119 protein-coding genes and 3 pseudogenes (1 of these 122 only partly in view) are annotated in these 114,093 nt (G+C 52.7%); 96 read left to right on the top strand and 26 right to left on the bottom strand.

Features of this window, described 5'->3' with window-relative positions; translation table 11 throughout:
• A protein-coding gene (gene glnA, locus BN3795_RS21155) for a type I glutamate--ammonia ligase (RefSeq protein WP_068786683.1) crosses the window boundary here: on the top strand, positions 1-1,275 show its 3' portion. The gene continues 150 nt to the left of window position 1, outside the view; only the last 1,275 of its 1,425 coding nucleotides appear in the window; its start codon lies beyond the left edge, outside the window; the stop codon is at positions 1,273-1,275.
• 71 nt (positions 1,276-1,346) lie between these two features.
• On the opposite strand, the gene BN3795_RS21150 is transcribed toward glnA, so the two are convergent.
• The gene (locus BN3795_RS21150; RefSeq protein WP_068786682.1) at positions 1,347-2,363 is read right to left on the bottom strand and encodes a LacI family DNA-binding transcriptional regulator; all 1,017 of its coding nucleotides are present in this window, start codon (positions 2,361-2,363) and stop codon (positions 1,347-1,349) included.
• 255 nt (positions 2,364-2,618) lie between these two features.
• Here BN3795_RS21150 and BN3795_RS21145 point away from each other — a divergent pair, with 255 nt between their 5' ends.
• From BN3795_RS21145 to BN3795_RS21120, 6 genes are all read left to right on the top strand, one after another.
• Entirely contained in the window at positions 2,619-5,348 is a 2,730-nt protein-coding gene (locus BN3795_RS21145) for a GH36-type glycosyl hydrolase domain-containing protein (RefSeq protein ID WP_068786708.1), read from the top strand.
• 20 nt (positions 5,349-5,368) lie between these two features.
• Positions 5,369-6,253 carry a hypothetical protein gene (locus BN3795_RS21140; RefSeq protein WP_068786681.1) on the top strand — a complete coding sequence of 295 codons (885 nt, stop codon included), beginning with the start codon at positions 5,369-5,371 and terminating at the stop codon, positions 6,251-6,253.
• 161 nt (positions 6,254-6,414) lie between these two features.
• Complete coding sequence (serC, locus tag BN3795_RS21135) at positions 6,415-7,503, top strand: 3-phosphoserine/phosphohydroxythreonine transaminase (protein ID WP_068786680.1); 1,089 nt, start codon at positions 6,415-6,417, stop codon at positions 7,501-7,503.
• Between the two features lie 164 nt (positions 7,504-7,667).
• Positions 7,668-8,132 carry a tRNA (uridine(34)/cytosine(34)/5-carboxymethylaminomethyluridine(34)-2'-O)-methyltransferase TrmL gene (trmL, locus tag BN3795_RS21130; protein ID WP_068786679.1) on the top strand — a complete coding sequence of 155 codons (465 nt, stop codon included), beginning with the start codon at positions 7,668-7,670 and terminating at the stop codon, positions 8,130-8,132.
• 27 nt (positions 8,133-8,159) lie between these two features.
• Positions 8,160-8,729 carry a maltose acetyltransferase domain-containing protein gene (locus BN3795_RS21125; RefSeq protein WP_068786678.1) on the top strand — a complete coding sequence of 190 codons (570 nt, stop codon included), beginning with the start codon at positions 8,160-8,162 and terminating at the stop codon, positions 8,727-8,729.
• Positions 8,730-8,820: 91 nt separating this feature from the next.
• Positions 8,821-9,066 (top strand): AbrB/MazE/SpoVT family DNA-binding domain-containing protein, encoded by a 246-nt coding sequence (locus tag BN3795_RS21120; RefSeq protein WP_009227013.1) that lies wholly within the window; start codon positions 8,821-8,823, stop codon positions 9,064-9,066.
• Between the two features lie 1,525 nt (positions 9,067-10,591).
• On the opposite strand, the gene BN3795_RS21105 is transcribed toward BN3795_RS21120, so the two are convergent.
• On the bottom strand, positions 10,592-11,659 hold the full coding sequence (locus tag BN3795_RS21105; protein WP_068786675.1) for a phosphodiester glycosidase family protein: 1,068 nt from the start codon (positions 11,657-11,659) through the stop codon (positions 10,592-10,594).
• Positions 11,656-12,066: a hypothetical protein gene (locus tag BN3795_RS21100; protein ID WP_068786674.1), complete on the bottom strand. Its 411-nt coding sequence runs from the start codon at positions 12,064-12,066 to the stop codon at positions 11,656-11,658. The genes BN3795_RS21105 and BN3795_RS21100 overlap by 4 nt, the downstream gene beginning before the upstream one ends.
• On the opposite strand from BN3795_RS21100, the pseudogene BN3795_RS26180 reads away from it, so the two are divergent.
• Positions 12,065-12,856 (top strand): annotated as a pseudogene (locus BN3795_RS26180) (hypothetical protein); the annotation flags it as partial. The gene BN3795_RS21100 and the pseudogene BN3795_RS26180 overlap by 2 nt on opposite strands.
• A gap of 335 nt (positions 12,857-13,191) precedes the next feature.
• On the opposite strand, the pseudogene BN3795_RS25200 reads toward BN3795_RS26180, so the two are convergent.
• A pseudogene (locus tag BN3795_RS25200) lies at positions 13,192-13,806 on the bottom strand (DUF2161 family putative PD-(D/E)XK-type phosphodiesterase); the annotation flags it as partial.
• Positions 13,807-14,037: 231 nt separating this feature from the next.
• Between BN3795_RS25200 and BN3795_RS21085 the strand changes: the two are divergent.
• A complete protein-coding gene (locus tag BN3795_RS21085; RefSeq protein ID WP_068786671.1) occupies positions 14,038-15,933 on the top strand; it encodes a PrkA family serine protein kinase in 1,896 nt (631 codons plus the stop codon).
• Between the two features lie 185 nt (positions 15,934-16,118).
• Positions 16,119-16,448, top strand: a complete 330-nt coding sequence (locus tag BN3795_RS21080) for a hypothetical protein (RefSeq protein WP_068786670.1) — start codon at positions 16,119-16,121, stop codon at positions 16,446-16,448.
• Between the two features lie 119 nt (positions 16,449-16,567).
• Here the strand turns inward: BN3795_RS21080 and BN3795_RS21075 are convergent, their stop codons facing one another.
• The gene (locus BN3795_RS21075; protein ID WP_068786669.1) at positions 16,568-17,461 is read right to left on the bottom strand and encodes a TetR/AcrR family transcriptional regulator; all 894 of its coding nucleotides are present in this window, start codon (positions 17,459-17,461) and stop codon (positions 16,568-16,570) included.
• 237 nt (positions 17,462-17,698) lie between these two features.
• Between BN3795_RS21075 and BN3795_RS21070 the strand changes: the two genes are divergently transcribed.
• Together BN3795_RS21070 and BN3795_RS21065 are read left to right on the top strand one after the other, a co-directional pair.
• Positions 17,699-18,724, top strand: a complete 1,026-nt coding sequence (locus BN3795_RS21070) for an efflux RND transporter periplasmic adaptor subunit (protein WP_068786668.1) — start codon at positions 17,699-17,701, stop codon at positions 18,722-18,724.
• Position 18,725: 1 nt separating this feature from the next.
• The gene (locus BN3795_RS21065; protein ID WP_068786667.1) at positions 18,726-21,839 is read left to right on the top strand and encodes an efflux RND transporter permease subunit; all 3,114 of its coding nucleotides are present in this window, start codon (positions 18,726-18,728) and stop codon (positions 21,837-21,839) included.
• Positions 21,840-21,974: 135 nt separating this feature from the next.
• Here BN3795_RS21065 and BN3795_RS21060 read toward each other — a convergent pair whose 3' ends face one another.
• The gene (locus tag BN3795_RS21060; protein ID WP_198524789.1) at positions 21,975-23,402 is read right to left on the bottom strand and encodes a SpoVR family protein; all 1,428 of its coding nucleotides are present in this window, start codon (positions 23,400-23,402) and stop codon (positions 21,975-21,977) included.
• Between the two features lie 8 nt (positions 23,403-23,410).
• Positions 23,411-24,580: a sporulation protein YhbH gene (gene yhbH / locus BN3795_RS21055; protein WP_068786665.1), complete on the bottom strand. Its 1,170-nt coding sequence runs from the start codon at positions 24,578-24,580 to the stop codon at positions 23,411-23,413.
• 194 nt (positions 24,581-24,774) lie between these two features.
• On the opposite strand from yhbH, the gene BN3795_RS21050 reads away from it, so the two are divergent.
• On the top strand, positions 24,775-25,791 hold the full coding sequence (locus tag BN3795_RS21050) for a DUF7309 domain-containing protein (protein WP_408635059.1): 1,017 nt from the start codon (positions 24,775-24,777) through the stop codon (positions 25,789-25,791).
• A 69-nt stretch (positions 25,792-25,860) separates the two neighbouring features.
• Here the strand turns inward: BN3795_RS21050 and BN3795_RS21045 are convergent, their stop codons facing one another.
• The 3 genes from BN3795_RS21045 to BN3795_RS21035 form a co-directional block, all read right to left on the bottom strand.
• The gene (locus BN3795_RS21045) at positions 25,861-26,715 is read right to left on the bottom strand and encodes a DegV family protein (RefSeq protein WP_068786663.1); all 855 of its coding nucleotides are present in this window, start codon (positions 26,713-26,715) and stop codon (positions 25,861-25,863) included.
• Positions 26,716-26,760: 45 nt separating this feature from the next.
• Positions 26,761-27,621 (bottom strand): DegV family protein, encoded by an 861-nt coding sequence (locus BN3795_RS21040; RefSeq protein ID WP_068786662.1) that lies wholly within the window; start codon positions 27,619-27,621, stop codon positions 26,761-26,763.
• Between the two features lie 185 nt (positions 27,622-27,806).
• A complete protein-coding gene (locus tag BN3795_RS21035; protein WP_068786661.1) occupies positions 27,807-28,217 on the bottom strand; it encodes a hypothetical protein in 411 nt (136 codons plus the stop codon).
• 175 nt (positions 28,218-28,392) lie between these two features.
• Between BN3795_RS21035 and BN3795_RS21030 the strand changes: the two genes are divergently transcribed.
• Positions 28,393-28,782 carry a DUF423 domain-containing protein gene (locus BN3795_RS21030; protein WP_068786660.1) on the top strand — a complete coding sequence of 130 codons (390 nt, stop codon included), beginning with the start codon at positions 28,393-28,395 and terminating at the stop codon, positions 28,780-28,782.
• A gap of 66 nt (positions 28,783-28,848) precedes the next feature.
• Here BN3795_RS21030 and BN3795_RS21025 read toward each other — a convergent pair whose 3' ends face one another.
• Positions 28,849-29,394 carry a hypothetical protein gene (locus tag BN3795_RS21025; protein ID WP_068786659.1) on the bottom strand — a complete coding sequence of 182 codons (546 nt, stop codon included), beginning with the start codon at positions 29,392-29,394 and terminating at the stop codon, positions 28,849-28,851.
• A gap of 212 nt (positions 29,395-29,606) precedes the next feature.
• Between BN3795_RS21025 and BN3795_RS21020 the strand changes: the two genes are divergently transcribed.
• The 6 genes from BN3795_RS21020 to sufB all read left to right on the top strand — a co-directional run bounded on the left by BN3795_RS21020 (position 29,607) and on the right by sufB (position 35,556).
• On the top strand, positions 29,607-30,098 hold the full coding sequence (locus BN3795_RS21020) for a Dps family protein (RefSeq protein ID WP_068786658.1): 492 nt from the start codon (positions 29,607-29,609) through the stop codon (positions 30,096-30,098).
• 295 nt (positions 30,099-30,393) lie between these two features.
• Positions 30,394-31,176, top strand: coding sequence for a Fe-S cluster assembly ATPase SufC (gene sufC, locus BN3795_RS21015; RefSeq protein WP_068786657.1), 783 nt, complete (start codon positions 30,394-30,396; stop codon positions 31,174-31,176).
• A 19-nt stretch (positions 31,177-31,195) separates the two neighbouring features.
• Positions 31,196-32,497: a Fe-S cluster assembly protein SufD gene (gene sufD, locus BN3795_RS21010; RefSeq protein WP_068786656.1), complete on the top strand. Its 1,302-nt coding sequence runs from the start codon at positions 31,196-31,198 to the stop codon at positions 32,495-32,497.
• A complete protein-coding gene (locus BN3795_RS21005) occupies positions 32,494-33,714 on the top strand; it encodes a cysteine desulfurase (protein ID WP_068786655.1) in 1,221 nt (406 codons plus the stop codon). The genes sufD and BN3795_RS21005 overlap by 4 nt, the downstream gene beginning before the upstream one ends.
• Positions 33,714-34,136 (top strand): Fe-S cluster assembly sulfur transfer protein SufU, encoded by a 423-nt coding sequence (sufU, locus tag BN3795_RS21000; protein WP_068786654.1) that lies wholly within the window; start codon positions 33,714-33,716, stop codon positions 34,134-34,136. Before BN3795_RS21005 ends, sufU begins: the two co-directional genes overlap by 1 nt.
• A gap of 22 nt (positions 34,137-34,158) precedes the next feature.
• The gene (gene sufB / locus BN3795_RS20995) at positions 34,159-35,556 is read left to right on the top strand and encodes a Fe-S cluster assembly protein SufB (protein WP_068786653.1); all 1,398 of its coding nucleotides are present in this window, start codon (positions 34,159-34,161) and stop codon (positions 35,554-35,556) included.
• Between the two features lie 66 nt (positions 35,557-35,622).
• Here sufB and BN3795_RS20990 read toward each other — a convergent pair whose 3' ends face one another.
• The 3 genes from BN3795_RS20990 to BN3795_RS20980 all read right to left on the bottom strand — a co-directional run bounded on the left by BN3795_RS20990 (position 35,623) and on the right by BN3795_RS20980 (position 37,874).
• Complete coding sequence (locus BN3795_RS20990) at positions 35,623-36,663, bottom strand: site-specific integrase (protein ID WP_068786652.1); 1,041 nt, start codon at positions 36,661-36,663, stop codon at positions 35,623-35,625.
• 75 nt (positions 36,664-36,738) lie between these two features.
• Entirely contained in the window at positions 36,739-37,209 is a 471-nt protein-coding gene (locus BN3795_RS20985) for an ImmA/IrrE family metallo-endopeptidase (RefSeq protein ID WP_068786651.1), read from the bottom strand.
• Between the two features lie 20 nt (positions 37,210-37,229).
• Positions 37,230-37,874 (bottom strand): helix-turn-helix domain-containing protein, encoded by a 645-nt coding sequence (locus BN3795_RS20980; RefSeq protein WP_068786650.1) that lies wholly within the window; start codon positions 37,872-37,874, stop codon positions 37,230-37,232.
• A 237-nt stretch (positions 37,875-38,111) separates the two neighbouring features.
• Here BN3795_RS20980 and BN3795_RS20975 point away from each other — a divergent pair, with 237 nt between their 5' ends.
• The 20 genes from BN3795_RS20975 to BN3795_RS20880 all read left to right on the top strand — a co-directional run bounded on the left by BN3795_RS20975 (position 38,112) and on the right by BN3795_RS20880 (position 53,318).
• Positions 38,112-38,312: a helix-turn-helix domain-containing protein gene (locus BN3795_RS20975; protein ID WP_068786649.1), complete on the top strand. Its 201-nt coding sequence runs from the start codon at positions 38,112-38,114 to the stop codon at positions 38,310-38,312.
• Positions 38,313-38,316: 4 nt separating this feature from the next.
• Positions 38,317-39,093: a BRO family protein gene (locus tag BN3795_RS20970; RefSeq protein ID WP_068786648.1), complete on the top strand. Its 777-nt coding sequence runs from the start codon at positions 38,317-38,319 to the stop codon at positions 39,091-39,093.
• A 70-nt stretch (positions 39,094-39,163) separates the two neighbouring features.
• Complete coding sequence (locus tag BN3795_RS20965; protein ID WP_068786647.1) at positions 39,164-39,538, top strand: hypothetical protein; 375 nt, start codon at positions 39,164-39,166, stop codon at positions 39,536-39,538.
• A gap of 220 nt (positions 39,539-39,758) precedes the next feature.
• Positions 39,759-40,013: a DUF7667 family protein gene (locus BN3795_RS20955; protein WP_068786645.1), complete on the top strand. Its 255-nt coding sequence runs from the start codon at positions 39,759-39,761 to the stop codon at positions 40,011-40,013.
• 2 nt (positions 40,014-40,015) lie between these two features.
• On the top strand, positions 40,016-40,198 hold the full coding sequence (locus BN3795_RS20950) for a hypothetical protein (RefSeq protein ID WP_068786644.1): 183 nt from the start codon (positions 40,016-40,018) through the stop codon (positions 40,196-40,198).
• 47 nt (positions 40,199-40,245) lie between these two features.
• Positions 40,246-40,524 (top strand): DUF3850 domain-containing protein, encoded by a 279-nt coding sequence (locus BN3795_RS20945; protein WP_068786643.1) that lies wholly within the window; start codon positions 40,246-40,248, stop codon positions 40,522-40,524.
• A 245-nt stretch (positions 40,525-40,769) separates the two neighbouring features.
• Positions 40,770-40,946 (top strand): hypothetical protein, encoded by a 177-nt coding sequence (locus tag BN3795_RS25675; protein WP_198524787.1) that lies wholly within the window; start codon positions 40,770-40,772, stop codon positions 40,944-40,946.
• Between the two features lie 65 nt (positions 40,947-41,011).
• The gene (locus tag BN3795_RS20940) at positions 41,012-41,368 is read left to right on the top strand and encodes a hypothetical protein (protein ID WP_068786642.1); all 357 of its coding nucleotides are present in this window, start codon (positions 41,012-41,014) and stop codon (positions 41,366-41,368) included.
• Entirely contained in the window at positions 41,365-41,607 is a 243-nt protein-coding gene (locus tag BN3795_RS20935) for an AbrB/MazE/SpoVT family DNA-binding domain-containing protein (RefSeq protein ID WP_068786641.1), read from the top strand. Before BN3795_RS20940 ends, BN3795_RS20935 begins: the two co-directional genes overlap by 4 nt.
• A gap of 31 nt (positions 41,608-41,638) precedes the next feature.
• Positions 41,639-42,124 carry a superantigen-like protein SSL4 gene (locus BN3795_RS20930; protein WP_068786640.1) on the top strand — a complete coding sequence of 162 codons (486 nt, stop codon included), beginning with the start codon at positions 41,639-41,641 and terminating at the stop codon, positions 42,122-42,124.
• Positions 42,121-43,305 (top strand): DUF2800 domain-containing protein, encoded by a 1,185-nt coding sequence (locus tag BN3795_RS20925; RefSeq protein ID WP_068786639.1) that lies wholly within the window; start codon positions 42,121-42,123, stop codon positions 43,303-43,305. The genes BN3795_RS20930 and BN3795_RS20925 overlap by 4 nt, the downstream gene beginning before the upstream one ends.
• Positions 43,306-43,338: 33 nt before the next feature.
• Positions 43,339-44,148, top strand: coding sequence for a DUF2815 family protein (locus BN3795_RS26100; RefSeq protein WP_332835617.1), 810 nt, complete (start codon positions 43,339-43,341; stop codon positions 44,146-44,148).
• A gap of 57 nt (positions 44,149-44,205) precedes the next feature.
• Entirely contained in the window at positions 44,206-46,188 is a 1,983-nt protein-coding gene (locus tag BN3795_RS20915) for a DNA polymerase (protein ID WP_068786638.1), read from the top strand.
• A gap of 6 nt (positions 46,189-46,194) precedes the next feature.
• Complete coding sequence (locus BN3795_RS20910; protein WP_068786637.1) at positions 46,195-47,133, top strand: AAA family ATPase; 939 nt, start codon at positions 46,195-46,197, stop codon at positions 47,131-47,133.
• Positions 47,134-47,391: 258 nt separating this feature from the next.
• A complete protein-coding gene (locus tag BN3795_RS25985; protein ID WP_232729998.1) occupies positions 47,392-48,069 on the top strand; it encodes a DUF3310 domain-containing protein in 678 nt (225 codons plus the stop codon).
• Positions 48,070-48,238: 169 nt separating this feature from the next.
• Positions 48,239-50,647 (top strand): virulence-associated E family protein, encoded by a 2,409-nt coding sequence (locus BN3795_RS20900; protein ID WP_068786636.1) that lies wholly within the window; start codon positions 48,239-48,241, stop codon positions 50,645-50,647.
• 290 nt (positions 50,648-50,937) lie between these two features.
• Positions 50,938-51,228: a PDDEXK family nuclease gene (locus tag BN3795_RS20895; RefSeq protein WP_068786635.1), complete on the top strand. Its 291-nt coding sequence runs from the start codon at positions 50,938-50,940 to the stop codon at positions 51,226-51,228.
• Positions 51,216-52,607, top strand: coding sequence for a DEAD/DEAH box helicase (locus BN3795_RS20890; RefSeq protein WP_068786634.1), 1,392 nt, complete (start codon positions 51,216-51,218; stop codon positions 52,605-52,607). Before BN3795_RS20895 ends, BN3795_RS20890 begins: the two co-directional genes overlap by 13 nt.
• A 7-nt stretch (positions 52,608-52,614) precedes the next feature.
• Positions 52,615-52,881 (top strand): hypothetical protein, encoded by a 267-nt coding sequence (locus BN3795_RS20885; RefSeq protein ID WP_068786633.1) that lies wholly within the window; start codon positions 52,615-52,617, stop codon positions 52,879-52,881.
• A gap of 5 nt (positions 52,882-52,886) precedes the next feature.
• Positions 52,887-53,318 carry a transcriptional regulator gene (locus BN3795_RS20880; RefSeq protein ID WP_068786632.1) on the top strand — a complete coding sequence of 144 codons (432 nt, stop codon included), beginning with the start codon at positions 52,887-52,889 and terminating at the stop codon, positions 53,316-53,318.
• A gap of 349 nt (positions 53,319-53,667) precedes the next feature.
• Here BN3795_RS20880 and BN3795_RS20875 read toward each other — a convergent pair whose 3' ends face one another.
• Positions 53,668-53,943, bottom strand: coding sequence for a DUF3892 domain-containing protein (locus BN3795_RS20875; RefSeq protein WP_068786631.1), 276 nt, complete (start codon positions 53,941-53,943; stop codon positions 53,668-53,670).
• A gap of 85 nt (positions 53,944-54,028) precedes the next feature.
• On the opposite strand from BN3795_RS20875, the gene BN3795_RS20870 reads away from it, so the two are divergent.
• The 30 genes from BN3795_RS20870 (at position 54,029) to BN3795_RS20730 (ending at position 75,316) form a co-directional block, all read left to right on the top strand.
• Positions 54,029-54,322: a hypothetical protein gene (locus BN3795_RS20870; RefSeq protein ID WP_068786630.1), complete on the top strand. Its 294-nt coding sequence runs from the start codon at positions 54,029-54,031 to the stop codon at positions 54,320-54,322.
• Positions 54,323-54,376: 54 nt separating this feature from the next.
• Positions 54,377-55,069 (top strand): phage terminase small subunit, encoded by a 693-nt coding sequence (terS, locus tag BN3795_RS20865; RefSeq protein WP_068786629.1) that lies wholly within the window; start codon positions 54,377-54,379, stop codon positions 55,067-55,069.
• Complete coding sequence (locus BN3795_RS20860) at positions 55,062-56,306, top strand: PBSX family phage terminase large subunit (protein WP_068786628.1); 1,245 nt, start codon at positions 55,062-55,064, stop codon at positions 56,304-56,306. The genes terS and BN3795_RS20860 overlap by 8 nt, the downstream gene beginning before the upstream one ends.
• Before the next feature lie 17 nt (positions 56,307-56,323).
• A complete protein-coding gene (locus BN3795_RS20855; RefSeq protein WP_068786627.1) occupies positions 56,324-57,754 on the top strand; it encodes a phage portal protein in 1,431 nt (476 codons plus the stop codon).
• Positions 57,741-59,513: a minor capsid protein gene (locus BN3795_RS25195; protein WP_110945283.1), complete on the top strand. Its 1,773-nt coding sequence runs from the start codon at positions 57,741-57,743 to the stop codon at positions 59,511-59,513. Before BN3795_RS20855 ends, BN3795_RS25195 begins: the two co-directional genes overlap by 14 nt.
• A gap of 13 nt (positions 59,514-59,526) precedes the next feature.
• On the top strand, positions 59,527-59,736 hold the full coding sequence (locus BN3795_RS20845; protein WP_068786626.1) for a hypothetical protein: 210 nt from the start codon (positions 59,527-59,529) through the stop codon (positions 59,734-59,736).
• A 56-nt stretch (positions 59,737-59,792) separates the two neighbouring features.
• Positions 59,793-60,059, top strand: a complete 267-nt coding sequence (locus tag BN3795_RS20840) for a hypothetical protein (RefSeq protein WP_068786625.1) — start codon at positions 59,793-59,795, stop codon at positions 60,057-60,059.
• Positions 60,060-60,166: 107 nt separating this feature from the next.
• Positions 60,167-60,748: a phage scaffolding protein gene (locus BN3795_RS20835; RefSeq protein ID WP_068786624.1), complete on the top strand. Its 582-nt coding sequence runs from the start codon at positions 60,167-60,169 to the stop codon at positions 60,746-60,748.
• Between the two features lie 25 nt (positions 60,749-60,773).
• Entirely contained in the window at positions 60,774-61,691 is a 918-nt protein-coding gene (locus BN3795_RS20830; protein WP_068786623.1) for a hypothetical protein, read from the top strand.
• A gap of 2 nt (positions 61,692-61,693) precedes the next feature.
• Complete coding sequence (locus BN3795_RS25670; protein ID WP_198524786.1) at positions 61,694-61,843, top strand: hypothetical protein; 150 nt, start codon at positions 61,694-61,696, stop codon at positions 61,841-61,843.
• Positions 61,844-61,872: 29 nt separating this feature from the next.
• Complete coding sequence (locus BN3795_RS20825) at positions 61,873-62,244, top strand: hypothetical protein (RefSeq protein ID WP_068786622.1); 372 nt, start codon at positions 61,873-61,875, stop codon at positions 62,242-62,244.
• Positions 62,241-62,594 (top strand): ABC transporter ATP-binding protein, encoded by a 354-nt coding sequence (locus tag BN3795_RS20820; protein ID WP_232729997.1) that lies wholly within the window; start codon positions 62,241-62,243, stop codon positions 62,592-62,594. The genes BN3795_RS20825 and BN3795_RS20820 overlap by 4 nt, the downstream gene beginning before the upstream one ends.
• Entirely contained in the window at positions 62,594-63,016 is a 423-nt protein-coding gene (locus tag BN3795_RS20815) for an HK97 gp10 family phage protein (protein ID WP_068786620.1), read from the top strand. Before BN3795_RS20820 ends, BN3795_RS20815 begins: the two co-directional genes overlap by 1 nt.
• 4 nt (positions 63,017-63,020) lie before the next feature.
• On the top strand, positions 63,021-63,455 hold the full coding sequence (locus tag BN3795_RS20810) for a phage tail terminator family protein (RefSeq protein ID WP_068786619.1): 435 nt from the start codon (positions 63,021-63,023) through the stop codon (positions 63,453-63,455).
• Positions 63,445-63,630, top strand: coding sequence for a hypothetical protein (locus tag BN3795_RS20805; RefSeq protein ID WP_068786618.1), 186 nt, complete (start codon positions 63,445-63,447; stop codon positions 63,628-63,630). The genes BN3795_RS20810 and BN3795_RS20805 overlap by 11 nt, the downstream gene beginning before the upstream one ends.
• Positions 63,630-64,946 carry a phage tail sheath family protein gene (locus BN3795_RS20800; protein WP_068786617.1) on the top strand — a complete coding sequence of 439 codons (1,317 nt, stop codon included), beginning with the start codon at positions 63,630-63,632 and terminating at the stop codon, positions 64,944-64,946. Before BN3795_RS20805 ends, BN3795_RS20800 begins: the two co-directional genes overlap by 1 nt.
• Position 64,947: 1 nt before the next feature.
• Positions 64,948-65,412: a phage tail tube protein gene (locus BN3795_RS20795; RefSeq protein WP_068786616.1), complete on the top strand. Its 465-nt coding sequence runs from the start codon at positions 64,948-64,950 to the stop codon at positions 65,410-65,412.
• A 21-nt stretch (positions 65,413-65,433) separates the two neighbouring features.
• Positions 65,434-65,844, top strand: coding sequence for a phage tail assembly chaperone (locus BN3795_RS20790; RefSeq protein WP_068786615.1), 411 nt, complete (start codon positions 65,434-65,436; stop codon positions 65,842-65,844).
• Positions 65,845-66,081: 237 nt separating this feature from the next.
• Positions 66,082-66,789: a stalk domain-containing protein gene (locus BN3795_RS20785; RefSeq protein WP_068786614.1), complete on the top strand. Its 708-nt coding sequence runs from the start codon at positions 66,082-66,084 to the stop codon at positions 66,787-66,789.
• 57 nt (positions 66,790-66,846) lie between these two features.
• On the top strand, positions 66,847-68,784 hold the full coding sequence (locus BN3795_RS20780) for a tape measure protein (protein ID WP_068786613.1): 1,938 nt from the start codon (positions 66,847-66,849) through the stop codon (positions 68,782-68,784).
• Positions 68,781-69,467 carry a LysM peptidoglycan-binding domain-containing protein gene (locus BN3795_RS20775; protein WP_068786612.1) on the top strand — a complete coding sequence of 229 codons (687 nt, stop codon included), beginning with the start codon at positions 68,781-68,783 and terminating at the stop codon, positions 69,465-69,467. Before BN3795_RS20780 ends, BN3795_RS20775 begins: the two co-directional genes overlap by 4 nt.
• A gap of 10 nt (positions 69,468-69,477) precedes the next feature.
• A complete protein-coding gene (locus BN3795_RS20770) occupies positions 69,478-70,431 on the top strand; it encodes an XkdQ/YqbQ family protein (protein WP_068786611.1) in 954 nt (317 codons plus the stop codon).
• Positions 70,431-70,772: a DUF2577 domain-containing protein gene (locus BN3795_RS20765; RefSeq protein ID WP_068786610.1), complete on the top strand. Its 342-nt coding sequence runs from the start codon at positions 70,431-70,433 to the stop codon at positions 70,770-70,772. The genes BN3795_RS20770 and BN3795_RS20765 overlap by 1 nt, the downstream gene beginning before the upstream one ends.
• Positions 70,769-71,164 (top strand): DUF2634 domain-containing protein, encoded by a 396-nt coding sequence (locus BN3795_RS20760; protein WP_068786609.1) that lies wholly within the window; start codon positions 70,769-70,771, stop codon positions 71,162-71,164. The genes BN3795_RS20765 and BN3795_RS20760 overlap by 4 nt, the downstream gene beginning before the upstream one ends.
• A complete protein-coding gene (locus BN3795_RS20755) occupies positions 71,157-72,236 on the top strand; it encodes a baseplate J/gp47 family protein (protein ID WP_068786608.1) in 1,080 nt (359 codons plus the stop codon). The genes BN3795_RS20760 and BN3795_RS20755 overlap by 8 nt, the downstream gene beginning before the upstream one ends.
• Positions 72,229-72,813, top strand: a complete 585-nt coding sequence (locus tag BN3795_RS20750) for a putative phage tail protein (protein WP_068786607.1) — start codon at positions 72,229-72,231, stop codon at positions 72,811-72,813. Before BN3795_RS20755 ends, BN3795_RS20750 begins: the two co-directional genes overlap by 8 nt.
• Positions 72,810-73,094: a ketopantoate hydroxymethyltransferase gene (locus BN3795_RS20745; protein WP_068786606.1), complete on the top strand. Its 285-nt coding sequence runs from the start codon at positions 72,810-72,812 to the stop codon at positions 73,092-73,094. Before BN3795_RS20750 ends, BN3795_RS20745 begins: the two co-directional genes overlap by 4 nt.
• On the top strand, positions 73,094-74,086 hold the full coding sequence (locus BN3795_RS25980; protein WP_068786605.1) for a tail fiber protein: 993 nt from the start codon (positions 73,094-73,096) through the stop codon (positions 74,084-74,086). The genes BN3795_RS20745 and BN3795_RS25980 overlap by 1 nt, the downstream gene beginning before the upstream one ends.
• A 128-nt stretch (positions 74,087-74,214) precedes the next feature.
• Positions 74,215-74,646, top strand: a complete 432-nt coding sequence (locus BN3795_RS20735; protein ID WP_068786604.1) for a phage holin family protein — start codon at positions 74,215-74,217, stop codon at positions 74,644-74,646.
• Positions 74,618-75,316: a M15 family metallopeptidase gene (locus BN3795_RS20730; RefSeq protein ID WP_068786603.1), complete on the top strand. Its 699-nt coding sequence runs from the start codon at positions 74,618-74,620 to the stop codon at positions 75,314-75,316. The genes BN3795_RS20735 and BN3795_RS20730 overlap by 29 nt, the downstream gene beginning before the upstream one ends.
• A gap of 76 nt (positions 75,317-75,392) precedes the next feature.
• Here BN3795_RS20730 and BN3795_RS20725 read toward each other — a convergent pair whose 3' ends face one another.
• The 5 genes from BN3795_RS20725 to BN3795_RS20705 all read right to left on the bottom strand — a co-directional run bounded on the left by BN3795_RS20725 (position 75,393) and on the right by BN3795_RS20705 (position 78,586).
• Positions 75,393-75,596: a hypothetical protein gene (locus BN3795_RS20725; protein WP_068786602.1), complete on the bottom strand. Its 204-nt coding sequence runs from the start codon at positions 75,594-75,596 to the stop codon at positions 75,393-75,395.
• Between the two features lie 90 nt (positions 75,597-75,686).
• Positions 75,687-75,923, bottom strand: a complete 237-nt coding sequence (locus BN3795_RS20720) for a hypothetical protein (RefSeq protein ID WP_068786601.1) — start codon at positions 75,921-75,923, stop codon at positions 75,687-75,689.
• Positions 75,924-76,232: 309 nt separating this feature from the next.
• On the bottom strand, positions 76,233-76,571 hold the full coding sequence (locus tag BN3795_RS20715; RefSeq protein WP_068786600.1) for a L,D-transpeptidase: 339 nt from the start codon (positions 76,569-76,571) through the stop codon (positions 76,233-76,235).
• 149 nt (positions 76,572-76,720) lie between these two features.
• Positions 76,721-77,752: an HD-GYP domain-containing protein gene (locus BN3795_RS20710; RefSeq protein ID WP_068786599.1), complete on the bottom strand. Its 1,032-nt coding sequence runs from the start codon at positions 77,750-77,752 to the stop codon at positions 76,721-76,723.
• An 81-nt stretch (positions 77,753-77,833) separates the two neighbouring features.
• Positions 77,834-78,586, bottom strand: coding sequence for a molybdenum cofactor biosynthesis protein (locus tag BN3795_RS20705; RefSeq protein ID WP_068786598.1), 753 nt, complete (start codon positions 78,584-78,586; stop codon positions 77,834-77,836).
• Between the two features lie 136 nt (positions 78,587-78,722).
• Between BN3795_RS20705 and BN3795_RS20700 the strand changes: the two genes are divergently transcribed.
• From BN3795_RS20700 to BN3795_RS20670, 8 genes are all read left to right on the top strand, one after another.
• Entirely contained in the window at positions 78,723-80,156 is a 1,434-nt protein-coding gene (locus BN3795_RS20700; protein ID WP_068786597.1) for a bifunctional metallophosphatase/5'-nucleotidase, read from the top strand.
• A 36-nt stretch (positions 80,157-80,192) separates the two neighbouring features.
• Entirely contained in the window at positions 80,193-81,020 is an 828-nt protein-coding gene (locus BN3795_RS20695; protein ID WP_068786596.1) for an undecaprenyl-diphosphate phosphatase, read from the top strand.
• 86 nt (positions 81,021-81,106) lie between these two features.
• Positions 81,107-82,207: an HD-GYP domain-containing protein gene (locus tag BN3795_RS20690; RefSeq protein WP_068786595.1), complete on the top strand. Its 1,101-nt coding sequence runs from the start codon at positions 81,107-81,109 to the stop codon at positions 82,205-82,207.
• Positions 82,207-83,346 (top strand): radical SAM/CxCxxxxC motif protein YfkAB, encoded by a 1,140-nt coding sequence (gene yfkAB / locus BN3795_RS20685; protein WP_068786705.1) that lies wholly within the window; start codon positions 82,207-82,209, stop codon positions 83,344-83,346. The genes BN3795_RS20690 and yfkAB overlap by 1 nt, the downstream gene beginning before the upstream one ends.
• A gap of 123 nt (positions 83,347-83,469) precedes the next feature.
• Positions 83,470-84,834 carry a hemolysin family protein gene (locus BN3795_RS20680; RefSeq protein WP_068786594.1) on the top strand — a complete coding sequence of 455 codons (1,365 nt, stop codon included), beginning with the start codon at positions 83,470-83,472 and terminating at the stop codon, positions 84,832-84,834.
• A 189-nt stretch (positions 84,835-85,023) separates the two neighbouring features.
• Positions 85,024-85,242, top strand: a complete 219-nt coding sequence (locus BN3795_RS25185) for a spore coat associated protein CotJA (RefSeq protein ID WP_408635057.1) — start codon at positions 85,024-85,026, stop codon at positions 85,240-85,242.
• Between the two features lie 4 nt (positions 85,243-85,246).
• Complete coding sequence (locus tag BN3795_RS20675) at positions 85,247-85,525, top strand: spore coat protein CotJB (RefSeq protein ID WP_068786593.1); 279 nt, start codon at positions 85,247-85,249, stop codon at positions 85,523-85,525.
• A 54-nt stretch (positions 85,526-85,579) separates the two neighbouring features.
• On the top strand, positions 85,580-86,149 hold the full coding sequence (locus BN3795_RS20670) for a manganese catalase family protein (RefSeq protein ID WP_068786592.1): 570 nt from the start codon (positions 85,580-85,582) through the stop codon (positions 86,147-86,149).
• A 432-nt stretch (positions 86,150-86,581) separates the two neighbouring features.
• Here BN3795_RS20670 and satA read toward each other — a convergent pair whose 3' ends face one another.
• From satA to BN3795_RS20655, 3 genes are all read right to left on the bottom strand, one after another.
• Complete coding sequence (satA, locus tag BN3795_RS20665) at positions 86,582-87,103, bottom strand: streptothricin N-acetyltransferase SatA (RefSeq protein WP_068786591.1); 522 nt, start codon at positions 87,101-87,103, stop codon at positions 86,582-86,584.
• 63 nt (positions 87,104-87,166) lie between these two features.
• Entirely contained in the window at positions 87,167-89,266 is a 2,100-nt protein-coding gene (locus BN3795_RS20660) for a methyl-accepting chemotaxis protein (RefSeq protein WP_068786590.1), read from the bottom strand.
• Positions 89,263-91,821, bottom strand: a complete 2,559-nt coding sequence (locus BN3795_RS20655; protein ID WP_068786589.1) for a GH39 family glycosyl hydrolase — start codon at positions 91,819-91,821, stop codon at positions 89,263-89,265. The genes BN3795_RS20660 and BN3795_RS20655 overlap by 4 nt, the downstream gene beginning before the upstream one ends.
• A gap of 476 nt (positions 91,822-92,297) precedes the next feature.
• On the opposite strand from BN3795_RS20655, the gene BN3795_RS20650 reads away from it, so the two are divergent.
• The 8 genes from BN3795_RS20650 (at position 92,298) to BN3795_RS20615 (ending at position 101,540) form a co-directional block, all read left to right on the top strand.
• Positions 92,298-93,818, top strand: a complete 1,521-nt coding sequence (locus BN3795_RS20650; protein WP_068786588.1) for a sugar ABC transporter ATP-binding protein — start codon at positions 92,298-92,300, stop codon at positions 93,816-93,818.
• A gap of 19 nt (positions 93,819-93,837) precedes the next feature.
• Positions 93,838-94,791 carry an ABC transporter permease gene (locus BN3795_RS20645; RefSeq protein ID WP_059046195.1) on the top strand — a complete coding sequence of 318 codons (954 nt, stop codon included), beginning with the start codon at positions 93,838-93,840 and terminating at the stop codon, positions 94,789-94,791.
• A 32-nt stretch (positions 94,792-94,823) separates the two neighbouring features.
• The gene (locus tag BN3795_RS20640; RefSeq protein WP_059046194.1) at positions 94,824-95,975 is read left to right on the top strand and encodes a sugar ABC transporter substrate-binding protein; all 1,152 of its coding nucleotides are present in this window, start codon (positions 94,824-94,826) and stop codon (positions 95,973-95,975) included.
• Positions 95,976-96,030: 55 nt separating this feature from the next.
• Positions 96,031-97,023, top strand: a complete 993-nt coding sequence (locus BN3795_RS20635) for an ABC transporter permease (RefSeq protein WP_068786587.1) — start codon at positions 96,031-96,033, stop codon at positions 97,021-97,023.
• A 36-nt stretch (positions 97,024-97,059) separates the two neighbouring features.
• Entirely contained in the window at positions 97,060-98,763 is a 1,704-nt protein-coding gene (locus BN3795_RS20630; RefSeq protein ID WP_068786586.1) for a glycoside hydrolase family 3 protein, read from the top strand.
• 15 nt (positions 98,764-98,778) lie between these two features.
• Complete coding sequence (locus BN3795_RS20625; RefSeq protein WP_068786585.1) at positions 98,779-99,657, top strand: alpha/beta hydrolase; 879 nt, start codon at positions 98,779-98,781, stop codon at positions 99,655-99,657.
• Between the two features lie 5 nt (positions 99,658-99,662).
• The gene (pgmB, locus tag BN3795_RS20620) at positions 99,663-100,328 is read left to right on the top strand and encodes a beta-phosphoglucomutase (protein WP_068786584.1); all 666 of its coding nucleotides are present in this window, start codon (positions 99,663-99,665) and stop codon (positions 100,326-100,328) included.
• A 126-nt stretch (positions 100,329-100,454) separates the two neighbouring features.
• Complete coding sequence (locus BN3795_RS20615) at positions 100,455-101,540, top strand: AI-2E family transporter (protein WP_110945280.1); 1,086 nt, start codon at positions 100,455-100,457, stop codon at positions 101,538-101,540.
• Positions 101,541-101,609: 69 nt separating this feature from the next.
• On the opposite strand, the gene BN3795_RS20610 is transcribed toward BN3795_RS20615, so the two are convergent.
• Positions 101,610-102,320, bottom strand: a complete 711-nt coding sequence (locus BN3795_RS20610) for a GntR family transcriptional regulator (protein ID WP_068786582.1) — start codon at positions 102,318-102,320, stop codon at positions 101,610-101,612.
• 278 nt (positions 102,321-102,598) lie between these two features.
• On the opposite strand from BN3795_RS20610, the gene BN3795_RS20605 reads away from it, so the two are divergent.
• The 8 genes and pseudogenes from BN3795_RS20605 (at position 102,599) to BN3795_RS20575 (ending at position 110,098) form a co-directional block, all read left to right on the top strand.
• Complete coding sequence (locus BN3795_RS20605; RefSeq protein WP_068786581.1) at positions 102,599-103,573, top strand: SIS domain-containing protein; 975 nt, start codon at positions 102,599-102,601, stop codon at positions 103,571-103,573.
• Positions 103,573-104,013 carry a PfkB family carbohydrate kinase gene (locus tag BN3795_RS25970; protein ID WP_232729996.1) on the top strand — a complete coding sequence of 147 codons (441 nt, stop codon included), beginning with the start codon at positions 103,573-103,575 and terminating at the stop codon, positions 104,011-104,013. The genes BN3795_RS20605 and BN3795_RS25970 overlap by 1 nt, the downstream gene beginning before the upstream one ends.
• A 10-nt stretch (positions 104,014-104,023) precedes the next feature.
• On the top strand, positions 104,024-104,530 hold the full coding sequence (locus BN3795_RS25965; protein WP_232729995.1) for a PfkB family carbohydrate kinase: 507 nt from the start codon (positions 104,024-104,026) through the stop codon (positions 104,528-104,530).
• Positions 104,531-104,652: 122 nt separating this feature from the next.
• Entirely contained in the window at positions 104,653-105,969 is a 1,317-nt protein-coding gene (locus BN3795_RS20595) for an anaerobic C4-dicarboxylate transporter family protein (RefSeq protein ID WP_068786580.1), read from the top strand.
• 45 nt (positions 105,970-106,014) lie between these two features.
• Positions 106,015-106,845, top strand: a complete 831-nt coding sequence (locus BN3795_RS20590; RefSeq protein ID WP_068786579.1) for a sugar phosphate isomerase/epimerase family protein — start codon at positions 106,015-106,017, stop codon at positions 106,843-106,845.
• Positions 106,846-106,881: 36 nt separating this feature from the next.
• Positions 106,882-107,295 carry a cupin gene (locus BN3795_RS20585; protein ID WP_068786578.1) on the top strand — a complete coding sequence of 138 codons (414 nt, stop codon included), beginning with the start codon at positions 106,882-106,884 and terminating at the stop codon, positions 107,293-107,295.
• Between the two features lie 650 nt (positions 107,296-107,945).
• Positions 107,946-108,806: pseudogene (locus BN3795_RS20580) on the top strand (beta-xylosidase family glycoside hydrolase); the annotation flags it as partial.
• A 26-nt stretch (positions 108,807-108,832) separates the two neighbouring features.
• Entirely contained in the window at positions 108,833-110,098 is a 1,266-nt protein-coding gene (locus BN3795_RS20575; protein ID WP_068786577.1) for a glycoside hydrolase, read from the top strand.
• A 390-nt stretch (positions 110,099-110,488) separates the two neighbouring features.
• On the opposite strand, the gene BN3795_RS20570 is transcribed toward BN3795_RS20575, so the two are convergent.
• Together BN3795_RS20570 and BN3795_RS20565 are read right to left on the bottom strand one after the other, a co-directional pair.
• Positions 110,489-111,115, bottom strand: a complete 627-nt coding sequence (locus tag BN3795_RS20570) for a DUF2306 domain-containing protein (RefSeq protein ID WP_068786576.1) — start codon at positions 111,113-111,115, stop codon at positions 110,489-110,491.
• Entirely contained in the window at positions 111,112-112,170 is a 1,059-nt protein-coding gene (locus tag BN3795_RS20565; protein WP_068786575.1) for a DJ-1/PfpI family protein, read from the bottom strand. The genes BN3795_RS20570 and BN3795_RS20565 overlap by 4 nt, the downstream gene beginning before the upstream one ends.
• A gap of 169 nt (positions 112,171-112,339) precedes the next feature.
• Between BN3795_RS20565 and BN3795_RS20560 the strand changes: the two genes are divergently transcribed.
• On the top strand, positions 112,340-113,029 hold the full coding sequence (locus BN3795_RS20560) for a response regulator transcription factor (RefSeq protein ID WP_068786574.1): 690 nt from the start codon (positions 112,340-112,342) through the stop codon (positions 113,027-113,029).
• Position 113,030: 1 nt separating this feature from the next.
• On the top strand, positions 113,031-114,093 hold a 1,063-nt coding region (locus tag BN3795_RS20555; protein WP_068786573.1), incomplete at its 3' end, for a sensor histidine kinase.

Raw genomic sequence — 114,093 nt, 5'->3', positions numbered from 1 at the left:
GACGGATCTTCGATCCCCGGGTTCCGCGGTATCGAAGAATCCGATATGGTCATGATGCCGGACCATGGTTCGGTATTCGTCGATCCGTTTACGGCGCATCCGACGTTGAACGTATTTTGCGATATCTATACACCGGACGGCGATCGTTACGAGCGGGATCCGCGCAGCGTAGCGGTACGCGCGGAAGAATACCTGAAGCAAAGCGGCGTGGGTACGGCGGCCTTCTTTGCTCCGGAATCGGAGTTCTTTATTTTCGACGATGTCCGGTTTGAGAGCGGGATGAACAAAACGTTCTACTCGGTAGATTCCGAAGAAGCGGTTTGGAATACGGGCCGTTCGGAGGAAGGCGGCAACCTGGGTTACAAAGTGCCGGTCAAAGGCGGTTATGTTCCGGTTGCTCCAACTGACAAACAGCAGGACATCCGCAGTGAAATGTGCCGCTTGCTTGAAGAAGCCGGCCTTCGCGTGGAACGTCACCACCATGAGGTGGCGACATCCGGTCAAGCGGAAATCAACTTCCGCTTCGATACGTTGTTGAAAACGGCCGATAACCTGATGGTTTACAAATATATCGTGCACAACACCGCCGCTCAGTTCGGCAAGACGGCAACGTTCATGCCGAAGCCGCTGTTTGGCGACAATGGCAGCGGGATGCACGTGCATCAATCGATCTTCAATGGCGATACGCCGCTGTTCTACGAAAAAGGCGCTTATGCCAACCTGAGCGAAATCGCTTTGAACTATATCGGCGGGATTCTGTACCATGCGCCGGCGATCATCGCCTTTACGAACCCAAGCACGAACTCGTTTAAGCGTTTGGTTCCGGGCTTCGAAGCTCCGGTAAACCTGGTGTACTCGAAAGGGAACCGCTCGGCTGCGGTCCGGATTCCGGTTGCTGCAGTGACACCGAAAGGCTGCCGCATCGAGTTCCGCACGCCGGACTCCACGGCGAACCCGTACTTGGCCTTCTCCGCGATGCTGATGGCCGGTCTTGACGGCATCAAGAACAAAATCGATCCGGTGAAACTGGGTTACGGACCATTTGATAAGAACATTTATGAACTGTCCGATGAAGAGAAAGCGTCGATCCGCAGCGTACCGGGTTCCCTGGACGAAGCGCTGAATGCTTTGGAAAGCGACTATGAATTCTTGACTCAAGGCGGCGTATTCACGAAAGCCTTCATCGAGAACTTCGTAGAAATGAAGCGGGCCGAAGCGAGAGCCGTTGCCGTACGAGTGCATCCTTACGAATTTGGCCTTTATTACGATCTGTAAGCAGCATTAGCCATCATACGATTAACTCCCCATTCCAAAAGGATGGGGAGTTTTTTTGGGTTTCTAGATAATTATAGGTCTCTGCCGGCGCATGAGGCTCGTACTACCAGCTCTGGCTCGACCACCACGGAACTGGCCTCCGACTGGTTATGAATCAGATCGAAGAGCAAAGAGGCGGCCAGGCGTCCTAACTTCTCTTTATTCTGGCGAATGGTCGTAAGCGCCGGATGGACATATCTGCATGCTTCGATATCATCGCATCCGATGAGAGCCACATCCTCGGGAACACGGCGTCCGTGCTCCCGCAAGGCCCGCAGGGCCCCGATGGCGAGCAGATCGGAGGCGGTAAAGATCGCCCGGGGTAAGGGGCCGGCTTGCATCATCCGGGTCATGGCCTCGTAGCCGCTGGCTTCATAGAAGCTCTCGCCGCTGATCAACCATTCTTCCCGGACGGGGAGTCCGTAGCTCTCCAGGGCTTTCCGATAACCCTGCTCCCGCTGGCTGGAGATCTCGGATTCCACCGCACTGCCGATGTATCCAAGCTCCCGATAACCCAGCAGGTAGAAGTGCTCTACCGCTTTGGCCGACATGTTGGCGTGATCCGACATGAGATAGCCGGAGCTCCGGCCATGGAGCGGAAGATCAATGCCGATACAAGGGATTTCGCTTTGATCAAGCGCGTCCACTTCCGAGCCTACCTCTTGCCCGCTGAGGATGAAACATCCGGCTGTCTGGTGCTGACGGCAGCGGGACAAATAGTCGGCATTTCCCTTTCCCTCGTGATCCGGGTTTAGAAACAGCAGATCGTAACCGAATAGCCCTACCTGCTTCTGAAAGGCGTTTAAGACTTCTGCAAAAAAAGGATGGGCAAAGTCGGCATGCCGTTTACCCGCAAAGACGATGCCGATGAGCGGCGCTCTCTTCTGAGCCAGAGTCTTTGCCGTATGGGCGGGGATATAGCCGGTTTTCCGCATCACCTCAAGCACTTTGGCCCGGGTTTCCTCTGAAATATCGCTATAGTTGTGGATGATCTTGGATACGGTGGCCACCGAAACGCCGGCCAATTCCGCAATTTGCTTCAGATTCATTCGCTCCAGCCTCTCATGGGGTTGATATCCGAAAATATTTTCGTAAATTCATCTTACCGATCCTTCGCCGGATCGTCAAGAAAAGAAGAGTTCGAGTTGTTGGAACCCTTTACAAAGCTAGGAATACGAACGATAATAAGAATGTCGAAACCGGTTTCGGGTTGGTCTCTGAACGTTGCTTTGAAACCCTGCAGGTTTCCGATGTATCGAAAATTTTCGGAAAATTTCGATCCCAAACGAAAGGAAGAGAAGGATATGGCGACAATGGCTTGGACATTTCAAGGGAAAGAGGGCGTGTTCCGACTGGAGCAACCCGAGTTAAGCAGTTATTTGTATTTTCCTTTGGTCAACGAAGCGGGGATGATGTCTTCGGTATCCCCGAATTTGCACGGGCAATCGGCAACGGGGCATAATTCGTTTCTGCTCGAGCCGATCTCGGTCGAGAGCTTGCATAATTCCAAGGCGGCGCGAAATTTCTGGGTTGATCTCGAAGGGTACGGGGCCTGGTCGGCAACCGGGAATTCAGCGCGGCAAAATGCAGCTTTGTTTTCGGAGGAGAAGGAGAAAACTTGGCTGGAGGCAGGATTCTTATGGCATAAGGTGACCCGGGAGAACAACGTTTCAGGCTTGCGAGCGGAAACGACCAGCTTCGTTCCGGTTACGAACGATAAAATCGAATTGATGAAGGTTCGTTTGACCAATATCGGGAACGCGGAGCTGACCCTCACCCCGACGGCTGCGATTCCGCTGTATGCGCGATCAGCCGATGACCTGCGCGATCACCGGCATGTTACGTCCTTGCTGCACCGAATCTACACCTCCGTTCACGGTGTTGAGGTTCAGCCTTCGTTGTCGTTTGACGAGCGCGGGCATCGCGTCAACCAAACCACTTATGGAGTGTTCGGCGCGGTGCAGGACGGAGCGGCTCCCGTCGGATTTTTCCCGGTAACCGAGGATTTCATCGGCGAAGGCGGGGCGCTGGATTGGCCGCAGGCCGTGGTCGCAAATCGCCGGCCGGACGCGGTTGCAGGGGCTGAAGTCGAAGGGTACGAAGCGGTGGGGGCGCTGCGGTTCGACACAGTTCGATTAGCCCCGGCCGCTTCGGTGTCTTACGTCATCGCCATGATGATCGCGGACGACCGGATCGATACCCGGCGCATCGCCGCAGAGTATTTGTCGGAGCAACGGTTCGATGAGCTGTTGGAGCAAAACCGCGCCTACTGGTCGAGCAAGCTGGATACGCTCTCCTTTCAGTCTGGTGAAGAGCAATATGACCTCTGGATGAAATGGGTGACGCTGCAGCCTGTTTTGCGCCGGATGTACGGCAATTCATTTCTTCCTTATCATGACTATGGACGCGGCGGACGGGGGTGGCGTGATTTATGGCAAGACTGCCTGGCCCTGTTGGCCATGGAGCCGGATGAGGTAGGTCATTTGCTGTACAACAACTACGCCGGCGTACGGATTGATGGAAGCAATGCGACGATTATCGGATCAAAGCCGGGCGAATTTATCGCCGACCGCAACAATATCCCACGGGTATGGATGGATCACGGAGCCTGGCCGCTGTTGACCACGCTGCTGTATATTCATCAAAGCGGGGACCTTGAATTTTTGCTGAAGCCGCAGACGTATTTCCGCGACATTTTCACCAAACGCTGCCGGGAACGCGATCTTGCCTGGACGCCGGAGCAGGGGAACAAGCTGGTGTCGAATGATGGCCGCATTTATGAAGGGACTATCCTGGAGCATATCTTGCTGCAAAATATCGTTCCTTTCTTTAACGTGGGGGAGAACGGCAATATTAAGCTGGAAGGGGCGGATTGGAACGACGGTCTGGATCTGGCGCCGGCGCGCGGGGAAAGTGTGGCCTTTACGGCATTTTATGCCAGCAATTTGCTGGAGCTCTCCGAGCTGATCCTTCGTCTCGGGCAGTCGCCGGGCGCAGCGGACACGATCGAACTCGCCGAAGAGATCACTCTGCTGCTCGATAGTCTTAGCGCTCCGGTGAACTATGACAACATCCCGGCCAAGCAGGAGTTGCTGGCCCGTTATTTTGATTCGGTCGTCCCGTCCGTCAGCGGGCGGAAGCGGAAGCTTAGTGTTCAGCAGGTGTCCGAGGATCTTCGGCGTAAAGCCGATTGGGCCTTTGAACATCTACGGAAGCAGGAGTGGATCCGAAGCGAGGAAGGGTTTGAGTGGTTTAATGGCTATTACAATAACGATGCCGTGCGGGTGGAAGGAGATCATCCTAACGGCGTGCGCATGACCTTGACCGGGCAAGTGTTTACGATCATGGGCGGGATCGCCACCGAAGAGCAGGTCGGCAAAATTACGGCCGCGGTGGACCGGTACCTCAAGGATGAGCAGATCGGTTACCGCCTGAATTCGCGGTTTGGCGAAATTCAACAGAATCTGGGCAGGGCGTTCGGATTTGCCTTCGGCCATAAAGAGAACGGAGCGATGTTCAGCCACATGACGGTGATGTACGCAAACGCCCTGTATAAACGGGGGTTCGTCCACGCCGGCAAGCAGGTATTGGATTCCGTCTACAACTTGTCCGTCGATTTCCAGCGCAGCCGGATGTATCCGGGGGTTCCGGAATATATTAACGAACGGGGCCGCGGCATGTATACTTATTTAACGGGATCGGCCAGCTGGCTGCTGCTGACGCTCCTGACAGAGGTATACGGGGTGAAAGGTGAATATGGCGATTTACGGCTGGAGCCGAAGCTGGCCTTGGAGCAATTCGATGCGGCGGGAGATGCGTCCGTAACCACCAGCTTCGCCGGACGCAAGCTGCAGATCGTGTACCGGAACTTGCAGCGGTCGGAATATGGGGAGTATCGAATGGAGCAAGTCACGCTGAACGGAGCGGTTCTCGAATGCGACCTTGACCCTAAGCGCTGCCTCATTTCCCGTCAGGCGATCGAGGCGCTGCCGGAGGGAGCCGTTCACCGCATAGAAATTACGCTGAACGCGTAACGGATGGGAAGGAATCATCGATGGCTTATCAATTAAGGAACGACCGATTGACTCTTGAAATTGCCGAGCTTGGCGAAGCCTATCAAGGGACCCGGTTCGACGGCGCCGGATTTATCACCAGCGTTGTACTGGACGGAAAACATCAATTTTGCGTGCCGGAGAGCTTGTCGCCAGGCGCTGGCACGGGCGGCATCGGAATATGCAGCGAATTTGGAATCAAGGAAGCGCTGGGGTATGAAGCAACCCGGGTGGGGGAGCTTTTCCCTAAACTGGGCGTAGGTTTACTGACCCGGCCGGACGCCGCGGAATACCGATTCTACCGGGATTACGCCTGCGAGCGCTTTAAGACTCAGGTAGAGCAGAAGGATGCGCAGCGGCTTAGCTTTACGACCTTGCCCCAGGAGTGCCGGGGATATGCTGCTCGCGTACACAAAGACATTGAAATTTCCGGCAACACCTTGTCCGTCACCTATACGGTGGAGAATACCGGCAGCCGGGTCCTTGCAACCGACGAATACAGCCATAATTTTCTCGGATTGGACGGCTATGCGGTTGGGCACGAGTACGTCTTGAAGCTTCCGTTTGCTCCGCATATTTGGAGCGACGATCCATCCACGCTGGAAGGCCTGGTGTTCGAAGGCGATCGCGTAACCTGGGAACGTCGCCCGGAGAAGGACTTCTATTTCCGGATGGACCGTTTCGACGGGCGTGAGGTTCCGTGGCTGTGGGAGCTGCAACACCAGCCCAGCGGCCTGTCTGTGCGCGAGCGAAGCAAGCTGCCGTTAAGCTCGGCAGCCGTTTGGGGTCACGGACATGTCATTTCCCCGGAAATGTTCGTCGCAGTTCATGTGGTGCCGGGAGATCAGCAGAGCTGGACCCGAATTTATGAATTTTGCATCGAATAATTCCTCCAATCCTTTCCCTTGATGAAGCGTTAATGTGTCAATTCTGCAAAATAGTGAACTTTTACGAAATAACGGCTTGCTGGGAGATCGAATAGTTGCTATGATAATCGATAATTATATTCGAAACCAGACAAGGATTGTAAAGGGAAGGATGGGGAGAAATGAGTAACAGAGCTTATAATTTTAACGCGGGTCCAGCCGCCTTGCCGCTGGAGGTCCTGGAACGGGCACAGGCGGAGTTCGTTGATTTCCGCGGGACAGGCATGTCGATCATGGAGATGTCCCACCGGGGGGCCGTGTATGAATCGGTCCATAACGAAGCGGCCAGCCGGCTGCTGAAGCTGTTCGGCAACCCGTCCGGTTACCGGGTCCTGTTCCTGCAGGGCGGAGCGTCCACGCAATTTGCCATGTTGCCGATGAATCTGCTCACGGAAGGTAAGACGGCGGGATATGTGAAATCGGGCAGTTGGGCAACGAAAGCGTTAAAAGAAGCCAAGCTCATCGGTGAAACGTTCGTTGCGGCTTCCTCGGAGGAGGATAAGTATATGTCGCTGCCGGAGGTCAGCAGCTTGCGCCTGCCGGATAACACCGCGTACCTGCATCTGACCTCGAATGAAACGATCGAAGGCACGCAATTCCGCAAGTTCCCGGACACCGGCAGCGTTCCGTTGATCGCGGATATGTCGAGCGATATTCTGTGCCGTCCGTTTGACCTGACCCAGTTTGGCATGGTGTATGCGGGCGCGCAGAAGAATCTGGGACCGTCCGGCGTGACCGTGGTTATCGCCCGCGAGGAGCTGCTGCGCGAGTCGCCGAAGCATCTGCCGACGATGTTCCGTTACGATACGCATGCCGAGAACAACTCGCTGTACAATACACCGCCATCCTTCTCGATTTATATGGTGAACGAAGTGCTGAAATGGATCGAAGAGCAAGGGGCGCTTGAAGGCATCGAGAAGAAAAACCAGGATAAAGCCGATTTGCTGTATCAAGCGATCGATGCCAGCGGCGGCTTCTACCGCGGATGCGTTCGTCCGGATAGCCGCTCAACGATGAACGTCACCTTCCGCTTGGCCAGCGAAGAGCTGGAGAAGCTGTTCGTGAAGGAATCGGAGAAGGAAGGGTTCGTCGGGCTCAAAGGCCATCGCAGCGTCGGCGGCCTGCGCGCTTCGATCTACAACGCGGTTCCGAAGTCCAGTATTCAGGCCCTTGTCGACTTCATGGGACAATTTCAAAAGACGCACGGATAAGTTGCTGCGGGGCTTCCGCCGGAACGCCTCGTGATGCCGAAACCTCCAACCCGCCTGGTCTTAGGTGGGGGTTGGAGGTTTTTTGCGGGGGAAATTTGTTATAATGGAACAAGTACGGTCTTTCACGGACCGATTTTATTTTTTGGACGAGGAGTACGATCATCATGGCCTTACATATTGTACTGGTGGAGCCGGAGATTCCGGCCAACACGGGAAACATTGCCAGAACCTGTGCTGCGACAGGCATCCATCTGCATCTGGTGCGCCCGCTGGGCTTCCGGACGGACGACGCGACGCTGAAGCGGGCCGGCTTGGATTATTGGTATGCGGTGAATCTTGAATACCACGATTCGTTTCAGGAAGTGGAGGAGAAGTATGCGGGAAGCCGATTCTTCTTCGCCACGACCAAAGCCCAAAAAAGGTATACGGATTTCGCGTTTCAGGACGGGGATTTCTTCGTATTCGGCAAAGAGACGAAGGGTCTGCCGCCGGAAATATTGGCTGCCCATCCGGATACGGTGATGCGCATGCCGATGACCGACAAGGTTCGTTCCCTCAATCTGTCGAATTCTGCGGCTATTATTGTGTACGAGGCGCTGCGTCAGCTTGATTTTCCAGGGATGCAGTAAAATTCAGTGAGAAAGCGAGAGGACAGCATGAGTCTAGAACGTACTGAGACACAAAAGATGCTCGCCGGGGAATGGTACAACGCCGGTGATGCGGAACTGGTGGCCGCGAGGCTGCGGGCCCGCAGACTGACCCGGGAATATAATGCCACCCGAGAGGATGAGCAGGAGCGAAGATCGTCCCTTCTTCAGGAACTGCTTGGCGGCTGCGGGGACGATACCTTCATCGAGCCGACTTTTCGCTGTGATTACGGCTCCAACATTTACGTGGGGAATCATTTTTACGCCAACTTCGACTGTGTGATTCTGGATGTCTGCGAGGTGCGGATTGGGGAATATTGCTTTATGGCGCCAGGGGTGCATATTTATACGGCTACCCACCCACTGGACCCGACGGCTCGCAACTCCGGTGCAGAATTTGGCAAACCGGTAAACATCGGCAACAACGTATGGATTGGCGGACGGGCGGTGATCGTTCCAGGCGTGACCATCGGCGATAATGCGGTGATTGCGGCCGGCGCGGTCGTGACGAAAGATGTACCCAAAGGAGCCGTTGTCGGAGGCAATCCTGCGAAAATAATTAAAAACGTGATTGCCTAGCAGGAATCCTGAGAAAAATAGCGAAATATAATAGATTAGGTATTTGGTTCTATTTTTACATAACTATTTGTCAGGAGAGGTGTACATTTTTATGAAACCTGCTGGTGTGGTCCGTAAAGTGGATCAACTCGGGAGAATCGTGTTGCCTAAGTCGCTTCGCAAGAGATATCAAATGAACGAGGGAGATCCCGTCGAGATTTTGGTGCAAGGAGATCACATCATTTTGGAGCGTTACCGGCCAAAATGCGTCTTCTGCGGGTCGATGGAAAGTGTGAGCGATTTCAAAGAGCGTTCCATCTGCAATCAATGTCTGGTCGAAATGAGCCAACTGTCCTAGATCCAATACAGGACATCGGATAAGTTTAATGGCACCAGAGCAAATAGATAAGCTTCCCGCGCGGGAAGCTTATTTATTTTGTCAGTTGGCGTCGATCGGGGTGGCGAGGGAGACCGCGAGGGCTCCCGGAGGAACTGTTGGAGGATCGTTGAGGATCTCGGAAGAGCCTGGGAGAGGCTCGGGAGAAGTTCAGAAGAACCTCGGGAGAACCTCGGGAGAACCTCGGGAGAACCTCGGAAGAACCTCTGGAGAACCTCGGGAGAACCTCGGAAGAACCCCGGGAGATCCTCGGGAGAACCCCGGAAGAACCTCGGGAGAACCTCGGGAGGAACCTCTGGAGAACCTCTGGAGAACCTATGGAGAACCTCGGAAGAACCTCGGGAGAACCTCGAGAGAACCCCGGGAGAACCTCTGGAGAACCCCGGAAGAACCCCGGAAGAACCTCTGGAGAACCTATGGAGAACCTCGGGAGAACCTCGGGAAGAACCTCGGAAGAACCTCGGAAGAACCTCGGGAGAACCTCGAGAGAACCCCGGGAGAACCTCTGGAGAACCTCGGGAGAACCTCGGAAGAACCTCGGAAGAACCTCGGGAGAACCCCGGGAGAACCTCTGGAGAACTCGGGAAGAACCCCGGAAGAACCTCGGGAGGAACCTCGGAAGAACCTCGGGAGAACCTCGAGAGAACCCCGGGAGAACCTCTGGAGAACCTCGGAAGAACCTAACGGAACGTAGCGACCTTATTTGCGTATTTCCCGACGATTTCCCGCCGTAACGGACTCCAGCGACCTTATTTGCCCATTTGTGCGGCGTTTGAACACTTTTTCGCGAAATAAGGTCTCCTGAGTCCGTTAGAATTCGGAGCCCCCCGTAATGTGTGAAATAACGTCTCTGGGTTCCGTTAGCCGCCCAGCAGAGAAGGATTAAGCGGGGGAGCAGCACCGAAAAGCTTGGATGAAGCGCAGAAAGTGGAGTAGGCGGAGTGTGGCCAGGGGCAAGAGCAAGAGCAAGGGTAAGGGCAGGGGCAGGGGCAAGAGCAAGAGCAAGAGTAAGAGTAAGAGCAGGGGCAAGAGCAAGAGCAAGGGTAAGGGCAGGGGCAAGGGCAAGAGCAGGGCAAGAGTAAGGGCAGGGGCTGGAGGAACAAAGGAAGGCCCGGCAGAATCCAAGATTCGCTGCCGAGCCTTCTTCATTGAATTGCTTTGCGATGGAAAGACGCCTTACTGAGTAACCTCTTAAAGGCCTTTGGTTTTATCCTCGTTGTAGGATGCCGTCAAAATCCCGCAGATAAACATAGCCAACACGAGTGCAATAATCCAGAACGTCAAAGAGAATGACAAAGCCGAACACCTCCACGTAGTACTCCTTCCCCTATTATACCCGGCAACGGCCTAAAAATAAATCAAAATGTGAAGTAATTCATAGACAATGTGTTTTGAGTGCAGGGACAGGGACTGAGATCAAGCCCGAGATCGATACCGAGATCAAGGCCGAGACCGAGAGCGAGACTGAGCCGGTGAGGTTCGCTGCTTATTTAAAAAACAGGAAATGCGTCGGCACGGGACGGAGCGCGCCGTCGGACGGTTTATTGATAACCCGGCCATTGACGACCAAGGAGGACGAGCCGCCGCCATCCAAATTGTAGGCATCCTGGACGCCCATCTTCCACAGCTTGGTTTGCAATTCTTCCAGCGTAGCGCCGGAACGGCCTTTCTCATTGTCGCCGTCCACGACCAGCACAAGCAACTGATCATCCTTGTAGTTGCCGATCACCGTGCGCGGTGCGCGCAGCGGGGAGGTTTTCCATTTGGGAGGGATGGGGAGTTTGACGCCGTTTTGCAGCAGAATCGGTACAAAGGAGGCACCGAACTTCGGCTGCAGCTTGTCCAGACTCTCCTTGCTTTGGAACTTGCCGCCAATCAGTTGGCCTGACCGATTCAATCCGACAAAAAACAAATCCTTGTACGTAGACTCAAATCCGTTAACATATTCGCCATTCATGATCGTGGTGCTCAGAGGGTACCGCTCCCCGCGCGAATCGGCAAATCCGCCGGCATTGATGCCCGCGACCGCACCGTGGCGCTGCACCGCTTGCTTTGTCGTTTCCGCACCTCCCAGGCGATCCTTGCCCATCGTCATTTTCATGGCATCCGGCGATTTGAGTCGAATCTTCATGGCATACCCTCGGTATGTCCCCGGGTTGATCTTGTATAATTCGATGCGAATCCGATCGCTTTGAATCGTCTCGAAGGGAACGCCTAATTTAGAAGTGATCCGTCGGTTGTAGATCGTTTCCGGCCGGGCGGATGCGGTTTTTGCGGTTTTGACAATCGTGCTCATGGTTTGAGTGGTTTTCTGGTACAGCTCGGCTGTTTCCCGGATGGAGGAAATCGTCGTTTTCGCATCTTTCTGCGCCTTCGTGAGTCCTTCCGAAATGGATGCGGTGGTCTGGAACACGTCGGCTTCAGGCGTGATAGGGTGCAAGGAGCGGTTCCACTCAATGGCGGCCCCGCTGATGAAGAGAGCGATAAGCATCCCGATCAGGGGGCCGGTAGCCAGCAGGAAAAAACGGTTGATTTGCTTCGCCGTTGTAATCATTTCAGCAGGTCCATCTTCTTCTGAAGCGCGGCCAGCTGCTGCTTGACCTCGTTCAATTGCGAATATAATTTGTTGCTGTTATCCGTTTTTTCGCTGGTATTGTCCTTGGTGAATTCGAGCAATTCGTTGAACGTTTCCACTTTGTTTTGCAAGTCCTTGACCTCGCCGGACAAGGCGGTGAGCTGGGCCGTATAATCCGCCTTCATTTGCTTGGCTTCGCTCTGCCATTTGGCGTCGAGCTGGTCGATCATCGACTGTTTCAAATGATTGCTATACATGTAAGCCACGGTGACTCCGGCGCCGATCAGCAGGATCCAAATCAATAGAATCAAGGCTACGGAAGGCCTCCGCGTTCTTCTGCTGCGACTCGTTTCGGCGACGGTTGCAGGCTCCGTAGAGTAAGGCATGGTAACTCACCTCAAAGAAATTAATAGATACTGTTCGTATGCAGTTCTCATTCTATCATGTCGACAAGAGGTTCGCAAAAGTGATAGATTTGGCAATCTTTCGACAAAATCAAGCGCGGCGCTAGGTTTGCCTCCGGTTGTCTGGAAAATTTGTCCTGCGGTACAATCGCAGAGACAGGTGATATGGAAGCGGGGGGGACATGTGGATACGGGATTGGAAATGCTAAAGCGTCGGCTGCCGCCGGCATTCGTCAGGGAAATAGACGCACAGCTGAGGGAAGGTCGCTTGATCTCGCTGGCGGGGCCGCAGGGGGACGGGGGCGGCGCGCACCTGGTTCGGGAGCGGAGCGCGTACAGTGAAGGGCAAGGCGGAAGGAAGCCGGGCCCTCGCGATGCCAGCGCGCTGCTGGAGTGGCTCGCTTCGGCTTACGAAGAAGCCGAAGGCCTCCGCATGGAGCCGCAGCAATGGCGGTTGGCGGAAAGCGCCGACGGGGCGCTTGACCTGCTGCTGCGGGCGCTCGTTCCTGGCGGCGGCACGGTGCTCGTCGAGACGCCTGCCGCACCGGAGGCGCTGGAATTGATGCGCCGCCGCGGCATCCGGGCGGTCCCGGTGGCGTGCGACCGGGACGGCATGCTGCCGGACGATCTGCGGCGGAAGAGCGAGGCCGCCGGGGGGAGGCCGGCTATGGTGTACGTGACGCCGCATTATGCCAACCCGTCCGGCCGGGTGTGGAGCCAGCAGCGCAAGCTGGCGCTGCTGGAGTGCAGCGAGCGGCTGGGATGGCCGATCGTCAGTGATGAATCGGCGAGCCTGGCGCCGTTTGTCGAGAGGGCCCCTGCCGCCGGGGGGGCGGGGGTGAGGGAGGGCCCTGCCCAGGGAGACGGAGCGGGCGCAGACATTGCGGACCCATTAGATAAACCACGGACTTGCGGGACGGAGGATAAAGCGGAAGGAGCGGAAGCCGGCAAGCGGCAGGAGGCGGCCGGGGACAAGAACCGGGCAGCGAGCAAGGAAAGTGAGGCTTACGGAACAAGCGAAGCCGGGCACAAGGCAGGAAGAAGGGCAGAGGCGGATACAACGCCGCTGCACGTGCTGCGCCAGCAAGCGGGCCTTTGGGGAGCCGNGTCGCGCTGCAGGATCGCGGCGGCGTTGCCGATGCCGCTGCGGTCGCGCGCGTCCCTCGGCGATGTCTCGCCGCCGGCCTCCTCGATGGCGAGCGCAATGCGCAGCGCACGTTCACGATAGGCTGTCACCAGCTTGGTGCCGGTGCTGCCGCCGATGTTGTAGTCGCCGCTGCGCTCGTGGAACTCGTGCAGCAGCTTGTCTGCCCGGCGTTTCACCACCTTCGGTCCCGGCGTGTACAAGGCTTCATTGCCCGGTGCGCACAGGATTTCCACGAACGCGGGTTTCGTCTTATATCGGGTCACCGCGATCAATCCCAGCCCCAGCCGGCGGCAGAGCAGCGTAATTTCGCTCCACCGCTGATTGTGCGCTCCTTTTTTGGCGCGATTGCGCTCCACGGCCAGATACACCTCGGAACTCAAGCGCTGGCGTTCCAACCCCTGCAGCAGCAGGGGGAGATTAAACGTCTTTTTCATCTCCACGATCAGCGGCTCATCGCTGCCGGGCCGAACCCCCACCAGGTCGCAATGCCGCACCTCGCCTTTGATCTCATACCCCCGCTCTTCAAAAAAAGCCTTCAGCGGAGCGTACAATTCCGTCTCATGCTGTACCGCCATGCCGATCCCCTTTTCCTTCCCATGATCATGATCCAAATTATATCATAAAGCTCAATTCCTACTTTTTCCATGCGAATATTTTCATCGGAAAAAAGGTCAACTTCTCCCGTCCCGGCGCATAGGAATGTAATACACTTTTTTATCGTGGAAGCTCCATATTCTGGTCACGTAAGTTCTAAAGATCGGGGACGCGGGAGAACCCCCAAAGCGGGAGTACAGGAGGTACCTAACATGGACATTTTTGAGCGTATAGCGGCTTACCGGGCGGAAAGCGATTCCTTGTCATGGAGCGGCACATTTAAAGATTATGTCGAACTGTTGGCCAAAGACCCTTCGCCGGCGATGACCGCCCATGCCCGGGTTTATGAAATGATTAAATCCTACGGCATTGAAGAGGATGACGGCAGGAAAAGGTATAAATTTTTTGAGCAGGAAATCTTCGGGCTCGATCGGGCCATCGAAAAGCTGGTCGAGGAATATTTCCACTCCGCTGCCCGCCGGCTCGATGTGCGCAAACGGATCCTTCTGCTGATGGGACCGGTGAGCGGGGGCAAATCCACGCTCGTGACGCTGCTGAAGCGCGGGCTCGAGAAATTCTCCCGGACCGATAAAGGCGCGGTGTACGCCATCGCCGGGTGCCCGATGCATGAGGACCCGCTTCACCTCGTTCCGCATGAACTCCGTCCGGACGTAGAGAAGACGCTGGGGGTCCGGATCGAAGGCAATTTATGCCCCGTGTGCCAGATGAGGCTGAAGACGGAATACGGCGGCGACATCGAGAACGTCAAGGTTGAGCGGGTGCTCTTGTCCGAAGACGACCGCATCGGGATCGGCACGTTCAGTCCGTCGGATCCGAAGTCGCAGGACATCGCCGATTTGACCGGCAGCATCGATTTTTCCACGATTACCGAATACGGATCGGAATCCGATCCGCGGGCGTACCGCTTTGACGGCGAGCTGAACAAGGCCAACCGCGGTCTGATGGAATTCCAGGAGATGCTGAAATGCGACGAGAAGTTTCTGTGGAACCTGTTGTCCCTGACGCAGGAGGGGAACTTCAAGGCGGGGCGATTCGCGTTAATTTCGGCCGACGAGCTGATCATCGCCCACACCAACGAAGCGGAGTACAAATCGTTTATCGCCAATAAGAAAAATGAAGCGCTGCAGTCGCGGATGATCGTTATGCCGATCCCCTATAATCTCAAGGTGTCGCAGGAGGAGAAAATTTACGCCAAGCTGGTCGGCCAAAGCGATATGAGCCACATCCATATTGCCCCGCATGCCCTGAGGTCTGCGGCGATCTTCTCCATCTTGACCCGGTTGAAGGAGACGAAGAAACAAGGCGTCGATCTGGTGAAAAAAATGCGCCTCTACGACGGCGAAGAAGTCGAGGGCTACAAGGATGCCGATTTGAAGGAGCTGCAGAACGAGTACCTGGAGGAGGGCATGTCCGGCGTCGACCCGCGTTACGTCATCAACCGGATTTCCAGCGCGCTGATCAAGCAGGATTTGCATTGCATGGGCGCTCTGGATATTTTGCGGGCGATCAAGGACGGTCTGGACCAGCATGCTTCGATCACGAAGGAAGAACGCGAGCGCTACCTGAATTTTATCAGCATCGCCCGCAAGGAATACGACGAACTCGCCAAAAAAGAAGTGCAAAAAGCGTTCGTCTACTCGTTTGAGGAGTCGGCGCGCACTTTGTTCGACAACTACCTCGACAACATCGAGGCGTTCTGCAACTGGACGAAAATCCGCGATCCGCTCACCGACGAGGAGATGGATCCCGACGAGCGGCTGATGCGCTCGATCGAAGAGCAAATCGGCATTTCGGAAAACGCCAAGAAGGCGTTCAGAGAGGAAATTCTGATCCGCATTTCCGCGTATTCGCGCAAAGGGCGGAAATTCGAATATAACCACCACGACCGGCTGCGGGAAGCGATTGAGAAGAAGCTGTTCGCCGACCTCAAGGACATCGTGAAGATCACGACTTCGACCAAGACGCCGGATGAAAACCAGCTTAAACGCATCAACGAGGTCAGCAAGCGGCTGATCGACGAGCATGGCTACTGCCCGGTCTGCGCCAACGAATTGCTGCGTTATGTAGGCAGTTTGCTGAACCGGTAAGCAGGGCAAAGGTTAAGGTGGAGGGGAAGCCCTCCGCCTTTTTGGCGTGTCTGTATTGTTCAGGAACACGCACTCGGCATTAGCAAGCAAGGGAGCCGAATTCAACTGCCGCCATGCCTCACCGCCCCCTGGGTATTCGCATACGATAAGTTAAACTTGAAAGAAACCTTGGAGGCGAAAACCGAATGAGTGTTCAACCATGGGGTCACCCTCAACAGCAGCGCATTGTTTATCAAGCGGATCAGCAATCCGCCCAGCATCTGCGGTCGATCCGCGACCGGGTGCAAGGCATCTGCCGGCAGCATGTCCATCAGCGCGTCCGCATCGAAACGATGGACGGTCATGTCCATATCGGCCGGATCGTGAATTGCCAAGGCGGGATGGTGCATTTGGCGGTTCCGCGTTACGGGAGCCAGCGCGCCTTTGGAGCTCCCTTCTGGGGACCCGGTCCCAGCGATGAGATGATTTTGACGCTGGTGCTCTACGAGCTGCTGGTCATCGCTTTGCTGTCCTGACGGAGTTCCGCCGACACAATATAAGCCGCCGAAGCTAGGGGGGACAGTCCCAGGCTCCGGGCGGCTCTTTTTGCGTTTTGAAACCAACAAGATACAAAACCATCGGATGCTCAGTACGTTTAAGACTCCGAAAGTTTGCTATTATTAAACAATCGTTCCAAGGCGTTGAGTGGTCCTTGAACTGATTTTAAACCGAATCCCCGGAGTGTCTCGATTAAAGAAAGAATGACGGCAGGGACAGGGGGGATCTTGTTCAGCTCATGATCGAGGACGAGCAAATAGGAATCCCATTCGTCCCGACGTTTCTTATCCAGTTCTATCTGCTCAATCAACTTATGGATTTGATCAAGGTACACTCTCCACTTGGGGCAAGCTTCACCTTTTCCGTGGATCGCGAAAAATCGTTTGATCGAGGCTTCATCTATCACAGGAGGATTATGCCTGCTCATCATTCCACTCATGCAATCATCCAGCCGTTCCATGACGAAGGGAAGGATTTGGTCTGTGGAGATTCCCATAGGATTCATCAGTATCGCATAATTTTCTGTGATTCCCAGTAAAAGCGTGGCGCAATCCCAGACATACGGTTCGCTGGATTTGCCATAAATATCGTACAGACTATTTGACAGCCAAGTTAGCATATCGTCTCGGAACCCCCATAGGAGCGGCGTTACTTCACTATTGATCAGAGCCGTCGATTCATGGACAAGGATCCAAAACACGTCATGATATTCGCGGCTTAACTCTAGTTGAATCCGGATCAGCTTTTCCACCTTTGCTTGTGCGGGCAAGCGGCCGTCGGACACGACAGTTCGGCATTGTTCACTGACTCGGTCCAGGACGAGCTGCAGGGCTGAAACAAACAGCTCCTCTTTCGATTTGAAATAAACGTATAAGGATCCCTTGGCAATGCCGATTTGATCGACGATATCCTGAATAGAAGTGGCACTAAACCCTTTTTGTGCGAACAATCTCAAGGCGGTATCCAGAATAAGTTGTTTTTTATCGTGCACGTTGACACTTCCCTCATTAATATGCTCCTGTGTACGCCGGCCGACCGGTCGATGCAGATCAAAGGCGAATCGTTAATGACCGGGCGTTCGGTTTAGCTTGAAATGGAGCTCTATTAAATTGATTTTACGCTGTCCTACCAGTATAATCAAGGATGAAACTGACCGTTCATTCATGGCTTTATTACGTTTTATCGAATTATTATACAATGATTTGGGGATAGGGGAGTGTAAAGAAACATGCAAAAGTTGATGAAAATAGCGCTTTTTTCCATGGCGCTAGCGGTGATGGCGACCGGCTGCGGAGCGGGCCAACCCTTAACCGGACAAACGGAAAACAAACAAACACCGGTACAGGTAATTCCCGTCGAAACGGGGTCGTTGTACCTCCAGAGCGACCTGATCGGAACGACTCAGCCTTCGGCGGAGAGCAGCGTCACGCCCAAGATGGGCGGCGAACTGGTGGAATTGAACGTCGAAAAAAACAAAACCGTCAAAAAAGGAGCCGTGCTGGGGCGGATCGACAGCGTCGATTTAAATTTGCAGTTGGAATTGGCCCAGATCAACCTCGAACAAGCCCAGCTCCAGTATAAAACTTTGAATATGACGAACGGCGACGACGTTCAGCTTGAACAAGCGCGTTCCAATGTCGAACAAGCCCGGATCCGCGTGAAGCAGGCGGAAATGGCTCTGGATAACGCGAACATTATCGCCCCGATCTCCGGCACGGTCGTGGAAGTGAATGCGAAGGTAGGGGAAATGGTCGCTGCCGGCAATCCGTTAGTTAAAATCGTCAACCTTCATCCGATTCAAATTAAGGCGAGCATCGGGGCTACCGATATGTTGAAACTGCAAAATAAAAAGGAAATGAACCTCTCGTTGCCGGATATCGGCAAAACATTGAACGCTCGAATGACCCATATTTCTCCGGTAGCGCAAAACGGCTTCTATACGGCGGAATTTGAAGCGGACAACGCGAATGGAGCGATTAAATCCGGCATGACGGCGATTCTGTCCATGGAGGAAGCGCTTGTTTCCAATGCGCTGCTTGTGCCCACCCGGTCGATTGTGGACAGAGGGAGCGAAAGCTTCATCTTCGTCGTTCGCGAAGGGGCTGCCGCCGAGGTGCCGGTCGAGGTGGTGAAGTCCCAGTCCGAAAAGTCGGCGGTTAAGGGGGACGTAAAGGAAGGCGAACAGGTCGTTGTCAAAGGGCAACTGACGTTATCCGACGGGGATCAAGTCAAGGTCATCAAGGAGGCGCAGTAATTTGAAACTTATCGAAGTATCCGTTAAGCGCCCGATCGGTGTGTTGATGATCGTAATTGCCGTCGTTTCCTTAGGTTTGTTTAGCTTAAGAAGTCTGGCGGTGGACCTGTTTCCGAAGATCGACCTGCCGATCGCCGTAGTTGCCACCTCCTACTCGGGGGCCGCGCCGGAGGAGGTCGAAAAACTCGTGAGCAGCCCGCTGGAGGGAGCGATGAGCTCGATCCAGGGAATTGACACCATTCAATCCCAGTCGCAGGTCGGCGCTTCGATGATCATTATGCAGTTTAAAACCGGGACCAATCTGGATAACGCTTTGTTGGAGGTTCGCGAAAAAGTCGATCAGGTCAAAGGAATGCTTCCGGAGGATGCCAACGATCCTTCCGTTTTGAGGTTCGACCCGCAGCAGATGCCGATTCTCACGCTCAGCTTGTCCGGCGAGGATGCGGCCATTCTACAAAATATTGCCGAAGATACGGTCGTTCCGTTCTTGGAGAGGCAAAAAGGGGTAGCATCCGTCAGCGTTCAAGGGGGAAAAACCCGGGAAATTCGCGTGGAGCTAGACCAGGCCAAAATGCAGCAATATGGCATCGGTGCGAGTCAGGTCATTCAGGCGATCGGCGCGGAGAATCGCTCGGCTTCTGTCGGATCGGTGCAGAAGGGCGCCGAGGAACAGCAAATTCGCATTCTGGGGGAGTACGCTTCCCTGGCGGATTTGGAGAATACAATCATTCACTTGCCAACCGGCGCTACGATTAAGGTCGGCGATGTTGCGGTCATTCGGGACACGTTTGCCGAGCAAACCTCGCTTTCTTACGTGAACGGCGAGCCGGCCTTGCTTCTGTCCGTTCAGAAACAGTCGGACGCCAATACGGTGGAAGCTGCGGAGGCCGTTACGGCGGCGCTTGAGAAGCTGAGAGCGGATCTTCCCCAAAACACTAAATTGAATGTCACGATGGATACCTCGGAGATCATCAACCAATCGATTAATAGCGTCGTGAATAATATGCTGACCGGCGCCTTGCTGTCCGTCGTTGTTTTGCTCCTCTTTTTGCGCAACGTACGATCCACGTTGGTCATTTCGCTGTCGATCCCGATCGCGGTCATCGCCACGTTTACGTTGATGTATTTTTCCGGACAAACGTTAAATATTATTTCGATGGGCGGTTTGGCGCTTGGTGTCGGGATGATGGTCGACAGCTCGATCGTCATTCTGGAAAATATATTTTCTTACCGGCAGCGAGGCTACACCGCAAAGGACGCGGCCGTCAAAGGGGCGTCCGAGCTCGGCTCGGCGGTGATTGCTTCAACGTTGACGACGCTGGTCGTATTTTTGCCGATGACGTTTGTCCAGGGGCTTGCCGCGGACATCTTTACGCCTATGGCTTTGACGGTTACATTTTCGCTCATCGCATCGCTGGTGGTCGCAATTACACTTGTTCCCACCTTGTCCTCCAAGATGCTGGCTCGCGTTAAGCTTCAAACGGAGAAAAAGGAAAGCGGGCTGGACCGTTTCGGCGGGCGTATCCTAGCTGCCTATAAAAACGCGCTTCGATGGGTGCTCTCGCACCGCAAAACCACCGTTAGTGTGACGCTTGTACTGCTTATCGGTTCATTTGCGTTAACTCCTTTGATCGGCGCGGAGTTTATGCCCGCAGCCGACCAGGGGCAATTCCAGATTACGGTGGAAACGCCAAACGGTACCTCGCTTGAGGAAACGAAAAAAGTCACGGATGAAATCACCGAGTTATTGACGCCTTACGAAACGATTTTGGAGAGCGTCAATGTTTCGGTCGGCGGCAGCAATGACGGTTTGGGCGGTAGCGCGAATACGGCAACCGTCTCGGTGGTACTCGTCCCCTCCGGAGAGCGGGAGAGCAGCACGACGGAGGTGGTTCAGGCCATCAATGCCGGCACCGACAACATCGCCGGTGCGGAGATTACGGTCAGCGAAGTGCAGACCGGATTGGGCGGAGGGGCCGCCATTCAGATCGGCATCTCCGGACAAGATTACGATGTGCTTAAGGAGCTTGGCGATCAAGTCGTTTGGTCGTTGGCCGAAATCAAAGGCATTTATAATCCGACCTCCTCAGCGTCCGATGGCGGCTCGGAGTTGAATATCGTGGTCAACCGCGATATTGCGGCGCATTACGGGTTGACTTACCAGCAGGTCATGAGTGAAATCAGCGTGGCCATGAAAGGCCAGGTCGCGACGCGATATCGTGAGGACGGAGATGAAATCGACGTCAAGGTAACGCTGCCGAAGGACACTTATGCCGATTTATCGGCATTAAACCGGCTGACCTTGCGAACGCCTGGCGGGGAGCTTATCCCGTTGTCGGCCGTGGCCGATTTTGAACAAGTTCAAGGCCCGGTCGTGATTCAGCGTGAGAATCAGCAGCGGCAAATCAACATCACCAGCGATGTCGTCGACCGTGATTTGGGCAGTGTGTCGAATGAAGTGACCCGATTGCTCGCCGGCATGAATTTTCCGGACGGCTATTCTTATTCGATTGGCGGGCAGTCCCAAGATATGGCGGAGTCGTTCACCGACCTCGGGGCGGCGCTGCTGTTTGCCATCGTGTTGGTCTATATCGTGATGGCGGTACAGTTCGAATCGCTGCTGCACCCGTTCGTCATTATGTTCTCTCTACCCACGACGGTAATCGGGGTCATCCTAGGATTGTTTGTCACCCGTACGCCGCTTAGTATCACGGTTCTGATCGGATTGATTATGCTGGCGGGGATCGTCGTCAACAACGCGATTATCCTTGTCGATTACGTCAATACGTTGCGGAACCGGGGGCTTGAGCGAGAAGAGGCAATATTGGAAGGCGCTCCTTCGCGGGTTCGGCCGATCTTTATGACCACGGCTACTACTGTGCTTGGATTGCTTCCGTTAGCTCTAGGAATTGGTGAAGGTGCGGAAATGCAGGCACCCATGGCCATAACGGTTATTTTTGGGTTGTCTTTCTCCACGCTGCTTACCTTATTTTTCGTTCCGGTCATGTACACGATTGCCGATAACATGAGCAACTGGTTGGGTCGCGCCGTTCTGCGCAGAAAGCCCGAAACCGACGTGCCGGCAAATCCGGGCGGCGGTAGTGCGGCATTGTAGTTTGTCATGATGAGATGATTTGGACACTGCAACTTCACAAGCTGCCAGTCATCGCTTTGCTGTCCTGAACGGTTCCGTAGGCAGAATAAGAACCGCCTGATCATTAGATCCGGGCGGTTCTTCTCTATCATGTGTTCAAATCATCTTCCGGATATGCTTCTGCCCGTCGTAAGAGAACATCGCCCGCTTCTCCTCGACCACGGTCTCCAGGTGAACGGGGCGGCCCCAAAGTTGGTAAACATGGGGGAGCGTATGCTCCAGGTATTTCAAGTCCAGCTCAAGCCCCTCATACTGATGCTTCAGCAGCAGCTCGCCGGAGCGCAGGTAGTCGCCGTCCTGGACGACGATGTACGGGGAGCCGCCGTTCACGCGGGAGGCTACGAGTTGGTCGCGGATGTTCTCCCAGGTTTTATCGGTGATTTTCCACTCCGGACCTTGCTTCTCGAAGATGTATAAGTCCAGGTCTCGGACCAGGTCTTTGGTCAAATAGCTGCGGAGGAAAGAGATGTCGGAATCGAGCTCGCGCACCTCGAAGATTTTCTCGCGGCCTTGCCCGGGTTCGCGGCCCAAGCGGCGGCACTCCTCTTCGCTGGGATGATCCCAGCGGCGCTCGATGTCCTCGAAAATCTTGAGCCCGAGATAATACGGGTTCAGACTTTGACGCGACGGTTGAACGACCGAGGCGTTCAGTTTGGCGAATTCCACCGTTTCGTCGCTGGTGAGATCAAGCTCGCGAATGATGCGCTGATGCCAGTAAGAAGCCCAGCCTTCATTCATGATCTTCGTCTCCATCTGCGGCCAGAAATACAGCATTTCCTCGCGCAGCATGCTCATGATGTCCCGCTGCCAATCCTCCAAAGCCTCAGAGTACTCCTGGATGAACCAGACGATATCCTTCTCCGGCTCCGGCGGAAATGACAAAGGGCTCTCTTTGGCCTCCGCTGTAGGTCCGCCCGATTTCTCGTCCAGCGACCACAGGTCATCGTATTCCCCCGCCTTCACCGCCCCATGCCGCCCTTCCTTGACCCGGCGCAGCTTCTCTTCCATTTGACGGCGCTTGTCGTACCGCATCGGCTTGATCAACTGCGGGTCGACATGCTCTTGGATGGCGAGTACGGCATCGATGAATCTCTCCACCGTCTCCGCACCGTAAGCCAGCTCATACCGGCTGATTCGCTCGGCGGTGGCGGACATGCTCTCGACCATATCCCGGTTGGTGGCGGAGAAGCGCACGTTGTTTTTGAAGAAATCACAGTGCGCCAGCACGTGGGCGACGATGAGCTTGTTCTGGATCAGCGAATTGCCCTCCAGCAAAAAAGCGTAACACGGGTTGGAGTTAATGACGAGTTCGTAGATTTTGCTGAGTCCGAAATCGTATTGCATTTTCATCTTGTTAAACGTCTTTCCGAAGCTCCAGTGCGAGAAGCGGGTTGGCATGCCGTAAGCGCCAAAGGTATAGATGATATCGGCAGGGCAAATTTCGTAGCGCATGGGATAATAATCAAGCCCGAAGGAATCGGCGATTTCCATGATTTCCGCGATGGCGTATTCCAGTTGCTCCATTTCGCTGCTCAACTTGCCGCACCTCCTTCGCGCTTGTGGAAGAACCGTTTTAACGCGTTATAGACCTCGCCTTTTTCCTTAATGACGTAATACATGAATTTCTCCTGCTTGATCGTCCGGTAGGCGGACATCAACGTACTGCCGCGGTTGTATTGGTTGACCTCCCCATACCCAAACAGATTGCTGCGATTCATCAGCTCGCCGATCAGCTTGACGCAGCGCTCGTTGTCGGAAGTGAGATTGTCGCCGTCGGAGAAATGGAACGGATAGATATTGTAGCTGGAGGGCGGGTAACGGGAATCGATGATCTCCAGCGCTTTTTGATACACCGAAGAACAGATGGTGCCGCCGCTTTCCCCGCGGGTGAAGAATTCCTCCTCGCTGACCTCCTTCGCCTCGGTATGGTGCGCCAGGAACACGATTTCCACCTTCTCATACTGCCGCCGCAAGAATCGGGTCATCCAGAAGAAGAAGCTGCGTGCGCAATATTTCTCGAACGCGCCCATCGAACCCGACGTATCCATCATCGCCAGGATCACCGCATTGGAGCGGGGGACGATGATCTCTTCCCACGTCTTGTAGCGCAGATCGTCCGGCGAGATGCCGTGGATGCCGGGGGTGCCGGCGGTGGCGTTTCGGCGCAGGTTCTCCAGAATCGTGCGTTTTTTATCGATGTTGGACATCAGGCCTTTTTTGCGGATATCGTTGAAACGGATCGATTCAGTCTCCATTTCTTCCTTGTCTTTATCCTGAATGTAGGGCAGCTCCATCTCATCGAACAGCATATCCTCCAGCTCCTCGATGCTGATCTCGGCCTCCACGTAGTCGTAGCCCGGCTGATCGCCGGCCTTGCCGCCTTTCCCGCCTTTTCCGCTCTCCTTGGGACTGTCCTGGCCAAGCACATCCCCGACCTCGCTGCTTCCGTCGCCTTGGCCGACATGCTTATGTTTCTGGTAATTATGGATAAAGCGGTACTCTTCCAAATTGCGGAGGGGAACCTTAATGATCTGTTTGCCGTCCGACATAATAATATTTTCTTCGGTAACGAGGTCGGGCAGATTTTGCCGGATGACTTCCCGCACCTTCTCCTGGTGGCGCTGTTGATCCTGATACCCCTTGCGATGCAGCGACCAGTCCTCTTTGGAGACGACAAAGTTGTATCGATCGGGCGTTGGCATGGATGAACACCTCCATATCGGGATTTCCCGGAACGCTATATTTGTGGATGTAAATAAAGTATATTCACGGAGAGGGGCGATATGTGAGGGAGCTTGCGCCGGTTTGGAAACAATAACGCTGGAAACAGGCGGAGATTCCCGTTATGCTAAATAAAAGGTAAGGTCAGGTTTGCGAAGGAGGTCACGTGTTGAAAGTGACGAATCAGGAATGGCTGGAATTATATGAAGCGGCAAGTCAATTCAAGAAGCTGAAGCCATGGGAATGGCTTTCGAACGTTCATTTGTTTGGCGTTCGCCATCCGCGAGGCGAGCGTACCGGTTATTGCTGCGTGATGGGAAGCGGGGGAGAGGTGTACGGGATGGCTGTATACCTGGGAACCGAAGGGCTGCAGACCGTGCTGGACATGCTGAACGGGGATTTCGAAGGCGATCCGTTGTTCGCTCAGCATTGTTATATGCTTTCTTTCGGCAGCCGGGATGAGCTGTACCCGGACGAATATGAACGTGCAAGGGAACTGGGGTTATCTTTTCGCGGCAAAACCGCCTGGCCGTCCTTTCGCCTTTACGAGCCGGGATACGTGCCCTGGCCGCTGACTAACCGGGAGGATGTCGCCTTCATGACGGAGATTCTCGAACAAGCGATGGAAGTAAGCCTTGCCTATCGGCAGGATCCCGATGCTTTGCTGGAAGGCAACGGGGAACGGTTTCTCGTGCGGGTTCCGGCCGCCGGAGAAGGAGCCGGGACGACCGAATGGATCAGCGAATGGCGGGAGCCGGATCCGGCGGATCGGCCGCTGGAGCCCTCCGGGCGGGCGGTCATCGTGGACGAGCTGCGTATGGCCAAAGCCAGACGCGCAGTGAATGGCGATGCGGGGATTTGGGAGATTGACAGTTTTTTTATCCCAATGCCTATTGAAGAAGAGGAACGTCCGTTTTATCCGACGATGAACGTGATTGCCGATCAGGAGACCGGGCAGCTCCTGCATTACGGTTTAACCAAACGGTCTGAAGCGTCCGACAGCCTGGCCGACGGATTGTTGATGCTGATCGAGTCGCACCGGGTGATCCCTCAGCGGGTGGTGGCCCGCCATCCGAGGCTGCTGGACGAACTGGGGTTAGTCCTTCAAGGGTTTGGTCTGGAAAGCCGGATCGAACCGCAACTGCCGGCAATTGAGGAGTTTCAGCAATCAGTGGGAGGAACGCTGCTTTAAATCCATCGGGACAGAGAAGGCCGGAAGACCTGCTGACGCGGGACTTCCGGCCTTTATTCCGCCTGCTCGTCAGGCGAGTTTCTTCGTATATAGAATCCCGATCGTTTTGGCCCCGCAGTGGCTGGAAATGACGCAGCCCGCGTTCGATACCGCGACCAAGCGGGCGCCCGTCCTCGATTCCAGCGCCTCCTTCAGCATCTTCGCGTCCTCATCCGCCAAGGAGTGCGTGACGAAGATCAGGTCGTTATCCATGTCGGACAAGCGGTTCAGAGCGTTGTTCAGCAGTTGATCCAGCGCTTTTTCCCGGCTGCCGCGAATCTTGTAGGCCGGCGTCATTTTACCGTCTTCGACCTTGATGACGGGACGGATTCTCAGCAGGCTTCCGACGATATTCTGCATGCCGGAGCAGCGGCCGCCTTTATAGAGATAATCCAGCGAATCGATGACGAATTCGGTCTCAACCTGCGAGCGTACGGCCGTCAGCAGGGGAACGATTTCCTCTACGCTCTTCCCTTCTGCCGCCGCACCAACGGCTTTCATCACCTGGAGACCGATGCCGGTCGACAGGTTCAGGGAATCAAACACGGTCACCATGCCCTCCGCGAATTCTTCCGCAGCAATCAGCGCGTTCTGATAGGTTGAGGATAACTCTGAAGACAAGCTGATGTATAGGATCCTCCGGCCTTCCTGGACATGGGGCCTGAACGCTTGAATGAAGTCCGCCGGTGACGGCGCTGCGGTCTTCGGCAGCTTGCCCGTCTCTTCAACCTTCCGGTACAGTTGGGGCACCGTCAAATCGATCCCGTCCTTATAAGTCTGCTCCGAAAACGTGACATACAGAGGTACGATGCCGATGTCATACTGCGCAATCCATTCAGCGGGCAGGTCGCAGGTACTGTCCGCAAAAATTTTAATAGAACCCATATGAATCCTCCTAAACGTTCATTGGTTATCTATGGGACGGGGAATTTATGAAGCCGGTTGTTTTCTCGTATACATGATCGCAACGGTATGGGGGCCGCAATGGCTTGAAATCACGCAGCCGGCCTCCGCTATGGCAACTTGGCGCGCACCGGTCTGCTCCCGCAAAATAACGGCCAGCCGATGAGCCTCTTCCTCCGCGAGCGTATGGGCAACAATGATCAGATCTTGATCCATGTAATCCTTGTCGGCCAGGGCATTGTCGAGCATTTGCTGCACGGCTTTTTCCTTGCGGCCCCGGACTTTATACGCCGGGATGATATTCCCGTCAACCAGCTTCAGCACCGGTCGAATTTGCAGCAGGCTGCCGATGAAGTTCTGCATGCCGGAGCAGCGCCCGCCTTTGTATAAGTACTCCAGGGTATCGATGACGAATTGCGTCTCCACCTGGGGGCGCATCGCGGCAACCTGTCCGGCGATTTCCGCAGCACTCCGTCCTTTCTCAGAGAGATGCACCGCTTTCATCACAAGCAATCCGATCCCGCTGCATAAGGTCAAGGAATCGACGACGTGAATTCGGCCTTCGGGAAATTCTGCGGCAGCGATTTGTGCGTTCTGGTAAGTGGATGAGAGATTGGACGACAAGCTGATATACACGATGTCGCGCCCTTGATCGATGTAAGGGCCAAAAGCATCCATGAAGTCTTTCGGGGACGGGGCCGTAGTCTTGGGCAAATTTCCCTCGGCCTCCACCCGGCGATAAATATCGGGCGGGGTAATATCGATCCCGTCCCGGAACGTTTCGTCGCCGAATACGACGTACAGCGGGACCAGGCCGATCTCATACCGATCGATCCAGCCGGCTGGAAGGTCAGAGGTACTATCCGCGAAAATTTTCACATTAGACATAAGCAGTCTCCTTGGTTAGTTGATACGAAATAGGATCTAAAAGAACAACTTCTCATTATTCTATCAAAAAGAACGAGACAAGGAAAAGCCCCAAGCCTGCGTGACCGAAACCCGCGTGGCTTGAGGCTGAAGCCGGCCTCCCGACGGGCCGCCGGAAGGCGAAGAAGGTGCCGGCACCGCAGTATTCAGGCGGCGAGGCTGCCCAAAATAAACAATACGACGAGCAGCAGCAAGGATAAGGCCGAGAAGACCGTACCCAGAATCGCAAACACTTTGCGCCGATTCTTGATCGCCAGGCCGATGATGCCGAGAATCAGGGCGATCAAGTCCAGTAAACCGGATAAGAGGAACAGCAGGATCCCCAGCAACGCCCCGGTCCGCTGCATCAAGTCTTCGGCGATTGCATTCGCAGGCTGATCCACGAGGTCCAGCACCGTGGACGTGATCAGCACCAGCGAAGTGATATAGCCGATGACGGCGAGCAAGCTGAGCACGAAGGAAGCGATTCCGGGGCCGGAGAATTTCTTCCGCTCCACCGGTTCGTAAGGCGCAGGGTAAGGTGAGACAGGGTCTTGCTCCGATTGGCGATAATCCATCTTCAAACTCCTTTAATATACGGTAATATAAACCTATTCAAGTTCATCTTCAAACATCCTTCGGAAAATTGCAAGGATATTTTTGGATGAAATCGCTGCGGTGGAAATCAGGTGAATCCCTGCGGTATGATGGACGTGAAGTTCGTGAACTAAATTGAGAGGGGCGGATGGTGTCGTGCAGCGAAAATATGCGGGAATCGGAGCGATTGTGATGTTTCTGGCCGTAGCGCTGGGCGCGTTTGGGGCTCATATCCTGAAAGAGCGGATCGGGGAGTCGGCGATCGGAACTTTTGAAACCGGGGTTCATTATCAAATGATTCATGGCCTCGCGATGCTGCTGGCAGCGTTATTGGCCGGGAAATGGGGGGAATCCAAGCGCCTTCGGTGGAGTGCGCGGCTGTTCCTGATCGGCGTCATTTTATTCTCGGGAAGTTTATATGGGCTCGCCGCTGGGGGCTGGCGATGGCTGGGGCCGGTGACGCCGCTTGGAGGGCTGGCGTTTCTGGGAGGCTGGCTGCTGCTTGCGCTGGAGGCCTGGAGGGGTTCCTCCCGGGCCGGAGCCTGAAGAACCCAAAGGGCTGGCGACACCTGTGAACCAGGGGTTCGTCAGCCCTTCATCTTCCTTCCGTGATCAAGTATCCAAAAAGTCGATGACCTCGCTTAGCTTAAGCGTGTAGACCTGCTTCTCATCGACGTGGTATACGTTCAGAGCGTAGGTTTCCGGAAGGAAATTCAGGATGCGGCAGGGGATGCTCGTTCGCTTGCCATTTCGATTCACATACAATCGAACCAGCTTGTTCGCCGAGATATAGTTTTGAATCCAGGCCTGGAATTCATCGCTGGCTGCGAGTTCCTTGAAATTGCTCGAGGCCGGTTCGCTTTTCTTCTTCTCCGCCGTAGCCTGCTGCTTGGCCGATTCCTTGCTGTTGTTCTTGGCCGTGACAGCATTGGCTTTGTCGATGCGGGATTGCTTGCGGGATGCCAGGGTCGATTCAATGATCTGTCCCAATTCAATTCCGGAATTAACGCGGTAATCTATGATGTCTGTGCTGCTGTTCAGCAGCTTCAGCAACGCTTGCAGTGCCAAAGGGTTCGTTGTGCCCTTGATCAGAATTTCCACGTTGAACAAATAGCCTAATTCTTCTTCCTCATGTTGTTGTCCCGTCTGATTGTCCATAATTCCCCCAAAATATAACGTGTTAAGCAGAGAAGGGCGCTCCCTTTCTGTTGAAATTACCCAAATAATCATAGCACCCCTGCCTAGACAATCATAGATCAAATTTAAGAAAATTACACGGAGGATGTTGGAAATCGATTTTCTGTTTCACGACTATTGAATTAGGGTAAGATAATGACAACTTAATCCATAGAAGAAAGCAGGGGATAAGGATGGCCAATTCGGAAGCAAAATCTGCAGGGAACACGAAGAAGTCGAGCCTGGAGCAGCTGTTGAACGAACAGGTCGCCAACTTGAACGTGCTTTATGTGAAGCTGCACAATTATCATTGGTACGTGCAAGGAAGCAACTTCTTCCGGCTGCACGTCAAATTTGAGGAACTATATAATGAAGTTACAGAACAGATGGATGCCATTGCTGAACGGATGCTGACCTTGAAATGGGCTCCGGCCGCGTCGCTGAAGGAGTATCTGGAGCTGGCAACCATTCAGGAAGCCGCCGGCAAAGAGGAACCGCAAGCGATGGTGCAGCACGTGCTTGAGGATCTGGCAACGCTGACCGAGGCGTACCAAGAAGGGATCGCGCTGGCTGACAAGGCGGAGGATCCTGCCACCAGCGATCTGTTAACCGGCTACCTAGGCAAGCTGGAGAAGCAGATGTGGATGCTTCGAGCATTCCTGGATGGATGGAACTTGTCGAAATAAGAGCAATTTAAGCATCGCAAACCCGGAAAGGGCTTGGCCGCAAGCAAAGGCCAGGTCCTTTTGCATGAGGGGATCCCGGCAATTCTGACGTGTCTGTGACAAAGAGGGGACCTGTGAGTTTATATCCGCTGGCATACGTTGCTTATGCCTGTAAAGTAGGTTAGAATGTAGTGAGAATCATTGAGAATCACTTAGAATCATTCTAATGTGATAATAGTTATGATATAATGGCGAGAACAAGGGCGGCGTCCCTGGGCAAATAACGTCAATTTTCGTGGATGGAAGGAGCAGTTACATGGCAACTCATTTTGTAGTTGAAGAACTTAAGGCGACAATCGAGGAGAAGGAGATCCTGAAGGGGATCAATCTTGAGATAAAAGGCGGGGAAATTCACGCCATTATGGGACCGAACGGAACCGGGAAAAGTACGCTGGCTTCCGCGCTGATGGGGCATCCGAAATATGAAGTAACGGACGGCAAGGTTACGCTGAACGGCGAAGACGTTCTGGAGATGGCTGTTGACGAGCGCGCTCGTGCCGGCTTGTTCCTGGCAATGCAATATCCGAGTGAAATCGCCGGCGTAACCAACTCCGATTTCCTGCGCAGTGCGATTAATGCTCGCCGCGGCGAAGGAAATGAAATTTCCCTGATCAAATTCATCCGTCAAATGGAAGAGCAGATGAAGGTGCTGGAGATGAATCCGGAATTCGCGCACCGGTATTTGAACGAAGGGTTCTCCGGCGGGGAGAAGAAGCGGAATGAAATTCTGCAAATGCTGCTGCTGGATCCGAAGATCGTGATTCTGGACGAAATCGACTCCGGTCTGGATATCGACGCCTTGCGGATCGTCGCCAATGGCGTGAACTCCATGCGCAGCGAAGACCGCGGCTTCCTGATCATTACCCACTACCAACGCCTGTTGAATTATATCAAACCGGACTTCGTGCACGTTATGATGCAAGGGCGCATCGTGAAATCCGGCGGTCCTGAACTGGCTGAACGCCTGGAGGCCGAAGGTTACGATTGGGTCAAGGAAGAGCTGGGCATCGTGGACGAAACGGTTGGTCAAGAAGCCTAATCGGAAGGAGGAGTAGAGAATGACGACACAAACCGTACTTCCGGTTGAAGCGGAGCAACTCAGACAACTGTCCGCGAAGCGCGGCGAACCGGCCTGGCTGACGGACAGCCGGACGAAGGCGCTGCAGCTGGCGGCGGAACTGGAACTGCCTAAATTGGAAAAAACACGCCTGGATCGCTGGGATTTGAACAACTACGGAACGCTTGGCGAGACCCGCGGGGAGAAGCAGCAGCAGCTTCCCGAGAGCGTTCAATCGCTGGTAGACTTGACCGAGCAGAGCAATCTAATCGTTCAGCGGAATGCTGATACCGTATATACTCGACTGGCGCCGGAGCTCGCTGGCCAAGGGGTGATTTTCACCGACTTGGAAACGGCGGTGCGGGAGCATGGCGATCTCGTGAAGCCGCATCTTCACAGCGTTATTAAGACTGACGAGAACCGCATGTCCGCTTTGCATTCGGCATTGTGGAACGGCGGGGTATTCCTGTATATTCCGAAGAACGTGGAGATCGATACGCCGCTGCAGAGCATTTTCCTGCTCGACGATGCCGGATCCGCTTTTGCGCCGCACGTCTTGATCGTAGCGGATACGAACAGCCGCGTTACTTACGTGGATAACTATATTTCGGTTAACCTGAATGGGAACATTGTGCATAACGGGGCAGCCGAAGTGATCGTTAAACCGGGCGCCAAGGTCCAATTCGCCACGGTTCACCATTTGGGCGAGCAAGCGACGGATCTGACCTACCGCCGGGCCGTCGTTGAGAACGACGGCAGCATCGAATGGATTATCGGCGAAATGAACGGCGGCGATTCGGCAAGCGAAACGCTGTCGATTCTGAAAGGCAACGGCTCGACCTCCGATGCGAAGGTCATCGCTGTCGGTTCCGGCAAACAACGCCTGAACTATACGACGAAGGCCGTCCATTACGGCAAGAGCTCGGCGAGTCAAATGATCACCCGTGCGGTCATGCGGGAAGAGGCGACCGCCATCATCAATGGCATTACGAAGATTGAGAAGGGCGCCACCAAAGCGGACGGCCAGCAAACCGAGAAAGTGCTGATGCTGAGCCCGAAAGCCCGCGGCGACGCGAACCCGATCCTGCTGATTGACGAGGATGACGTATCCGCCGGACACGCCGCTTCCGTAGGGCAAGTGAATCCGGAGCAAATCTACTATCTGATGTCCCGGGGGATTACCCGTGCAGATGCTGAACGTCTGGTCATTTACGGCTTCCTGGCGCCTGTTGTATCGGATATCCCGCTGGAGCCGTTGCAGAAGCAACTGCAGGGTCTGGTGGAAAGGAAGTTAGGACAATGAGCATCCGCGCCGAAGAGCTCAAGCAGTTATTCCCGATTTTGCAGCAAGATGTCAACGGGCACCCGCTCGTTTACCTCGACAGTGCGGCTTCCTCACAGAAGCCGGCCGTCGTGATCGAAGCGATCAAGCATTATTACGAATGGGATAACGCGAATGTGCATCGCGGCGTCCACACGCTGGGCAGCCGGGCAACCGACGCGTACGAGAACGCTCGCGAGAAGGTTGCCCGCTTCATCGGCGCGGCGCGCCGGGAGGAGATCATCTTTACCCGCGGCACCACGACGGCGCTGAATCTGGTCGCTTCCTCCTACGGATCTGCGAACGTCGGAGAAGGGGACGAAATCGTCATCACTCCGATGGAGCACCACAGCAATCTGATCCCGTGGCAGCAACTGGCCTTGAAGAAGAAAGCCGTGCTCAAATATATTCCGCTGCAGCCGGACGGCCATATCGATCTGGCGGATGCGGAGAAGACGATTACCGCCAAGACGAAAATCGTGGCGACCGCTTATGTCTCCAACGTGCTGGGGGTCGTTAATCCCATCAAGGAGCTGGCGACCATCGCCCATCGTAACGGGGCTGTCATGGTTGTCGACGGAGCGCAAAGCACCCCGCATATGAAGATCAACGTACAGGAGCTGGATGCTGATTTTTATGCTTTTTCCGGCCATAAGATGTGCGCGCCAACCGGAATTGGGGTACTATATGGGAAGAAGCATTTGCTGGAATCCATGGAGCCGATCGAATACGGCGGGGAAATGATCGATGATGTCGGACTGTATGAATCGAGCTGGAAGGAGCTTCCGTGGAAATTTGAAGGCGGCACGCCGATTATCGCCGGTGCAGTTGGGCTGGCGGCGGCCATCGATTTCCTGGAAGGCATCGGGCTTGAGGAAATTCACCGGCATGAGGCCAAACTCGCCGCTTATGCGATAAACCGCCTGTCGGAGATTGAAGGGCTGACCCTATACGGACCGCGCGAGCGTGAGGTGGGCCTGATCACCTTCAATCTGCAGGACATCCATCCGCATGATGTTGCGACTGTGCTCGATGCTTCCGGCATCGCCATCCGGGCGGGCCACCACTGCTGCCAACCGCTGATGCGCTGGCTTGAAGCGAGCGCAACGGCCAGAGCCAGCCTGTATTTATATAATACGGAACAGGATATCGACCGACTGGCGGAAGCTTTAATCCAAACAAAGGAGTATTTTGGGTGATGCAACTGGACGATCTGTACCGCCGAGTCATAATGGATCATTATAAGAACCCGCGGAACCGCGGGAAGTTTGAGGAAGGCGCACTGACGGTCGATTTGAACAATCCGACCTGCGGTGACCGCATTTCCCTGCAGTTGATTGTGGAAGATGATATCGTCAAGGACGCCCGGTTTACCGGGGAAGGTTGCTCTATCAGCATGTCCTCGGCTTCGATGATGACAGAGGCGGTCAAAGGCCGGACCTTCGACGAAGCGATGGATCTGGCTGGACGGTTCTCCCGGCTGATGATGGGAGAATCGGTGGATTTCGACGATTATGAAGATCTTGAGGCCTTATCCGGCGTTAATAAATTTCCTGCCCGCATCAAATGCGCTACGCTAGCTTGGAACGCGCTGAAAAAAGGAATCCAAGCGGAACATTAATCCCCTAAGGAGGTAGCCGAACATGGCCAAAAAAGCACCGGAATTGGAAGAGTATAAATATGGCTTCCGGGATGAACACAAGGCGATTTTTCAATCGGGCAAAGGCTTGACCCGTGAAATCGTGACGGAGATCTCCCGTATCAAAGGCGAGCCGGAGTGGATGCTGAATTTCCGCCTGAAATCGCTGGAGCAGTTCGAGAAGATGCCGATGCCGCGCTGGGGCGGCGACTTGAGCGAGCTTGATTTTAACGATATTCAGTATTATGTAAGACCTTCCGAGAAGCAAGGCAAGACGTGGGAGGAAGTTCCGGCGGAAATCAAGGAAACCTTTGATAAGCTGGGAATTCCGGAAGCTGAGCAGAAGTTCTTGGCCGGCGTCTCCGCGCAATACGAATCGGAGGTCGTGTACCACAGCATCCAGAAGGACCTGGAAGATCAAGGGGTTATCTTCATGGATACGGATTCCGCACTGCGGGAATATCCGGAATTGTTCAAGGAGTATTTCGGGACGGTCGTTCCTGCGGCGGACAACAAGTTCGCAGCTCTGAACAGCGCTGTGTGGTCCGGGGGCAGCTTTATTTACGTCCCGAAAGGCGTGAAATGCGAAGTGCCGCTGCAGGCTTACTTCCGGATCAACTCGGAGAACATGGGGCAGTTCGAACGGACGCTGATCATCGCCGACGAAGGCAGCTTCGTGCACTATACCGAAGGCTGTACGGCGCCGATCTACAGCACGAACTCGCTGCATAGCGCGGTTGTAGAGATCATTGTGAAGAAGGACGCTCGCGTTCGCTACACGACGATCCAGAACTGGGCACCTAACATCTACAATCTGGTTACCAAACGGGCGGTTGCCGAAGAGAACGCCAATATGGAATGGGTTGACGGCAACATCGGCTCCAAGCTGACGATGAAATATCCGGCGGTGATCTTGAAAGGCCGCGGCGCGAAAGGCAGCGTGCTGTCCATCGCCGTTGCCGGCAAAGGCCAGCTCCAGGATGCCGGGGCGAAAATGATTCACCTGGCGCCGGATACAACGTCAACGATCGTGTCGAAGTCGATTTCCAAACACGGCGGCAAGGTCACCTACCGCGGTCTCGCTTCCTTCGGCCGTCAGGCGGAAGGCGCGAAATCGAACATCAAATGCGATACGCTGATTCTCGACAACGAGTCGACGTCCGATACGATTCCTTATAACGAAATCATGAACGACAACATCACGCTCGAGCATGAAGCGACCGTATCGAAAGTATCCGAGGAGCAGCTCTTCTATCTGATGAGCCGCGGTCTCACCGAAGAGGAAGCCACGCAGATGATCGTGATGGGCTTCATCGAGCCGTTCACGAAAGAGCTGCCGATGGAATACGCGGTGGAAATGAACCGGTTGATCAAATTCGAAATGGAAGGTAGTATCGGGTGAGAAAATGCTAAGCGTATCAACTATTTTCGGTTCGATTTCTGTATCGTGATACCGAAATGATACCGATTAGTCAAATACGCTCATTACTTCATGCTTGCGTTCAACGTAGAGATGGCCGTAAGTATTAGCGGTTTGCTTTATGTCATCGTGTCTCATTAGCTCCTTTACGAGATAGATGTCTACGCCTTTATTTATAAGATATGAGGCGTAGCTGTGACGCAAATCGTGAATTCTTAACTCTGGAAACACTTTTTTAAAATGTTTGTGAAAATGGGAGTAGTGGTATGGGGCCACTCCGCCAAAGACAAACATATCTTCATTGAATCCGTAGATTTTATCTGCGGATTCTTTTTTTATTTCCTCAAGCATGTCGCGTATAAATCCCGGAAAAGGAACATACCCCACGCTACCCTTCGTTTTAGGTGATGTAGGTTCTCGTGTGGCTATATCTAATGTTTTACTTACATGGAGCTGAGATTTATCCAAATCGATATCCGTCCATTTAAGTGCCATTCCCTCACCTACACGTAATCCCGTGTAAAACAGCAATCGAGCCAAATCCTTGTAATGCAGATGTTCGAGTCCGGCTACACGACGTTCAAAGTCATCTCGTCGAATAAAGTTGATTTTTGGGCGTACTCGTTGAATGGATCCGGCCGCAATGGTCGGATCGACTTTCAACCCGAAAAATTTAATGGCATGGTTGATTAGGACTTTGAAGTTACTGTAAACCGTCCTCGCACTATTTAGTGATTCTAGTTCATTCTCCAGGTACACTTTGAAATCAAGCACTTGCTGAAGAGTCACGTCTTTCACTTTTATGTGTCCAAATCTCGGCTTGATATGATGTTTATACTCGTTTGTTCGCCGACGGATAGTTTTTTCTTTGAGATTTTTATACTTGATGTTGTGTTCGAATAGTTCATCAAATGTGACATTATCGCTGTACTGCTTAACTTCATTAGTCAAAAATTCCGCTTCAGCTAAGATAGCATCCTGCCGCTTCTTAAATCCACGTTTTAGCTTCTGTTGTGGCCGCCCGTAAATGTCTTTGTACCGGACACGAAAATAATAAGTATTTCGTATCTTGTCTTTGTATACTGCCATATTTTTTGCATCACTCCAAACGTATGTTCTGCTTTGGGGTATATTTAAACAGCCTCGCGGCTGGAAAGCACAGGTTTATCCGAACATTTCTGCAACTCCAAGAGGTTCAAAATAAATTATGTAGTTTTCCCAAACGGTATAAGTTCCGTATTTATTGCGATATCGATCAATACAGGCCTGCAGGAACTCCTCGGTTACATCGAGGTACTCTGCAATCTCATACCTACCTTTAACTTTTGCCTTATAGGCTTGTACTATTGCAGACAACGGAACGAGCCGTTCATAGCCCCACTGCCGCGCTCTCAGCTCCTGTTGCTGATTCACGAGTTTGGATTGATCCGTAATATCGCCAACGGTCTTATATTGGTGGCCCATTTCCTCGACTAAGACGCATTTACGCTCTCGGTCGGTCCTTAGGTTTTTGTTAAGCAGGATCATATCACCTGCACCAGACTCGATATAAATTCCCTTGAGCCAATCAGGGAGAGCAGCTTTATCATCAAAAATGACGGTGACTTCTTGTTTTAATTGGTCATAGCTGATCATCCGGTCATCTCCCGTTGTAATTACTTATCGTTTTTAGCGAGAGCGATCTTCATGGCTAGTTTAATCTGTGCTAGTTGCTCTTCTGTAAGAGGTCCTTCGTGGCCGACTTGGTGAGCGGCAAGGGTGAAGATTTCTTCTTCTGATAAATTTTCACTGACTCCACTCGTGGATTGAGTAATTTCATCGAGATTTTCATCTTGAAATTCCTTTAATGCTTCTTTAGGGCTTACTGTCGGCCCGTCATACACAGGCGGCTCTTGGCGTGCGTACGCAGCTGCTAGTGTTTTGGTATCCATTTTTAGCGCTTTTGCGAGTCGATCAATCATTTCACCAGGTTCATAATCCCAAGGGGTAGGTGGTAATGTATCAATACCTCTTAGAAATGATGCGGGCAGTTCAGTTATATTCGCTAATTCTTCTATAGACATATTGAGTTCGGAAAGTCTGTCTTCAATTAAAGCGTAAATTGATTTGCCAAGTAAATAATCCAGAGAGACATTAAAGACTTCAGCCAATTTTATAGCAAGTTCCGCGCTTAGGTTTCTCCGTCCTCGTTCTATATTGTAATAATACTGAGTGGATATCCCCAACTTCTCTGCAACTTCAGCTCCAGTTAGGTCTAAATATCGACGAGTCTTTCTAATTCTATCTGACGGTACTTTCACGATTTTTTTTTCTCTCCTTATGAATTCATTTGCTTTATAATATCATCTATTTGGATAAAAATCAAACTTGATTAAGTAAAAAGTGGCGATATTCAAAGCAAATAGGAGATTATTTAGGGCAAAACCCTATGTTTTCTTTAAATATCACTCATTTTAGTTCTATATGGATACTTTTAATCCTTTACGAATACTATCCATATGGAATACAATATATCCAGAAAGGAGGTTGAGTATACAATGAACTTTTCGAACGTTATCAAGCATGTTTTAGTTGATGCGGGTATGAAGCCTTCAGAATTGGCGCGAAAAACGGGTTATTCGGCTATGTATATCCACAACCTATTGAACGGCCAGCGACGCTGGAATGAAGAATCTATGAAAAGGGTATGTGACGTTTTGGGCCTTGAATTGATAGTACAAACCAAGGAGGTCAGTTAAATTTATGCAATTATCCATCGTTAAATCTGAGCAATTTGGAAACGTGCAATGTGATTTTTGGCGTGACGAAAACGGCGAAATTGTCATGACCCGAGAGCAGATCGGTGCGGCACTTGAGTATGCCGAACCGAATAAAGCGATTGCCAAACTCCATGAGCGGTATAAAGAACGTCTCAACCGTTTCTCAAGTGTCGTCAAACTGACGAATGTTGAGGGTGGACGCCGAGTTGAAAGGGACGTTGTCGTTTATTACCCGAAAGGCATTTACGAAATCTGCCGATGGAGCCGTCAACCGAAAGCCAATGAATTTTACGACATGGTGTATGACATTCTAGAGTCCCTGCGCCGCGGTGAAACCGCACTTGTGCAACCGACAACTGAGGAAGCGAAGCTGAAAATCCAGCAAGCTCGCGCGGAAGCAATGCTCATCAATGCCCGGACAAGGCAAGCAAAATTGATTTTGGAGATGCAGAAGAACAAAACGCTTTCTCCGGTGGCCGTAGAACTGCTCAATGTCAACGCGCTGGAACATTTGACCGACAAGTCGACAGAATATCGGCCGGACATTGGCGGTAAGCATTATACCGCAACAGAGATCGGGAAAGAGCTCGGTATCAGCGCAAACAAGATCGGTAAAATTGCCAACGCACATGGTTTAAAAACCGACGAATATGGAATCATGGCGCTGGACAAATCACCGTACAGCGACAAGCAAGTACAATCATTTCGATACAACGAGAAGGGCCGGCAAAAGTTAATAGAGCTGATTCAAAAAGCCTAATAGGCAGTTTGTAACCACTGACCTCAAAAATGAGGGCAGTCAATGTCTCGGAGAAAGGAATGAAAATAGAATGAGTGATCAACTTGTTAAATCTACAGTAGGCGAGGCAATACACCTTTTCGAAATAATGCAAAAACACAACGTAAATTGTAGCTTGGAAGTAAAATCGGATTTACTTCTGGATCCCCTAATGGGCATTTCGCCGTCAAAAGTTAAGGTCGAATACTTTGTAAGAAGTGGCGGACCTGATTCGGTAATTGTGTCTCTCGGAGAGACTGAGCTAAATTTTGAACTCAATAACTTCTCGTACGCTAAAACCATTTCAAATCGCCAAATCACCATCCATATCTACGGGGTGAATTTACACTTTTGGTTCAACAGTGGATACATCCCGCCAGAAGGTATCAGAGAGGCAAAAAGTTACCGGGAAGATAGCTACCTTTAAGAGAAGGGAGTGAGTGCATCATGAATTCCCCTCACTATTACACTGCCAAGGAGGTTCAGAAACTTCTTGGACTAGGCTCAATCCGTACTGCTCAACTCCGCATCAAATCAATGAATGAAGAACTACAGGCAAGAGGTTATTGGATCGAGAGGGGGAAGATTCCGCGTAAATTCTTCCACGAGCGCTATCCTTATATTCCAAATGAAGGGATTGCTCGCTCATGATCCAGATCCACGTACCCCCACCACTCCGTCGCTTGGCGGAGCTGACCGAAAAGGCGCATCGTATCGGTGGCTACCCGCAGCTCAGCCCTATGGAGCTTTACGAGCTGTTTGAATGCCTGGACGCCAACCTGATCCAGATCAGAAAGATCGACGAGCTGAACGGCCTATTCACGGCGGCTTGGGCGGCCGGTGACTACAAATGGCTAGCAGAGCTGGAACAGCGGGCTGTAAGAACACTAAAAGGAGGATGACCATGAAAGCGTCTGAGTTAGTCGAAATGCTGCAGCATCTTGTTGATCAATACGGTGACCGTGAGATTATGTTTGTCAATTATACCAGTTATGACGGCTCGAACCTCATCGGTAGTGAGGTTGAGGACGTCACCGCCGAAGAAACGGGCGAAGGTAATCCGGTTTTTGTCTTATGGGACCGATAACCTTCCTGCCTAGTCGACACAAATAGCGAAGGAAAGGAGCAAGAGCAATGGCAGGAAAAGTCCATGAATTGAAGACCTGGCCGGAATATTTCCGCGCAGTTGTATCGCCAACCGTTCGCAAAAGAAAGACGGTAGAAATCCGCAAGGATGATAGGGGGTTCGAAGTAGGAGATACGTTGCGATTGCTTGAATTCGACCCTGAAAAGAGCGAGTACACCGGATGGGAAGCGGTTGTAACGGTGTCGCATTGCCTACGCGGTCAACCCTGGGTCCCTGATGACTATGTCGCGTTGTCTATTATTCTGGAAGACGTTAGCACAGGGTGAACGTGCTGCACATTTCGAAAATGGAGCGCCAGAAGGGAGGTTCAGTTTGTACCCGTCAATGTACGACCTTTACAACCGTAAAGCGGGCGTTACGCCATGCCGGATAGGTAATTGCGAAATATTCGTCAACTTCAATCGCTATAATAAGCCGTTTATCCGGGTAAATGTTTACCCTGAAAAATCTAAGACTTTCCCTTTTACGAGGCGGGGCTACAAGCAGGCGATTGAATTCTTGAAAGGTGGTGATGAAACTGAACGATCAGGATCTGCTGATCCGCAAATTTGATCTTATGCGGATCCGCTGGGGCATAGAAAACGGCCGGGTGCCATGCCGTGACGAAGCAACGCGTGACGGAGCGCTGTGGTGGTTGAATCAAGAAATCGAAGCCCTGGAAAAAGAAAAACAGCCTCTCGCGGGGTAGTAGCCCGGGAAGCTGCAAAACCAATCTCTCTGAGGTCAGTTTAGCTGACCGGAAAGGAAAAAGCAATGAAGAAATACGACTTTGCGAAAGCCAAGCGCCTGATTGAAGAGAACCAAGAACATATTCAGGATGCTTATCTCGGAATGTACGAGGACTGGTTCTGGACGGGCGAAGAGGTTTTCAACGATGAAGATGGGTTCACGGTGAATCTTGATTCCGTGGAGACGATTGCCGGTATTTCTGGTTCTTCATGGGCGACACCTTGCCTTCGCGTATCTTTAAAAAGCGGGGCGGATAAATGCATCGCTTGTTTCGTAGATGATGGGGCTCCAAAGTCAGGAGGTATTCCTTTTGCTTTAGGAGTTCTGTCGGGCCCGGTTCAGGACAATATGCCGCAGCTTGAGGAGGATTTGGTCTTATGAAATCTACCGGAATTGTACGTCGTATCGACGATTTGGGCCGTGTAGTCATCCCTATGGAGCTCCGCCGGACGCTAGGGATCTCAGAAGGCGATCCGCTCGAGATCTTTGTGGACGGGGATAAGATCATCCTTCGTAAGTATCAGCCTGGGTGCTGTATCTGCGGCAGTATTGAAGAATTGAAGTCGTTTCACGGTAAGGCCATTTGCGCGGAGTGCATCGCCAAAGCCGCTAAGCTTTAAGCTATTAATTTCATTATAGGAGGACTCATACATGTCTAATCTCGTACCGATTCAAATCACCCTGCAGGCTGCCACGGCAGCCGATGCTAAGCAGCTTGTGCAGGATCTAGCCGGCACTATGTCCGGCATGGCGGAAGCTCGTATTCCGGCATCGACTGAGGTGTCTACGATTGCTCCTGCCGTGCAAGAAACCATGTCACAACAGCCGCAGCAGTTCACGCCGCCAAGCGCACCGACGCAAGCTCCACAACAGAAATATGCGGCCCCGGCCGTGCCTATCGCTCAACCCGGACCGGCTGCGCCACCTGCGCCCCCGGCAGGAGCTGTGCCGACCTCTACACCAAGCTACACGATGGAACAACTCGGGGTCGCCGCACAGCCGCTGGTTGATGCTGGCCGCGGGGCGGAGCTGGTAGGTTGGCTGCAACAACATGGTGTCTCCGCGTTGACCCAGCTGCCTAAAGAGCAATACGGGGAGTTCGCGACATTCCTCCGGAGCTTGGGGGCCTCGATATGATCGAAATCGCACATGCTGAGCGAGCTCATGCCCTGCTGTCTCCCAGCGGGGCCCACCGTTGGCTCCACTGTACGCCGAGCGCCCGCCTTGAAGAGACGTTGCCGGACACGGAGAGTGAGGCAGCCAAACGCGGCACGCTGGCTCACGAAATCGCGGAGCTGAAGCTTCGGAAGGCGCTCACGGATAAGATGCCGACACGGACTTACAACTCCGCGCTGAAAAAATTCAAGGCTCATGAGCTATATGAGCCGATCATGGACGATCACACTGACATCTATCTCGAATATGTCCAAAAGGTGGTTCACGCGTTCCCTTCTCCGCCTTTCGTGGCGATCGAACGTCGCGTCGATATCTCCGACTATGTGCCGGAGTGCTCCGGTACCAGTGACTGTATCGTGATCGGGGGTGGCCATCTGCACGTGATCGACTACAAAAACGGTCAGGGCGTGCCGGTGGCAGCCGAGAACAACCCGCAGATGAAACTATACGCGTTAGGGGCAGTGAAAGAATTTTCCCTGCTGTTCCCGATCGAAACGGTCCACCTTGCAATCGTGCAACCGAAGGTTTGGGACCAGCCATCTGAGTGGACTTTGTCTGCCGCGGACCTGCTTGCCTGGGGCGAGTCGATTAAGCCGATTGCCCAAGCGGCATTTAAGGGTGAGGGAGAATATACCATCGGCGAACATTGCGGCTTCTGCCGGGCGAAGGCGACCTGCCGAGCTCGAGTTGAGCACATGCTGGAAGCCGGTAGCAGAGCCCCGCTCAAGCCACCACTGATCGGGTGGGATGAAGTGGGCGACGTACTCCGGCAAGCTGAAGGGATCGTCAGTTGGTATACCGATCTTAAGAAGCAGGCCCTTGCCGAAGTACTTAAAGGCGGCCGGGTCGCTGGCTGGAAAGCTGTCGAAGGCCGAGGGGGTCGAGATTATGCCGACTTGGATGCTGCTTTCGCTCACCTGAAGGAAAACGGTATTGACGAAGCCGTGCTGTATGAGCGCAAGCCGTTGACTCCGCCGCAGCTTGAAAAAGCTCTATCCAAGCCGGTCTACAAGAAGCTGCTCGAAGAACCAGGGCACGTTATCAACCGGTCGGGGGCTCCGACGTTGGTGCCTGAATCAGACAAACGGCCGGCAATCACCGACCAAGTTAAGCCGGAGGACGTGTTCCAGAAGGAGGCATAGGCGGTGGGCGAAATCGCTGAGTACTACACTGACATGATGGCATCTGGCCGCTGGTCAAGCGGCACAATTCGAGAAAAGGGGAAACGACAAATGGCAAATGAAGCGACAAACGTAACGACGGGACAAGTTAGACTGAGCTTTGTGCATCTTTTTCAACCACATGCAAACCAACCAGGGCAGGAGCCCAAGTACAGCACAACGATCTTGATCCCAAAATCTGACGTGGCAACGATGCAGCGAATCAACGCGGCTATCGAGGCGGCGGCCCAGAAGGGCGTGGCCGGTATTTGGAACGGTGCGCGTCCTCCGCAGTTGAAGACGCCAATCTGGGATGGTGACGGTGTACGTCAAAACGGGGAGCCGTTTGGACCAGAGTGCAAAGGCCATTGGGTTCTGACGGCCAGCAGCAAACAACAACAGGCGATTGTTGACGTGAATCTTAACCCTATCATTAACCAATCCGAAGTGTACAGCGGAATGTATGCTCGTGTGAATATTAATTTCTTCCCGTTTTCCAACAGCGGTAACCGTGGGATCGGTGCAGGGCTTGGTCCGGTACAGAAGCTGGCCGACGGGGAACCACTCGGCGGTCGGGTTACCGCAGAGCAGGCTTTTGGCGGTAACGGTGGCGGCGTAGGGTACGCCCCGGCACCGGCACCGCAGGGTTGGGAGCAGGCCGCGCCGCCGCAGCAGTTTGGTCAACAGCCACCGGTTGCACCGCCGACGTACCAGCAACCTCCACAACCGGGCTATGGGCAAACTCCGCAGCCTCCGGCTCAGCCGCCACAACAAATTGATCCTATTACCGGCAAGCCAATCAACGGTGGAGTATGGGGCATCTAAGAGTAGACAGAGGGGTTCTTTTAGAGCCCCTTTCTCTTTCTCAGAAGGGAGGTTGCCATGGGGCATTTATCAATTGACCTTGAAACATACAGTAGCGTAGGCATCAAGAAATCAGGCCTTTATAAATACGTTCAGTCTCCGGACTTTGAAATACTGCTATTCGCTTACTCTTGGGATGGGCAACCTGTGCGGATCGTCGATCTGAAGCGCGGAGAGACCATACCGGAGGAAGTATGCAGGGCTTTGTTTGATCCTTGGGTAGTGAAACACGCTTATAACGCTGCTTTTGAATGGTACTGCTTGAGTAAGCATTTCGCTGTTGCCGATCCGCTAGGCTGGCTTGCGCAGTGGCGTTGTACTCAGATCCACGGTCTATATCTCGGTTATCCAGCAGGATTGGCCGCTCTGGGGGAAGCCTTGGGCCTGCCGTCGGACAAGAAGAAGATGGGCATCGGCGGCGCGCTGATCCGCACATTCTGCGTGCCGTGCAAGCCGACCAAGGCAAACGGAGGGCGCACCCGAACGCTCCCGCACCACGAACCGGAGAAGTGGGATCTGTTCAAGCAGTACTGCGTCGGTGACGTCGTGGCTGAGATGGAGATCCTTAAGCGGCTGTCTATATTCCCGGTACCTGAAAAGGAATGGCGACTCTGGCAGCTTGACCAAAAGATCAATGTACGCGGAATTGCTTGCGATTTGGAGCTTGTGGAGGGGGCGTTGGCCGTTGACGAGCAGATCACCTCGGAGTTGATGACAGAAGCGGTGCAACTCTCTGGTCTTGATAACCCGAAATCCGTTCAGCAGCTCAAAAAATGGCTGACTGAGGAGATCGGGGAGGAGGTTGAGGACTTACGAAAGGACACCGTCTCAAATTTGATTAAGACGGTGGACGTGGGTAAGGCTCGACGTATGCTGGAGATTCGCCAGGAGCTCAGCAAGACCAGCGTTAAGAAGTATCAGGCTATGCGGACAGTTGCTTGTGAGGATGGCCGGGTGCGCGGGTTGCTCCAATTTTACGGGGCGAACCGGACGGGGCGCTGGGCCGGACGACTGGTGCAGGTTCACAACCTGACTAAAAACAAAATGGCTTTGGAATTGCTGAAGCTTGCCCGGCAACTTGTTCGGGAGCGTAAGGTCGAAATGCTCAAGTTGATTTTTGGAAGTGTGCCCGATACGCTTTCGCAGCTCATTCGTACCGCGTTTGTAGCGCCAGAGGGTAAGCAGCTCCTTGTGGCCGACTTCAACGCGATCGAGGCCCGCGTCATCGCCTGGCTGGCCGGAGAACAATGGAGGCTCGACGTATTCGCTTCTCATGGCAAGATTTATGAAGCATCAGCATCTCAGATGTTCGGCGTGCCAATCGAGTCTATTGGCAAGGACAGCGACCTGAGACAAAAAGGGAAGGTTTCGGAGCTGGCGCTAGGGTACCAAGGCGCTGCCGGCGCGCTTATCAACATGGGGGCCCTCGACATGGGCTTGAAGGAAGAAGAGCTGCCAGAGATCGTCATGCGGTGGCGTAACGCGAACCGGCGTATCGTCGATCTGTGGTTCAGCTTTGAAGCCGCGGCGATTGAGGTCATGGAAACCGGGCAACCGGTAGGCGTGCGTGGGATCATCTTCGCAAGAGAGAGTCATCACGAAAGTGGTCTGGATTTCTTCACGATCCAGCTGCCAAGTGGACGGAAACTCTACTATGTGAAGCCGTCACTTGCACAGAATGACTTCGGGAAGCAGGCGCTTCACTATATGGGGCCGGATCAAAAGACTGGCAAATGGACAAAGATCAGCACCTACGGGGGCAAGCTCGTCGAGAACGTGGTGCAGGCGATCGCCCGGGACTGTCTGGCTGAGTCACTGCTTCGCGCGGATCAGGCGGGGTATGAGACGGTACTGCACGTACACGACGAGATTGGTGTTGAGTCCGCTAAGGGAGAGGAGCTGGACCGCGTGCTGGATTTGATGGCCCAGCCGATCGAATGGGCGCCGGGACTACCGCTAAAGGCTGCAGGGTTTGCGACTGAATTTTATATGAAGGATTGATACCTTATGGAATATTCAATTAATGAAAGAGCTCGAGATGCATTAAGCCGTCTTGCTGCAATGCCGGGTATGGCTCAGGTTAAGGAGCAAGTCGAACAAATGGTCCAATACCGCCGGATCGCAGAGCTTCGTAAACAGAACCGGCTTAAGGCTCAACCCCAAACGAATCATATGGTCTTTCTAGGCAATCCAGGAACGGGAAAAACTACAGCTGCTCGTCTGATCGGGGAGGCCTTTGCCGAAATCGGCCTGTTGAAACGCCAGAATGGTAGCGTCCCATTTGTTGAAATCAGCCACGGAACCATAACTGACTCCCTTGTTGGCGCTTCTGAAAAGAAGGTGGCCAGCAAATTTAAGGAAGCCCGGGGTGGTGTCTTGTTTATCGATGAAGCCTATGCCTTTATCGGCAAAGCAGAACACCGGCATGATGACAAAGTGATCGCAACAATGGTGCAACTCATCGAGGATATGCGCGACGAGATCGTCGTGATCGCAGCTGGCTACCCAAAGAATATGGCTGAATTCCTTTCATTTAACCCCGGGTTAGCTTCTAGGTTCCCGACGACGATTCATTTTCCGGATTATGACGTGCCTGATTTGATCAGAATCGCTCATCAGATGTTGCTGGAGCAGGAGTATCAACCGTCGTCGGACTACTTGGAGGCGTTGGCTAGCGTTCTATGGATAGAGAAGTCCCGACCGGACTTCGGTAACGCTCGAACGGTTCGGAATCATGTCGAGCGATCGATCCGCCGGCAGGCAATAAGGGTTTCGAAGATGCAGCAGCCCTCGCGTAAGGACCTGGCCTCGCTAACCGCACAGGATCTTGTGGCCTCTCCTCATGGTCTCGCTGACTCCGAACGCGAAGCCCTGATTAAGATAATTCGAGAAGCCCAAAGCCGACTACTGAAATTGGATCTAAACGCAATCATAAGCGCTAATTAGGTGGTGAAAAGCGTGAAATATATCGCTCAATGCCCCCGATGTAACCAGAAATTCGAGATAGCACAACCGCCAAAGGATCGCATCAAATGCGAATGCGGCGCGACTATGCAAGTATACACCAGCTACACAATGACACCGGAAGAAAGGGCTAAATATCAGGCATTGCCAGCCCCGGACAAAACTGAGAAGCGACCTGTAGGGGTTCGCATAGCAGCTCAGGAGTTGCGAAACCGAGAAAAGCCAAAGGAGGCTAAGTTCATGGCACCAATAAAAGAAGGACCAAAATGCGGACTGACAAGGGAAATCCTGATTGAACAAGTAGCAAAGGGAGAAACCTTATCCAGCATCGAACGGGCTTGGGGTATGAAATACAACACGATCCACAACTGGGTGAGAAAATGGGGGCTGAAAGGAATCACGGCGGAAAAGGCGCGGGCCCTTCTTGATCAAAACACACAGCCCACTCCAGTGGAACCCGAGCCGGAACTGCTCCGGGAGAAGAATACTGTTCAACGGCCAGCAACAGAGCTGGAGCTGCTTAATAAGGCTGATCAGGAGATCGAACGACTGACAATGGAAGTGGAAAAGCTGACACACGAGCGTGACCAGCTTCTAACGAACCAAGCATCCTGGAAAGAACAAGAGGAAACCCTTCTCCGGTTGATTGAGGATCTGAAGGCTGAACTGCCCGATACCAAAGCTCCTGTCACAGCGACGCTTGAGAGCGATCCCGTTAATCATCCTCCTCATTATACCCGCGGCGGCATTGAGTGCATCGAAGCAATCGAGGCGGCGACGGTCGGACTTGATGGCCCAGAGGCTTACAGCACGGGAGCAGCGATCAAGTACCTGTGGCGTTGGAAATGGAAGAACGGCATCGAGGATCTCAAAAAGGCGCAGTGGTATCTGGACCGGTTGATCGGGGGCGCATCGTGATGAAATGGGAAGCTTTTGAGTGTGAGACTTGCAAGCAGCGTTTCGCGCTGGAGCAGAAGCCAGGAGACGAGATCGAGGAGCCGCTTTGCCCAAGTTGTGCAGGATGGTACTGTTCCCCTATCGAGGTCGAGGTAGAAGCACTGAAATAGCTTAGCAGGAGGCAGGCGTCATGCAATTTAACAGACAATTAACCGTATCCGCCGCCGGCAGCCGGCACAGCACGAATTGGCAGCCGCAGATGATCTACTGGTCCGAGCTGGTGGAGCGCCTGCGGACGGCGACACGTGGCACCGAGACGCTGGCGCAGTACCTGGCGATGCCAAAGAGCCAGCAGGACGATCTGAAGGACGTCGGGGGCTTCGTCGCCGGGGCCCTCGCCGGCGGCCGGCGGAAGGCCGGGGCGGTGACCGGGCGCGACGTGATTACACTCGACCTAGACAACATCCCTGCCGGCGGTACGGCGGACGTGCTGCGCCGGCTGGATGGTCTCGGTTGCGCTTATGCAGTCTACAGTACTCGCAAGCACGAGGAGGCCAAGCCTCGGCTGCGGGTACTGGTGCCGCTCGATCGGACTGTCACAGCCGACGAATATGAGCCGCTGGCCCGCAAACTGGCGGCAATCATTGGGATTGAGCTGTGTGACCCGACGACGTTTCAGGTTGCTCGTCTGATGTACTGGCCGAGCTGCTGTGCCGACAGCCAATACGTCTTTACTTATGGTGATAAACCGTTCCTATCCGCTGATGGCGTGCTTGCTATGTATGCGGACTGGCGCAACATCGCGGAGTGGCCACAGGTTCCCGGGACCAACCAAGCACATGTCCGGATGGCTGCGAAACAAGGCGACCCGACCACCAAGCCCGGTGTCGTTGGGGCGTTCTGCCGAGTTTACAACATCTATGCCGCTATGGAGAAGTTCTTGCCCGGGATCTATGTCCCGACCGATGACGGCAGCGGCCGTTATACGTACGTGGGCGGCTCCACCACGGGCGGTGCGATCGTGTACGATGACGGTCAATTCCTCTACAGCCACCACGCGACAGACCCGTGCAGCGGTCGCCTGGTGAATGCCTTCGATCTGGTCCGGCTGCATAAATTCGGCGACCAGGACGACGAAGCGAAGCCGGGGACGCCGACGAATAAGCTGCCGAGCTACGTTGCTATGACGGCGTTTGCGATGGAGCAAGAGGCAGTTGCAGGGCTGCTGATGGCTGAGCGGTATGAAAAGGCCGTCGCGGGGTTTCAGGACGCCGCTGCGGCGGAAGCGCTGGCGGCGCCGGATGATCTGGACTGGATGAAGAAACTTGAGATCAACAGCAACGGTATGTACCTCAAAACGGTCGACAACGTGCTGATCGTGCTAGAAAACGATCCCGCGCTGAAGGGAAAAATCGCTTTTGATGAGTTCGCAAACCGGGGGCTTGTGCTCGGCCCACTCCCGTGGGATGCACGAACAGAGCGGAGGCCATGGGGTACCAGCGACGACGCTGGCATTTATCACTACATTGAGAAAGTTTATGGTATTGCCGTTGAGACAAAAATCAATAACGCCCTGACGCTCGTTTCCCATAAAAACCGCTTCAACGACGTGCGGCAATACCTAGAAGGCCTGAAATGGGATGGAGTGCCTCGTCTTGATACGGTATTAACAGACTATCTAGGCGCAGAGGACAACGTTTACACCCGGGCAGTGGCCCGCAAATCGCTGACGGCTGCTGTCGCTCGTGCCATGCAGCCCGGAATCAAATATGACTATATGCCGATCTTGGCCGGTCCGCAGGGGCTCGGGAAGTCGACCTTCCTGCGGCTGCTGGGAAAGAACTGGTACAGCGACAGCCTGACGACATTCGAAGGGAAAGAGGCCTGTGAGATGATACAGGGCATTTGGATCAACGAGGTCGGCGAGCTGACGGGGATGAGTAAATCCGAGAGTAACGCCGTTAAGCAGTTCCTCAGCCGGACGGAGGACATTTACCGGGAAGCCTACGGGAAGCGCACCATGCCGTACCCACGGCGCTGTGTATTCTTTGGGACAACGAACGACAGCGAATTCCTGCGAGACCGGACCGGGAACCGGCGCTTTTGGCCGGTGGACGTCGGGATCTTGAAGCCGACAAAGAGCGTCTTTCGGGATCTGGAGTGCGAAGTTGACCAAATTTATGCGGAGGCCTTTGTACGTTGGCAACTTGGCGAGGCTCTATATTTGACCGGAGAGGCTGAAGAGCTCAGCAAACATCAGCAGGAGGCTCACAGGGAAAGCAGCGCTAAAGAGGGGATCATCCGGGCATTCGTAGAGCGGCCAGTTCCGGACGACTGGCAAAAACGTGATATCCCTTCGAGACTGATGTACTGGAGCGGAGAGTTTGGGAAGCCCCATGAAGGGGAGGCAGGGCCCCGGGACCGGATATGCGCCGCAGAGATTTGGTGTGAATGCTTCCGATCGGACATTAAATTTATGAAGCAGACGGACACCCGGGAGATAAATGGTATTTTGGCCTCGATACCCGGGTGGGAAGAGTACCGAGGAAGGTTTGGGCCTTATGAATTCCAGCGGGGATTTAAACGGAAATCGAGTTGACAATGTTGACAAGCAGGGCGTGACACTTTGAGAAGTGGCAACAAAGGCAATGTGACAGTTCCGATAAGTGACAACATCAGTGTCAACTTAAGTGTCAAAGCCAATAGGCCTTATAAAATCTATATTTACATTACTTAATTGACACTGTTGACACTTAATTAACTAAATAAGAATAACAAAGAGAATATAGAATTTAGGGACTTATATATAACGCCTAATCCGCCTAATTTATAAAAAAGTTACGCGTGTACGGGCGCGCACGCGTAACACATCTTGAGGAGGTTTGTCAAGTGAGAGAACGAGACATAGAAGCTTATTTGCGGGAGAGGGTCAAAGCGGTGGGAGGTTGGGCCCCGAAGTGGACATCCCCTGGGAACAGCGGAGTGCCCGACAGGATCGTGTTCTTTCCCGGGGGGTGTATCGTATTCGTTGAGCTGAAAGCCCCGGGAGAAAAACCGCGACCGCTGCAGCTGGCGCAGCATAAACGAATCAAGTCGTACCAGCAGGATGTCCGGGTGATCGATAGCCGGGAGCAAGTAGATGCTTTGATCCAGGAGTGTATGGATTTATGGATGCATTGAGCGAGAAAAAGAAGTTTGTCCCGCATGATTATCAGCGGTATTGCATTAACCGGCTATTGGCTGACGAGGCCCTAGGGTTATTTTTGGACATGGGCCTGGGCAAGACCGTCATCACCCTTACAGCTATCAATGATTTGAAGTATAACCGTTTTGCTATCCGCCGGGCTTTGGTGGTGGCGCCGAAGAAAGTGGCAGAGGCCACCTGGAGCAACGAGGCGGCCAAGTGGCAGCATCTGCAGCATCTTCGGATTATTCCGGTGCTGGGAAACCAGCAGAAGCGGATCCGAGCACTGAATACGCCCGGTGATATCTGGGTCATCAATAGGGACAACGTGGCTTGGCTGGTGGAATATTACCGGAACGCTTGGCCGTTTGACATGGTAGTTCTGGATGAACTCTCTAGCTTTAAAAACCATCAGGCGAAGCGGTTTAAGGTGCTGACCTGGGTACGGCCTCACATTCGCCGGATCGTCGGTCTGACCGGGACGCCGGCACCAAACGGATTACTTGACCTGTGGGCGCAGATCAATCTACTGGATCAAGGAGAGCGGCTGGAAAAACGGATCACGCACTATCGCGAAAAGTATTTCGAGCGGAATTATAACGGATTTGGGTATATCGCCAAGCCAGGAGCTGACGAAGTCATTCAACGCAAGATCGCAGACCTTTGCATCAGCATGAAAGCAGAGGATTACCTGGAGCTGCCGGACGCTATCACGAATGTGATTCCGGTTGTCTTGGACGACAAGGCACAAAAACAGTACAAGCAGATGGAGAAGGAACTACTGTTGGAGATCGACGAGGAAACTGAGATCACCGCAACGAGTGCAGCTGTGTTAACAGGTAAGCTGCTACAGCTTTGTAACGGAGCGTTGTATGACGGCGATCGAAACGTCCATGAAATTCACGATTGCAAAATCGAGGCATTCATGGAGCTGATCGAGCAGTTGAACGGAAAGCCGGCGCTGGTGTTTTACAGTTATCAGCATGACCGGGATCGGATCCATAAGGCGCTGGAGAAATCAGGACTCCGGATCCGCGACTTAAAAACACCAGAGGATCAGTTGGATTGGAACGCTGGAAAGATCGATATTCTCTTGGCGCACCCGGCCAGCGCGGCCTATGGGCTTAACTTACAGGACGGTGGAAATCACGTTGTTTGGTTTGGTTTAACTTGGTCGCTAGAGCTGTATGAGCAGGCAAATGGTCGTCTACATCGCCAAGGCCAAAAGCAAAAAGTAATTCTGCATCACCTGGTCGTTCAGGGAGGAGCGGATGAGGACGTGATGGCGGCGTTGGAAGCTAAAGCAACGACGCAGGATAAACTTTTGGAAGCCCTGAAAGTCCGAGCCGAGAAGATCAAGGCTGAAGGGAGATGATCCGGACATGAACAGAGCTGAAAAACGCAAAGCAGCCAAAGAGCTTAAGCGGCTAAAGCCTAAAGACTTTTGGGCAGCCCAGAATGAGATTCACACCCGGGCCTACGCCATGGCTGAGCGACATTACGGCGAAGCGATGGACATCGTTCTGACGCCGAAGCAGAAAGCGGCTGTCGTGGCGAAAGCCAGGGAAATCCGGGAACTGTGGGACGGGATCCACGCGGTGACGGTGGATGTAACAGAAGCGGAAGTGTTTGATTCAGGAGAGGGGTGATAGCTATGTCGAGCCAGACAAAACTTAGAAGAGGAACATTTCAGCATGTTGAATCAGAAATTTATGTCTACCACGAGACTAAAAAAGAGATTCTGAGGCTGAAAAATGAGATACTTCACAGTCAAGGTAAAAACGATGACGAGAACGTCGGTGGGGGCCGCAGCAATCTTCCGGGCGACCCCACAGGACGGACAGCAGTGCTTTTGACTAGCCATAAAAAGCTAGAACAGCTGCAGGCGATTGTGGATGCGATTGAATCAGTGTATGCCGCACTCCCGGCTGAGAAGCAAAAATTAGTTCAAGTTCGTTACTGGACGCGTCCGCAGCTATTGACTTGGGATGGGGTAGCAAAGGAATGTTATGTGAGCCGAAGAACAGCAATTAATTGGCGCGATGAAATTGTTCAATCGGTAGCTGCTAAAATTGGCTGGAGATAAGATTGCACGTCAGTTGCACTTTTCGCCTCAAAAATCATGATATTATGCTAGTGTGGAGAAAAAAAATAAAGACGCGGCTGACAATAACCTCAGGTTGTTAGGCGGTCGCGCCTTTAGTTTTTGTCTGAACAGCATTCTCTCCCGTCTCTCTATTTTGCCCCCAATGGGGTAGCAGCGCGTCGGTTCGATTCCGGCTCACGGCGAGAATGGGCGATGCTATCGGTGGTTCGAATCCACCTGGGGCATTTAATTCGCCTTTTGGTTACTCCTTCTTTAGCCGGTGCCTTCGGGTGCCGGTATTTTATTTGCAAAGAAATAAGCCCGAATGGGCTCGGGCTTATTTGGTCAATTAGAATCTTGGAAGACTTAACAGGTTGTCCGTCGTGGTGTTATTCGCTTTTGTCCGGATGTAGGCGGGTCTGCCGTATGGGTGAACGGTCTCGACATAGGCTTTAGTGTTCCAGGGTCCATGAGTATAAAAGTATTCATGGCCACCGTCGATGTAACGGACCACTTCCTCCCGCGTTTCTACAGTTCCACCGGAGAGCATAACATGAGTAATATGTTCAGTGTTGGAACCCCACGGGTCTGACAAGCGAATATGTGTAATTTGATACGATGCCATATGACTTTTCACCTCCTTCTATATACCTATACGGTATATTTTGGAAATAGTTTCGCTAGGCTAAGGGTTAAGGAGTGATGAACTGATGATTGTGGGAGATTGGGCCTTTGCCTTACACGAAGGGACTAAAATTACTGGATATGTCACGGGAATTAATTCCGGACAGGTGGATCTTTTTGTTACAAATCCTAAAGGATACGGGCCTGTTACAATGCCGGTTTCAGAGGTTGGGATCCATGGAGCTCCCGTTGTTTGGCCTGATGATATTCCGGCCATGATTGACTTATCACTCATGATTAGAGACGAAGATTGGTTTAGGCATTGGATGTATGAATTAAGTTTGTGGAAGCCGATAGAGTCGTTTATGAGTCGCCGATAGGTGGCTTTTTCTTTTTGCAAAACCAACACAACGCCGGGGGTGGTGATGATGTAGATGGCGGAAACACGCGTGTTAGCCGAACAGGATTATATGTCCGGTATGAAATATAAAGACATTGCCGATAAATACGGCGTATCCCTAAATACCGTGAAGAGCTGGAAGCAGCGGCATGGCTGGGACCGGAAAAAGGGTGCACACAAACAAAAAAGTGTGCGCACAAATAAAGGCGGCGCCCCGCCGGGTAACCAAAACGCCAAAGGCAACCGCGGAGGACCAGGCGGTCCGCCGCGAAACAGCAAGGCGGTTAAGCACGGGCTGTTTCAGAAGTACCTCCCGCCGGAGTCTTTGGAGATCTTGGAGCAGCTGCAGACCCGCTCCCCGCTCGACATCGTTTGGGACAACATTATGATTCAGTATACGGCCATCATTCGGGCGCAGCAGATCATGTACGTTAAGGATCGGGACGACAAGACGGTCGAGCGGGTTGAGGAAAAGAGCGGGAACGTCTTCGGTGAGCGCTGGGAAGTGCAGCAAGCCTGGGATAAGCAAGCGACGTTCCTGCAAGCCCAGAGCAGGGCTATGGGGACGCTGCAGAGCCTTATTCGGCAATATGACGAGCTGTTAAAAACAGATATGGCTACCGAGGAGCAGCAACTGAGGATTAAGAAGCTTAAAGGCGAGGTTGAGAAGATTAACAACGAATCGAATCCAGAAGTCGTTGTGTTTAGGGATGATCTGCATGAGTAAAGAAATTAGCTTGCAGCAGACCGTCGGAAAGGGATATTCCGACTTTTGGCGTTTCAAAGGTCGTTACCGTGTTGTTAAGGGTGGTCGCGGATCCAAGAAGAGTGTCACGAGTGCATTATGGATCCCATACAACATGATGAAGATGCCGCTGGCGAATACTCTCGTTCTCCGTAAGACATTTAACACGCACAAAGACAGCACCTGGGCACAGCTCAAATGGGCTGTTAATCGGCTGGGAGTCGCGCACCTCTGGAACTTCAAAAAGAGCCCCTTGGAGGCTATATACAAGCCTACAGGACAGAAGATATTGTTCCGGGGCCTCGATGATCCGATGTCGATCACCTCTATCACGGTGGACACCGGCTATTTGTGTTGGGCCTGGTTCGAGGAAGCCTACCAGATCATGAACGAGGACGATTTTGACAAAGTGGATATGTCGATTCGGGGCGAGATGCCAGATGGGTACTTCAAACAATTGACGCTGACATTTAACCCTTGGAATGAAAAGCACTGGTTAAAGAGCCGCTTTTTCGACAACCCGGATCCCGATACGTTAGCCCTGACGACGACATATCGGTGTAACGAGTTCCTGGGTGACGATGATCGCGCACGGTTTGAGTGGATGAGGGAATATAAACCGAAACGCTACCGAGTTGAAGGGGAAGGAAATTGGGGGATTGCCGAAGGAGCGATATTCGAGGATTGGCGTGAGGAGGATTTCGATCATCGCGCGATCGCTAAGCTGCCTGGCTACCGAGCGGTATTCGGCCTAGATTTCGGGTATACCAACGACCCAACAGCCCTGGTGGCAGCCCTAGTAAATAAGGACGAGAAGAAGCTTTATATCTTTGATGAGCACTATGAACATGGTATGACGAACAACGACATCGCTTCGATGATCAAGTCCAAGGGGTACGCCAAAGAACGTATAATCGCCGATTCTTCGGAGCCTAAGTCCATCGACGAGATTCGTAGCCTAGGTATTGGTCGGATTAGGGCGGCCGAGAAAGGCGGAGACAGTGTCAAGGTCGGTATTCAGTACCTTCAGCAATACGAAATCATTGTTCATAAATTCCGCTGCCCGAATGTCAGCATTGAGTTATCCAGCTATGTTTGGGATCAAAACAAGGCGGGAAAATTCCTGAACAAGCCGGTTGATGATTTTAACCATACGATCGACGCGCTAAGGTATGCCATGGAGCAGATCCGGCAACCAAGTGGTGTTTCGTTCGAGTAAAGAGAAAGGAGGAGCCCATGAACACCCTACATGAAATACTTGAGAACCTGGACCGCAACGCGCCGATGAGCATTGACGAGATCGTCCAGGAGGAAGTGAAGGCCTGGATGAGTTCCGATGAACGCAAGCTGATGCTGACTGGCCAAGCGTATTACCGGGTCAAGAATGACATCCTGAACCGGACGCGGAAGGCGATCGGCCCCGACGGTAAGCTGACGCAGGTGCATAACCTGGCGGACAACCGGATCCCGCACGGCTTTGTCCGGAAACTGGTGGATCAGAAGGTCGGGTATCTCCTGTCAAAGCCATTTCTGGCTCGTACTGACGAAGCCAGCTATCAGGCGCAGCTCGACAATTACTTTGACCAAGGTTTTAGGCGCCTGCTGAAGAACCTTGGCAAAAATGCGATTAACAGCGGTAAGGCGTGGGTGCAAGTTTACTATAACGAGGCTGGGGAACTGGCGTTTCAGCTGATCCCGAGCGAGGAGATCATCCCACTGTGGCGTGATTCCGCTCATACGGAGCTTGATGCGGTGATCCGGATTTATGATCAAATCGTCTATGTGGCCAAGACCAAGAAGACAATCGCTAAAATAGAGTTCTGGAACAAAGACGGGGTGCGTCGATATGAGAGCGAGGCCGGCGATTTCCGATTCATTGATTTTGCTGCTCATTTCTCGTTGGTCGCAGATGAGGAGCAGCCATACAACTGGGAGCGGGTGCCGTTTATTTGTTTCAAGTACAACGGCGAGGAGCAGCCGCTGATCGATATCATCAAGCGCCAGGTGGACGACTACGATAGCAAGATCAGCGACAATGCCAACAACCTGGAGGATCTACCCAATAGCCTGTATGTGGTCAAGGACTACGATGGGACAAGCGCGTCTGAGTTCCGGCGTAATCTGGCAATCTACCGTGTAGCCTTTGTGAAAGGTACCGGCGGCATTGAGTCGATCAGCCTTGATATCGACACCGAAGCACACAAGGCGCATATCGCGCAGTTACGCAAAGATATTTATGAATTTGGTCGCGGCGTGGATACGCAGTCGGAACGGTTCGGCAATTCGCCGAGCGGCATCGCGCTCAAACATCTGTATGCGGATCTTGACCTGGATGCAAACGACATGGAGTCCGAATTCCAGGCCTCTCTTGAACAGCTGCTTTGGTTTATCGATCAGCACATATATAACTCGACGGGTAAGGATTATTCCAATACACCGGTCGAGTTTATTTTTAACCGGGACATCACGATCAATGAGACCGAGGCGGTCACCAACGCCCGAAACAGCGTGGGGGTGATCAGCAATCGTACGATCTTGGCCAACCATCCGTGGGTTACGAGCGTCGAGGATGAGGAGGCGCAGATCAAGCAGGAGCGGGAGGCTGAGATGGAACAGTACCCGGAGCTGACCGGAGGCGAGGCGGGCGACGACGATGAAACAAGCTGAATACTGGCGGAAACGTGCTGAGATCAACGCCCGAGCCGAGCATGCCAAAGCGGACTTGTACATCAATCAGCTTACGAAGGAGTACCGCAAATCGGTTAATACTATCGTCAGGGATATTGAAGCCTTTTACGCTCGGTATGCCAACGAAAATCAGGTCTCGATGGTCGAGGCGAAGAAGCAACTGGAGAAGGGCGAGCTGGCGGAGTTTAAAATGACGTTGGAGGATTTCACGGCTAAGGCTAAGGACAACGCTGATGGGCGATGGACACAGCAGCTGAACAATGTCTATTACCGGACGCGGATCAGCCGATACGAGGCGCTGCTGACCCAGATCAGGCATGAGCTTGAAATGCTGACTGGACGGCAACAGGTGGGCTTCCGGGGGCTGCTGAGTGGCAATTATACGGATTCCTATTACCGTACCCTCTTTGACATTCAGCGGGGCACGGGTTTCGGAACGACGTTCGCCGCGGTGGATGATGAGCGGCTCGAAAAGGTGCTCTATACCGATTGGGCCGGAAGCAATTTCTCCAAGCGGATATGGGGAAACCGGGACAAGTTGGCGCGAGAGCTTCAAACTAACCTGTCACAAGCGTTTATCCGCGGGGATAGCCTGGATAAGGTGGTCAGGACCCTGCGTGACCGCTTCGAGGTTTCCAAGTCGAACGCCGCGCGCTTGGTACGCACCGAAAGCGCCCACATTGCCGCTGAAGGAACCTATGACGGCTACAAAGCCAGCGGGGTGGTTAAGCAGTATCAATTCCTCGCTACACTTGATTTACGCACGAGTGAGATTTGCCGGAGCATGGATGACCGCATATTTGATCTGTCTGAGAAGGAAGTCGGAATCAACTGGCCGCCGCTGCATGCGAATTGTCGCAGTACAACCGTGGCCTATTTTGATGATGACGAGGACTTGGGTGAGCGGATCGCGCGGGATCTGGACGGCAAGACCTACACAGTGCCGGGCGACATGAAATACGCGGACTGGTACCAGAAGCATGTTGTGGAGCGATACGGCGCAGCAGAGGCGGAAGCTGCGCAGAAGAAGATCACCAACGAGTCGAGTGATAAAGCGCAATTTGAACGATACAAGAAGATCCTTGGCTCCGACGCTCCAAAATCATTTTCCGCTTTCCAAGATTTGAAGTATACTGATGGTGAGGGATGGCGACGGTTAAATGCCGATTATCGTAAGCTGAATGCCTACGACAAGATAACGACTAATGAGCCACAAATCACCGCTGACCTGCAGGAGATATCGGACCGGACTGGTACCGAAATGGTCGGCTTGGAATATCGCCTTAAGACCAAAGCATCCTACTTGCGCAAAGTGAATTCGGACAGCAAGAACAGCCTTGACGCCAAGGTGATCGGAGAAACCATATCCGGGACGAATGATGTCATCCGCTACACTTACCAGGCTGCCGGCGACAAGCTGGTGCAATCCTATTTCAGCGTTGTACGCGAGATGGAGGCCAAGGGTTATTCAACCTTCAAGCTCAAGAATACCTGGAGGGATAAGCGTAACCCATACCGTGGCATCAATGTGATTTTCACAAGTCCAAACGGTCAGAGGTTCGAGGTTCAATTCCATACACCTGAAAGCTTCGAGCTGAAAAACGGGCCTTTGCATAAGCTCTATGAGGAGTTCCGTCTGGACAGCACGACACCGGAGCGGAGAGTCGAGCTGACAAGAGAGATGTTTGTTCTATCATCGAAACTGGTCGTACCGAAGGACATCGATAAAATCAAGTGAGGAGGCGGCGCCCATGCCGGAGGATTTTTATTTTGCATACGGATATGACGGTAAATCAGCGACCCGCCTGTACCGGTTTATAAATGGGAATTTTGAGCGATTCAATCCGGATACAAAGGTCTGGGAACCTGATCCCGGGCAGAGCCGAATATTCGTCGGTGAGGATCTTGATTATGAAGAAATCACCGAGGAGCAAGCAAACAAAATAATGGTTTTGGTATAAAAGCACTCTCCGATATGCGAGGGTGCTTTTAATTTGTCCGGAAAGGAGGGGGAGCGATGATTCAGCGGTATCGAGAGAAGAAGTTTATCGACGCTGTACAATTTGAAAACACCTACGAGCGCATCACGGAGATTATCGGCTTTGTTGGTTTGCCGGTATCGGTCGAATATACATCGACCGGGGTGCAGATGCGGATTGTCCGGACACCGTACAACGTGATTATCGTCAAAGTTGGCGAGTACATTGCCAAAGCTGATGACAGCACGTTAATCGTATTGACCGCGGCCGACTTGGCCGAAAATTACGACATGGTGACTGACTAATAGCCGCCCTGTCGCATGGCGTAAAACTAGGCGTGCTTTGGCCGGAGCATAGCGGCCCACTCCCTTAGCTGGAGAGCAGCTATAAAAATCTATGGAGGTCGAGATATATGGATTGGTTGAAAGAAATACTTAAGGCTGCAGGAGTCGATGAGTCGAAGCTCGACGGATTGATCGGCGATGTGAATAAGGAGCTGCCGAAGCACTTTGTGCCCAAGTCGCAGTATAACGAGGTGACTGAAGCACGCAAAAAGGCCGAGGATAGCCTAAAGGAGCGTGATAAGCAGCTTGAGGACTTGAAGAAGTCCAGTGGCGATGCTGAGGCGCTGAAAAAGCAGATCGAAACGCTTCAGAAGGACAACAAGGCGGCTCAGGAGAAATACGAGGCAGAGCTGAAGGATTTGCGGCTCAGCAATGCGCTGAAGCTTGCCTTAGCTGGTCAGGTACACGACGCGGATCTGGTCACGGGGCTGATCGACAAAACGAAAATCGAACTCGGTGAGGACGGTAGCATCAAAGCCGGCCTGGAAGATCAAATCAAAGCCCTGCGGGAAAGCAAGGCTTTTTTGTTTGCCGAAAATAAGCCAACCTTCAAAGGGGCAAACCCTGCCGATCCTGGAGCAGGGGCAGGGTCAGGTGCAAGCTCGCTGACCGACGCTGCCGCAATCAGTAGTATTTTCGCACAAAAATAATTTTGGGAAATGAGGGAATTGAACGATGCCAATTAACACATTGGAGTATGCAAAACTATTTCAAAACGAGCTGGATAAGCAAGTAGCACAACAGGCGACTTCCGGATGGATGGAGAGCAATGCCGGTCAGGTAAAGTACAACGGCGGTAATGAAATCAAAATTCCGGATATCGTGGTTCAGGGCTTGGCCGATTATGACCGCGACAACGGCTTTAACCAAGGTAGCGTGACGTTTAAGTACCAAACGCACACGCTGACCCAAGACCGCGGCCGGACCTTCCAACTCGACGCTATGGACGTAGATGAGACCAATTTTGGCACAACTGCGGCTAACGTGATGTCGGAGTTCCAGCGGCTGCATGTCATCCCGGAGATCGACGCTTACCGCTACAGCAGGCTGGCCGCATTGGCAGCAGATGCAGGCAACTCGGGGACCTATACGCCGGATGAAGCCGACATCTTGGATAAGTTGTATGACGACATCTTTGCTATTGCTGGACGTGGCGTAGACCTGGCCAATATGGTTATCTCTATTAGCTATCCGGCATACCAGGTGTTGACGAAAAATTCGCAACTCCAGAAAAAGCTGGATGTGACGCAGTTCGGACAAGGCGGGATCAATCTGACGGTGAAATCGCTGGAAGGCATTCCGCTGGTGCCGGTTGTGGCTAGTCGGATGAAATCCGCTTATGTGTTTAACGACGGTTTAACGGCCGGCCAGACCGCTGGCGGCTTTGTGCCGGATGCTGCAGCTAAGGACATCAACTGGATTATCTCGTCTCGTAACACGCCGATTGGAATCAGCAAAACGGATGTTGTGCGGATTTTTGACCCGCAAACCAACCAAAAAGCGAATGCTTGGAAACTGGATTATCGGAAATATCACGACTTGATTGTTCCGGACAACAAGCTGGCGACAGTGCAAGTCTCCCTGGGGGCGTAATCATGATTAAGCTGCAAAAGTTGAATGTGGTGAAACTGGTGGCGGAGGAAGTTGATGCGCAGGCTCTGGAGCGCAAGGGGTTTAAGAGAGTGGTTCCAGAGCCTGAGAAGGAAACAAAGGGCAAGGCTAAGAAACCGGAGGGCGGTGAATAACCGCTCTCTTTTTATTGGGAGGGGTTACGATGCTGCAGGATGATGTCGCTGCAATCATTAAGCGCCGCTGGAACCTGCCGGAGAGCCTTGACGCGCTCATGAAGTCGTACATCGACGAAGCTGGCGCTCATATTGCCAATTACATTGGCCGGGATACGGTGGAGGAGATCCCTGCCGCTTTGACTTTTACCTGGGCGAATATCGCCATGACAGCCTTTAAGGCTGAGCAGTCCCATCTCCCCGAAATGGATGAGATCCTCGCCGCGGGCATCGACCTTAAGATTGGTGACACGTCGGTTAAGGAGTCCGCCGTCGGTGGCGGCGGTACGGGCATGGCGACGTTGCTTATGCTCTATGCCTCCGATCTCAATCGATATCGCCGGATGAGGTGGTACCCGTGAACATTAGGCGGTATCGATTAGCTCTGGAGCGCACCTATACAGATCGGGTTACGGTGCAGCGGATCGAGAAGGTCAAAGTCAACGGGGAGACGAAGCAGCGGCTTGTTGTCGTCTATGAACAGCAGCCATGCCGGCTTTCCCAGAAGACGCTCGGGACCAACGGTCAGACCGAGTCCGTGAATCGGATTGCCTACGAAACGAAGCTGTTTGCCGCTCCGGAACTGGAAATCAAACAAGGCGATACGCTGACGGTGACGCGGGGACAGATCACCAGAACCTATACTGCCGGCGAGCCGTTTTTGTACGAGTCGCACCAGGAAATCAGTATCCAGCGAGAGGATAAGGCGTAATGGCGAAGTGGGGAAGCTTTGAATTTGGTGAGTTTGAGCGGTTGGCTAAGACGTTTAAAACGGCCCTTGACCAGCGGATTATCGAGCGCTGGATTCGGGAGTTTTTGCTTGAGATGGCCTATCGAGCTGAGCGGAAGGTCAAAAGGCGGACACCGGTAGACTCTGGCGAGCTGAGACGTAACTGGCAAGTCGGGAACGTTGTACGGAAGGGCAACGCATATGAGGTGGAGATATACAACAACACCGAGTATGCCTCATACGTGGAGTACGGCCACCGCGCCGGTAAGAACTCCACGCGATGGGTCGAGGGTCGATTTATGATGACGATCAGTATGAAGTTGGTTGAAAAGGAGATGCCGAAATTCATCGAGAAGAAGCAAGTCGAGCTGCTGGAGCAGCTCATGAACGGTAGAAAGGGATGATGCCGTGACAACGGTAAATAGTATCCGCAGCGGCGTTATTATCGCTCTGTCGGAACTCTTCCCGACGCTGGATATCTACGGGGAGGCGATCCGTGAGGGCTTCGAGGCGCCGTGCTTTTTTGTTAAGCTCCTGACCACGGCTCAAGATCGGGAGCTGGATCGGCGCTATCGCCGGTCCTATTCATTCGACCTCCATTACTTCCCGGGCGGCGCGGATCCCAACGAAGAAGCTCACGGGATGGCCGAACAGCTATACGATAAGCTCCGACAGATCGAGGTTGACGGGGCGCTGTACCGGGGTACTGGAATGAATCACGAAGTTGTGGACGGCGTGCTGCATTTCTTTGTGGACTTTAACTTTATGGTCTACTCCGAGAAGCCGCCGGGGGTTAAGATGCAAACTCTCAAGCAGGAGGGAAGGTTGAAAAATGGCAACTAAGGAAAAACAGGAGCTCGCCGCGGGCTTTACGAAAGATCAGTTTTTACAGTCCCGCCAGTGGCAGGGAATCGACAAGGATATCTTGTCCGTGGTGCTGGAGCCAAACAAAACATACACGATCGCAGAAGCCAAACGGCTAGTCGAAGAATTTAAGAAAGCGCAGGTGAAAGGGTAATGGCAGGAGGAACATGGACATCCCAAAATAAAGTCCGTCCTGGCGTTTACGTCAATACGGTATCGGAGCCGAAGGCACTTGGGGCGGTCGGCGAGCGCGGCGTAGTAGCATTGGCGCTGTCACTGCCGTGGGGACCTGAAAAGCAGATTGTTACGGTCGAGGCCGGAGCGGACACGATGGACGTGCTCGGCTTTGATATCAACGATCCTGCGCTCTTGCTCGTTCGTGAATCGCTCAAGCGGGCAAAGACGCTGCTGCTGTACCGGCTGAATAGCGGAGATAAAGCAACTGCAAACGCCGGGGACCTGACGGCAACGGCAAAGTATTCCGGGACGCGCGGCAATGCTATTTCGGTCGTGGTACAGGCCAATATCGACGATCCCGACAAGTTTGACGTCAAAACGTTGGTTTCGGGGGTCGTGGTTGACAGCCAGACTGTTACCGCGATCTCGGAGCTGGCGGCCAATGGCTGGGTTACATGGTCCGGCAATGGCGATCTCACGGCCACTGCAGGAGTCAATTTCACGGGCGGCACCGACGGCGCGGTGACCAATGCCGATCATACCGCGTTTTTGACGGCGCTGGAGCTGCTGGACTTTAACACGGTCGGCCTGACCGTAGACGATACAACGCTCAAGCCGCTGTATACGGCGTTCGTCCGGCGTCTGCGGGAGGACGAGGGTAAAAAGGTGCAGGCTGTCGTACCCAATTACCAGGCAGCTGATTATGAGGGCGTAATCAGCGTTAAAAACGGCGTGGTACTGTCCGATGGCACGACGCTCACAGCGGGGCAAGCGGTCGCCTGGGTGGCGGGAGCTACTGCCGGGGCCACCGTGAGCCAGGCGCTCACATACACCGCTTACGACGACGCTGTGGACGTGTCGCCACGTTACACCAACAGCCAGATAGAGGCGGCGCTGCTGAGCGGCGAGTTTGTTTTCACGCCGTCCAACGGCCGCGCGATCGTCGAGCAGGACATTAATACACTGCACTCGTTTACGCCGGAAAAGGGTAAGCAGTTCCGCAAGAATCGCGTGCTGCGGGTGCTGGATGGTATCGCGAACGATCTCAAGACAACGTTTGAAAACTTCTACCTGGGTAAGGTGGATAACAACGCTGACGGTCGTAACTTGCTGAAGAGTGAGATCATTGCTTACATGAATACATTGCAGGCGATCAATGCAATCCAGAATTTTGACGCGCAAACCGACGTTACTCTTGTGGCCGGCAACGAATCGGATGCGGTGTACGCCGAGATCGGGGCGCAGCCGGTGGATGCGATTGAAAAGATTTATATGAAAGTGCGGGTGAAGTAAGATGGGATTCTTTAAGGCTGGAGATGCGATCAGCGGTCAAGAAGGCCGCGCCTATGCAACGCTCAACGACCGGGTTGAGGAATTATTTTATGCTAAATCGATCGAAGCCCGGGCTGAAAAAAATAAGTCCGATTTTAAGGCGCTCGGTCGACGTGGCACTCAGTCTAAAGCGATTGGTTGGACTGGTACGGGTAGTATGACGATCTACTATGCTACACCGGTTTTCCGCCAGATGATGTTGGATTACATCAAGACTGGCAAGGACACCTATTTTGACCTGACTGTAGTCAATGAGGACCCCAACAGCTCGCTTGGCCGGCAGACAGTCATCTTGCGCAACGTCAACTTGGACAGCGTGATTATGGCCAAGCTCGATGTCGATGCTGAGTTTTTGGATGAGGATTGCGATTTTACGTTTGATGATGTCGATATGCCAGATAGCTTTGCAACGCCTGTATTGGGCTAAAATCACTAGGAGGGATAATGTATGAGTACATTGCAAGATTTTTTGAATAGCAATCCCGTTGATGGATTGACCGCTGAGGTCGTTGTATCTTCTCGTTTTAAAGGCCCCGATGGTAACCTGCTGAAGTTCAAGATCAAGGCGATGAGTGGGCCCGAATTTGAGGACATTCGGAAGCGATCCACGACGATCCTTAAAAAAGGCAAGGTAGAATTTAATGCCCAGCGATTTAACAATACGTGCGTGATCAACAACACCTTGGAGCCGGACTTTAAGGATGCTGAGTCTATTAAAAAGCTTGGTTGCACCTCGCCGGAGGAATATCTGAATAAGGTGCTTCTTCCAGGTGAGATTGCGACGCTGGCCGAACATATCCAAAAGCTGAGCGGCTTTGAGACGGATATGGAAGAACTGGTTAACGAGGCAAAAAACTAATCCGGGAGGGCGATAGTGACGCGAACTATGCGTACTACGCCCTCCACAAGCTTCACATGCTCCCCAGTGAGTTTTTAGCCCTGCCCAGGAGAGAGAAAGCATTTGTTATCGCCGCGATCGATGAAAGAGTTAAGGCTGAGGATAAAGCGGCTAAGGAAATGAAACAGAAGTAGGACGATCCCGTAAATATATGGTAATATTGTGGGTGATATTACTTATTACGAGGGAGGAAAAGAAGTGAAAAAACTCTTATATCTTGCAATTGGCGTAGTTATCGGTGCGTCTATCGGCTTTAGCCCGAATGCCTATGCAGCCGTAAAGCAATTTGTCTTAACAGAGTTTAATCGCCCGGTTGTAGTTAATGGGGTAGTGTATAAAGATGCCCAAAATCCAATCTTGAATTACAATGGGAAAACGTACATCCCACTTGCAAAAATCGGCGATTTGACAGGCGTGAGTTACAAATGGAACGCTGAAAAGAAGCAAGTAGAAATTGGCTCTGGGGTTTCGCAAACAGGAGATTCGTTGACTTATACAATCAATGACGGAAAATTGACAACCGTCGAAAGGGAACTCGCAGAGGAACAAGCGATTAGAGATTTTACCGAGAACATTAAAATCGAAAGTGAGAAGAAAGCGGGAGTGGTCATCGAAAACGGAGAACATGTATTATATCTTAAAAATAAGTATGGGTCTCAAGTGAGATTGACTAACTCGGATGATATTAAATATGTAATGGCAAAAATCAAAAAACAAGAGCTACCACCTAGCATTTCCGAGGGGTGGATTAGCGAAGAATTGCTAAGCAGTAATATACAAGGGTTTGATTATATATCCGATGTACCTGAAAATAAGCTTAGAGATATTGCCACTAAGAATTTCAACGGTACAGTTTATTATAACATTGACGATTTAATTGTAAGTGGTTTACTTAAAATCGAATAAATAAATAGGGCGCTGATAAAGCGTCCTATTTATTTTGCCTTGAAAGAAGGTGAATAAGTGGCTACTGTATCATCGACTGTCAAGATGTTCGATGCTATGTCGGGCCCGCTGAAAAGCATCACAAACGGCATGAATCTCATGATCTCGACGATGTACAAAATGCAACAGGCGACAAATAGCAATGTGAATATCGACAAGACCCTAAATGCTGCCAAGCAACAAATCGCATCAGCTGAAGCAGAGATAAACCGTCAGATTCAAAAAGCTACAGAATCACAAAACAGATTCAACCAATCTCTAAACAACGGAAAAGCTTCATCTTCTGGTTTAGCAAGAAGTATAACGGGGATCGTGGCTGCTTATCTGTCTGTTCAATCGTTAAAGTCTGTTTTGGACTTGAGTGACACTTATAGCAATACCACAGCGCGGTTAAATTTGATGAATGATGGATTGCAGACAACAGCTGAGTTGCAAGATAAGATAATGGAATCTGCCAATCGAGCCAGAGCCTCATATCAAACAACGGCAGATGTGGTTGCAAAGTTGGGACAACGGGCTGGTGACGTGTTTAAGTCCAATGATGAAACCATTCAATTCGCAGAAAACTTAAACAAACAGTTTGTAATCGCTGGCGCGTCACAGATGGAAATGGCCTCGGCTTCACTACAATTAACACAAGCTTTGGGTTCCGGTGTACTTCGTGGCGAAGAGTTGAACGCCGTATTCGAAGCTGCGCCTAATGTGATTCAAACGATTGCTGATTATATGAATGTACCGATCGGGAAAATTCGTGACATGGCTTCTGATGGGGAAATCACAGCTTCCATAGTTAAGAATGCAATGCTATCGGCGACCGACGAGATCAACAAAAAGTTTGAATCTATGCCTATGACATTCGCTCAAGTATGGGCACTTATTCAAAACATTTTAATAGATGCATTCGCTCCCCTGTTGCAAACAATCGGTAAAGGGGCGCAATTTATATATGACAACTGGTCTAAGATAGAACCGGTGCTTGCGGGGGCGGCTGCTGGAGCTGTTGCGTTAGCTGTTGGACTAGGAATACAAGCGGCGGCGACTTGGATCGCAACCGGAGCGGCAAGTGCATTTTTTGCAACATTGCTGTCTAATCCGTTGACTTGGATTGTGGTTCTTATCGGACTTGTCGTCATGGCTATCTATAAGTGGGTTAAGTCTGTTGGCGGGTTGAAAATCGCATGGATGATCGTGGTTGATGCATTACTCACGGGATGGGACTGGGTAAAATATGGGTTTTACGCAGGAGTTTACTGGGTAATGAATCTATTTAACGAATTTCAACTGTCATTCATGCGGGTGAGCACAAACATTCAAAATTTCATGGGCGACATGAAGGCTGGCGTTTTGAGCATATTACAAAACATGGTCAACGGGGCTATCGATATCATTAATGACTTCATCAACACCCTGAATAAGATACCTGGCGTAAGTATTGATCTGGTTGATAAGGTGACATTTGGTGCTGGAGCACAATTAATCAACGAAGCCCAGAAGCAAGCTAGAAATGCTGAGTTGGCTAAATATTCCGATAAAATCAACAGTCAAATATCAGCTAGAGCGGAATCTCTCGAAAAAATGGCGTCAGAAGCCAAGGCCGCAACAGCGGCTAGAAAAGCAGAAATAGCAGCAGCACAGGCGGAAAAGCTGGCAAAGAGTCAGTCCAAGAACGGATCGCTTGCATCTGGCAACATACCTGCGTTTAACGGTGGAACCATCGACAAAGTAAACAAAGTCGGGAAGATCGAGGACACCGTCGACATTTCCAGCGAAGACTTGAAGCTCATGCGGGAACTAGCCGAGATGAAGTCGATACAGAACTTTGTGACCTACACGCCAACTGTGCAAGTCACTACAGGACCCGTATCAAAGGATGTTGATATTGATGAGGTTGTGGCTCGAATTGAACAAACACTCGAGGAAGATCTGGCAGCCAACGCCGCGGGGGTATACGCATGACCTATTCATTAACCCTGTCATTTAACAACGAAGCCGAGGCGATAGAGTTTCCGGTCTTGCCGGAAAAAATCGAGGTATCGACGTCAAGTGGGAACAAGACTTATGATGTCTCGCAGCTTGGGGAGGTCAATGTAATCAAATCGACCAAGCTGGCCGAGATCGCTTTTGAGGGGATATTCCCTGCAAACTGGTTCCCCGGCTGCAATGTCGCTCAGTCAGCTCTATTCGTACCGTCTCATTATATCGTTGATCGGATCGAGAAGTGGCGTGAGGAAAAGCGGCCTGTGCGCCTTGTCTTTGTTGGATCAACCATGAATATTAATATGCCGGTCAGTATCGAACGATTTATCTGGTCGGAGTCCGGAGGCGCCGTCGGGGATATCGCCTATCAAATCACCCTGAAAGAGTACCGCTTTTACGCAGCACGGAAGGTACAGATCGCTAAACAATCTGGATCGGGTAGCGTGGCCATGCCGAAGCTGCTGAGTGCCAAAACTCCAGCCCGGGCGGATACGCGTGTGCAGCCTAAGACGTACACCCTCGTTGCCGGAGATAACCTCTGGAAAGTGGCTCAGAAGTTTTTGGGCGATGGCAGCAAGTATAAGCAGATTCAGACGCTAAACGGCATCAAAGACGCCGACCTGAAGCGGCTGCCGGTCGGGAAAGTCATCAAACTGCCGTAGGAGGTGCGATATGCTACAGGTAATCACAGATAACAAGCAGGGCGGCGTCTTTGACATATCGGAGCTCGTAACGAGCGCTACCTGGAAGACGTCCCGGATCGGCAAGCCTGGCAGCGTAGACCTCACTATCCTGCAAGATGCCAATTACATGATCAACAACGGGGACATTATCGCGCTTAGGTGGGATGATGTCCCTTTATTTTATGGTTATGTCTTTACGATTGGCCGCAGCGAAGCAGATACGCTGACCATCAAGGCTTATGATCAGATCCGGTATCTAGCTGCAACCGATACTTATGTATTCAAAAACAAAACCGCCGCGGCGATCGTCAAGCAAATCGCGGATGACTTCGGGCTCAAATGGGGGCATGTCGTAGACACGAAATATAAAATCCCATCCATGGTGGAGGACGGCCAGAAGTTGCTCGACATCATCGACAAGGCCTTTGCCCTGACCACGATTAACACCGGCAGTATTTACGTGTTTTACGACGACTACGGCAAGCTGGCCGTGCAAAACGTTAAGGACCGCGTGCTGGAGCTGGTGATCGGGGACGAGAGCCTCTTGACGGACTTTACGTATCAACAATCGATCGACAGTGACACGTATAACCGTATCAAGCTGGTACGGGACAACAAGAAGAGCGGCAAGCGTGACGTGTACATTGCCCAAGACAGCAACAATATCGCCAAATGGGGCCGGCTGCAGTATTACCAAAAGGTCGACGATAACCAAAACGAGGCGCAGATTAAGGCGCTCCTCGATCAGCTCTCTAAGCTGAAAAATCGGGAGACCAAGAGCCTAAAAATAACGGCACTTGGTGATCCGACGGTCCGTGTCGGCAGCTATCTAAAAGTAGAAATCGGTGAGTTGGCCATCGATCAGTTATTCTTGATCGAGGAATGCTCTCATATTTTTAACGGCGACGATTACACAGTATCGATAGAAGTGAAGGTGGTCTAATGACGCTAAGCGATACTATCAAGCGGCTGGGGGCCGGGGCGATAGAGGCCAGCAACCCGGTAGCGGTCATGTTTGGCAAGGTCACAAAGACAAATCCTCTTGAGATAAACGTGGATCAGCGTTTTACTCTCGACGAGGATTTTTTAATTGTCCCGGAGCAGTTGACCCGCTACGAAGTCGATCTGAAGCACAAGCATACCACAAGCAGCGAGGATACCGGGGAGGCTCTGACGGAGAAAGTCGTAATCCGGGAAGGGCTCAAGGCTGGCGATACCGTGCTGCTGCTCCGGGTGCAGGGTGGCCAGAAGTACGTTGTCTTGGATAAGGTGGTGGGCGAATGATACCGATTGGTGGATCTATACAGGACGCGGCGGAGACGCAGCAAACCAGCCGGACGTACGGCATTGACTTTGCTGCGGGCAAGGCGACGGGTATGGTGGATGGGCTGGAAGCGGTCCGGCAGGCCGTCTACAAGATTCTGCGGACAGACCGGTTTGCTCATCTGATCTACGATGCCAACTATGGCAGCGAGATCAGCAGCCTGCAGGGCAGGAGCCAAGGGTATGTCCGGTCGGAGATTGAACGAAGGATCCGGGAAGCCCTCCTGCAGGATGACCGTATATCTGAGATCGCGGATATGCAGATCAACATCACCGGTGATGAGGCCCTGGTAACCTTTACGGTGGTGTCTATTTACGGAGATTTTAAGGAGGAGGTAACCGCGAGTGTATGAGGGGCAAACCTTTGAAGTGATCCTTAATCGGATGTTGGCCCGGGTGCCAGACAGCGTTGACAAGAGGCCCGGGAGCATTATCTATGATGCTGTGGCTCCTGCAGCCGCTGAGCTCGCACAGCTTTACATGGAGTTAGACATCAACCTTAACCTTTCCTTTGCTGACACAGCAACAGGCGAGTATCTGGAGCGCCGCACGGCCGAGTTTGGCATTAACCGGGAGCCTGCGACAAAGGCAAGGCGCAAAGGCTTGTTTTTTGCGTCTGGTGACGTGCCAATGGATGTGCCTGTTGGTAGCCGGTTTTCACTCGGCGATCTCAACTATATCGCTATTAGCCGGATCGCTGCGGGCCAATGGTTGTTGGAGTGCGAGACGGTCGGCGTCATCGGTAATCAGGACTTCGGGGCGTTGCTGCCGATCGATTATATCGAGGGACTGGCGCGGGCGGAGCTGGCCGATGTGCTGGTGCCGGGGGATGATGCCGAAACGGACGAGTCGCTCCGGCAGCGCTACACGTCAGCCATCAACGAGCAGGCCTTTGGCGGCAACGTCGCGGACTACAAGCAGGAGATCAACGCGATTAACGGCGTCGGCGGCGTTAAGGTGTTCCCGACTTGGTCAGGGGGCGGTACGGTCAAATGCACGATCATTGCGTCTGACTTTAACCCTCCATCCTCTACGCTGATTGACGAGGTGCAAACGCAGATCGACCCGGTAGGTAACAGCGGTCAGGGTATCGGCCTGGCGCCGATCGGGCACCAGGTCACCATCACCGGTGCGCAGGCGGTTACGATCAATGTCGCGGCCACGCTGACGCTTACCGCAGGAACGACAATCGGCCAGGTACAGAGTGACGTGGAGGAGGCGATCCGAGCTTATCTGCTGTCGCTTCGGCAGGCTTGGGCCGACTCGTCAGCCATCGTCGTACGTACCGCACAGATTGAGTCGCGAATCCTGACCGTGCCGGGCGTAGTCGATATTACCGGGACGCAGCTTAACGGCGGCGCGGCCAATGTTGTACTGACGGACGAGCAGATCCCGATCATGGGGACGGTGAGCCTCAATGAATAGGCTGCTGGAATACCTGCCGGACATCTACCACGATGTTATCGATTTCGTGGAGCTGACCGACACGGAAGCTCAGGAGGTAATATCCGCCGAGCAGGCCGTAAAGACGCTGTTTGACGACCAGTTTGTGACCGATGCGTCCGAACAAGCGATCCGGCGAAGAGAGAAGCTGCTCGGCATCCAGGCGGATCCGACAACGGAGACGTTGGAGTTTCGGCGGAAACGGCTGATCAATCGGTACTCGACCAAGCCGCCTTTTACGGTACGGTACCTGCAGCAACGGCTGGACTTTTTGGTCGGTGCAGGGCTGACGATCGTAAGCGCGGATCCGCAAGCCTTTATCTTGACCGTTACCACAAATATCGACAACGCTGCCCTATTTAAGGAGGTCGAACGAACGGTGAAGGTCACAAAGCCGGCCAATATGCTCTATCAGCAGCATACCTCCCTGCAGGACACGATCGAGCTTAGAGAGCGAATCAAGATGCGGTCGGTGAGCTGGAACTATCGTTTGGACGGCAGTTGGCGGCTTGGCGAAAAACCGTTTGCCGACTTAGGTATGGAGGTGGTCTATAAATGATCGCAAGTACGCTTTTATCGGAAGTTGCCGACTTGGTAGATAGCAAGATTGCCAAGGTGGTCCTTAACGGGACTTACGAAATTGATACGTTCGAGGTCAAATCGGTTACCGGGGCCACGGTAGGGATGCAGTATATTGTACCTGCTAGTGCGGTGCCGGTGGTCACCAAAATCGAGCTTAAAAACAGCACCAATCATTTGATCAGCAGCAACGACGTGTACATCCCGATTACCTCGGATACGCTTATTTTGCAGACAGTTGATATTAAGGAGGGAGCCTGATGGCTAAAACAGATTGGGGATTAAATGACATAGTAAAGCCTGCAGACTTAAATGAGCTTGGTGGAGAGGTTAACCAACTCCGCGAGGACGTTGATAACATCGAGATCCCGCCCGCAAGTCTGACCACTCCAGGGATCGTGCAGCTATCCAGCAGCTCAAACAGCTCCAACGAAACCTTAGCTGCTACGCCGTTAGCAGTAAAAACGGTTAATGACGCGTTGGGTACACACGCAGCGTTGACAACGGCTCATGGGGCCGTATCTGCAGCTACTGCGAATCGTCTTATAATCCGCGACGCCGCCGGCCGGGCAAAAATAGCAGCCCCATCAGCGGCGGACGATATTGCTCGTAAGGATACCGTGGATAATGCGGTTGGCTCACTGCCTAGCTTGCTCACAACGGCCAAAGGCAATACGGTTGCCGCGATCAACGAGCTTTTTACAAATGTCAGTGATGGAAAAAACGCGGTCGCTGCCGCTATCACTGGCAAAGGCGTACCGGCATCAGGCAGCGATACGTTTGGACAATTGGCGGGGAAGATTGGGCAGATAAAGCCAAGTCTAGCGGGCTCGGCTGCGGTGAATGCGTCTATAGGGCCACCTGTTCCTAACCCGTACTCCGGCAGAGTGCCGGTTTTGAACATTCCTGCAGGCTGCCGGTTTTTTAGTTTTAAGGCAAATTCTCTATCGGATAGCTTTATGAGATATCTTGGGGGTACAAGATACTCTTATGTATACATTCGGAATATAGATACAGGAGAAACGTGGAGTTACTACGAAACTGCAACAGTTTTTTATCTTTCGCTTATGACCTTTGACCTAGTAAATAGAACTGCGACAATTCGGGACGTGACTCTTGGTGTTTATCGTGCCTCGAATTTACCTCCGTTTATTGATCATCCTCTTGAGTTCGGGATAGGTGCTTTATACGAGTATGGCACAACTTATGACGATACAATTGCGGCAATAATAGGCACAATAAACTACGCATAAAAAAAAGATAAGAAGGGTGTTGACAATGATCAGAATGTTTAGAAGTAAAGACGTTACACAAATCAGCGCCTAACCGGCGTATTTTTTATGCCCTCGGAGCCGATCCGGGGGCTATTACATTTGAAAGGATGATAAAGGTGGATAACGTAATCAAAGGTGTCATCGCTATTGGCGGCTCAGCCGCATCATTTCTATTTGGGGGCTGGTCGTCATTGCTTAATGTATTGTTGGCTTTTGTTGTAATTGATTATATTTCAGGAGTGGCGGCAGCTGCCCAAGAGGGTAAACTAAGCAGCCGGATCGGAGGCTGGGGGATCGCCAAAAAGGTGATGATCTTTGCGATTGTTGCCGTGGCACACTTGGTAGACTCAGCCCTTGGTAACGCCCATTTATTTCGGGATGCAGCAATTTTCTTTTACCTCTCCAACGAGCTTTTAAGTTTGCTTGAAAATGCCGGCCGACTTGGTGCACCGATTCCACCGGGGCTTCGTAAAGCAATTGCTATTTTACAAGGAAAAGGGGGCGTAGAAGATGCTGACTCTGGAGTACGTAAAGAGTAAATCTGAATCCAAGTTGCGAGGGCTGCATCCCATTGTTCGGTTAGCTACGGAGAAGCTGATTGAGCGCTCATTTGCTCGTGGTGTGCCGATCCTGATCACGCAGGGGCTTCGGACAATCGCTGAACAGGACGCGCTTTACGCACAGGGCCGAACCAAACCCGGGCAAATCGTGACCAACGCCCGCGGCGGATACAGCTTCCATAACTTCGGCGTGGCGATCGACTTTTGCTTGTTGAAACCAGATGGGAAATCCGTGTCCTGGGAAGTTGGTCGGGACTGGATGATCGTTGTGGAGATTGCAAAAGCGCTTGGCTTTGCGTGGGGCGGGGATTGGACGAGCTTCAAGGATTACCCCCACTTTGAAATGTGCTTCGGCCTGACAACGGCCCAATACCGCGCAGGTCAGCAACCGACAGAGACGGCCATGGCGAAGGCGTTGGCGAAAATCAATAAGGAGGACGAGAGTATGACAGCAGCAGAAAAGGCGGCATTTGATAAGCTTGAAAAACGTGTGAATGAGTTGGAAAAAGCGGTTGAGAAGATCCCGGCTCCGAAGTGGTTTGTACAGGAGTTTGGCTCGGCGGACCTGGGCGGACTGATCAGTGAGCCGGAGTTTACGGCTGAGGGGTGGAGAACACTGGCTATTGGATTGCGGGCTACCAAAAAATAGGATATAATATTCTAAAATCCGGAAGCACCGGTAGCAAAAGAGCCTCGCTGGCCTTATGGGCTGGCGAGGCATTTTGTCATTTAAACATCTTTTTGATCATTTTGAAGATATCAAAAGTTGTCTTGTTATAGACTTTGTTGTAAGCAGCCTTCTTTGGATTCCTTAACCATCCGTAACCACGGGGCATCTTAATTCCAGCCCTATGAACAATCTGACGCTTGATGCTTGTGCGGGCGGAGATTCGTTTCTTAATACTTGGTTTACGCATTCCAAACTTCATAATACAGTACACTCCTTTAATTAATCATACTTTGATTTGTTGGTGTCCCTCTACTATGATTAATTCTGATTTACTCACCTAAATCCTTCCTTATATGTCTATCTCCGCCCAGCCAGGAGATATCGGGTCCGGCTCGACTCGCTCCAAGTGCTCCGGTGATACGATCAACAACCCAGCTTCACGGATATCGACTTTGGCTCCAATAAGTTTTCCACCTGAAAGTAGTTTAAAAGTACCTACTTCGAGGACACGGCCACTTCTCCCGGCGTGCGGGTGGGGTGGTGTGATCCGGACGAGTTGGCCGGGGGATAGGTCTTTAAGTTCCATTTTAATAGCTCCTCTCGATCCCTCTAATTTGATACCACTTGTGATACCGATTCATGCGAAAACGGAGAAAAATTACGTAAAATAAGAACGCTTGTTTGCGTTGAGTTGTAATAATTGTGCGATTTATGCGTTTAATTCGCTCATTTGATGTAGAAATGGAAGGCTCGATCGGGTAACAGAGCGGCAAAATCAAAAGGAGAAGACCTTAACGGGTCCTCTCCTTTTTTTAAGTTGCAAATCCGGCCGGCGTGGGGGATAGCGCAGGTTCACGGTTAACGGAACTAAGGGACGTTATTTGTTCTACCGGTCCTATTGCCGTATCGTCACACTTGTTCCGATCGGCACGATCCCGGCCAGTTCGATGACGTCCGGGTTGTACATTCGGATACAACCGTGGGAAACTTCTCCGCCAATCGAAGAGGGATCGTTGGTTCCGTGGATCCCGTAGTGGGGCTTGGACAAGCCCAACCAGTAAGCGCCAAACGGGCCGCCGGGGTTCGGGGCTTTGTTCACGATCGTATACGTTCCCTCCGGGGTTTGCGTGAGCATTTTGCCGATCCCGACCGGGAATCCGCGAACGACGCTGTTGTTGTCCAGCAAATACAGCATCCGATCGGATAAATCTACGATGATCCGGTAATTTGGCATGATTCCTTCACCCCTTCCGTTGTTTCTGCTAGTGTATGGCGGATAGGCGGCGGTTGGCTGGGCGGGCGTGGAGATGGAGGAATCGATATCCCAACTTCGGCGGCAAAAGTAAAACCCGGGTCCGTCCGGCCCGGGAGAATGATTTCGTATTATAGATAAACTTCTTCAATGGAGGTTTCGCGTTCCTTGGACAGGTCGACGAACCGGGAATCGGTTTTGACGAGCGGCCGGAAGAAGTCCGTTTGGTTGGTCATGACGATGGAACCCATCTCGCCGGAGTTCAGCATCACTTTCTTGCCGATAAAGTTCGGCAGCAAATGGCGGATCAGCGCTTGCGTAGGTTCCGGGCTGAGCTTGCCGAAGCTGAGGCTGTTGAGTTCGCGCAGCACCGATAGCAGCTCTTGCTTCGAACGGTACACCCGATTGGAAGTCATCGCCGAGTAGACGTCGGCAACGGCGGCAATTTTGGCAAACGGATGAATTTCCTTCCCGCGTAAGCCCTGCGGGTAACCGCTGCCGTCTTCCCGTTCGTGATGCTGGAGCGCCACCAGGGCGGAAAGCTCGTCCCCCGTCGAATTCAGAATAATCTCGTGGCTGTATTCGGTATGGCGCTTCACCTCTTCGAACTCCTCCGGCGTCAGCTTTCCGGGTTTGTTCAAGATGGTCTGCGGCACCCTGCTCTTGCCGATATCAATCAAATAGCCGGCCTTCCCGGCCTTGTAGGCTTCCTCTTTGGTATACCCCAGCCAGGAAGCGATATAATAGCATAACATGCCGACTTGCATGGAGTGATGGTACGTATAATTGTCATCATCGCCGATCATCAGCAGCAAGGAGACGACGTCCTTCTGATGATCCAGCTCCGAAATCATCGGTTCGAGGAGCTGATCCACTTTCGCTTCGTTGATCGTCCCTTGAGTTAGCGCTTCCAAAAATAGCTCCTGAAAGCCGTCGACCGCTCCGTCCAAGTAAGACTTGGTTCGGAAGGCAGGATCTGCAGGAAATTCGGCGTCCATGGTTTGCGGCTCGATATCTACATAGTCGATTCCGTGCTGCATCAATTTAACGATGGAATCGCTGCTCAATTCGCAGCCTTTCTGCAAAACAAAGACACCGAAATGATTAAATACGTCATGTTGGAGACGGTCGCCTGGACTGAGTTCCATAATATGTACTTTCAAGGACGATGACACCTCATACTCTTCCAATTTTCCTTAATCATATCAGGAAATAATTGGGTTGACAATGGAATTTCTGCGATGTCAATCATCCGAAAGGAGGTGTTCTCCCGGCACGCGAGGGTCCCAAGGCCCAAGTCCATGGCCCTTCCATTCGGAACCGTCTTCCCAAATCTCCTTCTTCCAGATCGGAACGATTTGCTTGAGGCGTTCAATCGCGTAGCGGCTGGCTTCGTAGCACCCGGCTCGGTGGGGGGCGGATACGGCGATGACCACGCTGATTTCAGCGATATCGACCTGACCGATGCGGTGGCTGATGGCACAGCGGGTACCTGGCCAGCGCTCCGCAACTTCAGCGCCGATTTGGCGCAGCTTGCTTAAAGCCATTGGCACATAGGCTTCGTATTCGAGATGGACGGTTCGCTGTCCCTGCGTCCATTCCCGGGTTGTCCCGGTGAACGTCAGCGCGGCCCCGTGATCGGGAGCGATGACCTTGGCTGTAATCTCTTCCACTGACAGCGGTTCGTCCGTGATGATGAACCAATCCTCATCCGACGCCGCGGAATGAGGGCGGGAGGTTGATTCTCCGCCGGATACCGGCGGGATCAACGCGACTTCGTCCTCCTCGTGGACTGGCGTATCGCCTGCAGCGTACTCCTGATTGACGGCTACGAAGGAGGCGGCGATCAACGCGGCTGCATCGGGATAGGCTTCAGCCAGCGCTTCCTTTAATGAAGCGGCCGTAACGGGCTGTTCCGGATACGGATAGGCAAAGTGAAGATGGGACGTACCGATCCGGTCCGCCAATCCGGCAAAAAGGGCAATTTGAATAAGCATAGGAGTCTCCTCGGAATGGTTTGTAAGTAATATACATTATAACAAGACAACGATCAATTTTAAGGTATATAATACACAATGAACTCTAAAATTTAGAATAGGCCGAATAGATTGAGAGAGCAAGGGGGCAGTTCAGATGCCGGAGACGAACCCGGAAACGTTAACGATACTCTACACCAACGATATCCACAGCCATTTCGAAACGATGGGGCGCATCGCGGCGATGGTCCATGAGCTGCGGAACGAAGCGCCGGCTTCCACGCTCCTTCTCGACATCGGCGACCATATGGACCGGGCGGCGATCGAAACCGAGGGAACCTTGGGACAGGCCAATGTGGACGTGCTTAACCTGACGGGGTACGATGCCGTAACGATCGGCAATAATGAAGGGTTGACCTTCACGCCGGAACTGCTGGGCCAAGCTTACGCCGGCTTGCATAGCTCTGTAGTCTGCGGCAATATCGTGGAACTGCGGACTGGACAACCGCCGGCCTGGATGCACGGCCGTCTGGTCGTGCACAAGAACGGCTTCAAGATCGGGCTGGTGGCGGCGACGGCTGCTTTTGCCGATTTCTACGAGCTGCTGGGGCTGGAGTCCTTAAACCCGCTGGACACGATCACCCGGGATGTAGAGCAGTTGAGGGGCGAGGTGGATCTCATCCTCGTCATGTCGCATCTGGGCCTGCCGATGGATCGGCAGTTGGCGGAGGCGGTCCCCGGGATCGACTTGATTATCGGCGGCCATACGCACCATTTGCTGGAGGAGCCGTTGCGAATCGGGTCCACGCTGATTACGGCTGCGGGGAAATTCGGCAATTACCTGGGCAAGGTTGAGGTCCGTCGGGATCTCGCGACCGGCCGCTTGGCGATGGACGCCGTATGCCTCCCCGTCAGGGAGGGGCCGAAGGAGAAGCAGGTGGAGACGGCCATCGCCCTGCAGCGGGAAGCGGCCAAACTCCGGTTGAACCGTACGGTCGCCGTGACGGAGCGAGAGCTTCCGGTATCGTATCAAGCGGAATCGCCGTTTGGCAATCTGCTGGCGCAGGCAGTTCGCCGTCATACCGGCAGCGAATTTTCTCTGGTGAACAGCGGCCAGTTGCTGGCCGGACTGCCGGCCGGCGAAATCAGCGAGGGAATGCTGCACGAGCGTTGCCCTTCTCCGATCAATCCCTGCACGATGCAGGTGTCCGGTGAGGATATTCTGGCCAGCCTGGAGGAATCGCTGCTTGAAGAGAAGACGGGCAAACCCATTATGGGATTTGGCTTTCGCGGTAAGGTACTTGGCGGCATTTGTGTTGACGGCCTGGAGATTGATTATGACCCCGGTGCGCCGCCCTATAAGCGAATTGTCCGGGCAAGCGTGGCGGGCGAGCGGCTGCGGAGCGATCGAACCTATCTCGTTGGCACGCTGGATATGTTTACGTTTGGCGTCGGTTACGAACGCTTGAAGAGCGGAACGGAGAAGCGTTATATGCTTCCTGAATTTTTGCGCGACCTGCTCCGCCTCGAATTGCAAACCGCCGGTGCGGTGGAAACGTGTTTTCAATCCCGGTGGAAAAAAGTAGAATAACTATAGCGCAACGTCATACTCGATCAGGAGGAACAAATGAGTCTTATTGTCTCGATTATTTTAGCGATAGTGGAAGGGTTAACCGAGTTTATTCCGGTCTCATCGACGGGACACATGATCTTGACGGCGAAGCTTATGGGGTACGATGATCAGTCGCCGGAAATGAAAACCTTTGAAATCGTTATTCAGTTGGGCGCGATCCTGGCGATGGCCTGGGTTTACCGTGAGCGGATTGCAAATTTGCTTGGCCTGAGCAAAAAAGTAACCGTGGTCGACCGCAACGCGCCGAAGGGTCGGCTCAATTTGATCCATATTCTCTTGGGGATCGTTCCGGCGCTGGGCATCGGGTATTTCTTCCGCGATCATATCAAAAGCCTGTTCAGCTCCCAAACGGTGTTGTGGGCGCTGGTGGTCGGCGGCCTATTCATGATCTTTGCCGAATGGTACAACAAGAACAAAGCGACGATCACCGCGCCTGAAATGGATCAGCTTACCTATAGACAGGCGTTGCTGATCGGCTTATATCAGTGTATCTCCGTCTTGTGGCCCGGCTTCTCCCGGTCCGGTTCAACCATCGCCGGAGGAATGCTCAGCGGCACCAGCTACAAAGCGGCCGCCGATTTCTCGTTCCTTATCGCCATTCCGATTATGTGCGCGGTTTCGGGTTATGAGATGCTGGACTCTTACCGCTATTTGACCTCCGATACGATCGGGTACTTCCTGATCGGATTCGTGGTCGCTTTCGTGGTGGCTTATCTGGTCGTATTGGCCTTCTTAAAGCTGATTCAAAAGGTGAAGCTTCGCCATTTTGCGTATTATCGATTTATTTTAGCGGCATTGTTCTGGATCTTCATCATGCGTTGACCCGCTTCAAAGGCAAGTGGTGTTCTATACCGACCGCTGATTCCAGATACATATAGAAAACCTAAACAGAGACGGATGTGGAAGTCATGCGGTTAATCCCAGTCGCCTCGCTGCAGGCTGGAATGAAATTAGGGAAAAAGATTTATAATGAGGACGGGATTATCCTGTTGTCTGAAAATGCGGAGCTGTCGGATGCGATCATCCGCAGGCTGAAAACCCATGGGTTGGATTTTGTCTACGTGGCCGATCCCCGCACGGATGATTTGGTGATTCCCGAGATGATCGAAGAGGAGACGCAGCGCCGCGCACTTAGCGAGATTCGGACAAACTTCCGCAAGTGGGCCGCTCCCAATGTGAAGAATGTCGCCTATCCTTATCTGGGCAAAGCCTTCTCCGGCTTGATCGAATCGATATTGGACGACCTCAGTGCCCGGGATGACGCGATGATCATGATGATGAATATGAACAGCATGGATCATTATTTATACCGTCATTCCTTGAACGTCTGTGTGTATACGTTGCTGCTTGGTCAGCTTCACGGGTATACGAAAGACGAACTGACCGTATTGGGCCTGGGGGCACTGCTGCACGATATCGGCAAAACCAAGCTTCCTCTTGAACTGCTAACCAAGCCGTCCCGGCTGACGGACGAGGAGTTCGAGATGATCAAGCGGCATCCCGACCTTGGCTTTAAAATGCTGAAGGATGAGCCGGGGATCCCGTTGATCTCGGCGCATTGCGCCTACCAGCACCATGAGAAAATGGACGGCAGCGGGTATCCGCGCGGCATCCAGGGCAGCGAAATCCATGAATATGCCCGCTGGATCGCGATTACGGACGCTTATGATGCGATGACAACGCACCGGACGTACCGGCAAGCGATGCTCCCGCATCAAGCGCTGGAAGTGTTGTATACCGGCTGCGGCCATTGGTACGAGAAATCGAAGCTGGAGCTGTTCCGCGACCGGGTGGCGATCTACCCGATCGGGATGACCGTGAAGTTGAGCACGGGCGAAACCGGCGTCGTCTCGAAGATCCACGGTCATATGCCGCAGCGGCCGGTTGTACGGGTTCTGTTGGACCCGCGGGGGCAAGAGATTTCCTCGCCTTATGAAGTAGATTTGTCCGTCCAGCTGTCCATCGTGATCGCGGAAGTGGACGGAATAGAAATGGTGGTAGGTAGATGATGAGCAAGCAGACGAAAATGATAGATCGCCCCGAAAAGCCGATCAGCCCAAGTTATGATCCGTGGGATCCGATTCGGTCCCTTCGTGAATACGGACGCCATGCCTTAACCAGCGTCGAGCTGACGGTGACGAATCTGTGTAATATGCGGTGCGAACACTGCGCGGTAGGCGACAGCCTGGTGCTGAAAGAACCTGAGCAGCTTCCGTTGCCGTTGATCTTGAAGGCGCTCGATGAGGTCGAGCATTTGCAGACGATCAGCATCACCGGCGGCGAGCCGACATTCCGGCGCCAAACCGTAGAGGAGAAGATCCTTCCGCTGCTGAAATATGCCAAGGCGCGGGGAATTCGTTCGCAAATTAATTCCAATTTGACTTTGGACTACGAACGTTACGAGCAGCTGCTTCCTTATTTGGACGTCATGCATATCTCGTTCAACTATACCAGTGAAAGGGACTTCCATGAGATCGGCTTCGCCCGCAGCGGGCACCCGGTGAAGCCGGAGGTCGCCTATAAAATGTACGATACGATGATTGAAAATACACGCAGGCTCAGCGAGGCGGGCATGTTCATCTCCGCCGAATCGATGATCAATTATCGCACGCACCGGAAGCTTGCGGAGATTCACCGGATGATCCTAGAAATGGGCTGCAAGCGGCATGAGGTCCATCCGATGTACGCGGCCGATTTCGCCGAAGGACTGCCCGTGCTGGCGTTAAGCGAGATGCGGGCGGCGATTCATTCGCTGCTGGACGCACGGGATCCCGAGGTGTGGATGCTGTTTGGAACGCTGCCGTTCTTCGCTTGCAACGGGAGCGAGGAAGACCTGGAGCTGCTGCGCCGCTTGCGGAGAGAGCCGAACGTGACAGTCCGCAACGACCCTGACGGTCGGAACCGGGTCAATGTGAACATGTTCACCGGGGAGGTATACGTCACGGATTTTGCCGCCATCCCGGCCTTTGGCAACGTGCGGGAAGGACGGCTGGACGAAATTTTCGACCGCTGGCTGACGGAGCATCCTTTGAACCAGAAGGTCAATTGTTACTGCGATGCAGCCGGCTGCTGCGGCCCGAATCTGCTGGTTGCGGACATGTATTATCCTGATACGGATTTTAAATCGCGAAAAGCCAAAAACTTATGATCAGGAGCCCATTCAATGCAGAAATTCGACGTCAAATCTTGAATTCAGTCGGGCCTTCCGTCCATTTACATTGCTCGGTGCTCAAACCCCGACTCTAATTTTTATAGGAAAGAGGCGTATGACATGCCTGTGTCACCCGATGGTCATACCGAATTTGAAATCGGCAAGCTGATCTGGAATTTGATGATCGTCCTTATCCTCGTTTTTTTGAACGGGTTCTTTGTGGCTGCCGAGTTCTCCCTCGTCAAGGTACGCCAATCCCGGCTTACGCAGCTGGCTCGGGAGGGAAATCGGCGAGCGAATTATGCGCTGAAGGTCAATAAGCGGCTGGATACGTATTTGTCAGCAACGCAGCTTGGCATCACCCTCGCGTCACTGGGGCTCGGGTGGGTCGGGGAACCGGCGGTTTCCGAGCTGTTGATCGAACCGCTGATGCATCAGTTGGGCGCAACCGATCCAACGCTGATCTCCACGATATCGGTGGCGGTTGGCTTTGCGATCATTACTTTTCTACATATCGTGATGGGGGAACTTGCTCCGAAATCCCTGGCGATCCAGAAGTCGGAGGAGACTTCCCTGTGGCTGTCGTGGCCGTTGCTGATGTTCTACCGATTGTTCCTGCCGGTGATCTGGCTGCTCAATACGGCGGCGAACGGCGCGCTCCGGCTCATCGGCATCGAACCTGCGGGCGAAGGCGAAGCGGCTCATTCCGAGGAAGAGATCCGCATCCTGATGGATCAGAGCGCCAAGAGCGGTGTGATCGACAAGGATGAGATGAAGCTGGTGGACAATATCTTTGATTTCTCCGATATGCTGGCCAGGGAAGTGATGCTGCCGCGGACGGATATGGACTGCCTGTACACGAACCTGAGCTGGGAGGAGAACATGAAGATCGTGGCAAGCACGAAGCACTCCCGCTACCCGGTCGCCGTTGAAGACAAGGATCAGATTATCGGGTTCGTTCATCTGACAGACCTGCTGCTGCCCGATCCGGAGAAGCCGCTCCATTTGGCGGATATGGTTCGCCCGATTCTGAATGTGCCGGAATCGATGGAGATCAGCCAGGTGCTCCGTCTGATGCAGAAGAAGCATTCCCAGGTCACGCTGGTCGTCGATGAATACGGCGGAACGGCCGGCTTGTTAACCGCCGAGAAGATTCTCGAGGAGATCGTTGGCGATCTGCACGATGAATTTGAGGACGAACGCTCGGAAATCGAGAAGGTGACGGATGACGTCTATTCGGTCGACGGCCGCTTGTTGATCGAAGAGGTCAATGATCTTATCGGCAGCGAAATCGAAGACGAGGAAGTCGATTCGATCGGCGGCTGGTTGTTTAAGGAGCTGGAAGGAACCCCGGCCAAGGGGAAAAGAAAGCAGGTCGACCGCTTCCTGTTCGAGGTCGAGGAAGCCAGCCGCTTGCGCATCACGCGCGTCAAGGTCATCCGCCTCGTTATCGAGGAGCCGGATGAGGAGATCGAAGCGGAATAAAATAAACGGACAAGCTAGGTCCGTCTGCATAACGCCGCCCCGGGAACAGGGGACGGCGTTATTTTTTTGTGAAATTGTGCCGTCTCCGGTTCATTATTTGGGCGATTGTCATATGTTAGTGGTAGGATGCAGGGAAAAATTGGCGATTTCGCCTGCATGACCATGTTTTTAAGAAGGAGGAAGTTTCTTTTGAGCCATCCTCAGGAACGTGTGTGGACCCCGTTTATTGGCCCGTTCGACCCTTGTCCGCCGATTACGCACAAAACCTACAGCACCCCTCCGCAGCTGTTTATCCACTTTCAGCCCCCGAATTTACCGCAGTTTAGTCCGATGGACGCCCTAAGACACGGCACGTTATGGCCAGCTTTGTACAGTCCTTATGAATCCAAATGGGGAAAAGGACGGTGATCCCATGACGACAAATCCCAACAAGCAACCGTTCGATCAGCAGTATTACGAGATGCTTGAGAAGCTGCAGGCGCTTGACTTTGTGCTGGTAGAGCTGAATTTGTACCTCGATACGCATCCGGATGATCTGGCGGCGATTCAGCAGTTCAATCAGCTGACCCAGGAACGGACGCAGCTGGCGAACCATTTTCAGCAGCTTTACGGCCCGTTGCAGAATTTTGGTCGAGCTTATTCGAAATTCCCGTGGGAGTGGTCGCAAAGCCCATGGCCTTGGCAGGTATAGTTCATGCCTGCCTTCAATCCGTGAGGGGAAGTTAAAGGAGGTTAAACAGGCGATATGTGGGTGTATGAGAAGAAGCTGCAATACCCGGTACGCGTCAGCAAATGCGATCCGCGGATGGCCAAATTGCTGATTGAGCAATATGGCGGTGCGGACGGGGAGCTGGCGGCGGCGCTGCGTTATCTGAATCAGAGATACACGATTCCCGACAAGGTGATCGGGCTCTTGAACGACATCGGGACGGAGGAGTTCGCCCATCTCGAGATGATTGCAACGATGGTCTACAAACTCACAAAGGACGCGACGCCGGAGATGCTGAAGGCGGCCGGAATGGACCCTTATTATGTGAACCACGATAAGGCGCTCTTCTACGAGAACGCGTCAGGGGTGCCTTGGACGGCGGCGTACATCCAGGCCAAAGGCGATCCGATCGCCGATCTGTATGAAGACATCGCGGCCGAGGAGAAGGCGCGGGCTACATACCAGTGGCTCATCGACATGACCGACGACGTCGATATCCAGGACAGTCTGAAGTTCCTGCGGGAGCGCGAAATCGTGCACAGCTTGCGGTTCCGCGAAGCGGTGGAAATCCTGAAAGAGGATCGGGAACAAAAGAAGTTCTTCTAATTGTTGAAATGAACTCATTCTGTCGTTGAAGGTGATAAGGAATGGCCAAAAATAAACGTGGCAAATCGCTCTGGCATCTGCCGTCACGCAGCCGCGGAACGTGTCCGGTGTGCGGAAGCACACGAATCAAGCTGTTATATGTCAAGAACACCAGTTCAGGGCAACAGCTAAAAGTATGCAAGAAGTGCTCGAACGCCTCGCAGGCTAGAATTGATGCAGCAGGCCAGCAGGCGGGTTAAGTGTTGGAAAATCAGGTGAAAAAAACAGGAGAGAAACGGTGATTTTCCGCTTCTCTCCTGTTTTTACGTTACTGTTGTTGGCGTTCATTTGTCTCGATTTGACGGAGGATTTTCGTCAACGAGGGAAACGCCTCCTATCAGATAATTCCTAATGCCCATGGTTGGCCCTCCATTCATCTGGACAGACGCAATCTTAAAATTTATAGTACCAAAAAATCGCCATTTCATTTGCTGTAGGAAAGTTTGAGTAAAGCATAGTATCAACGGCACCGATTACAAATTGATTTTTGGCATAAAAATGACAAGCTGAAACATTTATATCTTGGGTTTCAAGCATAAGACCACAATAGTTATTCTCCTTTGCCCACTCCATAGCTTTATTTAATAATGCTGTTCCTACCCCCTTTTTTCTATATTCTTTTGTAACAGCAATGTCCTCAATTAATGCATATCCATTCCAATTGGAACGAATCTTTATTCGACCGACACAATTGTTCTCAATGTATTTAAAAAAAACGATTTTATCTTCTTCTTCAATGTAACTAATGTCAATTTCATCATCTTCGTATTTCTTAAAATAAGGTTCAGGAAACATTTCCACTGTGTAATTCCAAACATTGTTTTTAAATGTAGGTACGATTCTCCCTGAAACAACGAAACTTTCATTTAGTTTACTAAAATCCTTCATATTAGCTGGATTCATTTTAATGATCATATCAATCTCTCCATTGTTTCGTGCTTTCCTCAATCGGGCTGCAGAGGCACTTGTGGGATTAACTCAAATTTTAAAATGAGCCATTTGATCCGTGAGCTCCTGAACGAGACGGCTCAGGTGGCTAGCTGCGGCCGCGATTTCCTGCATCGTGGCCAATTGCTCTTCGGTGGCGGCCGCCACCTGCGCAGCTTCGTCCGTCGAAGTCAACGTGATGCCCGACACGAGGCGGACCGCTTCCGCGACGCGGGCGGCCCCTTCAGCCATTTCCTGAACCTCGGCCGAAACTTCCTGCGCCCGGTTCCCCACCTCGCTCATTTCCTTCATAATCGATGCGAACAACTGTCCGCTCTCCGTCACGCTTCCGAGGCCTTTATCCACCTCGACCGCCGTGTTGCCGATCAGTCGTACGGCCTGCTCGGTGTCCGCGGCAATCTCCGCGATGCCGGCTTGCACCTGGTCTACCGCATGCTTCGTTTGCTCCGCCAGCTTGCGGATTTCCGATGCAACAACGGCAAATCCCTTGCCCTGTTCGCCGGCCCGGGCCGCCTCGACGGAAGCGTTCAGCGCCAAAATATTGGTTTGATTGGAAATGCCGGAGATCAGTCCGATCAGTTTTCCGATCTCCCCGGACCGCTCGCTAAGCCGAAGGATCGCTTCGTTCGATTCGTTCATGGACTCGGAGATCGCGTTCATCTGACCGACTGCCTGCCGCACGACCCGATCCCCTTGCCGGGTCTGCCCGATGACCTCATCGGCCGATCCGGACACCGCTTCGGACGAGGCGGCCACGCGCCGGACGCTTTCGGCCATTTCCCGCATCATCTCGGCGGCTTTTTCCGCTTCGGCATTCTGCTTCTTCAGACCGTCCGCCACATTTTCCACGGAGGCGGAAATCGATTGTGCGGCCAGCGATGTTTGCCCGGCGCTAGCCGTCAATTCCTCCGAAGTGGCGCTGACGGTAAGGGCGATGTCGGAGGTATGCCGCAGCATTCCCCGTAAACTTGCCGCAGTTTCATTCAGATGTTCCGTCATCTTCCCGAATTCGTCCTTCGACCGGACCGGCGCGGAGCGGGTTAGATCGCCGTCCGCCATAAACCGCAAGGAGGAGACCATTCGGCCGATATTGTTGATGACGATCATGCGCGCCAACACCCAGACGCCAAGGCCGAGAAGGAGCAGGGCGGCGAGCCCGATCACCAGGGATTGGTTGCGGTTTTGCGTATATGTTTTGAAAATCTCGCTTTTCGGAATAACCGTCTGTACGTACCATACCTCATCGTCGACAATCGGGATCGGCTTAAACGCGCGAACGACAGCTTCTCCGCCGGAATCCGCGCTTTCGTGGGACAGCTTGCCCTGTTGCACTTCTTCAAACACCCGCCGATGGCTATCGTCAGCGAGAAAGGAATGGCCGATCTCCTCGGGATTCTCGCCGTTAGCTATGTATAAACCGCCTTGGGACAGCAGGGAGACGTTGCCGCCGAGCGGATGCTCTTTCTCTGCGGACTGCTGAAAGGTATCCAGGAGGAACGCACTGCCGATGACCCCGAGAAATTGCTCGTTCTGATCCAAGATCGGGAGCAAAATCATGGTCAACAGTTCCGACTCCCCGTTATCGGTCGAAGCATTGTAAGGTTCCATTACGATCGCCCGTTTCTTCGCTTTGGCCTGTTCGTAGGCGGTGAAGGTATCCAGGCCGCCAAACGGCACCGGCATGATTTGGCCGTTGTCGAAGCGGATGGCCAAGGTCGCCAGCCGGCCTCCATTCTCGGCAAAGAGCGGATCCTTGGCATAATCGGCGTCCCGTCCGTATGCATCCGGCTCCCAAACCGTAAACATCGAGCTGGCGGAAGCGTTGTCGTTCAGCAGGTTCGCGAGATTGCGGATCAACCGCCCGCGATCCAGGTCTCCCTGCGAAAGCTCATCGAGAAAGATGGAGCGCAGCGAGTCCAGCGAGGCCACCGTTTTCTGAACCAGTTTGGCGTTTGCATCGGCATAGGTTTGTCCGGTACTCTCGGCCTCCAGCATCCCCCGATCGAGGCTTATTTTCTCGAGCACCTTCAGGTTCCAGCCGATCAGAACCGAGAAGGCGGCCACCAGGATAACGGAAGACAAGGCGATGAATTTGACGATGACTTTCAGATCTCTAAACCATTTTATCATTTGATTTCCTCCACGTTCGAATTGGCCTGCTGCAACGATCGGCTGCGGCCGGGTTCATAGATTTTCGATACTTCGATCAACCGAATTTCAAAAGGCTCCAGCACGGCGTGAATCGTCAGCCCTTCCGAGCAGGAGATCCGCTCCTTCTCGATCTTCGGAATCGATATCCGCCGAAGGTATTCGATGTCGTCGCGGGAGAGTTCTTCCGTTTGCCCAAGATTCAACGCGTTGTCGTAGGCGCTGCCGTAAGTGCGGTTCACAACGGAATGTTTGATTTCGAAATCGCCGGCCAGCGGAGAGAGCTCCAGCCGGAATTCGCGATTCGTTTTGTTCGGGAAATGCGCGTAACGTTCCTTGTGCGAGATGCTGATCGAGATCCCGTTCGCGTAAATATCGTCGTAATGATGATAGTTGTATAGGAGTATCTGGTAACGGTCCGCCTGTTTCGTTACGAAGTATCCGTCTCCCCGCTCCACAAGGAAATCCCCCAGTTTATTCAAAAAGCAAAAGGCGTGGTAAGCGGGTTTCTTGATGTTGTTGAAAGTAAACAATCCGAGGCCGCCATGAAACACTTGGCGGGGCAGCCGGTTCTCTTCGTGCAGATCGGTCAGGAGCCAGTAACCGAACGAGTCCAAACGGTCGTAATTTTCCGCAATATTCTTGATCACGTAAGAAGACTTGAAACAGGTGTCGCTCATCAAATCTTTGTGCGAAACCGTCGAATTCCATTCGGTCATATACACCGGCAAATCAGCCAATTTGGCTTCCCGCAGCCGATCCTGGAGCCGATCGATAAACTGCTTGAACGAATCGGTGACCGGACTCAGATTGAGCTGCTTGTCCATGCTGAGATGATTGTCATGGGAGATCAGATCAATGTCGTAATAATGAACCGTGATAAAATCAGGCAGGCAGCCGCTGCTTTGACTGAATGCAAGGAACGAAAACAGCCAATCCTCGCTTTTGTTATAGGTCGAGAAAGCGGCCGGGCCGCCGAAAGGGAGCGCGGGATCGATGTTTTTTACCGTCTCGTACGTGTTTTGGTACAGCGAGAAGAACGTTTCGTCCTGCTTGAAGCCAAACAGCAGGTTGGACGAGCTGGGTTCGTTCCATACGCAGAACAGCCAGCTGCGCACCTCTTCCGTGCCGTATCGGCCGATCAGGTGCAGCGTTAACGCCTCGACCAGCCGGTTCCATTTCTCCATGTCTTTGGGCGGGCTGGTGTTCATATTGGCGTAGAAAACAGTTTTCGACAAGTCGCTCGCCAGCTTCGCCGGCATGAACGAAAATTGCACAAGCGGCTTCAGGCCGACCGAAAGCAGGAAATCGAACGCTTTATCGATCAGCCGGAAATTGAACAGAGGTTTTCCTTCCGCATCCTCGTCGTAAACCATAAGATCGTCGTCCAGCAAGCCGTGCATCTTGATGTATTTAAATCCGATTTCCCGCTGCGCGGTACGCAGCGCTTCCTGAACATCGGCATAGAGAACTTCTTTGACGCGGCTGACCCCGATGAAATTCTTGAAATGATGGTTCAGCCGGTCGGCCGGGCCCGACAAGTCGATTTGAATCGTTGAAGTGAGACTGCGCAAAATTCTCTCCCGCGGAGCATAGACGGAAGGCTCCCCCAGATTGGATTCGATAAACCGGGAGATCTCCTCGTGATAGGAATGCGGCTCATCCTGATAGTAGTTGACCGACTTTTCCTTCGTCGCCTCGATGCTGCCCGATACCTCTTCCGCATGTTTCTTGCGCCACACGCTGGGAAGCTCCCCGTATTTCTCGCTGAAAGCCGTCACGAACGAACGCACGTTGGGGAAGCCGTTTTTGGCGGCGATTTTGTCGATCGTCAGCGATTCGTTCAGCAAATCGTTCACTGCGTAATGCAGGCGGAGGTCCTTTAGATATTCGCTGAAGGACAGGCCCAATTTCTTCTTGAAATATTTGGACAGGTAAGGTACGGACAGGAACTCCTGCTTCGCCACCTCCTGAAGGGAAATCGGTTCCCCGTAATGGCTGTTGACGTAGTCGAGAATCCGCCGCAGCCGGTCCAGACCTTCCTTCGGCTGCAGGGCCGCTTCCGGTTCGTCGCTGCTGAAATGGGCACAGAGTTCGTAGATCAATTCATACACGAGAGAGGCGTTCTTGAGATCAACGAACTCGGAAGCATTGATGTTGTGCTGCAAGATTTGGGCGACGATCCGTTTGATATTTTTGAAGGCTTCGGGGTCATTTGTGTTGGCGGTGTTGCAGTCGAAGTACATTTTTTTGATATCGACGACAACTTCCTTCAACAGCTCAAGCTTGATCTGCAGGGCGACCATGGTGGCGTCTTCGGAGTGCAGCTCATGTACCTCGTTGGAATTGATGAGAATGAGGTCACCCGCGCCCAATCGATAAGCAGCGTTGCCCACATTAATGTCGACCTGGCCTTTCATGGCCACGATCAGCTCCAAGGATTGATGCCAATGGCGGCTGACGTTGCCGATCCGGTGCAGGAAAAATTTGATGGGCAGTTTCTTGGGAAAGTTGATGATTTCATGACGGAACTCCAAGGTCAAGCACTCCTTGATGGGTGTTTTTTTAATTTATTGCTTTTTCCAGAGTGTACTAAATATTAATGTAATCCACAATACTAAAGAGTGAAATGTTGGAAAATCAATGTTTAGGTTAAAATTTTGCTCTACTCAGGTTAAAAACTATAGTTATTATTTGTCCTTCTCTATGCTAAAATGATTTGTCCCGAATTCGCGAAGGGGCACGGGCCGCAACGAGATGAACGTGATTTGACGCCGTGTTTTTTTGTTTTTCACGGCTTGTTCCAAGGTGGATTATTTAACTTTTTGCTTTGATTCAGAAGGTTTGGCGCAGAAGATTGGTTAAATATTTGCCCTAATGAAGATAAATGGATCAGTTATAGCCCATCCTTGAATCATGTTACACTGGGGCTGCGGGAAGAAAGCGATATCAAGGAATAGAGGTTGACTTTTTTAACATGGACTTTTGAACACGCACTTAAAGGAAGGTAAACATGGACAAACCCGTTTATTTAGAAACCAGAAACATCGTGAAGAGATTTAATGAGGTCGTTGCCGTGAATCGGGTCAGCATGAAAATTTATCGCGGCGAAATCCGCGGGCTGATCGGTGAGAACGGCTCGGGAAAATCAACCATCTCCGCCATGATCAGCGGTCTGCTTCCGAAGACGGAGGGGGACATTTATGTCGAAGGGGAGCCGTATGCTCCCAGAAACCCGCTGGATGCCCGGGCCAGAAAGATCTCCATGATCGTGCAGGAGACCGGAACCATCGGCCCGTTGTCGATTGCGGAAAATATTTTTCTGGGAGACGAGAGCCGGTTCGTCCGGAACGGGTTCGTCGATCGCAAGCGGATGCGTCAGGAGGCGGAGAAAGCGCTCGCGCTTGTCGAATTCGGCGAGGTGGACGTCTCGCAGCCGGCATCAACGCTAAGCTTCGAGCAGCGGAAGCTGGTCGAGATCGCCAGAGCCTTGTATCACGACCCGGAGTTGTTCATTGTTGACGAGACGACAACCGCATTGTCGCATGACGGGAGACTGCTGATCCATCGCTTGATGCGCAAGCTGCGCGATCGGAATAAGGCGGTTCTGTTCATCTCTCATGATCTTCCCGAGCTGATGGAGGTTTGCGATGCGCTGACCGTGATGCGGGACGGCGATTTGATCACGACGATCGATCGGTCCGATTTCGAGGAAAACCATATCAAACAGTCGATGGTCGGCCGGGTGATTGAAGGAAACTACTATCGAAGCGATACCGATTCCTCGCGCGGGGAGCAGGTGATGGTTCGCATGAACGGCGTCCATACCGACACGCTTCATGATATCAGTCTCGAGCTGTACCAAGGGGAAATCTTAGGTGTCGGCGGTTTATCAGGTAGCGGGATGCACGAGGTGGGCAAGGTGATCTTCGGCGAGATGAAGCCGGAGCAGGGGGAAGTCAACGTCTATGGGGAGAACGATGACGGGATCTTTCTGCCGCATGCGGTGAGAGACGTACAAACGGCGATCGCCCATCGGGTTGGTTACGTATCCAAGGATCGGGACCGGGAAACGCTGATCATGGAAGCTTCGATCAAGGAGAATCTCGTGCTCTCGGCCCTCGGCAAGCTGACCCGGTTCGGTCTTGTCTTGCCCGGAGCGGAGAAGAAATTCGCCCGGAAGCAAATCGAGGAATTGAACATCAAGGCAAGCGGAATGAATCAACGGGTCGGGGAATTGTCGGGAGGGAATAAGCAGAAGGTTTCCTTTGGAAAATGGATCGGAAACGATTCTAAAATCTTGATCCTCGACAGTCCAACCCGCGGCGTCGATGTCGGCGTGAAGACGACGATGTACCAGCTGCTCTATACGCTCAAACAGCAGGGATACGCCATTTTGATCATTTCGGAGGAACTCCCGGAATTGATCGGAATGAGCGACCGGATTCTGATCATGAAAGACGGAAAGATCAACAAGGAATTCCGGCGCGAAGAAAATTTGAGCGAATCCATGCTGATCGACTACATGATTTAGGCAAGGCGGTGAGAAAGAAATGAAATCATTTATTAGGAACCATCAGAGCGCGCTGATCCAATATGCAGGGCTGGTGCTGGTGCTGCTGGTGTTCGCGTTGATGACGGACGGAGCCTTGTTGTCCGAATTCAACCTGCGCACGATCCTTAAGCAGCTCGTCATTTTGTTCACGATATCGGTCGGCATCATCTTCATTTTCTCGCATGGCGGAATGGACGTTTCGGTAGGGGCAGTTCTCGCGTTAAGCTCGATGGCCGCCATTTACACGATGAATGCGGGAGCCCCATTGGCGGTTGGAATTCTTGTGGCGATCTTGGTCTCCGTCGTCTGTTATGGGCTGAATGTGCTGATCGCCAACCAATTCGGTCTGATGGCCGCCATCGCTTCGCTTGCGGTGATGATCGCAGGCAGGGGGATCGTGACTTATCAGGTGTCGACCTCGGTGACCAAAGTTGCTTTGGCCGACGCCGGCCCCTTAAGAGAGTTGGGGAGGAATGTGCCGCTGCTCGTTGCGATTATGGTGCTGGTGGGGGCGGTCGGCTATGTGCTGTTTCACTTGACGCCTGTCGGCAAACAAAACAAAGCGATCGGCGATAATCCGCTGGCTGCTTCGCAGAGCGGCGTGCGGGTGAAGCGGATCAAGGTGATCGCCTATCTGTTCGCGGGCGTTCTGGTCGGGCTCGCCTCGGTTCTCTCCTTGTCCCGCTCGGCGGTTATCAGCGAGAATACGGGGATGGGCCTGGAGATGGACGTCATCGTCGCGCTCATTCTCGGGGGAATGGCGTTAAACGGAGGGAGCCGTTCCCGAATGAGTTCCGCGTTTGTCGGCAGCATTACGTTGGTGCTGTTGAATAACGGTTTGGTTATGGTGGGCGTGCCGCCCGAAGTAGTTTCACTGGTTAAGGGGATGATTTTCCTCATCGTTGTGTTTTTGCTTCTGCGGAGGCCCGCCGGCGAGGTTATGCCCAGATAAACCAATCCAAATAAAGAAAAGGGGTAAAATCGATGAATTACAAAAAGTGGGGATTTGCATTGATCGCCATGATGCTGCTGGTCGGCGTCGTTCTGTCCGGCTGCGGAGGGAAGGGCAATGGAGCGAACGGCAACGGAGCCAAGGGGAATGAGGGCGGAAGCCAAAAGGAATATACCATCGGAATCATGCTGTACAATTATACGGATTTCCAAGGCCAGCAGATTAAAGCCTATTGCACCTATCTGGAGAACCACTTCAATGTCAAATTTAATTATGCCACAGTGGGAACCAGCGAAGAAGGGCATATCAGCGGCCTGGAGAACCTGCTCGCTTCGGGGGTCGATGCTGTGATCAGCGGCTATGACACCGCCCTGGAGCAGAGCGTCAGCCTCGCCGAAGAAGCCGGTGTATATTATGCGGTTGCGCTTGCCGAGGTTGATGAACAGGTATCCAGCGATTATTTTGTGGGCGGCATCAAGCAATTCGGCGAGAACCCGGAGGAGCTTGGGGCCAAGTATGCGGAACGGGCTTACGCTGCCGGCGCGAAACATATCGGGATCACGTCGTTCCTGGAATTCGCCTTCGTTGATGCTCCTGCCATTATCAAGGGATTTAACGATAAGATGAAAGAACTCGATCCCCAGGGAGAGGTAACAGTTTACCCGACCGAATTCCACTCGTTTGCTCCGGAAAATGCGGTGGATGCCGTTACCAAGGTGATATCCGATCACCCCGAGGTGGATGCGATTTTCGGGATGGGTTCCGGCATGGATTACGTATATCCGGCGATCCTGAACAGCACCAAGCCGGGGACGCCGCTGTTGGCGCTTGGCTATAACGACACGACGGAAGAGGGGCTGGAAAGCGGCAAAGTCCTGATGGCCGGGACGAACAACTACGGTCAGGTCATCGCCAATGCGTTCGCGCAAATTTACGATCGGCTGAACGGCAAAACCTACGCCGATTGGAAACCGAACGGTTACGTCAATTATGTAACCTTGACGTCGATCGAAGAGGCCCAAGACTTCAAAAACTATATCATTCCGGAGGATAAAGCAAACGGTCCGGTGACCGCCGACGAGCTGAAGAACGTCATGTTGACGTACAACGACGAAGCCACTTGGGCTTCGCTGCAGGAGCTGACGAGCCGGACGCTGGCCGAGATTAAGGCAGCCAGAAATTAAACCATGCTTGCTTGGGGAAGAAGTCTGACGGGCAAGCGGATAATGGAGTGAAACTATGCAAGTCATGATTAAGAAACAAGCAGTGAACCTGCTGAAAACCTTCATTTTTCCGATCGCGGTGTATGTCGTTATTCTGATCGTGACGCTTCTCATGGGCAAAATGGGTTACGTCTCTTCCGGCGCCTTCGACCGGATTGTGAGAGGCAGCGTGCTGACGACAATTACGGCCTATGCCATTGCGCTGCCCCTGTCCGGCGGAAGATGGGATTTCGCCCCCGGCATTATCATCATGCTTGCCGGCATTATCGGCAGCAATTTGACGATTGATCTGGGTCTGGGGCCGGTGATGTTGCTGGCGATTACCGTCGGTGTAGCGGTGCTGCTCAGTCTGGTGGAAGGGCTCCTCTATCTGTGGATTCGGGTGCCAACCCTCATCGTGTCCCTCGGCGTAGTGATGATGTACGAGGCCTTATCCGGCCTCGTCTACGGGGGTTCGGGATCCCAGTTGTTCATGCATGCCAACCTGACGATCTTCGCCAGACCTCCTTTGATCTATATCTTGCTTGCGCTGATTATGGTGGCCTTTTACTTCTTGCTGAGCCATACCCAATTCGGCTACGATACGAGATCCTTGTCGGCCCATCCTAAACTTGCGGTGAACATGGGCGTGAAGGAGAAGAAAAATATCTTGTTGACCTACTTGGTGGTCGGCGTACTCCTGGGCATCGCTGCCGTTCTCAATGCTTCTACCGTGTTGGTCTCGCCTGCCGGCAATCTGAGCTCCACCGCCTTGATGTTTTCCTCCATGGCGCCTGTGTTGATGGGGTTGTATCTGGCGCAGTTCACGAACTTGTCCCTGGGCATCTTTGCCGGAGCGCTCGGGATGAATGCCCTGTCCTATGGGATGGTCGTGCTGGGGATCAACAGTTCCCTGCAAAGCGTCGTGATCGGGGTGTTTATTGTCGGATTCATGGCCTTTACCACAAATCAGGAACGGATTCGGTCATTCTTGGGCCGGGCCAAAGCGGGGAGCAAGGCGAGCGCATAGAAGAGCGAACTTGAGGAGAGGGGAGAAACATATAGGATGAACTTCAATGTGCTGAGAGAGAAGCCGTTTCATTTGAGTAATGAGGATTTGGAGTGGGTGAAATCAACCTTGGACGGGTTGACGACGGACGAGAAAATCGGTCAGTTGTTTTTTATGGTTGGTTATCAACAGGACGAGCCGTTCTTAAAAAGACTGGCCGGGGAAATCGGCGTCGGCGGGCTGATGTGCCGCTCGATGGATAAGGACAGCGTGATGGCTGCGGTTTCCACGCTGCAGTCTTCCGCCCCAATCCCGCTGCTGATCGCGGCCAATCTGGAAGCCGGCGGCCAGGGCATTACGAAGGACGGCACGAAAGTCGGTTCGAATCTGGCGATCGCGGCCACCGACGACACGGAGCTTGCTTACCAACTGGGGCGGATTTGTGCCCTGGAAGGAAGCAGCGTTGGCGCGAACTACGCTTTCGCGCCCGTCGTCGACGTGGATTTTAACTTTCGCAATCCGATTACCAATACGCGAACCTTCGGCAGCGATCCGGAGCGGGTGAAGCGCATGGGCGCGGCTTATGTCAAAGGGGCTCAAGAGCAGGGAATGGCTGTATCCATCAAGCATTTTCCCGGGGACGGCGTGGATGAAAGGGACCAGCATCTGGTGACCTCCGTCAACACGTTGACCCCCGACGAATGGGACCGCACGTTTGGGGACATTTACCGGCATTTGATCGACGAAGGCGCCAAGACCGTGATGATCGGGCATATCGCGCTGCCCGAATATTCGAAGAAGCTGGATCCGTCGCTTCGGGATGAAGAGATCTTGCCGGCTTCGCTCGCCAAAGAACTGCTGAACGGCTTGCTGAGAGAACAGCTTGGCTTTAACGGCCTGATTCTGACCGATGCGACCACGATGGCGGGCATGAATATTCCGATGCCGCGGAACGAGCTGGTGCCGAAGTCGATCGAAAACGGGTGCGACATGTTCCTTTTCACCAAAAACCTGGAGGAGGATGTCGCCTTCATGAAGCGGGGCTTGGAAACCGGTCTGCTGTCAAGGGAAAGGCTGGATGAAGCCGTAATGCGGATCCTCGGGTTGAAGGCTTCGTTAGGTCTGCATCGGAAGAACAACCTCCCTTCCCCGGAAACGGCGGCGGCGGTTCTGAGAAACGAGCGGCATTTGAGCATCGCCGAGCAGGTCGCCGACCGGTCCATCACGCTGGTGAAGGAACAACCCGGCGTGCTGCCCATCACCTGCGACCGCTACAAGCGGGTGCTGCTCTACGATATTGAAAGCGAAGCGAACGCGCTTGGCTATAGCAAAGAGAATGGGCTGGCGGCGTCATTCATTCCGCTCCTGGAAGCCGAAGGCTTCGAGGTGACCCGTTTCGAACCGAGCGGCGTTTACGAAGGACTGCAGGGGTCGTTTACGGAGATGAAGGATCGATACGATCTGATCATTTACTTGTGCAATCTGGCGACCAAGTCAAATCAGACCACCGTGCGCATCGAATGGATCAATCCGATGGGGATCAATGTCCCGATTTACATGGAGTCGATCCCGACTTTGTTTATTTCCACGGAAAATCCTTATCATTTGCTGGATGTTCCCCGCGTGAAAACCTATATCAATACGTATGGGGTCAACGATTATACCTTGCCCCTGCTGGTGCGGAAACTGGTGGGACGGTCGGAATTCAAAGGCAAGAGTCCTGTCGATCCGTTTTGCGGAAAATGGGATACCCGATTATAGAAAGAAGGAACACCGATGATACATGAAACGATAAAGCTATTCGAACATTCCTCGGCCACCTTGACGACCTACGTCCAGGAAAACGGGGAGTACGAGCGGAAAGATTTGATCCGTCCTGCCGTTCTGATCTGTCCGGGGGGAGGATACGCCTTCGTCTCCCAAAATGAAGGAGAACCCGTGGCGCTGGCATTCGCCAGAATGGGGTATCATGCCTTTGTGCTGAGTTATTCCGTTAAGATCGAGAACCCGTTCCCGACGGCGCTCCGCGAACTGGCCAAGGCGATGTCGATCATCCGGGAGCGGGCCGGCGAATGGCTGGTGGATGCGAATGATATCAGTGTCGCCGGATTTTCCGCCGGCGGAAATTTAGCGTTAAGCCTCGGAATTTATTATCAAGATGCAAGGATTACCGACGAGATTGGACTTACCCCGGAGCAAATCAAACCGAACCAGTTAATTCTTGGTTATCCGGCCGTTACCTTGGAGCCGCGTTCGACGGAAACCCCGCCGTTTGTCATCGAGTTGATGGAAAAAGGCTTAATTCCGGATTTCCGCGGCCCGAACATCCGGGAAATCCTGATGGGCAAAGAGAATTTATCTGAAGAGGAAGAGCGGTCGCTTAATCTCCTGCAATATGTGAACGGGGATTTGCCCCGCACCTTTATCTGGGGAACTTACGAAGACAGCGTCATTTTGCCTACCGACTTGCTTGGATTGGCTAGTAAACTGTTTGAATATCAAGTACCGTGCGAACTGCATTTATTCGAGAAAGGGCCGCACGGCATGTCGCTCGGCGATGCGACCGTCAAGCCGGAGGAGCAGGTCAATTCGCTCAGCCTCGGCGCTTGGGTGGAATTGAGCGCCAAATGGCTTGAGCAAGGGAGAGGACGTTAAGGAACATGCAACCGAAGGCATTCATTTTTGACCTGGACGGCGTCCTCACGGACACGGCGGAGTTCCACTACCTGGCTTGGAAACAAATTGGGGAACAGCTCGGCATCCCGGTTGACCGCGCTCTGAATGAACGGCTGAAGGGAGTGAGCCGGATGGAGTCGCTGGAACGGATTCTCGCGGCCGCTCCCCGTCCGCTACGCCTATCCCCGGGTGAAAAAGAACAGTGGGCAACCCAAAAGAACGCGCTGTATCAGGAACTGATTGAAACGATCCGGCCGAGCGATCGGCTGCCGGGGATCGACGGGTTGCTGAACGAGATCCGGAGCGCCAATATTCTGCTCGCTTTGGGCTCGGCAAGCCGGAACGCCAAGCTTGTTCTGGAGCGGCTCGGCCTGGCCGATGCGTTCGATTATATCGTCGACGCCGGTCAAATCCGCTTCGGCAAACCGCATCCCGAAACGTTCGTCAACGCTGCGGATCATTTCGGGCTACCGTACGAAACGTGCATCGGCGTGGAAGACTCGGAGGCCGGCATCACAGCGATCAACGACGCAGGTATGTTTTCGGTCGGCATCGGGTCGCCGGATGCTTTGCGCGAAGCGAAGTACCGGGTCGACGATACGTCACGCCTCACGCTGGACGGGATTCTGGAAGCTTACGGGATTGGCTGAACATGAATATATCCGCTTCTTTTCGATCGTACCTAAGGACGTTGTCCCTGGGTACGATTTTATTTTCGGGTCGATTCAAAGTTATAATAGAGATATCGTATTCGATAATTCAAAAGTTAGGTGCTGATGTGTATGAATTTGCTGGAGAGATGGACCCGCGGAGCGAAATTCGTCTTGATTCTGCTGGCCATCGTTTATGTGTTTTCCCTGGTGAGGCCTTTCTTCCTCCCTATGCAGGCCGTGCTCGGAGCCATTCTGATTCCGATATTGCTGGCCGGCTTTTTTTACTATTTGCTTCGCCCCGTCGTTCAGTACATGGAACAGTATAGGATCAAGCGGGGGCTCGCCATCCTGATCCTATTTGTCATCCTGGCGATCTTGGCCATTGGATTTATCGCCGGGGTATGGCCGCTGCTGCAAACTCAATTGTTCAATTTGGTGCAAAACATTCCCCACTTTGTGAATCTGCTGGATGCCCAGTTGAAGGAATGGGGGGAAACTCCTTTCCTCTCGTCCATTATTCCATCCGATTCCGGGTTAGCCGCGAATTTCACGGAGTACTTGAGCAAGGGGATCTCTTTCTTGACGAATTACCTGAGCGGTTTTGTCTCTTTCGTGTCCCAATTTGCGATCGTGCTGTTCACGTTCCCGATTCTGCTCTACTACATGCTAAAGGAAGGGCATCACTTCAAACGCAGCCTCGTCAAGCTCTCTCCGATCCGCTACCGGAAGGAAGTGTTTCGCGTTGCCCGTGACATGGACAAAGCGCTAAACGATTATATTATCGGCCGGGTGATCGTAAATGCAGCGCTGGGCGTGCTGATGTTTATCGGTTTCCTGATCATTGGGCTGCCCTATGCGTTGTTGTTGACGACGATTGCGGTCGTTCTGAACTTTATCCCTTTGTTCGGGGCCATCATCTCCGCGATTCCCATTGTGATCATCGGTCTGATTCAGTCCCCCTCCACCGGTATTTGGTCGCTGATCATTATTTTGCTGTCGCAGCAGATTCAGGATAATGTCATCTCACCCTACGTGTTTGGAAAAAAGCTGGACATCCATCCGGTAACGACGATTCTGCTTGTGCTGGGGAGCGGGAATTGGTTCGGCATCATCGGTATGCTGGTCGTTATTCCGGTCTATATGCTGATCAAAATCGCCTGGAAGCGGCTTTACAAGCTGTTCTTCAGATCCCGATGGGAAACGTTGTAAACCAGCCCGAAAACAACCCGATCAAAAAAAGGCTATTTCGTCGGTATTAACACGAAATAGCCTTTTTGATTATACAATCAGCTCGAACCTGTCCCCCAAGATCAATTGTTTGGAACGATGGATCTTCTGGCCGTCCGTGCTGCTGACCGTACTCCGGATGCACAGCAGGGGATGGCCTTCTTCGATATTTAAGTAAGCGGCCACATCGAAGGAAGCGTATTCCATCACGATATATTTACGGGAAATGCCAAAGGTAATCTTGTGCTTGTTTCTTAAAATTTCGTACAAGGATTTATGATTCAAATCCTCCTGCAGCAAAAAGGAAAAAGCCGAAGGAAGCCGGGTATATTCCACAGACACGGGAACCTCGTCGGCAAATCTGATTCTTTCGATGTTAATGACCTTATCCCCGGGTTTTAAACCCAAATGCTCCTGATCCGCAGCGGTAGCCTCTTCAATCACGCACTTGATCACTTTTGCCCCAGGCACTTTGTTTTGCAGCTTACAGGTGTCGGTGAATCCAATCGTCTCCGTGACGTTTTTCTTGATCTTCTCTTTCGTAATAAAGGTCCCTTTTCCCGGGATGCGCACCAAATATCCGTCAGAGGTAAGCGAATCGAGAGCGGCGCGGACCGTGACCCGGCTCACGTTGTTGGTTTCGCTGAGCTCCAATTCCGTCGGGAGTTTGTCCCCCGGCTTCAGCGTGCCGTTATGGATGGAGTCCAAAATTTGATCTTGCAGCTGTTTATATAAAGGTGCGGATTCTGTATGATCGACCATGATTTATTTTACCTCCAAAAAGCTTTGTATTATAATGTGTTATTTCTTTGCCTTTATATTATAACAATATGTACAAGCAGTGAACAGCCTGTAAGCCGCTGTATTTGCAAGAAAATTTTACACGCCCGCCCGTATTCATCCCTTTTTTAATTCGATTTATTTAACCAGGGGACCTTGCCTAATGTATTACCATGTGTTATTATTTCATCAAGACATTCCAATACAATACACCGGTGGGGAATGGCAATAAACTAAATGTATCATACAAGGAGACGACAATGGACATCAAAGAGATCATTGGAGAAATTGTGGCGGGGAAACAAGAGGTCGGAGGAATTAAGCAGGTTTATTATGTAGCGTGCGGCGGCTCTTATGGCGCTTTTTATCCAGCCAAGACCTTCCTGGAGAAAGAGGCTAAAGACATCAAGGTAGGCCTGTATAACAGCAATGAGTTTGTGCACAACACGCCTAAAGCCTTTGGCGAAAATTCGGTGCTGGTGGTCGCCTCGCACAAAGGCAATACGCCGGAGACGGTGAAAGCGGCCGAGTTGGGCAAGAAGGCAGGCGTTCCGGTCATTGCGTTAACCTGGCTTACGGATTCGCCAATTACGGAGCACGCGGATTATGTGGTGAAATATACCTTTGGCGAAGGCAAGGATATCGCCGGTGAAAAAACCATAAAAGCCCTGTTGACGGCGGTAGAGGCATTGAACCAAACTGAGGGATACGAGCATTATCATCAATTCCTCGACGGCGTGGCCAAAATCGATCAGATTGTTAAAAACGCTTGCAAACATGTGGCCAAACGCGCGCTGACGTTCGCCAAAAATCACATAGAGGATAACGTCATTTACACCATGGCCAGCGGTGCCGGTTACGGGGCTGCCTACATGGAAAGCATCTGTATCTTCATGGAAATGCAGTGGATCAACTCCTCCAGCATTCATTCGGGCGAATTTTTCCACGGGCCGTTTGAGATTACCGATGCGGAAATTCCGTTCGTCATTCAGATTTCCGAAGGAAGCACCCGGCCGCTGGATGAAAGAGCGCTGAACTTCCTGAACCGTTATGCCAAGAGAGTGGAAGTGCTCGACGCCAAGGATTTGGGCCTGTCCACCATCGACGGTTCCGTGGTCGATTACTTCAACCACTCCCTGTTTAATAACGTCTATCCGGTTTATAATCAAGCTTTGGCGGCGGAAAGAGAGCATCCGCTTACAACTCGCAGATATATGTGGAAGGTTGAGTATTAATGGACAACTATAAGGTGATCGGCATCGGCGACAACGTAGTAGACAAGTATGTCCACCAGGGGATGATGTACCCTGGTGGAAACGCCTTGAACTTCTGCGCTTATGCCAGAATGTGTGAAATGGAAGCGTCTTATTTGGGCAAATTCGGCAACGACCCTGTCGCCCACTATATCCAGCGGGTGCTGGATGAATTGAAGATAGAGCATAGCCATTGCCGGAATTTTGAAGGGGAGAACGGGTATGCGCGGGTTACGCTGGAAAACGGCGACCGTGTATTTCTCGGCTCGAACAAGGGCGGGATCGCCAAGGAAAAAGCTTGGGATTTTACGGAAGACGACCTGAATTATATTAAGCAATTTTCCGTGATTCATACCAGTCTGAACAGCTATATCGAGCAAGATCTGGCTATTNTTTACGGAAGACGACCTGAATTATATTAAGCAATTTTCCGTGATTCATACCAGTCTGAACAGCTATATCGAGCAAGATCTGGCTATTTTGAAAACAAGCCGTGTACCGATCTCCTTCGACTTTTCGGTGCGTTGGAATGACGATTATTTGGAGCAGGTATGTCCGTACGCGGATATTTCCTTTCTTTCCTGCAGCCATTTAACGGAAAGCGAGCGAGAAAGAGAAATGCGGAAAGCTCAGGCATTCGGCTCCAAATTGGTGATCGGAACGGTGGGAGAGAACGGCTCATTCGCGCTTTACAAAGATCAATGGATCTACCAACCGGCCGTATTAACGGAAACGGTAGACACGATGGGAGCGGGCGATTCCTATTTAACCGCTTTTCTTATCGGGATGATCCGGAGCTCGGAAAACGGCACCCTATTCTCGGATTCGGATGAGGAGATGTTGCGAAGAATCAAAGCAAGTATGGAGCAAGGCGCTGCCTTTGCCGCGAAGATTTGCCGGATCAACGGCGCTTTTGGCTACGGCACGGCCATCGTATAAAGAACCCTCCGACTATAAAAGTGACACCTTACATCGGCATTTTGTAAGCGTATTCAGAAAAAGCGGCATTGCGCCGCAAGTGATCAGAAGTCGGCAAATTCACATAAGGAGGGCGAACCTTCATGTTTTGGTTTCAACTGCTCATTATCATTTTGCTTATCTTCTTTGGCGCCAGAAAAGGCGATGTATTTATGGGCCTGCTCGGCGGCGTGGGCGTGGCTATCTTTATCTTCATCTTTCACGTCCAGCCGGCGGCTCCTCCCATCGATGTCATGTTGATTATTTTGGCGGTCGTATTGGCGGCCTCCGCGCTGCAATCTTCGGGAGGGCTTCATTTTCTCGTCCATTTGGCGGAAAAAATGCTCAAAAAGTCGCCTAAAAATATTACGATTATCGCTCCAATCATTTCCTGGTTATTTACGTTCATGTCGGGGACGGGGCATGTCGTCTACAGTTTATTGCCGATTATCAACGAACTGGCCCTCGAGAACAAGATCAGGCCGGAGCGACCGATTTCAAACAGTATCATCGCGTCCCAGCAGGCCATCACCTGCTCGCCGGTATCGGCGGCGACCGCAGCCATGATCGGATTTATGGCCCCCCTTGGGGTCGGCTTGGGAACGATCTTGACCATTGCCATCCCGGCTACCTTGCTGGGCGTGGTTGTAAGCGCGGTGCTGACGATTCGCAAGGGCAAGGAGTTGGCGGAGGATCCGGAATATTTGCGGAGACTCGCGGAAGGCTTAATTGTCAAACCGGAACAGAAGACCGAGAAGCAAGCCGTTCCAAAAGGAGCGAAAGCTTCGGTTGTCCTCTTTTTGCTGGGGGTTCTGGCCATTGTCATCATGGGTCTGTTTAACAACCTGCGCCCATCCTGGGTGCAAGGCGGCGAGACGACGATCTTATCCATGCCGTATACGATTGAAATTATTATGCTGGTTTGCGCTACGCTCATCATTATCTTTGGCCGTCCGGCGATTGAAACGATCCTTAACGGTCCCATCTTCAGGGCCGGGGCGCTGGCGATGGTTTGCGCTTTTGGACTCGCGTGGATGAGCAGCACCTTTATCAACGGACAAACCGCTTTTATCCAAGAACATGTCGCTACGATCGTTAATAGTTATCCCTGGATGCTTGCGGTGATCATGTTTATAGTCGCCGCCCTGACGACAAGTCAAGGGGCCACGACATTAATTATGGTGCCGATCGCCATTGCGCTCGACTTGCCTGCCTACGTCATTATCGGAGCGTGGATGGCCGTCAATGCCAATTACTTCTTGCCGGTCGCATCGCAATGCCTCGCCGCGATCTCGTTTGATACCGCGGGCACGACCAAAATCGGCCGGTTTGTCCTCAATCACAGCTTTATGATACCGGGATTAATCAACACCCTGACCTCTGTCGTTGTTGCTACCTTAATTGGAAGCGTTTTAATTTAAGAATCAGGATATATAACGGGATAAAATGAAGGAGGCGTACGGACGATGATCCAACTGTCGCAAGTGGCTGCCGCGAACTATCATTACAAAAGGTATTCCCTGGATTATTTTTTGGATTCCGTTGCCGGGTTGGGCTTTCGGAATATCGAGTTATGGGCATCGGGACCGCATTTTCACCTGGACTATTTCACGTTGGATGAGGTCAAACAGTTAAACCAAAAAATCAAAGAACGCGGACTCAAGCTTATTTGTCTGACCCCCGAGCAGTTTGTTTATCCGATCAGCATTAGCCATCCCGATCCGGAATACCGCAAGCAAAGCGTGGAGTTCTTCCGCCGGCATATCGAAGCGGCGTCGATTCTGGAATGCGACCGGGTGCTGGTGACGACCGGGATCGCTTATTTGGACGGCGATGAGACGGAAACGTGGAAATGGATCCGGGAATCTTTGGGCGAAATCTGCAAAACGGCGGAAAAAGAAGGCGTCTACCTGCCTGTGGAGGCGTTCACCTCCTTTACCACGCATGTGTTTAACAGCGCGGCGGATATCGCCCGGATGATCCGGGAAGTCGGAAGCCCCAATTTGAAAGGGCTGGCGGATACGGATGTTATGGCGACGACCGGCAAGGATACGATCCACGATTTTATCCGGGAGCTTGGGGATGATTTAAACCATGTGCATTTCGTCGACGGCAATCCGGGGGGACATTTGGTTCCGGGAGAAGGTCAGCTCGACATGGCCGAGGCGTTACGGGCGCTGAACGCTATCGATTACAAGGGATATCTGGGTCTGGAACTGCTGGATCGAAGATACATTTTGGATCCGGATCAAGCGATGCGGGATTCGCTGGCCTGGTTTGAGAAGCACTTATCCTGATACCTATCTGCAAAACGCGAAAGGAATGGTAAACCGATGAAGGCGGATATCTATATTCATGAAGGCGAAGGCATCAAATGTGTGTACAAAAATGACAAATGGCTGGTTTGTATCAAAAATTGGAAGCCGGATAACGACATCAACGGCATCTATCGCCTTGAAGTTCACCGTGAAACGGATGAACAGTTCATTTTGATCCGCGGCAAAGCGATTCTGCTGGCAGCGGATCGGAAGGACGATCGGTTCGAGATTGAACTGATCGAGATGGAACCGGGGAAGGTCTACAACATTCCTCAGGATACCTGGTTTTATACGATTATGCAAAAGGACACGGTGATGACGTATGTCCAAGACGCCAACACCACAAACGAAAACAGTGAATATTGCAACATGAGCGAAGCCGAGTTGGCTTTTGTCAGAACAAAGGCGTATGAAATCCTGAATAAGTAAGATGAACCTCAAAAAGAGACGTTCGTGGTCGAACGTCTCTTTTTGGCGTGTATTAAGAGGCGACCCTCTTCCGATATTCGTTCGCGCTTACACCGGTATATGTTTTAAACCGTTTATAGAACCAGTCGAGTTCTGTATAACCCACGCTGCCCACCCCGCAATCTCGCATTATGATAGCGGCATTTTGGGCTGCTATTTCGCCCAGATATGCTTTTTCGGGAAAAATAGCGGCTAAAAAGGGCCTTATTTCTCTGGTGCGAGTACAGAAATCAGGTTTTGGCCCGATTTTTTTCAAAATAAGGCCCTAAATGACCTCTATTTCACACCAAAGGAGCGGATTCGACAAAATAGCGCCGTAAAAGGTTGTTATCCACCGGCCCGGTTTCAAGGGAGGCGCTACGCCATGGTGAAGAGTTTTAGAACTCCCACTACGATGGCTGATTGGCAACCTGAGATTGGACAGGTTAAATACCCTAAATTTTGCATATTGTTCCATAATAATGTAAGCGCTATTATAGAGTTGTAACCATTCGTGCCGGTGCCATCCCGGATCCCTCATCTCTAGCTCGAAGTGGAAAGGAGGTCATGCTTTGCATCGTATGCCGAAGGGGGGGCGATGGGCGGCAACGGCAGTGGCTGCAGGAAGTCGCTACCGCAACAAGGGAATCGCCCAAGGCGGACTGTTCGATACGCCGGATGGCAAGTGGTACGCGATGCTGTTCCAGGATCATGATGCCGTCGGGAGAATCCCGTGCTTGGTGCCGGTGGCTTGGGAGGAGGATTGGCCCGTGTTCGGCATGGAAGGCAAGGTACCGGAACGATTTGAAGTCGACTTGCCGCAAGCCGAAGCGAAGCCGCTCGTGATCAGCGATGAATTCGAATATGAATCGGATAAGCTGGCTCTGAATTGGCAGTGGAACCACAACCCGGATCATCGGCTATGGTCGGTGACCGAACGCCCCGGTTTCCTAAGACTGACGACGGGCAGTTTGGCTGCAGGCGTGCTTCAGGCGCGAAATACGCTGACACAGCGCACGGAAGGGCCGGCATGCTCGGGGAGTGTCTTATTAGACACGGGGCGGATGAATCCCGGCGATCATGCGGGGCTTGTTGCCCTGCAAAGCCATTTCGGCACCGTCGGCGTTAAGGTGGCGGGGAACGGCGACAAGTTCATCGCGATGGGTGTGAACGATGGAAATGGCGAAGAAATGGAGCTGGAAAGGGTTTCTTTTCGCGGCAGGAATGTATATTTGAAGATCGACTTTGATTTTGAGAACAGCAAAGATGTGGCTATCTTTTATTATTCCGTCGACGGGACGGAATGGTTGCCGATCGGAGGGGAGCTGCGCATGCGCTATACCTTGGATCACTTTATGGGTTATCGCATCGGGCTTTATTATTATGCGTCCAGGCAAATCGGCGGTCATGCCGACGTCCAAGCTTCACGTCAGCGACAACCAACTGGTAAAGGGGATTTACATCAGCAATGGCAATTAATCCATGTGAATTGACGAAAATTCAAGGAGGAGGCAGTCTCATGAATTTGTGGTTTAAGAAATCCATATACGTAGGTTTGTCCCTTGTCATTGCATTGTCGATCCTGGGGGCACCTGGTAAAATTGCCGCAGCCAGCGACGCCATCATAAATATTTCGGCGGAAAAACAAGTGATTCGTGGTTTCGGGGGGATCAACCACCCGGCCTGGATCGGGGATTTGACGGCGGCACAAAGAGAAACCGCCTTCGGGAACGGAAATAACCAGTTGGGCTTCTCGATTTTGAGAATCTATGTACACGAAGACCGAAATCAATGGTACCGGGAAGTGGAAACGGCCAAACGAGCGATTGCCCTCGGAGCCATCGTATTCGCGTCGCCATGGAATCCGCCCGCCGACATGGTCGAGACCTTCAACCGAAACGGCGATCCGTCGGCAAAGCGGCTCCGTTATGACAAGTATGCCGCGTATGCCCAGCATCTTAACGACTTCGTGACGTACATGAGGAACAACGGCGTGAATCTGTATGCGATTTCTGTCCAGAACGAGCCCGATTATGCCCATGACTGGACGTGGTGGACGCCGCAGGAAATGCTTCGTTTCATGAAAGAAAATGCCGGATCGATTAATACGAGAGTGATCGCGCCGGAATCGTTCCAGTATCTGAAAAATATGTCGGACCCGATACTAAACGATCCGCAGGCGCTAGCCAATATGGATATTCTTGGAGCTCATCTGTACGGGACCCAGGTCAGCAATTTCGCTTATCCTTTGTTCAAACAAAAAGGTGCGGGCAAAGATCTCTGGATGACGGAGGTATACTATCCGAACAGTGACAACAACTCGGCGGATCGTTGGCCCGAAGCCCTGGATGTGTCCTACCATATCCACAATGCGATGGTAGAGGGAGATTTTCAAGCTTACGTATGGTGGTATATCCGCAGATCGTACGGTCCGATGAAAGAGGACGGCACGATCAGCAAACGCGGTTACGCTATGGCGCATTTCTCCAAATTCGTCCGTCCCGGGTATGTCCGGGTTGAAGCGACGAAAAATCCGGAAACGAACGTTTATGTATCCGCCTATAAAGGTAATAAGAAGCTTGTTATCGTTGCCGTCAACAAAAATAACGCCGGGGTTAATCAGAACTTTGTCCTGCCCAATGCATCGGTTTCGAAAATCTCCAGATGGATCACTAGCGGCAGCAGCAATCTTCAGCCAGGAACGGAGCTTACGATGACGGGCGGAAATTTCTGGGCTCATCTCCCGGCCCAAAGCGTGACCACCTTTGTCGCTGATCTTGGCTAAGCTTCGGGTAAGGCAAGGGATCTAGGAGAGGTGAATTCATTTTTGGAGGAAATACGAAAGGAGAGAACGGAATGGGAACAACAGCGCCGGGAGGCTTCGATCGGTACCATTTGGTTTGAGGAAAGCGGGGGCCACGATTGGTTCGTGTGGAAAAACGATCTGTATCATTTCTCCCAACAGTTATTCAAAGGTACAAGATGAGAAGAGTGCCGCAGTTGATGAGGAGGACGTCATGAAATAAAACAGCAAGGATTAAATCCGTACCTGTCCTCATTTACATTACTTGGAGATGCATAGGAACACTATTTCAAAAAGCGGTCTCAGTCCAGGGATGCGAAGAGGCCGCTTTTTGTTCTTTTCCATGTGACCGAGTTTTTATTTCATACCGCGCTATTTTGACACGGTTTTGCGAATCACGATCCCCGGAAGGATCAGCAGCAAGATGATGGAGCTGTAGACGCCGAAGGTATAACTGGTTGCGTAGACGAGACCCAACCCCTGATGCAGAAGGGAAGTGATCAGATGAATGAACATATTCGTGAAGCAGAAGGCGTAACTTCGGATCATCCAGTTTCGGTGCTGGGCGATCCGCTTTTTTTTGATTTGAACGAAAGCCATAACGGTGATGAACAGCCAGATCAAATTCAGCGCATTAAACCCCATACTGCTTGCTCTGCCCCCGGTGGCGTAAGGCGCCATATACCCGGACGTCAGCACGACAAGAAGCACGGACGCCAAATAAACGTAACCGTTGATGCGATGGAACCTGCGGCTCCTTTCAAAGATGCGGTTGGAGAAATTGAGCAGTCCTGCCGCCATGGCGATGCAGGCAAACGCAACGTGAACGTACATGACATTTAACCACACCGGCTGATTCAACTCGCGTCTTAGGCCGGTCTTGCGGCTCAAAAACGCTGCGGCTTCGGGGTCGATCACATAGTTCTTCACCAAGGCATAGACGATAAACAAACTACCGACAACGGCCACCAACCCGTAAAATCTCCCGTTTCTCTTCATACAGTCCTCCCAGGGCTGGATAACCGTTGGCCGGATAATTTGGACGCAGGCAGCATGCCGGCTTTGGCGACGCCGGTCATTTGGTCCCCGTCGACGACCGTTTCAAATTTCAAATTCAAGCGCAGCGGCTTCGAGATGCGAAGCGACCAAGCCAGTGTGTTGCCTTCCAGGACGGGATTGAGGAACGGGACCGTCTCGTCGCCTTGAGTGGCCTTGCCATGGATAATTCCCTCGCCAGTGGATATCGAGAGCTTTACCTGCATCTTGCCTATAGGCGTAGCGATGGTCGTATCCCAATCCCCGTCGAAGAGAGAAGCCGGCTTGATTGGGGGGTGAAGAGGGGCGGGAGTTAGAGGAGTTTCTTCGTCTGCGGCATGGCTGGATTCGTCAACCGGCCGTGTTTGCTGACGACCGGGGGCCATACCTGCATTTCGCCAAACCGTCCCCCTCCGCTCAAATTCGAACAACTGCTCCACCTCATGCGCAATCCGAGGGCCAAGCTCGCGTTCCACCAAGTACAGCGCGACATCGAGGCCGGAGGTGACGCCGCCGCCGGATACCAGGTTGCCGTCATCCACGACGCGGGCCTGAACGGGAATCGCGCCGGTCGCTCCCAGGAATTCCATGCCTAGATGGTTCGTAACCGCGGGTCTGCCTTCGATTAACCCGCCCATTGCGAGCAATAGCGAACCGCCGCATACCGTAGCCACGACGATGCCGCTTTGTTCCAGCGCTTGTTCAATCAAGGGGGTGAGCTCCGTCGTCATGGCTCGGCTCAGGATCGCCGGGATCGAATCGGGTCCCTCTTGATCATTCACGTCGCCGGAAGCGCCGGGGACGAGAAGGATCCCCGGCGCTTCCGGGTTCAGCTTGCCGCCGGCTTCGATTTGCAGCCCGTTGGTACCGCTGGGTACGGATCTTGGCCCTTCCGCCGTAACGAATTCAACGTGGAGCGAGTTAGGGGCACACAGGGCGGCAGCGTAAAAAACTTCATATGGAGCAATGGCATCCAGCAGATCAAAGCCGTCAAACAATACGATTTGTACGTGCAGCATCGTTGCACCTCCTCAAGTAAAAATGGTGTCCACAGAATCATAGCAAGCGAATCTCTCGAACCAAGCTGCAAAAAGGTCACAAAACCATAAACAAATCCTCACAAAACCGGGAGGGTACGTCTGTTCGCGCAGAAAAGATGATAAACTGGGGGGGAGGTGGGATTTTGTGATGGCTGAAGTCACGAAGGTGCTCGTCGTGGACGACGACCCAAGCATCGTTGAACTGTTAAGAGACTTTTTAGAGAACGAAAGTTACCGGGTGTTCACCGCCGGCAACGCCGCCGAAGCTTGGTCTTTGATTGGGGAAAATGCCGTTGATTGCATCGTGTTGGACCTCATGATGCCCGGGGAGAACGGATTTGAGTTGTGCCGCCGGATTCGGGCGGTGAGCGACGTTCCGATCCTGTTCCTGAGCGCGCGCGGCGAGGATGTGGACAAGATCCGCGGGCTGACGCTCGGCGGCGACGATTACATTGTCAAAACCGCTTCGCCCGGAGAGATTGTCGCCAGGGTCAAAGCCGTCATGCGGCGTTCCGCTTCCCGCCGGGAAGAGACGAACGGAACGGTGCTGGATTACGGGCGCCTGCAAATCAACCTCTCCTCCAGGGAAGTGTCCGTGGCCGGGAATAACGTCGCCCTCACCCCGAAGGAATTTGATCTATTGCAATTATTCGCCGAGCACCCGAGACAGGTGTTTACTTATGAGCAGCTGCTGGCCAAGTTTTGGGACAGCGTGGGCGACAGACATACGATCCGGGTGCATCTGAGCCGGCTTCGCGAGAAGATCGAATCCGATCCGAACCGTCCCGAATACCTGGTTAACGTATGGGGGGTAGGTTATCGTTTTGAGGGAGGGTAACATGAGGACGCTTCGCATTCGTGCGTTTACTTTGTTGTGCCTGCTACTGATTACGTTGTTGCCGTGGGTCTTTTTTGTCGGAGCGCAGTACCTGGAGACCCGAAGCTTTGGCCTTGCCCCTCGCGGAGCGCAAAGCGAAGTCCTGCAACATCAAATCCGGGAGGCCATCCGCTTGATCGAAACGGGGAAAGACCGGTGGGCGGATCCCGATTGGCAGAATCGGGCATACACCGAGCTTCGGAAAGCGAAGATGGATGTGGCCATCGAATCGGCATCGGGCCAAGAAATTTACACTTCAAACCCGGATCGGCGCAGCACCCGGTCCTCCGTCGAACGGATCTCCGTGATCGAAGACGGCCGCTTGGTTGGCCGGGCTACGTTGTTGTTGCCCAGATCCTATACGGTTCAGGCGATGATATCCGCCGCCGCCGGACTTTTGCTGGCTTTCTTTATCATCGGCGTGGAGATGCGCAGGTTTCTGTTGAAGCCGCTTGAGAAGATGAGCGCGGCGGCGAGGCAAATCGCATCGGGAGATTGGGACGTAAGGCTGCCCCGGTCCCGGATCACCGAAATCGCCGAGGTGCGCGACGGGTTTGACACGATGGTCAAGGGACTTGAACAGGCTCACCGGAAACAAGCGGAACTGGAAGAGGGCCGTCGATTCGTGATTGCGGCGGTCGCGCATGATTTGCGGACTCCGCTGTTTGCTTTAAGGGGGTATTTGGACGGCTTGGAGCAAGGGATCGCCAAGTCGCCGGAGAAAGTAGCTCAATATTTGGCGGTTTGCAAAGAAAAGTCGGCCCAATTGGACCTGTTGGTGGAAGATCTCTTTACCTATACGAAGCTGGAATATTTAGAGACGGAATTTCACAAGAAGACGTTGGATCTTGGGCTTATTTTACGGAAGTCGGCGGATAATCTGAAGGCCCGGGCGGCAGAAAAACAGATCGTCCTCTCCGTCCATCCCGATGGCGATGGCCTGGTTAGCGGAGATGCTCATCTGCTCGAACGGGCGATGAACAACATTCTGGAGAATGCCGTCAGACATACACCCATCGGCGGGG

The sequence above is a fragment of the Paenibacillus phocaeensis genome, from assembly GCF_900021165.1.
In the GTDB taxonomy this organism is placed as follows: domain Bacteria; phylum Bacillota; class Bacilli; order Paenibacillales; family Paenibacillaceae; genus Fontibacillus; species Fontibacillus phocaensis.
The sequence above is the reverse complement of the archived record's forward strand: the minus strand, read 5'-3'. Positions and strand labels throughout refer to the sequence as shown.

Excerpts from the sequence above, each read along its gene's own strand:
- BN3795_RS21150 (WP_068786682.1), bottom strand. The coding sequence starts at position 2,363 with ATGAATCTGAAGCAAATTGCGGAATTGGCCGGCGTTTCGGTGGCCACC.
- BN3795_RS21145 (WP_068786708.1), top strand. The coding sequence starts at position 2,619 with ATGGCGACAATGGCTTGGACATTTCAAGGGAAAGAGGGCGTGTTCCGA.
- BN3795_RS21140 (WP_068786681.1), top strand. The coding sequence starts at position 5,369 with ATGGCTTATCAATTAAGGAACGACCGATTGACTCTTGAAATTGCCGAG.
- serC (WP_068786680.1), top strand. The coding sequence starts at position 6,415 with ATGAGTAACAGAGCTTATAATTTTAACGCGGGTCCAGCCGCCTTGCCG.
- trmL (WP_068786679.1), top strand. The coding sequence starts at position 7,668 with ATGGCCTTACATATTGTACTGGTGGAGCCGGAGATTCCGGCCAACACG.
- BN3795_RS21125 (WP_068786678.1), top strand. The coding sequence starts at position 8,160 with ATGAGTCTAGAACGTACTGAGACACAAAAGATGCTCGCCGGGGAATGG.
- BN3795_RS21120 (WP_009227013.1), top strand. The coding sequence starts at position 8,821 with ATGAAACCTGCTGGTGTGGTCCGTAAAGTGGATCAACTCGGGAGAATC.
- BN3795_RS21105 (WP_068786675.1), bottom strand. The coding sequence starts at position 11,659 with ATGATTACAACGGCGAAGCAAATCAACCGTTTTTTCCTGCTGGCTACC.
- BN3795_RS21100 (WP_068786674.1), bottom strand. The coding sequence starts at position 12,066 with ATGCCTTACTCTACGGAGCCTGCAACCGTCGCCGAAACGAGTCGCAGC.
- BN3795_RS21085 (WP_068786671.1), top strand. The coding sequence starts at position 14,038 with ATGGACATTTTTGAGCGTATAGCGGCTTACCGGGCGGAAAGCGATTCC.
- BN3795_RS21080 (WP_068786670.1), top strand. The coding sequence starts at position 16,119 with ATGAGTGTTCAACCATGGGGTCACCCTCAACAGCAGCGCATTGTTTAT.
- BN3795_RS21070 (WP_068786668.1), top strand. The coding sequence starts at position 17,699 with ATGCAAAAGTTGATGAAAATAGCGCTTTTTTCCATGGCGCTAGCGGTG.
- BN3795_RS21060 (WP_198524789.1), bottom strand. The coding sequence starts at position 23,402 with ATGGAGCAACTGGAATACGCCATCGCGGAAATCATGGAAATCGCCGAT.
- yhbH (WP_068786665.1), bottom strand. The coding sequence starts at position 24,580 with ATGCCAACGCCCGATCGATACAACTTTGTCGTCTCCAAAGAGGACTGG.
- BN3795_RS21045 (WP_068786663.1), bottom strand. The coding sequence starts at position 26,715 with ATGGGTTCTATTAAAATTTTTGCGGACAGTACCTGCGACCTGCCCGCT.
- BN3795_RS21040 (WP_068786662.1), bottom strand. The coding sequence starts at position 27,621 with ATGTCTAATGTGAAAATTTTCGCGGATAGTACCTCTGACCTTCCAGCC.
- BN3795_RS21035 (WP_068786661.1), bottom strand. The coding sequence starts at position 28,217 with ATGGATTATCGCCAATCGGAGCAAGACCCTGTCTCACCTTACCCTGCG.
- BN3795_RS21025 (WP_068786659.1), bottom strand. The coding sequence starts at position 29,394 with ATGGACAATCAGACGGGACAACAACATGAGGAAGAAGAATTAGGCTAT.
- BN3795_RS21020 (WP_068786658.1), top strand. The coding sequence starts at position 29,607 with ATGGCCAATTCGGAAGCAAAATCTGCAGGGAACACGAAGAAGTCGAGC.
- sufC (WP_068786657.1), top strand. The coding sequence starts at position 30,394 with ATGGCAACTCATTTTGTAGTTGAAGAACTTAAGGCGACAATCGAGGAG.
- sufD (WP_068786656.1), top strand. The coding sequence starts at position 31,196 with ATGACGACACAAACCGTACTTCCGGTTGAAGCGGAGCAACTCAGACAA.
- BN3795_RS21005 (WP_068786655.1), top strand. The coding sequence starts at position 32,494 with ATGAGCATCCGCGCCGAAGAGCTCAAGCAGTTATTCCCGATTTTGCAG.
- sufU (WP_068786654.1), top strand. The coding sequence starts at position 33,714 with ATGCAACTGGACGATCTGTACCGCCGAGTCATAATGGATCATTATAAG.
- sufB (WP_068786653.1), top strand. The coding sequence starts at position 34,159 with ATGGCCAAAAAAGCACCGGAATTGGAAGAGTATAAATATGGCTTCCGG.
- BN3795_RS20990 (WP_068786652.1), bottom strand. The coding sequence starts at position 36,663 with ATGGCAGTATACAAAGACAAGATACGAAATACTTATTATTTTCGTGTC.
- BN3795_RS20985 (WP_068786651.1), bottom strand. The coding sequence starts at position 37,209 with ATGATCAGCTATGACCAATTAAAACAAGAAGTCACCGTCATTTTTGAT.
- BN3795_RS20975 (WP_068786649.1), top strand. The coding sequence starts at position 38,112 with ATGAACTTTTCGAACGTTATCAAGCATGTTTTAGTTGATGCGGGTATG.
- BN3795_RS20970 (WP_068786648.1), top strand. The coding sequence starts at position 38,317 with ATGCAATTATCCATCGTTAAATCTGAGCAATTTGGAAACGTGCAATGT.
- BN3795_RS20965 (WP_068786647.1), top strand. The coding sequence starts at position 39,164 with ATGAGTGATCAACTTGTTAAATCTACAGTAGGCGAGGCAATACACCTT.
- BN3795_RS20955 (WP_068786645.1), top strand. The coding sequence starts at position 39,759 with ATGATCCAGATCCACGTACCCCCACCACTCCGTCGCTTGGCGGAGCTG.
- BN3795_RS20950 (WP_068786644.1), top strand. The coding sequence starts at position 40,016 with ATGAAAGCGTCTGAGTTAGTCGAAATGCTGCAGCATCTTGTTGATCAA.
- BN3795_RS20945 (WP_068786643.1), top strand. The coding sequence starts at position 40,246 with ATGGCAGGAAAAGTCCATGAATTGAAGACCTGGCCGGAATATTTCCGC.
- BN3795_RS25675 (WP_198524787.1), top strand. The coding sequence starts at position 40,770 with ATGAAACTGAACGATCAGGATCTGCTGATCCGCAAATTTGATCTTATG.
- BN3795_RS20940 (WP_068786642.1), top strand. The coding sequence starts at position 41,012 with ATGAAGAAATACGACTTTGCGAAAGCCAAGCGCCTGATTGAAGAGAAC.
- BN3795_RS20935 (WP_068786641.1), top strand. The coding sequence starts at position 41,365 with ATGAAATCTACCGGAATTGTACGTCGTATCGACGATTTGGGCCGTGTA.
- BN3795_RS20930 (WP_068786640.1), top strand. The coding sequence starts at position 41,639 with ATGTCTAATCTCGTACCGATTCAAATCACCCTGCAGGCTGCCACGGCA.
- BN3795_RS20925 (WP_068786639.1), top strand. The coding sequence starts at position 42,121 with ATGATCGAAATCGCACATGCTGAGCGAGCTCATGCCCTGCTGTCTCCC.
- BN3795_RS26100 (WP_332835617.1), top strand. The coding sequence starts at position 43,339 with ATGATGGCATCTGGCCGCTGGTCAAGCGGCACAATTCGAGAAAAGGGG.
- BN3795_RS20915 (WP_068786638.1), top strand. The coding sequence starts at position 44,206 with ATGGGGCATTTATCAATTGACCTTGAAACATACAGTAGCGTAGGCATC.
- BN3795_RS20910 (WP_068786637.1), top strand. The coding sequence starts at position 46,195 with ATGGAATATTCAATTAATGAAAGAGCTCGAGATGCATTAAGCCGTCTT.
- BN3795_RS25985 (WP_232729998.1), top strand. The coding sequence starts at position 47,392 with ATGGCACCAATAAAAGAAGGACCAAAATGCGGACTGACAAGGGAAATC.
- BN3795_RS20900 (WP_068786636.1), top strand. The coding sequence starts at position 48,239 with ATGCAATTTAACAGACAATTAACCGTATCCGCCGCCGGCAGCCGGCAC.
- BN3795_RS20890 (WP_068786634.1), top strand. The coding sequence starts at position 51,216 with ATGGATGCATTGAGCGAGAAAAAGAAGTTTGTCCCGCATGATTATCAG.
- BN3795_RS20885 (WP_068786633.1), top strand. The coding sequence starts at position 52,615 with ATGAACAGAGCTGAAAAACGCAAAGCAGCCAAAGAGCTTAAGCGGCTA.
- BN3795_RS20880 (WP_068786632.1), top strand. The coding sequence starts at position 52,887 with ATGTCGAGCCAGACAAAACTTAGAAGAGGAACATTTCAGCATGTTGAA.
- BN3795_RS20875 (WP_068786631.1), bottom strand. The coding sequence starts at position 53,943 with ATGGCATCGTATCAAATTACACATATTCGCTTGTCAGACCCGTGGGGT.
- BN3795_RS20870 (WP_068786630.1), top strand. The coding sequence starts at position 54,029 with ATGATTGTGGGAGATTGGGCCTTTGCCTTACACGAAGGGACTAAAATT.
- terS (WP_068786629.1), top strand. The coding sequence starts at position 54,377 with ATGGCGGAAACACGCGTGTTAGCCGAACAGGATTATATGTCCGGTATG.
- BN3795_RS20860 (WP_068786628.1), top strand. The coding sequence starts at position 55,062 with ATGAGTAAAGAAATTAGCTTGCAGCAGACCGTCGGAAAGGGATATTCC.
- BN3795_RS20855 (WP_068786627.1), top strand. The coding sequence starts at position 56,324 with ATGAACACCCTACATGAAATACTTGAGAACCTGGACCGCAACGCGCCG.
- BN3795_RS25195 (WP_110945283.1), top strand. The coding sequence starts at position 57,741 with ATGAAACAAGCTGAATACTGGCGGAAACGTGCTGAGATCAACGCCCGA.
- BN3795_RS20845 (WP_068786626.1), top strand. The coding sequence starts at position 59,527 with ATGCCGGAGGATTTTTATTTTGCATACGGATATGACGGTAAATCAGCG.
- BN3795_RS20840 (WP_068786625.1), top strand. The coding sequence starts at position 59,793 with ATGATTCAGCGGTATCGAGAGAAGAAGTTTATCGACGCTGTACAATTT.
- BN3795_RS20835 (WP_068786624.1), top strand. The coding sequence starts at position 60,167 with ATGGATTGGTTGAAAGAAATACTTAAGGCTGCAGGAGTCGATGAGTCG.
- BN3795_RS20830 (WP_068786623.1), top strand. The coding sequence starts at position 60,774 with ATGCCAATTAACACATTGGAGTATGCAAAACTATTTCAAAACGAGCTG.
- BN3795_RS25670 (WP_198524786.1), top strand. The coding sequence starts at position 61,694 with ATGATTAAGCTGCAAAAGTTGAATGTGGTGAAACTGGTGGCGGAGGAA.
- BN3795_RS20825 (WP_068786622.1), top strand. The coding sequence starts at position 61,873 with ATGCTGCAGGATGATGTCGCTGCAATCATTAAGCGCCGCTGGAACCTG.
- BN3795_RS20815 (WP_068786620.1), top strand. The coding sequence starts at position 62,594 with ATGGCGAAGTGGGGAAGCTTTGAATTTGGTGAGTTTGAGCGGTTGGCT.
- BN3795_RS20805 (WP_068786618.1), top strand. The coding sequence starts at position 63,445 with ATGGCAACTAAGGAAAAACAGGAGCTCGCCGCGGGCTTTACGAAAGAT.
- BN3795_RS20800 (WP_068786617.1), top strand. The coding sequence starts at position 63,630 with ATGGCAGGAGGAACATGGACATCCCAAAATAAAGTCCGTCCTGGCGTT.
- BN3795_RS20795 (WP_068786616.1), top strand. The coding sequence starts at position 64,948 with ATGGGATTCTTTAAGGCTGGAGATGCGATCAGCGGTCAAGAAGGCCGC.
- BN3795_RS20790 (WP_068786615.1), top strand. The coding sequence starts at position 65,434 with ATGAGTACATTGCAAGATTTTTTGAATAGCAATCCCGTTGATGGATTG.
- BN3795_RS20775 (WP_068786612.1), top strand. The coding sequence starts at position 68,781 with ATGACCTATTCATTAACCCTGTCATTTAACAACGAAGCCGAGGCGATA.
- BN3795_RS20770 (WP_068786611.1), top strand. The coding sequence starts at position 69,478 with ATGCTACAGGTAATCACAGATAACAAGCAGGGCGGCGTCTTTGACATA.
- BN3795_RS20765 (WP_068786610.1), top strand. The coding sequence starts at position 70,431 with ATGACGCTAAGCGATACTATCAAGCGGCTGGGGGCCGGGGCGATAGAG.
- BN3795_RS20760 (WP_068786609.1), top strand. The coding sequence starts at position 70,769 with ATGATACCGATTGGTGGATCTATACAGGACGCGGCGGAGACGCAGCAA.
- BN3795_RS20750 (WP_068786607.1), top strand. The coding sequence starts at position 72,229 with ATGAATAGGCTGCTGGAATACCTGCCGGACATCTACCACGATGTTATC.
- BN3795_RS20745 (WP_068786606.1), top strand. The coding sequence starts at position 72,810 with ATGATCGCAAGTACGCTTTTATCGGAAGTTGCCGACTTGGTAGATAGC.
- BN3795_RS25980 (WP_068786605.1), top strand. The coding sequence starts at position 73,094 with ATGGCTAAAACAGATTGGGGATTAAATGACATAGTAAAGCCTGCAGAC.
- BN3795_RS20735 (WP_068786604.1), top strand. The coding sequence starts at position 74,215 with ATGATAAAGGTGGATAACGTAATCAAAGGTGTCATCGCTATTGGCGGC.
- BN3795_RS20730 (WP_068786603.1), top strand. The coding sequence starts at position 74,618 with ATGCTGACTCTGGAGTACGTAAAGAGTAAATCTGAATCCAAGTTGCGA.
- BN3795_RS20725 (WP_068786602.1), bottom strand. The coding sequence starts at position 75,596 with ATGAAGTTTGGAATGCGTAAACCAAGTATTAAGAAACGAATCTCCGCC.
- BN3795_RS20720 (WP_068786601.1), bottom strand. The coding sequence starts at position 75,923 with ATGGAACTTAAAGACCTATCCCCCGGCCAACTCGTCCGGATCACACCA.
- BN3795_RS20715 (WP_068786600.1), bottom strand. The coding sequence starts at position 76,571 with ATGCCAAATTACCGGATCATCGTAGATTTATCCGATCGGATGCTGTAT.
- BN3795_RS20705 (WP_068786598.1), bottom strand. The coding sequence starts at position 78,586 with ATGCTTATTCAAATTGCCCTTTTTGCCGGATTGGCGGACCGGATCGGT.
- BN3795_RS20700 (WP_068786597.1), top strand. The coding sequence starts at position 78,723 with ATGCCGGAGACGAACCCGGAAACGTTAACGATACTCTACACCAACGAT.
- BN3795_RS20695 (WP_068786596.1), top strand. The coding sequence starts at position 80,193 with ATGAGTCTTATTGTCTCGATTATTTTAGCGATAGTGGAAGGGTTAACC.
- BN3795_RS20690 (WP_068786595.1), top strand. The coding sequence starts at position 81,107 with ATGCGGTTAATCCCAGTCGCCTCGCTGCAGGCTGGAATGAAATTAGGG.
- yfkAB (WP_068786705.1), top strand. The coding sequence starts at position 82,207 with ATGAGCAAGCAGACGAAAATGATAGATCGCCCCGAAAAGCCGATCAGC.
- BN3795_RS20680 (WP_068786594.1), top strand. The coding sequence starts at position 83,470 with ATGCCTGTGTCACCCGATGGTCATACCGAATTTGAAATCGGCAAGCTG.
- BN3795_RS20675 (WP_068786593.1), top strand. The coding sequence starts at position 85,247 with ATGACGACAAATCCCAACAAGCAACCGTTCGATCAGCAGTATTACGAG.
- BN3795_RS20670 (WP_068786592.1), top strand. The coding sequence starts at position 85,580 with ATGTGGGTGTATGAGAAGAAGCTGCAATACCCGGTACGCGTCAGCAAA.
- satA (WP_068786591.1), bottom strand. The coding sequence starts at position 87,103 with ATGATCATTAAAATGAATCCAGCTAATATGAAGGATTTTAGTAAACTA.
- BN3795_RS20660 (WP_068786590.1), bottom strand. The coding sequence starts at position 89,266 with ATGATAAAATGGTTTAGAGATCTGAAAGTCATCGTCAAATTCATCGCC.
- BN3795_RS20650 (WP_068786588.1), top strand. The coding sequence starts at position 92,298 with ATGGACAAACCCGTTTATTTAGAAACCAGAAACATCGTGAAGAGATTT.
- BN3795_RS20645 (WP_059046195.1), top strand. The coding sequence starts at position 93,838 with ATGAAATCATTTATTAGGAACCATCAGAGCGCGCTGATCCAATATGCA.
- BN3795_RS20640 (WP_059046194.1), top strand. The coding sequence starts at position 94,824 with ATGAATTACAAAAAGTGGGGATTTGCATTGATCGCCATGATGCTGCTG.
- BN3795_RS20635 (WP_068786587.1), top strand. The coding sequence starts at position 96,031 with ATGCAAGTCATGATTAAGAAACAAGCAGTGAACCTGCTGAAAACCTTC.
- BN3795_RS20630 (WP_068786586.1), top strand. The coding sequence starts at position 97,060 with ATGAACTTCAATGTGCTGAGAGAGAAGCCGTTTCATTTGAGTAATGAG.
- BN3795_RS20625 (WP_068786585.1), top strand. The coding sequence starts at position 98,779 with ATGATACATGAAACGATAAAGCTATTCGAACATTCCTCGGCCACCTTG.
- pgmB (WP_068786584.1), top strand. The coding sequence starts at position 99,663 with ATGCAACCGAAGGCATTCATTTTTGACCTGGACGGCGTCCTCACGGAC.
- BN3795_RS20615 (WP_110945280.1), top strand. The coding sequence starts at position 100,455 with ATGTGTATGAATTTGCTGGAGAGATGGACCCGCGGAGCGAAATTCGTC.
- BN3795_RS20610 (WP_068786582.1), bottom strand. The coding sequence starts at position 102,320 with ATGGTCGATCATACAGAATCCGCACCTTTATATAAACAGCTGCAAGAT.
- BN3795_RS20605 (WP_068786581.1), top strand. The coding sequence starts at position 102,599 with ATGGACATCAAAGAGATCATTGGAGAAATTGTGGCGGGGAAACAAGAG.
- BN3795_RS20595 (WP_068786580.1), top strand. The coding sequence starts at position 104,653 with ATGTTTTGGTTTCAACTGCTCATTATCATTTTGCTTATCTTCTTTGGC.
- BN3795_RS20590 (WP_068786579.1), top strand. The coding sequence starts at position 106,015 with ATGATCCAACTGTCGCAAGTGGCTGCCGCGAACTATCATTACAAAAGG.
- BN3795_RS20585 (WP_068786578.1), top strand. The coding sequence starts at position 106,882 with ATGAAGGCGGATATCTATATTCATGAAGGCGAAGGCATCAAATGTGTG.
- BN3795_RS20575 (WP_068786577.1), top strand. The coding sequence starts at position 108,833 with ATGAATTTGTGGTTTAAGAAATCCATATACGTAGGTTTGTCCCTTGTC.
- BN3795_RS20570 (WP_068786576.1), bottom strand. The coding sequence starts at position 111,115 with ATGAAGAGAAACGGGAGATTTTACGGGTTGGTGGCCGTTGTCGGTAGT.
- BN3795_RS20565 (WP_068786575.1), bottom strand. The coding sequence starts at position 112,170 with ATGCTGCACGTACAAATCGTATTGTTTGACGGCTTTGATCTGCTGGAT.
- BN3795_RS20560 (WP_068786574.1), top strand. The coding sequence starts at position 112,340 with ATGGCTGAAGTCACGAAGGTGCTCGTCGTGGACGACGACCCAAGCATC.